This is a genomic window from Algorimicrobium echini (assembly GCF_900115185.1).
Taxonomy (GTDB): Bacteria; Bacteroidota; Bacteroidia; order Flavobacteriales; family Flavobacteriaceae; genus Algorimicrobium; species Algorimicrobium echini.
Genome location: NZ_FOVN01000001.1, coordinates 691820 through 807162, shown reverse-complemented (window position 1 = coordinate 807162; position 115343 = coordinate 691820). Strand labels below are relative to the sequence as shown.

Below are 115343 nucleotides of genomic sequence, written 5' to 3'. Positions count from 1 at the left end.
ATTTTGATATGGTTCGTTCTGGAATTGGCCTGTATGGTTTTGGAAATTCAGATATAGAAGATGAGCATTTTACACCTATTGCCACTCTAAAATCTATTATTTCGCAAATCCACCGAATTAAAAAAGGCGATAGCGTTGGTTACAATCGTGCATTTATTGCCACAAAACAAACAAAAACAGCTACCATTCCTATTGGGCATGCAGATGGTATTGGGAGGCAATATGGTAACGGTAAAGGGTTTGTTACCATTAATAACATACAAGCGCCGATTATTGGAAATGTATGTATGGATATGATTATGGTGGATATTACAAATATTGCTTGTCAAGAAGGTGATGAAGTTATTATTTTTGGAACTAACCCAACTGCTAATGTGTTTGCCGAAACTGCAAAAAGTATTTCTTATGAAATTATTACCTCCATATCTCAACGCGTGAAACGCGTTTTTTTAAAATAATTATTATGTCAAATGGTTTACTTTCAACTTTTTATTTAAATTTAAACCATAAATCACTAACTAAAATTAACTATTATGCTTAAAGAATTCAAAAAATTTATAATGACTGGAAATGTCATAGACCTTGCCGTTGCTGTAATACTAGCTGGTGCAGTTAGTTTGGTCGTTAAAGGGTTTGTAACCTATATAATGATGCCAATAATTGGTCATTTTTCAGGTGGACTTGATTTTTCAGATATGAAAATCATTTTAGATGAAGCCGTTTTAGCCGCTGATGGTACAGTAGCAACTCCAGAAAATGCTATCATGTATGGCGAATGGATTAATGCGATAATCAATTTAATTATAGTTGGTTTTGTCTTATTCATGATTGTTAAAGCATACAATAAAACTAAAAAGCCTGTAGAAGCAGCTCCAGAAGCACCCAAAGGGCCTACTGATAATGAGTTACTTCAAGAAATTCGGGATTTATTAAAAAAATAATACCTAGTAACCGCTACATTACATATTTTAACCCTAAACCACTTCGTTACAGAAGTGGTTTTTTTATGTTTTATTTTAAACAATTACCTTAATAATTAATTAGTTTTGTACCAAAATTATTTGAGATGAAAGTAGCCGTTGTAGGTGCCACCGGAATGGTAGGCGAAGTAATGTTGAAAGTTTTAGAAGAACGCCAATTTCCCGTAACAGAACTAATTACTGTTGCTTCAGAAAAATCTGTTGGTAAGTCCATCCGTTTTGGTGATAAAAATTATCAAGTTGTTAGTTTAGAAACAGCCGTATCATTAAAACCAGAAATTGCTTTATTTTCAGCTGGCGGTGACACCTCTTTAAATTGGGCTCCAAAATTTGCTGCCGTAGGAACCACTGTAATAGACAACTCCTCTGCCTGGCGTATGGATGCTAACACCAAATTAATTGTTCCTGAAATTAATGCATCAAGCTTGACAAAAACGGATAAAATTATAGCTAACCCAAACTGTTCTACCATTCAAATGGTCCTGGTTTTAGCTCCGCTTCACAAAAAATATAAGATTAAGCGCATTGTCGTTTCAACCTATCAATCTATAACTGGAACAGGGTTAAAAGCGGTTAAACAATTAGAAAATGAAATGGCAGGTATTTCTGGCGAAATGGCATATCCGTATCCTATTCATCAAAATGCTTTACCGCATTGTGATGTCTTTGAGGATAATGGTTATACCAAAGAAGAAATGAAATTAGTACGGGAAACTCAAAAAATTCTTAATAACAAAACTATAGCCGTTACAGCAACAGCCGTAAGAATTCCAACTGCAGGAGGCCATAGTGAAGCTGTAAATATTGAATTTGAAACTGATTTTACTTTAAGCGATGTTCGTAAACTTCTAAACGAAACTGAAGGTGTTATTTTACAAGATAATACCGATGTAAACACCTATCCAATGCCTATTTATGCAAATGGTAAAGATGATGTTTTTGTTGGCAGAATCCGCAGAGACGAATCGCAACCAAATACTATCAATATGTGGATTGTAGCAGATAATTTAAGAAAAGGAGCTGCTACAAACACCATTCAAATTGCAGAATACTTGATAAAAAATGATTTAATTTAGGATTTATTTATCATAAATATTTAAATACCATACAATACCTAAAATATTGTTAAATTTTTTCATAAATTCGTAATCGTCTTTTTTTAGTCGGTTATGAAAAAAAACTATATTCTTTTATTACTTTTTATAAGTGTTCTGATTTCATGTAAATCAGAAGATGATACTTATATCCCTCTACAAATACAAACCCAAAACGATACAGCGCAAGTATTTCAAAATGGTTCTATAGAAATAGATGTACTTGGAAATGATGGCAATATTCCAGAAACTGGTGTTTTAACAGTTACTAGTTCTACCTATGCTACCATTTCTATTTTAGATAATAATACACCCAATAATCCGAGTGATGATAAAATTAAATATACACCAACAAGTAATTTTTTAGGAACGGATAGTTTTGTTTATACCATTTGTTCATCTGAAAATAATTGTGCCACAGCTACGGTTACAGTAACAATTTTACCAGCATCACCTGTTAATTATAATCCAGACGCTTTACCTTATCCAACTCTATCTGATTATAATTTTTTTGAAGGCCAATTAAAGAATTTAGAGCCAGTTTCTGGTGTTATACCCTACGATTTAAATTCACCGTTATTCAGCGATTATGCCCATAAAAAACGTTTTGTCTGGATGCCAAATGGAACTAAAGCCAATTATGATACTGATTACACTGCTTTAAACTTTCCTATTGGTACATTTCTAATAAAGAATTTTTATTACGATAACGTAATGCCAACAGGTAATACCAAAATTATTGAAACACGAATCATGTACTTTACAGATAGTGGTTGGGAGTTTGCTGAATATGTATGGAATGATGAACAAACCGAAGCCACTTTTACTACCAACGGTAGCTTTGTAAATTTAGACTGGAACGAAGCTGGTATAATTAAAAATGTGAATTATCGTATACCTGCAAGAGCTGAATGTTTTACCTGCCATAATAAATTTGGAACACCCATCCCAATTGGGCCAAAACCACAGAATTTAAACAAAAATTACACTTATCAAGATGGCTTGACAAATCAATTACAAAAATGGGTAGATGTAGGGTATTTAAACCCAGATTATCCTGAAAACATAGATACTATGGTTGCTTGGAACGATACCTCTGAATCCCTTCAAATGCGAGCGCGATCATATTTAGATATTAATTGTGCGCATTGCCATTCAGAAGAAAGCTATTGCGAATACAGACCCATGCGCTTTGCCTTTAACGAAAATGATACTGCCAGTAATATGGGTATTTGTGTAGAGCCTGACACCAACATTGGAGACACATACCCACTCATTATAAATCCTAGAAATGCTGATGGTTCCGTGGTTGTTTTCAGAATAAACTCTGTAGAAGAACAGTATCGTATGCCTTTATTAGGACGCACCCTGCAACATACGGAAGGTATTGCACTAATTTCAGAGTGGATAAATTCCTTAACAGACAGGTGTGATTAACAATAAACTATTGAAAATTAGAATATTAATAAAAATACTTACTTTAGTAGAATACTAAAAAGTCGCTAGCAATTAACAACTCACAGTCATGAAAACAAAATTACTTTTATTTGCTTTATTAACAGCTGCCAGTATCCAAGCTCAAACAAGCTCTAATTCTTGTTCTGAAGCTGATGCTAACACACCCATAACACAGCCAGGAGTTTACAGCATTGATATTATTAACGGTAGTGAATATCCAATTCCTTTGTGTGGTAATAACACCCTTGAAGGTAGTTTAGGAGAGTGGTTTAAATATATACCTGATTCAGATAGTTATCTAACCGTCTCAACTGATTTGACTCAAAATGAAGGACGCGACACGCGAATACATATTTACAGTGGTACGTGTGGTGCTTTAGTTTGCGAAGGTGGAGACGATGATAGCGGTAGTGTATATTTATCCATTGCTTCCGTAAATGTTACAGGAGGTGAAACGTATTATATAGCTTTTGATAATCGTTGGAATGGAGATGGCTTCGATTTTGAAATTATTGAAAGTGATCCACCAACTCCGCCTGCCGTTACATTTGCTGTCAGTAGCTTAACCACAACTGGTTCAGATAGAGCTATCGTAGACATGAATGGAGACCATTTAGATGATATTGTTTCTGTATCTAATACCAATATTAATATCCATGAGCAACAAACCGAAGGCGGCTTTACCAGTAGGAATATTGAAACTTCCTATGCAAATTACACACCGTCTTGGAGTTTATCAGCAGCCGATTATAATGCAGATGGTTTTACAGATTTACTTTATGGTGGTGGAAGTGGTGTCACTTTTATGCGTTCAAATGGTAATGGCACTTTTACAGAATTTTCTGGATCTGAGTATGTATTTTCGCAACGATCTAATTTTGTAGACATTAATAATGATGGCCACCTAGATGCCTTTGTTTGTCATGATGTAGCACCAAATGTTTATTATATTAATGATGGCGAAGGGAATTTAACATTCTATCAAGGAGAAAACAGCAATGGTGGTGTTCCTAGCGGATTAGGGTTATATGATTCAGGTGGAAATTACGGATCAATATGGATTGATTACGATAACGACAGAAATTTAGATATGTTTATTGCTAAATGTGGTGGTGAAGAAGCTAGACGAACGAATCAAATGCACAAAAACAATGGTGATGGTAGTTTTTCTGAAAATGCTTCCGAAATATTTTTAGCTGACCCTATGCAAACTTGGTCATCAGCATGGGGAGATTTTGATAATGATGGCGACATGGATGTCTTTGTAGGTGCTAGTTCTGGCACCCATAAAATGATGCGAAATAACTTGACAACAGATGGTCAAGGAAATACAACTGTAACTTTTGAAGATGTAACTGCCGCTTCAGGAGTTTATTTGTTGTCTGATACAGGAATTGAAAATGCAACGTATGATTTTGATAATGATGGAAATTTGGATATTGCGTCCAATGGTAACATCCTATTTGGAAATGGAGACTTAACATTTACAGTTCATGAAAATTTAATATCGGGAAGTAATGGTTCATTTGGAGACTTAAACAATGATGGTTTTATAGATGCATTTAGTAATGGAAACATTTACATAAATAATGGAAATAACAACAACTGGATTAGCATATGTACCATTGGTTCTGAAGGCTTTAGTAATATAAATGGTATTGGCGCACGTGTTGAAATTCATACACCTTCAGGTATTCAAATTCGAGACATTAGAAGTGGAGAAGGGTTTAGATATATGAGTACTTTAAATACACATTTTGGATTAGGAACAGAAACCACTATTAATAATTTAATTATTTATTGGCCATCTGGTGTTGTAGATAATATTCAAAATCCTAGTATCAACCAAAGAATTTGTGTGACCGAGGGCGAATCGCTTTCCGTTGAAGATTACGAATTAGAAGGATTAACTATTTACCCTAATCCTGTTGAAGACATCTTAAATATTTCAACACCAGTTTCAATTAGTGGTAAAATAGCCACTGTATTTGATTTGAATGGGAAAAAAGTATTAAACTCTAAATTGAATACAAATAATTTAGATGTTTCTAAATTACAAACCGGTTTTTATATTTTAAGATTAGAATCTGAAGGCCGAGTAATCAATAGAAAATTTATTAAACAATAGATTAACCAGTCAACATTATAAATTCGCTTTTATTCCTATAGAAGCGAATTTTTTTTGATGTATTTTTGCAATATGCTGAACGTTAAAAACCTCCATTTTGCCTATCAAAAAACACCTGTTTTACGAGCCCTAAATTTTAACATTCAACCAGGTATTAATACGGCAATTATTGGTGAGAGTGGTTCTGGGAAAAGCACACTTTTAAAACTCCTTTATGGTGAATATGATTTGGATTCAGGTCATATTTTTTGGAAAGACACCGAAATTCTCGGTCCCAAACACAATTTGATTGTAGGTTATGATTTTATGAAATACGTGGCACAAGAATTTAATCTCATGCCTTTTATTAGCGTGGAAGAAAACATTGGTAAACACCTTTCAAATTTTTTTCCAAATGAAAAGAAAGATCGTACCGCAGAACTCCTAGAAGTTGTTCAATTAACTGAATTTGCTAAAACCAAAGTTAAACTATTAAGTGGTGGTCAAAAACAACGTGTGGCTTTGGCACGTGCTTTAGCACAAACACCAGAAATTTTATTATTAGACGAACCTTTTAGTCATATTGATAACTTCCAAAAACAGACATTAAGACGTCGTGTTTTTAACTATTTAAAAGAAAAAAACATTGCTTGCTTGGTTGCTACTCACGATCAAGAAGACGTATTAGGATTTGCTGATCAGATTATTGTATTGAATAATCAAACAATTGCGGCTCAAGGCAAACCAGAAGATCTTTATAAAAATCCAGAAAGCGCTTTAGTCGCTGCCTTTTTTGGCGAATTTAATCAAATAAAAAATCAATTTATATATGCTCACCAGCTTAAAATGGTAAATAAATCAGATATAAAAGTCATGGTTAAAAACGCATATTTTAAAGGATCATTTTTTTTAATAGAAGCAAGCTTTAACTCAAAAACTATTGTATTTGAACATGCCTCAAAACTGACTAAAGGTGACATTGTTTATTTAGAAATATCTAAATAATAGATACAATTTGAATGCTCTGGTTGTTAAAAAAAACTATATCGTCTTTTTTTTTCCCTAATAATAATTTTCCAATTGGTGTACTCGGTGAAATAGCATAAACATTTCATCAGTAATTGAAAACGCGCCAGCACTAATAGCCATAAAATAATTAGATTTTGTTGTAAAAACCACACTTCCCAAACAAATAGTTTCAGATATTTTTAAAACGTTCACTTTAGCAAGCGTGTCTTGTTGCTTTTGAATTTCAGAAAGCTGAAAACCAGCTTTTTCACGTTCCAATTGCATCATAGCGCGTCCCGTTTCATGTTTATCACCAGCACTACTTTTGGTTTCGCTAGTTAAAGCTTCTTGAATTTCAGTTATTTGTCTCTGAACTGCGCCTAACCGTTGGTTTAAAGACTGTAAGCACAAATGGTATAATTCACTTTTTATTGCTCTATTTTTTTTCATCGATTATGTTGTAATCTAATGGTCCAAAATATCCCATTTGCTTTACTATCCAAGACTTTCTTCCTGCAATATAATTACTAGCTGGTTGGGCTTTATATTTTAACGGATTTGGTAAAATAGCGGCAATTGAAGCTGCTTCCATAGCCGATAGTTTAGCTGCTGATTTATTATGCCAATAGTGCGCTGCAGCTTCGGCACCATAAATACCACTCCCCATTTCTATACTATTTAAATACACTTCCATAATACGTTCCTTGCTCCATGTTAGCTCAATTAAGAAGGTAAAATAGGTTTCCAAACCTTTTCGTAACCAACTCCTATTTGGCCATAAAAAAACATTTTTAGCTGTTTGTTGGCTAATAGTACTTGCTCCTTTGATGCGCTTACCCTTTTTATTGTTTTCAAAAGCTTTTTCAATAGCTTGTATATCAAAACCATTGTGCTTTAAAAAATTCTGATCTTCACTACAAATTACCGCTAATTGTAAATTTTTTGATATGTCATCAATGGAAACCCATTTATGCTCCCAACTCATTTTGTTACCCTTTTGATATTCTTCAACACCACGAATGACCATTAATGGCGTAATAGGTACTGGAACCCATTTGAACACGAACACCAAAACGACTGATAATACTATTAGCCATAAAATACATTTAAGGATAAGTTTGAATAGTTTTTTAATCATATTAATCTACTAATTGTGCCAATTCTTTACCAATAATACTCCCAATTGCTACACCCATTCCGCCTAACCGAACACCACAATAAACATGATTAGATAGTTGTTTTACAACTGGTTTTTTCTGGTTTCCAACACCCATAATACCGCTCCAGCAATAATCAATTTCAAAAGGTATATTAGGCAAAATTGTCGTTTGCAATACCTGTTCCAGATGATTTTGAATAAGGGCAGTTTCAGTCATTTCTGTGGTTTCTTCTCCCTTAAAATCTAAATTTCTACCACCACCTAATAAGATTCGATTATCAATATTTCGGAAGTAATAAAAACCTTTATCTAAATGAAAGGTTCCTTTTACTTTTAAATTAGGAATCGGTTTCGTTATGAGCACTTGGGCTCTTGCTGGTTTTACATCTTCATTTATTAATTGTGCTGCAAAGCCATTGGTTGCAATTAATAATTTATTGGATTTAAACTGAAAATGACTGGTTTTTATATCTACTGCATCATTCATTTCGGTAAAGGCTTCCACCAACACGTTATTAAGTATTTTAATCCCTGCCAATTGCACTTTTAACAATAAAGCCTCCATCATTTTACCCGTATCAATTTGTCCTTCAAACGGATTAAAAATAAGTTGTTTGTAAATGTTTTTAAATCCAAAGTTATTTACTTTAAGTGTAAATATCGATTCTTTTAACACTGGAAACAGCAAATTATTAATGGCATCCTTATTAGATAAACACCTCTCATAAAGTACTTGATTATCGGTATTAAACAATTCGTAACCGCCCAATTGCTGATAGTTTAAAGCTTTATCCGTAAGGTTTTGTCTTAATAAATTTAATCCGTTAATCCGTTTTTGAACGAGTTCAATGACCTCATCTTCAGAATGGGTTTTTAAATCGTCTAATATTTCGCTTAAACTACCAAAGCAGGCAAAGCCAGCATTTTTTGTACTGGCACCTTGTGGCAACATACCACGTTCAAGAATTAAAATTTTAGCATTTGGGAACTGTTGTTTAAGCTGTAATGCACAGTTTAAACCAACAATACCACTACCAATAATAGTATAATTAACTTGGCTTAACCATGTTTTGTTTTCCCAATAAGATAAATTCATAATAAAAAGATAATACCGAATATAACAAAAAAAAGCTCCTTTATAAAGGAGCTTTTTTTAAGATAAATTATTTATTAATTTATAACAATCTTCTTGGTTACTTTTCGGTTACCTTCTGAAATATTCAATAAATACATTCCAGACTGCACATTATCCAATTTAATTGATTGGTTGAATACACCTGTGTTTCTATATGAATTTTCAAACACTTTTCTACCTCTAATATCCAGTACTTCAATAATGACATCGTTATTAGATGTTGAATTGAATTTCACATTAAAGTCACCATTGTTTGGATTTGGATATACAGTTAAATCGTCTAAACTTTCAAATTCCTCTGTACTTAAGGATGTCGTACAAATTTCTATACTCCAATCATTTAAAACACCTGTATCTCCTTGAAAGAAATCAACCACAGCAACTCGCCAAGTACCAGCAGAGCTTAAGCCATTAAAAATATCCATTGAGTTAGCCGGTGCATATGTTCCAACTGTTGGAGATCCACAAACTATTGGTGATCCATTTGAGTCAAAAGTTACATTAAAATCTTCATTATTACCACAGTTTCCAACGTAGACATTAACGAAGGCATTGTTTGTGGCAACGTCTGGGTGTTGAATTTGAATAAGAAAATCGCCAATGAAAGTATGTGAAATATCCACATTAAAAGTAATATTATCATCTATAACAACATCTTCTGTAACAACAATAGAATTTATTAAAGGTGGTCCTTGTTGTGGTCCAGTGGTTCCTAAACCATCTGGGATTGCTAACGAAATATCACCAGACTCGTAATTATTACAGGTTTCCGTTACAGTGACACCTACAGCAAAATTATTTTCGTTAATATTAAAGAAAATATTACCTACAGCTTCTACCATGACACGGCAGAAAGGTGCTACAACATTAGGCACTACAATATCGTAACTTCCATTATTTGGGACATTGGAAGCTAAAACAGTATCATAAGTTAAGCCTCCATCGGTTGATAATAAAATATTTACATTAGCGGTATTTACACCATTAGCATTTGTACCAGCAACATCCCAAGTTATGGTTTCAGTTTCACCTTGATTCCATGTTACACCTGGTGTATTTTGTGATGTTACCAAAAATGGGCCAGCAGCTGTTACTGTATTTGCTGTCATTAAATCGGTAGCTGTTTGTCCTCCACGAGCATCATTATCTCTTACTGTAACTCTATAATTAATATTTCGTGCAACAGATACCAAACGTTCCCACTGGGTTGAGCCACCTTGAAGTAATAAATCAGGGATATTTGGAATATACCTCACTGGGTTTGTCGTACCTGTAATAGATCGAACTAAAGGGCCCGAAGTAGTCGTCTCAGTTGGTACTCCTGCAGGTCCTAAATCATATTGTTCCCATGTGTATGTGTGACCATTTACTCCATCAGGATCTGTTGAAGAAGCTGTTAATTTATAAGGAGTAGAAACAGGAATTGTATAATTAGCACCGGCATCTGCAGTTGGTGCTGAATTTCCAGAATTGCTTAATGTTGCACATTGGCTATTCCCTGTTGTTATGTTATTCCAAATCAATTGTAAACTATTTTGGTGGAAATAAATATCTGTAAATGTTTGTACATTTTGATCACCACATAAACCAGCATAACCCATAATTGTACTACCACTACCAGGTTCATAAGCGCTAGAAGACGTTCTTTGACCTGAAGTACAACCGCCAACATTACCATTCCATGTATGAGGTGCGCCATACTGATGACCCATTTCATGTGCAACGTATTCATAATCAAAAATATCACCTACTGGTGAAGGTAATCCGGTTACCCCTTTAGCTTTGTTAGCAGAAGTACAAGGTGAGCTACGAATAGCTACACCGCCTCCACCTGTACTAAACACATGACCAATATCATAATTAGCAGCGCCAATAATACTCGTTAAAACAGTTTGATTCTGATTTAACATAGCACTACCACTGTCATTAGTATAAATATCTCCATTAATAAATACAATATCTAAATTATTTGCAATGATTGTCATGTTTAAGGATAACTCTCTTTCATACAATGCATTTACGCGAGTCATGGTTACAACCATCGCTGCAAAAACAGCATTCTTCTTATCAGTTTCAGAATCTGCAGCTGTTAAACCAGCAGCTAGCCAATGGAACTCAGCATACTCTACGGTACAAGCCAATGCTAATCTGAAATTTCTTAACTGACCATCGTTAGCATTTCTGAAAGATTGAACATCTTCAATTTGAATTTCACCCTGAAATCCTTCATCTTCAACAGCACATTCAAAACGTCTGTTTTCTTGTGACACATCACGTCTTGAGTACGACAAATAAATATTTGAATCTTTAGTGTAGGGATCAATATATTGCGTACCTCTTTCAGAAGAAAGTGTCATGGTGTGAAGCCCTTTTGGGGTTACACTAAAACGAATTACATCAGAAGGGTTAGAGATACTAACTCCAATGTAAGAACGAATGTTTGGAACTTGACTCTGCAATTCTGGAGCAAGTATAGAAGCTTCTTTTACACGATAACCTTCTAATTCACCTTGAGCATTTGGGAAGTTAATGATGAGGTTTGATTCTCCAGAAAACTCATTTCTATCAGGAGCTTGAGTTAATTGTTGCTTCAATTGGTTTAAATCCAATTGAAAATATTCTGCCCTTTCTGGCATGGTTTCTCTTTCCGCTAAATTAGTGGTTCGGATATCGTTTTTATTAACTTTTTGCCAAATTGAATTTCGATTTTGGCCATATAATGACATCGAAAGAACAATGGTTAAAAACGTTATTCCAAATTTTAAGTAAAATTTTTTCATAGCTATTTTTAATCTTAAGAATTTATAAGTTATAAAATTAATGTCTTATATTAACAAATACAAAGTTTTAACAGAAAATCAGATACAAATTTCGAATTCGCATATGTATATACGTTTTATTCTATTTTTATTTCTAATTTTTCTCATTGGTTGTGGTTCAAAAAAGACAGACAAAAAACAAACAACAGCATATGAAATTAAGAGCATCTGTCCTGTTGACGGTTCGTGCTCCTTTACTGCGTGGAAAAATAAAAGCTTGCTAATAACCTATTACGAAGGCAACAAACCTTCACCCGAAATTGTTAATGGACCAAACATTGTTATTCAATTTGAATACAAACGCCATGAGGTGCCAAATGCATCAGATGGTCACTATAGCGAACATATTTATATTGAGTTTGCGGAGAATGAAACGGATTTAGAATTAGAAGGCAAAAATTTACAAAATGTAAAATTACTATTTGGAAGGTTTTGCTATTGTAAAGGACAAAATGGCTTCTATAAAATTACTAATGGGAAATTATCAATTAAAAAACTTAAAGTTGATAATCTCTATGAACTTAAACTCCAATTTACAACAAATGAAGCACCGCAAATTATTACAGAAATAAAGGAAACATTCCGCTTATAACTAAAAAGCTCCGAAAATATATTTCGGAGCTTTTTTAATTTAATCTTCATTTGGTTTTTCCATAACAAAATCTTCCATAAATTTAGTAGTATAATTTCCTGCTAAATAGTCTGGGTGTTCCATTAATTGTCTATGAAAAGGAATGGTTGTTTTTATACCTTCAATAACAAATTCATCAAGCGCACGTTTCATTTTACTAATAGCTTCTTCACGAGTTTGTGCCGTAGTAATTAATTTTGCAATCATGGAATCGTAGTTAGGAGGAATCGTATATCCTGCATAAACATGTGTATCCAAACGAACGCCATGACCTCCAGGTGCATGAAGCGTAGTAATTTTTCCTGGTGACGGTCTGAAATCATTAAACGGGTCTTCCGCATTGATACGACATTCTATAGAGTGTAAGTTTGGTGTATAGTTTTTACCAGAAATTGGTACTCCAGCGGCTACTAATATTTGTTCACGAATTAAATCGAAATCAATTACCTGTTCAGTAATTGGATGTTCTACTTGGATACGCGTATTCATTTCCATAAAGTAGAAATTTCGGTGCTTATCCACTAAAAATTCAACTGTTCCAGCACCTTCATACTTAATGTATTCAGCTGCTTTCACGGCTGCATCACCCATTTTTTTACGTAGTGCTGTAGTCATAAATGGGGAAGGCACTTCTTCTGTTAGTTTTTGATGGCGCCTTTGAACAGAACAATCGCGTTCTGATAAATGACAGGCTTTTCCAGTTGAGTCACCAACTATTTGTATTTCAATATGTCTTGGCTCTTCAATGAGTTTTTCCATATACATATCATCATTTCCAAAAGCAGCTTTAGATTCTTGACGAGCGGATTCCCAAGCATCTTTTAAATGTTCTTTTTTCCAAACCGCACGCATACCTTTTCCGCCACCTCCTGCAGACGCTTTAAGCATAACAGGATAACCAACTTCTAAAGCTAATTTTTCACAATGTTCGTAATCTTTAATAATACCTTCACTACCAGGAACACAAGGAACACCTGCTTCAAGCATGGTTGCTTTAGCATTAGCCTTATCTCCCATGCGATTAATCATATCTGCTGAGGCACCAATAAATTTAATATCGTGTTCTTCACAAATTTTTGAAAATTTAGCATTTTCAGATAAAAATCCATATCCTGGATGAATAGCATCTGCATTGGTAATTTCAGCAGCAGCAATAACATTGGACATTTTTAAATACGATTCACTACTAGGTCCTGGCCCAATACAAACAGCCTCATCAGCAAATTTTACATGAAGACTTTCGGCATCCACTGTTGAATAAACAGCAACCGTTTTTATGCCCATTTCTTTACAGGTTCTAATAACACGTAAGGCTATTTCCCCTCTGTTGGCAATTAATATTTTTTTAAACATAATTCTATTGAGTTTATAAGTTTATGGTTTATAAGTTTAAGGTTCTAGTTGAATAACTTGGAACTTTACATTTTAAACTTTAAACTTTAGATTATGATGGATCAACTAAAAATAACGGTTGATCAAATTCAACTGGTGATGAATCGTCAACTAGAACTTTTACTATTTTTCCTGAAATTTCAGATTCAATTTCATTGAATAACTTCATAGCTTCAATAATACAAAGTACATCACCTTCTTTTATGGTTTGTCCAACCTCAACAAAAACAGGCTTATCTGGAGACGGTTTTCTATACAGTGTTCCAATAATAGGTGATTTAATTGTAATGTATTTTGAATCTTCTGAAGCTGCCTCTGGAGCAACCGTTGCTGCTACAGGCGCAGGTGCAGCAGGTGCAGCTGGCGCGTGCCCAACTGGTGCGCTAACTGGAATTTGCTGAACATAAGTGGTTGTTTCAGCCTTCTCATCACCACCTGTTTTAATAGTTATTTTAACGTCATCCGTTTCTAATTTTACCTCACTAGCACCAGACTTTGCTACAAATTTTATTAAATTTTGAATATCTTTTAAATCCATAATTATTTAGATTTTAGTTTAATTTTTTGTTAGTTTATTAAGAATTATAAGCCCATTTTAAATAAATGGAGCCCCAAGTAAATCCACCTCCAAAGGCAGCAAATATAATTTTATCTCCTTTTTTTAATTGAGATTCATAATCGTTTAATAATAAGGGTAAAGTTGCAGAAGTCGTATTACCATATTTTTCAATATTCATCATGACTTTATGTTCGTCAAGATCAATTCTACTTGCTGTTGCATCTATAATACGTTTATTAGCTTGATGTGCAGCTAACCAAGATACATCTTCTTTTGTTAGATTATTACGTTCTAAAATTTTAACGACAACGTCTGCCATATTAAAAACAGCATTTTTAAAAACGGTTTTTCCATCTTGATATACAAAATGTTTACCTGCAGCCACAGCTTCTGGTGTGGATGGATATGATGAGCCTCCATAAGTAGCTTGTAAAAACTCCCGTCCAGCACCATCGCTTCTTAAATACTCATCCTGCAGACCCAAATTTTCAGTATTTGGTTCAAATAAAACGGCACCTGCACCATCACCAAAGATGATACATGTTGCTCTATCTTTATAATTTATAAAAGAGGAATTTTTATCTGCACCTATTAATAGTATTTTTTTGTACCGACCAGATTCAATATAGCTGGATGCTGTTGACATTCCAAATAAAAAGCTAGAGCAGGCTGCTTCCAAATCAAAAGAAAAAGCATTTGTTGCTCCAATTTGTGTAGCAGTATACGCTGCTGTTGAAGCCGCCTTCATATCTGGAGAAGCGGTTGCCACAATTACTAAATCTATTTCTTTGGGATTAAGACTTGTTTTTTTTATAAGATCTTTAGCTGCGTTTATGGCAAGAAACGAAGTACCTTTGCCATCCTCTTTTAAAATTCTACGCTCTTTAATGCCTGTTCTGGAAGTAATCCATTCATCATTTGTATCCACTAACGTTTCAAGAATTTTGTTAGTCAATACATATTCTGGCACATAAGCACCTACAGCTGTAATGGCTGCTGAGATTTTACTCATACCGTGTAAATTATTTCGCTAAAACCTTTAAAAAGTGACGTTTTAGGTGAAATTTCGTTAAAACGCACCGATTTTCGGTTTAATTTAGTGCAAATTAAGTCGTTTTTGGCTTCTATAAAAATTTATCATAAAAAAAACGCTCAGTGATGAGCGTTTTCTTGTATGCACGCATAGTAGTTATGCTGCGTTTTCTTCCGTTACTGAATTGTCAATTAGTACTTGACCTCTGTAATATAATTTACCTTCAAACCAGTGTGCTCTGTGATATAAGTGCGCTTCACCAGTAGTTGGGCAAGTTGCAATTTGTGGAGCAATTGCTTTATAATGGGTTCTTCTTTTATCTCTTCTTGTTTTGGAGATTTTTCTTTTAGGATGTGCCATTCTTATTATTATTTATCCGTTAATAGTTTCTTTAATGTATTCCAACGCGGATCAATTTCCTCGTTATCTTCTTTTACTTGTTTCTCTTTAGGGCTTAATTCTTCTAATTTTTCAAGTATCTCGGAATGTAATGTGCCATCTAACACGCCTGGATGAATTAATTTTGAAGGGACAGATAATATAATTGTTTCATATATATACTGTTGTACATTCACTTCATATTCTCCATGTGGCAAAACTAATAAATCAATTTCTTCATCATTATAGTCTTCACCAAATTTAACAACCAAATCAAAAGTGTTTTCAATTACTTGATTGTAAGGCTCATTTGTTAAATCACAATTGACGTTTACTGTTCCTGAAATTTCAAAATGTAATTCTAACAAGGTTGTTTTCTTGTTTAATTCCAAGTTTACAGCAATGTCAGCATCATTAAAATCTTGATATTCAAAAAAATCAAAGAACGTCTTATCTACTTTATACTCAAATTGATGTTTCCCTAATTTTAACCCTACAAATGGTATTGTAAACGTTTTCAATTCCCTCATTATCACATCTATTTTGAGCCTGCAAATATATAAAAAAAATTTAGCTTATAACACTTATAAACATTTTTTTGTTTATATCTTTTTTTGTGGTGTAACTAATGGGTTTTTAGCCAATTCCGCATTTTCCATTCTATTATGGTAAAGTTTAAGTGCTAAAAAAACTGCTTCTTTAAACGAATTTTCATTGGCTTCTCCTTTTCCAGCAATTTCATAGGCTGTACCGTGATCTGGTGACGTTCTAATTTTAGACAAACCTGCTGTATAGTTTACACCATTACCGAATGATAATGTTTTAAAAGGTATTAAACCTTGGTCATGATAGGATGCAATAATAGCATCAAAATTTTTATAATTACTAGAACCAAAAAAACTATCAGCAGCATATGGTCCATACACTAACTTACCTTTTTCAACTAAAGATTTAAGTGTTGGACGCATTACTTCATCGTCTTCTTTTCCTATAACACCATTATCACCAGTATGTGGATTGATACCCAAAACGGCTATTTTTGGTCGTCTAATGTTAAAATCGTTTTGCAAACTATTATAGACCGTATTTACTTTGCTTTCTATGAGTTTTGGGGTAATATGACTGGCAATATCTTTTACGGGAACATGATCGGTTAACAAACCGATACGTAAGTTATTGGAAACCATAAACATTAAACTTTCACCACCTAACTCTTGAGCTAGATAATCTGTATGACCAGGGAACGTAAAATGATCTGATTGAATGGTGTGCTTGTTAATTGGTGCTGTAACTAAAACATCTATTGCGTCTTCTTTTAAGGCTTTGGTTGCGGCAAAAAGTGATTTTATAGCAAATTCTCCTATTTGGTTATCTTCTTGACCAAAATTAATATCTACACGATCATTCCAAACATTAAATACGTTAATCTTACCTGTAATAATCTGATCTAAACTATTAATACCATTAAAATTTATATCTAATTCAAAGTGGTTTTTTAAAAAAGAAATGGTTTTCGCAGATGCAAAAATTACGGGTGTAAAAAATTCAAGCATTCTAACATCCTCCAATGTTTTTAAAACAATTTCTCCTCCAATACCATTTAAGTCTCCTATAGAGATCCCTACGATAACATTTTCTGCTTTCCTCATTAATTAACTAACTTTTGTTTGTAATTTTGTTTTGCAAATTTAACTAAATAATCCATACTTATGTTCACTGGCATCATAGAAGATATTGGCAACATCCAACAATTAGAAAAAGAGGACCAAAACTTGCACATAACTGTGAGCTCAAATATAACTTCAGAATTAAAAATAGACCAGAGTGTAGCACACAACGGTATTTGTTTAACCGTTGTAAAAATTGATGGCAAGAACTACACCGTAACAGCAATTGATGAAACCATAAAAAAAACGAATATTTCTAATTTACAAGTTGGTGATTCGGTAAATTTAGAGCGTGCCATGAAACTAGGCGCACGATTAGATGGCCATATGGTTCAAGGTCATGTAGATCAAACTGCAGAATGTACGCATGTTGAAGAAGCTTCTGGGAGTTGGGTTTTTACGTTTAAATACGATGAAACATTAAATAATATTACAATTGAAAAAGGCTCCATAACCATTAATGGCGTAAGTTTAACCGTGGTAAACTCTAAAAAAAATAGTTTTAGTGTTGCTATTATTCCCTATACATTTAAACATACAAACTTTAACACTTTTAAAGTTGGAACAATTGTAAATCTAGAATTTGATGTAATTGGAAAGTACGTTAGTAAGCTTTTTGACTTAAATAAATAATTAAATTATTTAGACTTAATCAGTCTGTAAACACCATAAACAATACCCGAAATTAACCCCATTATAATACCGCCATCAATAGGTAAACCCGGTGGTACTGGTGGTTGCGGTGGTGGTGGCACTGTTTGTGAAAAACATGCAAAACTTATTAATAAAAATAAGATTGAGGCAACTATTTTTGTGTTTTGTAATTTCATTCAGCGGTAAATGTATAAAAAAAACTGGCTCTACAAAATTTAATAATCAAAAAAACATCTATGAAAGGCAAAAAAAATCGATGAAAGGTAATTTAATACCGATTAATCTCCGTTTATCTTACAAAAATCAAATATATGTTTTTTAAAAAATAAATTCAATAAATTATCGACAACTCCCTTTAAATAATTGTTATCATGTTAGTTATTGTATCAGGATAACATTTAATTAAACGATTGAATATACTATTTTATTTGAAAAGTTTAGCGCTTTAATGAAAAATGCGATCGAAATTGTTTGGTTACTCCAAATTCTTCGTAAGTTAATACAAACCAATAATCACTAGATGGTAAGTTATTTCCTTTGTAAGTACCATCCCAGCCGCCTCTTGAAGGCTTGATGCTAGCTAATATTTTACCATAGCGATCGAAAATATCTATTTGAGCTGATGGTTGATTACTAAATGCTTTTATGTTCCAAGTGTCATTAAAACCGTCTTGATTAGGTGTTACTACTTTTGGATAATCAATAATTCGAATATCATCAATAGTAATAAAACCACAGGATGGGTTTTCAGTCTTTCTATCATATACATAAACGGTATGCAATCCACCTGATACATTAGTAAAGACACCTCCATTATCTAATATTGGACCATTATCTAATTGAAACCAATAATCACCATACCCTTCAACAGTTACTGTAATACTTGGATTAGGTTCGAAGGCTCCAGATTGAGAAACACTAACAAACACAGCTTGACCAGATTGAATAACTTCAAAAGGCTCACTGATTTCAGAGTTACAGTTGGCAACTGATTGTGTATCAACAACTGAAACAGTATATAACCCTGGATTTACGGTATTTACAACATAGGTTTCTTGTGTGGCTCCTGGAATAATGGTACCGTTCAAATACCATGTATAGTCATAATTAGCACCTTGAATATCGCTAACTAACGTAATTTGATTTTGTAGGATATCGGTATCAAAGTCAACACAAATAGTATTTGTACCATCAGCTGATGAAATAATAGGTTTTAAAATAGGACTTACCGTATAAGCTACTGAAGTTGTTGCAAAACAAATATCAGGAATATTGGAGTTTATAACACGTATGTAAATTGTTTGATTATACGGTGAATCTGTATTAACGAATGTTTCTGGATTTTGAATTGGATTATTTCCATTTTCAGCGTCCAAACTATCGGTATAATAACTCACCTCATAGATGGCATCATTTTGTCCATTTAAAACTTGTGGATTTAAGGACGTTAAATCAAACTCATGAACACCATCATTCGTTCCATCATCATCACAAATTTCAACAGGATTAGGCATGGTTGCTAAAGCGGCATCTTCAACCATTAAATAATACGGAACCGTAATAGAACAGGATGAATTGTTATTGGAAATTGTTACATATATAGTTTCGCTATAGGGCGTACCATTTGTATAAGGACCGGCTGGAATCATATTGGTTCCAGTGGCATCAAAATAAAAAGTTACCGTAAAATCCGCAACGCTTTGTGAATTTCCTAAAATATTTGGAATTTCTGCATCCAAATCGAAAGCAAAAAAACCAGTTCCTGAAACACTACATGCTAATACGCTATCTTCAGCAATGACTGGTAATGGGTTAACGATAATTTCCATAGTTTGCACTAAACCACATTGTCCATTAGTTGGCGTAAATGTGTAGGTTGTAGTCGTGGTATTATCTAAAACTGGACTCCATGTTCCAGTTATACCATTTGTTGATGTTGTTGGTAATGGCGCCAATGCATCGCCTTCACAAATTGGTGCTACTTGTGTAAATACAGGTGTTACTGTTGGATTTACAATAATCTGCATGGTTTCAGTTGTTGCGCATTGCCCTACGTTGGGCGTGAAGGTATAAGTTGTTGTTGTCGTGTTATCTATTGCTGGACTCCATGATCCTATTACACCATTTGTTGATGTAGTTGGTAATGGTGCCAACGCATCACCTTCGCAAATTGGTGCTACTTGTGTGAAGATAGGATTAATGATAGGGTTTACAATAATCTCCATAGTTTGTGAAAAAGCACATTGACCTGCATCAGGCGTAAAGGTATAGGTGGTTGTAGTTGTATTATCAAGAGTTGGACTCCATGTTCCTGTAATTCCGTTATTAGATGTAGTTGGTAACGGTATTAAAGCATCGCCTTCACAAATTGGCGCTACTTGTGTAAAAGTTGGTATTGATGAGGGGTTAACAATAATTTCCATTGTTTGAGTCAAACCACATTGTCCAGCATCAGGTGTAAATGTATAGGTTGTAGTGGTGGTATTATCAACACTTGGACTCCATGATCCTGTTACACCATTTATAGATGTGGTTGGTAATGGTGCCAACGCATCGCCTTCACAAATAGGCGAAACTTGAATAAAGGTTGGAGAAGTATTCGGGTTGACAACTATTTCCATAGTTTGATTAGCAGAACACTGACCAGCATTTGGTGTAAATGTGTAAATAGTAGTTGCTGTATTATCTAAAGCTGGACTCCATGTTCCAATTATCCCATTATTAGACGTCGTTGGTAATGGTGCTAGTGCGTCTCCTTCACAAATGGGAGCAACTTGAGTAAATACAGGTGTGACAGATGGATTTACTATTATTTCCATTGTTTGTTGTACAGCACATTGTCCTACATCTGGTGTAAATGTATAGGTGGTAGTGGTAGTATTATCAATACTTGGACTCCATGTTCCTGTTACACCATTTGTAGACGTGGTTGGTAATGGTGCTAGTGCGTCTCCTTCACAAATAGACGCTACTTGTGTGAAAGTTGGTGTTATTAATGGATTAACCGTTATTGACACGGTTTCATTTAATGCTTGCGAACAAATAACAGCATTACTAGCATTTATAACTTGAGCGTCTTCTAACTCTACTGTAATATTTACAGTTGGGTTTTCGGTAAAAGTTGCTGAACCAGCAGTATCTAAAAGCACACTTTGCGTTATGCCACTATTTACATTGTAATGAACCGTTGCATTTGGTGTGCCTGTAATTGTAAATGTTACTGCATCGCCCTCACAGACGCCGGTATCTGAAGCTACTACCGTTGCGGTAGGAACTGCTGATACCACTAAATTAAAATCTACTAAAGAGTAACATTCTGTAGAACCCGATGTGACTTTAGCATAAATTTGTTGTGGATTGGATGTATTCGAATAAAAAATTGGTAAAACATTTGTTCCATCGATTGCATCGGCTAAACTTGGATAAAAATCGATTGTTGTACCTGGATCAGCATTAATACTGTTTTTTAAACTGTTGAGATCAAATAACCCAATATTCGGATTACTACTACAGGTTAAAACATCATCAATTGCGTTAGCTGTTGGTGGCTCTGGAAAAGCACCAGTACCAGTCATAGCAGAACCCGTCCATTGTATTTGAAAGCCATCATCTCCAACAAACCTATCGATAGCAATATAATAAGATTCTCCAGGAACCACATTTAACCAATATACATATCCAGTTCCATTTGCACCTGGACCTGTTTGTGTAACAATAGTACTATCATTCATTCCTGTATGATTATTTGCTAAACCAGCAGCATCAGGATTGGTTGTAGAACATCTAATTGGGCTTCCTAGATTAGAACATAAGCGGTTTGGACCATATACCCAAAAATCATAATCTACCGTAAGTGCGGGATCGTTAGGAATTAAATCAAAACCAAGCGTTCCACCTTGGACAATATCAATTTTAATCCAAAAAATATTTTGTTCTGTTACTGGATTACCATTATTACAACCAGATAGTTCTTGAACATTTCCAGGGCCTTGCACATTTGAAGCAAACGTATCATTACCGCAAACCGTAATGGCATTCACACAATCGTTTGGCTCTTGTGCATGTGTTTGAGAAAACAAAATTATAAAAAACCCTAAAATCAGTAACTTATTCATGGCTATACTTTTCATCTTAATATACATTTATTGTTAATCTGTAAAAGATAGATACTAACAATAAACCATTTTATATATTTCCATTTTACTTCGATTAGATATACTAATTGAAGCCTTATTCTATTTAATTATAAGAAATTCTGAACGTCTATTTTGCGCATTTTCATCATCTGTACAGTTTGGATTGCAATCAATTTTTGGTTCTGCACTACCTAAACCTTTAGCTGATAATCGTTCTTTACTTATTCCTTTTGAAATAACATATTGCATGGTTGCTTGAGCTCGTCTATCTGATAATTTTAAATTATAATCCGAACTACCCTTTGAATCGGTATGCGATTTTATTAAAATTTTCATTTCAGGATAGTCATTCATTATTTTGACCAATTTATCCAGCTCCAAAGCACCTTGTTGGGTAATGTTACTTTTATTAAATTCAAAATAAATATTTCTTAATTTCACTTCGGTATCCGTAATCATCTCATTAATTGGCGTTAAAGATACACTAACTGTTGCCTCATTATTAACAGGGTCTTTAACGGAAATGGATGCTGTTTCATAACCGTCTTTAGATACGTTTACAATATAACCTGAATTGCAGTTTACATGAAAACTAGTTTCACCATTCGTGTCTGTGTTTTGAGTTGCCAAAACATTGTTTTGTGCATCTGAAATGGACACTCTCGCATCTGAAATTTGCTGACTAGTTTCAGCATCTGTTACTAAAGCTATAGCTTCAAATTGGCAAATTGGAATTGCCATAAATATGTTATCAACTCCTGATCTATTTGATGAGAAAAATCCGACTTCTAAATTATTATTAATACTAAAAGCAAAATCGTCTCTTTTAGTATTTATACCGTTTCCCAAGTTGATGGCTTTTTCAGAATTTTTTAAATCTACTTTAAAAATATCAAATCCACCATATCCTTGTCTACCACTAGATGCAAAATACAAAATAGTATTATCACTTATAAACGGAAATCCTTCTTTTCCAGCTGTATTTACTCGGGCTCCTAAATTTTCAGGTTCTCCATATGAGTTTCCATTAATACTAACTTTCCAAATATCTGTGTCTCCTAACCCTCCTGGCATATTTGAAGCAAAATATAACGTTTTACCGTCGCTACTTAAACTTGGGTGACTTACGGAATACTCATTGCTGTTAAAAGGTAAAGCCTCTATATTTCCCCATTTACCATCAGCTAAAGTGGCTTTGTATAAACCTTGTTGGGCTAATTTTATTTTCTTGTCTTTAATTTTTTTGTACGATTTTTCACTGTGACCATCACGCGAAAAAATCATAGTATTCCCATCTGCACTCAAAGTAATTGGTCCATCATGATAAGGAGTGTTTAGTGCATTTACGGATTCTGGTTCAGAGAGTGTCCCGTCTGACCGTCTTACAGATTGATAAATGTCTAAATAAGGATTATTAGTCCACTGATCTTCTTTTTTACTCGTGTTTCTAGAACTTACAAAGTAGAGAATATTATCATTTGATAATACCGCACCAAAATCACTTTGTTCAGCATCATTGATTGCTGTTTCTGAAACATCGAACAGTTTAGATTTATCAGCTAACTGAGGAATGTAATTTGGATTCTGCAAATGGGCTACTGCTCGTTGATCTCTAGGTGACATTTGAGAAAAAACATCCATTTGTTTATTAGCTGCTTCGTAGTTTCCTTGCGATCTTAATACTTGTGCATACCGATAATATGTTTCAGCATCTTGCTTGCTTTCAACCGCACGAGCGTACCATTTGGAAGCCTCTTCAATATTAAAAACATTATAATAACTATCTGCTAATTGCTTGTAAACATGAGCATCCGCATCCTGATTTTCAACTAATTTTAAGTACGCATCAATAGCATCGACATATTGATATGTATCAAAAAGCTTGTCTGCTTTTTCAGACTTTTGGGTTTGTCCAAAGCTTGACATAACAATAAAAATCAAACTTAAAAGACTGTATATTTTTTTCATTTTTACTATTTTTTATATTAGAAAAATCTTGGTGAAATAGATACTTTTTTCGGGAAATTTAAATCGAATAACAACATAATTTCATGAGAACCTGATGTTGTTACATTTAGTTCTGACGTCACATAATCGTAAGCATACCCTACACGAATATTAGGTGTAATAGCAAAATTTGCCATAGCTCCAACCGAGTCATCCAATCGATAAGTAGCTCCTAATTCAAATTTATCAAAGAATAACACATTTGCCGAAACATCTAAAGATGTTGGTGCATCAAACGCCGACTTCAATAAAAATGAGGGTTTCAGTTTGGTGTTTTCAGATAAAGAAAACACATAACCTGCAGATAAGAAATAATGCATCACGTCTGTTCCATACTTAAATTCCTGACCATTATCTGTTACATCTAAATAGGTATTCTTTAGCATATTTGGTACCGAAAAAGATACGTAATATTTATCCGTATAGTAAAAGAAACCTGCTCCTAAGTTTAAATGGGTGTTGCTCGTGTTTTCACTAAAAGCTTCATCATTTGCATCTGTTACAAACCCGTTACCTATATCACTAAATAAGCCAATTTTTTGAAACGTTGCTCCTCCCTTGATACCGAAGGCTAATTTGTGTTCTCCTCCTAACTTTAAAGTATAAGAAAAGTCAGCAAATACATTGTTTTCTTCAACTGGACCTATTTTATCTGAAATAACAGACAAACCTAAACCTACATTTTTTCCAACTGGACTATGTACGGCTAAAGTTGCTGTTTTTGGTGCATCATCAATACTTACCCATTGTGAGCGATATAATAATCCAATAGCTAAATTCTCTTTAGAACCTGCGTAGGCTGGATTAATTACATTCATATTGTACATGTATTGGGTGTACTGTGGATCTTGCTGCGCCTGCGCACTCACAAGAATCATAAGTGCAAATGCTAGTGTAAAATATATTTTTTTCATCTGTATTTTATGTTGCTTTCTCATGTATGATTATTGTGCTCTATTTATAAATACCCAACCTGTTGCATTGGTGCCATCCTCTTTTTGAATGCTATAGAAATAGGTTCCATCTGGCAAATCATTTCCTTTATTGGACTGACCATACCATTGATTCGTGTAGTTACCAGTAAAATCAAATACTTTACGGCCATTTCTACTAAATATTTCCATTTTGGTTACGCCATATCCTGTTAAATCGAACGTATCATTTTTACCGTTTCCGTCTGGCGAAATACCTCTTGGAATATCTTTACAGGAAGATCGTTCAGCTGTAAAGGTTGTTACAGTAGAACAACTACCAAATTCAACGGTTACTGAAAATTGAGCTGGCACCGTAAAATTGTTCGTCTGGCTAGCGTAATTAGTTACATTGAATTCATTTGAGTTTTGACCTACCACATTTCCATTAGCATCCATCCACGTATACGTTACATCATCAGGATTAAAAGAATTATTTATTGGGCTGGCTGTTAATACATAGTCTGGACCATTACAATCGCCTTCTACAGAAACATCTACGGTATCTATAATGGTTATATCAAACATACTTATACTACCTTCAGTACAACTGGTTGTATTTTCAATTACTTCATATACAATTGTGTAATTTCCGAATGAACTGGCGGACACATTTATTTCTCCAGTACTTGAATTAATAGACAAGCCCGTTTCAGCACTAAATGTTCCACCTGTTGTAAATCCAGCCGCTAAATTTGGTAACACGTTTGGACTGTCAGAACAGTATAAATCTTCAGAATAGGTAAAATCTGTAATGGATGTATTTACTTCAACAACCTCAATCGTTGAAGATGATGTTCCTGCAAGTGTGCAGGTTGTAGGATCTGCATTGAGCGTATAGGTTATGGTATGCATACCTGTTGTAGCCGAAGACAAATCAACTTCACCGGTAACGGCATCAACGGTAACTGTTGCTGAACTAAATGTTCCTCCTGAAGTAAATCCAGCAGTCAACGTTGGCGTTACAGAAGAACCATTTAATAAACAAAATGGTGTTGTTCCATAATCAAAAGTTGTAACTGGAGTAATAGTTGCTGATATTGTTAAGCTAAATGTGCTTGAACTAGCTTCAATACAATTGGTTAAATCTTCTAAAATGCTATAAGTCACTGTATAGTTTCCAGCGGTACTTGCAGAAATATTAATTTCTCCTGTTGTTGCATTGATAGATAAACCTGCTCCTGCACTAAATGTTCCTCCTGTTGTAAAGTTAGTCCCCAAAACAGGTGAAATGTTGGCGTTATCGGAACAATAAGTGTCTTGATTGTAAGTAAACATGGTTTCAGGAATTATGGTTTCAACAACTTCTATAGTTGCTGTTGTCATTCCTTCTTGTAAACAACTTGTTGGCTCTGCAGCAATAGTATAGGTAATATCATGCATCCCTACTGTTGCTGATGTTAAATCTAATTCACCAGTTACAGCATCAACAGTTATAGTTGTTGAACTAAAAGTACCGCCTGTTGTAAAACCAGTTCCTAATGTTGGTAAAACAGTAGTACCATTTAATAAGCAGAATGGCGTAGTACCATAGTCAAAGGTTGTCACTGGTACTGTTGCTGCAGTAAAAGTAATTGTAGCTGTATATGTTCCTGCAATTAAGCAACTAGCTGGATCACCATTGAATGTATAAAGAATATCATGTGAACCTGCTGTTGCAGATGCCATGTCTATTTCACCTGAAGAAGCATCAACTGTTACAGTAGCAGAAGAGAAGATTCCTCCTGTTGCAAAACCTGTTGATAAAGTTGGCATTGGATTATCCGTTGCCACTTCGCAAGTATTGTCATAACTAAACGTAAGTTCTGGTGTGATGGCGTCATTAACTTCAACTATTATTTCAGCACGTGGACCTTCACAACCATTTTCATCCACATTGGCAACGAAATAAGATGTTGTTGCTGCTATTGACGTATCAGGTGTTGGTGCAGTGGTGCTACCAGTTCCACCTGTAGCCTGTGTAAACCATAACAATGTATAAGTTCCGGTAGCTGTAGCTGTTAGCGGACTAGCTGTGGCGTTTAAACAATAGGTTACTGGTGTTTCAACTGTTGGTAAATCACCAATACCATTATATGTTAATTCTAGAGTGTTCTCACAGTAACTTGTTTTCCAAGTGAATGTGTAAGTGCCTGGTTGAACGAATCCAGAAATTGAGGTATTATTGCTGGTGGCATCTGCAATAGTTACCACACTTGGATTATTTTCATCTGCAATCCAAGTACCAACACCATTAGCTTCAACAGTTGCAGTAGGGTTATTACAATCAACCTCGGAAGATTCTGTGATAAGGTCATTATTTACCTCAAAACTTACAGCATCCAAGCAATTTCCAATATTATCTGTTCCATTGGCTCTAAAAATAAAGCGTGTAGTATCTTGTCCGTCTGGAACATTATAGTCACCAGAAACAACTTGCCAAGCTGCGTCTCCAAAATGCAAGGTTACTGGCGTGTAAGGGCCACCTGGAGGTCCAGCCAATAATTCAATGGCATTCCCATCAAATCTAGCATAGTGAGCAAAACTATATTCCATTAAAGTAATTTCAGAGGTATCAAAATCTCTGTAATACCCTTTAACATCTGGATCATTAGGATCTATTGTTGTTCCTTGATCTGTTAATATTTGTACAAACTGACCACCTTCAAATGGAGTTAATCCAGGTGCATTTAATGATTCCCATAAGAATACGGAATTGGAAGAGTCTAAATTCTGTCTCCATCCTGGTACAACCTGCATAGTGATAATTGTATTTACACCACTTAAACCACTTAACACAGGTGCTTCAAAACCACCATTTACAGCTAAATTGAAATCACATAAATCTGTTGGTGTTTTAATACAAACATTAAATCTATATGCGTTTGGCTCTGTTCCGTTTAATGTAAGACGCAGTTTATAATTATCACCAACTACTAACTCTGAAGCGTTCATCGCTAAAACAACATTATCATAACTGCACGTTAACTCTTCTAAAACACCACCATTATCTTTATACAATGTCATAATAATATCAGGATACGGTGTGTCTCCATTATTTTCCCGTAATAGTCCGTTAAAACTATTTATCTCGATAATATGAATTAAAGATTCTGCTGTAAAGTCAAACCAGACATCACCAGCATTAGTTCCTGTGCAAGTCATAGCTTCTGATGAAGCTGTAGCATTTATAAACGAAACATTAGTACCTGCTGTTGAACAAACCTCATCACTATTTATTGGCAATGTTATAGCGTTAGTAACATCATCATTTCTCACAAACTCAAAAGGTCCAGACCAGAAACTTTCATCTCCTGAACCACATACGGCTCTAACAAAATACTCATACGTAGCTACGTTAGGGTCATTAAAGTCTGCTGCGGTTGGCGTGTAAGAGTTAGTAGAAACTATAGTTCCTGATTGTGGAAGTGTTCCATTTTCAAAGGGCTGAACAGCCACTTCCCATTGCGTTTCTGTACCTCCTGGGCTCCACGAGAAAACAGACGTTTCACTAACAGCTAAATCTGTAGGCTGTGGGCAAGAAGTGGTTCCGCAAGTTGAAGTACCTTCATAAACGGTTCTTCTTGGTGTTAAACCAAGTGGACTAGTATAAATAGTATCTCCTTGATCATTTCTAATTTCAAACTGATAATTAGCATACTGTGGTGCAAACGAACCTAGAGTTTGGAAATACAATGAAAACTGGATACCAGAACATAAAAATACTTGAAATTCTTCGCCTGTTTGTCCGCTAAAAGGGAAGGACTGTACGACCTGATTGTTTTGCGTTAAATCTAAAGAAGATGAAATATCTGAATCACTGGTTAAAACAAAAGTATATTGACAAAGATTTTCAAAACTACACAATGTGGTGACTTCAGCTGGACCTGTCCATGCTCCATCATTTCCGCTACAAACGGCTCTTACATAAACATCGTAAGCTGTGGAAGCTGAAAGTCCTGTTACTGTAAAAGGATTGGTATCCGCAGTGTACAAATAACTAGGATCTGTATCACCTTCTGGTGCTGGTGTTCCTGATGGTTGTACTGAAATTTCCCATTCTGTTTCCGAACCATTGGCGTCCCAATTTACTTGAACTTGCGTATCTGAAATATTACTTAATGTTATATTTGTAGGTTCAGGACATGCTGGAATATCTTCAATATTCACGTTATCTATTACAAGAGTTTGTCCTCTGTAAGGTGCTGTACTTGGGAAGAATGGTACGTGAAAAGCAATATTAATATCGCCTGTAATTCCTGCTGGTAAATTAATTGTTTTAACGCGATACTCAACATTATTGAGTATTTCTGTGTCGTCATCGGTATCATAAAGTACCGTTGTAAATTGATCCAGACCTGTTCCGTTGGTAGATAATAAAACTTCTAAATCTTCCGTAAAAAAGCTATCGAAAACACGATAATAATACCGAAGTCTTTGGTTTTCAGTAATGGTAATGGTTGGTGAAATTAACCAATCTTCATTTCTACCATTGGTTCCGGTAAACATGGCGGCTGCTTGATCCCCTTCATAAGGAAATGCAGCACTATCTAGTTCCCACGTTTCTAAATCACCATTATCATTTACAACTTGCCAGCAAATTTCAGAACTTGAATCTGAATTAAAAGTTTCTACAAATGGCGCAGTAAATGCCGTACAAAGCGTTGTAAAATTAACAGGTCCAATCCAGTCGCTATTTTCTGTACCGCAAGCAGCTTGAATATACACTTCATAGTCTGTTTCAGAATCTAAACCAGTTGCCATATAATTTGGTGATGATACTTGAACGCCTGAACCAGTAGGTGTTCCAGTACCTGCTGGTTGTACTACCACGTTCCAAGAGGCTTCTTGATAACCAGCACTCCAAGAAATATCAGCACCATCGGCAAGGACTGAATTTACAATCAGATCTGACGGATTAGGACATGCTGGAGCATCTGTAATACTTACATCATCAATATTTAAAATTGAAACACCGCCTGTTAAACTTGGTGGTACTCTAAAGGCAATGTAAATGGTACCTGTTCCTTCTAAAATGATAGATTTTTCAATATAACCTGTATTAGTAAATACTTCTAATGGTTCTATGACTGTAAAACTCCCTGGATTTGTGTTAGTGGTTGACATTAACACCTCAAGACCATATCTTGGTGGGCCAGTAAAGAATGAGAATTGAGCTCTATATTTATATTTTAATTCTTTAACGTTTCCATCTAAATTAATTGCTGGAGAAATTAAATAATCGTTGTAGCTACTTGCAGGTGAGAACGGAGGTGTTTCTAAAAGAGCCTTGTTTTCATCTATTACCCACTGCGTGCCGTCATTATTAGCATCGGTAATCTTCCAACAATACTTTTGAGTATCGTCATCATCATCGTTAAAACTTTCAAAAAATGGTGTATCATACGACTCACAAAGTGTTGTAAATGCCAATGGACCAATCCATTCACTTTGGTCATCAGCAGCGCAATAGGCTCTTACATAAAATTCATAACGATTTCCAGAATCTAAACCTGTTGCCATATATGGAAAATTACTGCTTACTAAAATTCCATTTCCTGTTGGAACTCCCGTACCTTCGTCTTGAATAGCTACTTCCCATTGTGTTTCTTCATCTCCAGGCGTCCAAAATAACCAAGCAGAATTTGTGGTTATATTTAATGTAAATAAATCTGACGGATCTGGACAGGTTGGTTTGTCTTCTATAAAAATATCGTCAATAGCTACTCTTAAAGCGGTTTCCGTTGTATTTGGCTCTACAATCCAAGCTATATTCACATTTCCGGTAATACCTTCTGGAATATCTACAATGGTCTCTTGAAAACTGTTGTTGTTTATAGTTCTATTTGAAAGCAATACGGTTGTAAAATCATCCACTCCAACACCTGTTGTGGAAAGTTTTAAACTATAAGTTGCAATACCTTGTGTTGCTCTGTGTTTGAAACGAACACGTTTTGGTGTAGCGTCAAAATTAATTTGAGGAGACACATAAAAATCATTGTTCTGAAAACGGGATATATCTGAGCGAACGGTTGCATAACCACCTATAAATCCCCATGAATTTCCGTCGCCATCTGCATCAATTGTAGTCCAACAAGGTTCTGGGTTTTCGTTAGTAGCATTTGAAAAATCGGTTGAATAGGGTGTATTAAAAACGGTACATTGTGTTGTAAAGGTAAAAGGATCGCTCCAAGTACCTGGTGTTCCACTACACACTGCACGCACGTAAAAATCGTAAGTTGTAGCTGGAGACAACCCTGTATTAATAGTGTTATCAACATTTGTATTAGTAGGTGTTCCAGATCCAGTTGGCTCACCGGCTCCAGCAGGAACAACCATATATTCCCAAGAATCAGCAAAACCACCAATATTGTCCCATGAGAAGCTAACGCTATTTTCTGTAAGACTGTTAAAAATTATATCACCAGGAGGTGCACAAGTAGGGCTTGATATTTCTAGTTCAAAACAAATACCAGCACCTTGTGATAGTTCAGAAGACACAACAATAATATAGGTTTCGCCTGCTTGCACCAATAAATTGGAAATGGTTTTTGGATCAAAACCATTACTTGTAGTTATACCTGCGATACAATTAACACCAACATCATTACAACTATCGTAAACAAATAAAGAGCTTCTTGAATTGAAGCAATTATTTGTGCTATTTCCACCATTAAAAGTTGTTTGTGTTAATGTAACCAATCCATCAGATGGAGCTGTGTAGGATAAAAATATTTTGTCGCCACGCAAATAGTTCGTGTTGGAGTTACCAGTAACACAATTTGTTCCTTGCGTTGTGTAGGTTAAATCTGGATTGGAGTAATTTGCTAAATTATCAGCTAATATATAAGGTGTGGCTGAAATATCTGGAACAACTATGGGTGCATCACAAGACAAACCAAACTTTAGCGTTTGAAACGTGTAAGGACCTGACCATTGGCTAATAGTTGCATTGTCACAAACCGCACGAATATAAATATCAAATTCTGTATCTTCATCAAGTCCGTTTAACGTGTAATTTGTTGCCGATACAGGAATTCCCGCACCTGCAGGCGTTCCTCCTGATGGAAAAACTTGAATTTCAAAATTACTTGCAGTAGGGTGAGACCAAGTAACTTCAGCGCCTTCAACAGTAATGTTATCAATAGTCACGCTATCATCTTCAATTTCAATACAACCCTCTAAAATAGAGACATTATCAATAAACCATTCATCGCCTGTAGGGGTTGCTCCATTTTGAGTATTTACAGCAACAAAAGCAATATAAATATCTAGGCCTTGTGGTATAGATGGCGGTAACTCAATTACTTTTTCTTCATAAGTTGTTTGAGAACCAACATTTAAATTTGTTTCGGTATAGGATTGTAAAACAATGTTAAACCCATTAATATCTGGTTGAGCAGCTGTAGAAATACGAATTTGGTATTCAGCACCATTATCTATATCACTAGCCTGTTTGGTAAAAAAATGAATTTCACCATTTTCAGGAACAGCAAATTGTGGTGTTACTAAGAAGTATTGTGCAGTGTTTTGATCACCAATATTATCACTACTTGGATTTACCGAAACAGCATTAGAGCCTAAAAAACCATCGGTTGTTGCACCCCAACTTGTGGTTGCTGCACTGTTTCCAAATAAAGACCAGGTTGCTGGAATACCAGATTCGAACGTTTCATTTACTTGTGCAAAATTTTTACTTGAAACAAGTAAGAATATGGTAAGTAAAAATCCGGAAATTAAAACCTTGCTTTGGGTAGCTTTTTTAAAAGGCTTTGCATAAAAATTATCATGAATTTTTGAAGAAAAGAAAAGACTCTTTGCTACAGCTATTTGTAACTTATTTCTCATGTTGTAACAATTTCAGTTAGTAATTTGAATGACTAATATAGATGTTACATATAATAAAAAATAGACTTTGTCTTTGATATTTACCGAAATTTGAAAGCACAAAAACAAAATAAAAACTTGATTTACAGACTTTTATAAGACTGAAAAATTATTATTTCATTTCAAGGTTAGATTTAAGATTTTGTGTTTTTTCCACGGTTTTTTGCAGAATTTTTATTCTTTTTCTACTCTTTATTTCAAGTAAAACAACTATCATTCCTATAATAAATACGGTAACAATTATCCATTTTAAACGGTTTTGAAATTGGTTTTGAATGACCGTAATTTTTTCATTTTGTAGTTTGGAATTCTCATCAATAGAATCGCTTACCGAGTTGCGTTCTGAAATTTTTACAGCTAATTGGGTTTTTAAATATAAATCATAATATTTTTGGTATTCATCCCATTGATTGAGTGCCAAATAGTTTTCAAAAAGCCCTTTATAAATCCCCAAATTGAGAACTAAATCGCCAACATTTTTTGATGTTTCCAATGCTTTTTGAAGTAAATTTATAGCATCTTGGTAATTTCCTTCAAGGGTATACACTTCTGCTAAACCTTTTTGAGCAAAAGAAATTAAACTGTTTGCTTTATCTAATTTGGCCAACCCAATAGATCTGTTAAAGCTATTTTTAGCATTACCATATTCAGATAATAAGATATAGCAATTTCCTTTGTTGTAATAAATGATACTTAAATTAGCATTGTGTTTTGCTGTATTAAATTTTTCATACTCTCGTACTCCTTTATCAAAATACTCCAAAGCAATATCACAATTCAGGTTGTCTTTGTAAATAAAGCCTTTAACAATATAACTATTAGCCAAGGTTATTTGTATATCTATTGAATCCCGTAATGATGGCATTAAAGAAACCTGTTCAATTTTTTCCATATACTCTATGGACTTATCGTATATTTTAAGCTGTTGATACAGAATTCCAGTGCTAAATAAAATACGTGTTTTTAAAGTTTGACTATCTGAATCACTTGATAGTTCGTTTGCTTTAATGATGTATTTGAGTGCTTTTTGATAATCTCTTTTTGACGTATACCCTAACGACATTAACATTAAAGCACGTATTTTTAAAACGTTAGAGGTTTTAGAATCTTGATAAACAGATAATCCATACGCAATTGATTGGTCTGGGTTTTCATAAATATCATTCATTCTTGCGGTAATCAGACTATCTATTTGTTGACTATTTTGCAAGTTACCAGCCAAGACTGTGTTAAATTTAATAACACCAACAAGAAAAAGGATTATATATGTGAAACTAAACCTCATTACGTATCACTTTTAGATTTAATTTCTGCGCGTTCCGTTTTCAATAAATTTATAAATGTTGCTGGAGACATACCTATGATAGCTTTAAAAACTGTAGCAAAACTACTATGTGAAGAAAAGCCGCTTTCCTCTGCCAAAAAGCTAATTTTATAATTCATATAATTCGGATCGGTTTTTAGCTTTTCAATGATGTAATTTATACGTAGCTTATTTATAAAAGTATTAAAATTATCATTGTAGTGTTTGTTGATAATCTCTGATAGATATTTGGTATTTGTTTCAAACTTTCCTGCTAATACGGCTAATGACATATCTTTATTTAAAAATTTTTGCGAGTTTTCAAATCGCTTCAATTTAGAGAGTATGGCTTGCTCGGTTTCTTCGGGTATTGCAATGCGTTTGCTAGTTGTTTTTTTGTTAGGTTTGGATTTTATAAAATTGGTTCTGCTAACTTCAAGATAATTTATAATTTCTTTTAAACGCTTTTTTCTACCCTCACTTTTTAATACTATTAAAAGCCCAATTACAAAAACAATTAATCCGCCGGATAACAATATATAAAGGGCGTTGGTATACTTGTTTTCTGCTTGCTCAATTTTTATGTCTTCATATTTAGAGAGCATATTAAATACTGTATTTATGGCATTTTGTTCGTTTAACTCTACTTGGGTGTTAAGAACTAAAAACTCATCATTATATACTTTATGCTGATTTTTTTGATTGGTAGCTAAATAATTAATTGCCAAATCCCTATTTACCTGCATTAACAAAATGGGGTTATTTATTATTTCGGAAAACCTTAAGGCTATAAACAAGGTTTCTTCGCTATCTTTAAATGCTTTTTGTTGTAAATATAAATTTCCTAATTCTTTATAAATTTCTGCTTTTTTATATAAGTTATTAGGAAGTGTGGAATCTAATAAAACCAATGTTTTATTCATATAAACAACTGCTGAATCAAACTTTGTTAAATCGCTAAAAGCACGTTCTTTAGCTAAATAAAGTTCGCGTTGCTCTAGTTTGTTTGTGCTTAAAAACGTTTTATAAGTATTTTGAACGTCTTGAATAGTCTGCAAGGCTTCTTCATTTTTTCGCCTATCCAATAGCATTTTTATTTGCTCTATAGCTATATGAGTGTTTAAGCTATCTTTTCTGGTATTATCTGGCAAACTTACTATTAAATCTGTGGCCAATTGTAAATACTTTTTGGCTTGTTTATCCAAATAAAGTTTCCGGAGAACTTCAGATTTAATTAAATTTATTTCAATACGTGTTGGCAGACTTATATTTGGAAGGTTATTGGCGCTATTAAAAGCAAAAGTTACTGCTTTATCATAATCTCCTTTAACTAGATAACCTCGTGTTAATAATAAATTTGGCCGTATTTTACTCTCTGGGTTTGCTGTTGTTTTTAAAATATGTTCACCTATTTTTATGGCTTCATCCGGATTGGAGTATAACAGCTCTTGCGCTTTTATAATTAAATCATTTTTTTGCGCAAATAAACTTACTGTGTTTGCCAATGAAACCAGTATAATAATTAAAACTGTTTGTTTACAAACATGTGTAAAACAGTACTTCATTATTAAATTTTAATTTAAGCTTTTAAATAAAATAGTACTAGTATTACAAATATAGTTTTTATCAGGTAATAGAAATCGAATATTGACTTATTATTAAAAAATTCAAAGCCATTAAAACGGATATCCAATGGCGAAATTTAAAATAGGTGACCCAACATCAAAATTAAAGCGCTCTCCTTTAGGTAAGGCAGGATCATGAAATGGAGCAGCCAAATCAAAACGTATTACAAAACTTTGAATATCTACGCGTAAACCAATTCCCGCTCCCATACCTAACTCACTAATAAAATCACTACCAAATTTATCTTTACCATTATAAATAGGGTTTTCTTTAGAATTCCAAATATTACCAGCATCAGCAAAAACAGCTCCTTTTAAAAAAGACACAATAGGAAAACGATATTCTAAATTGGCTTCTAACCTAATATTTCCTGTTTTGTCAAAAACAAAATCACCATCTGTAGTATCAGAATCTGGATTATAAGTTCCTGGACCCAACGACCTAATATTGAAAGCACGAACACTATATGGACCTCCCGAATAATACTGCTTTACAAATGGTATAACATCGGAATTTCCGTACGCTAATCCATAACCGCCAAATAGTCTGGCTGCAATAACCTGTTCTTTTCCAAAATTGAAATGATAATGAAAATCTATATCTGCTTTAGCATATTGCGCATATTCAAAGCCTAAAAATGTTTTCGGGTTTTCTGCTCCTTGGTCCTTTCCAAATAAACTTATGGTATTTCCTGCAATATCAAAGGTGAAGTTAAAAAAGAATTGATGCTTTTTTTGAGCATTTAGCATTTCATTAAAGGTAAAACCATAGGTTAAACCTGCAATAAATTGCTGCTCAAAACTTCGCCTTAAAAAAGGATCATTATTCAAAATATCCTCGAATTCTGGTGTTGTTTTTAAAAGCTCAGTATAACTTACAGATATGGGGTTTATTTCGTGGGTTACATATTTATTAGCATCCCAAGAGTAGCCAAATAAAGCCGTTCCGGATAATAGCGCGTATAAATCGCTTCTATTTAAATAATCTATACTTAATGAGGTTTTTGTTTTAGGAATGGCGTACTTAAAAAAATTGTCTTTTATTTTAATAGGAAACAGAACTCTTGGAAAAATAAGTTCATTTTGTAGACCCAATTCCAAGCTGCTATTTCCGGAGTTTTGACCACCACCTAATTGTTTCTCATACCCTACTTTTGGTGTTATATTAAACGTTTCTCCACCACCAAACAAATTTCTATTACTTAAAGTTACTGTTAGAGCTGGACCTGCAAAACTATTAGATTTAGTAACCACTTGTAACTCGGCTTTAAGCGCTCGTTTATTTAATGGAGACAAATATATATTAGCTTCCAAAAGCCCTAAATTATCATCTGCCAAAGTATCCAATTCTTTGTACTGAATATTAACATATTTATACGCACCAATGGTGGAAAGACGTCTAGCCGTATTACGAGAATCATCTGGATTATAATACGCACCTTCATGAAAAACAATGAATGGATCTAAATATTTAGGTTTGAAAAACGTTTCTTTTTGAATGTAATTTTTCTCGTTAAAACGGTTTGGTGTTATAGAAACCGAATCGGAAACTTCATAATTAGGATAGACGTTGACTTTTGAAATTTTATAGGGAATCAAACTTTTTTTAGGCACTTCATTTTTTAGTTTTAAAAATAAATCGAAGCTTTTGTTATTGTATTGATTGGTATCTGCTTCAAAAATTAAAAAACTATTGTTAAAATTAAAATAACCTTTTGCCTTAAGTTCTTTATCTAAACGCTGACGCTCTAATTTCATACTATTTAAATCGAAACGCATGCCGTTTTCAAAAGGTGATTCCGCTACCAATGCTTTCATAGTTTCATGAATACTTACTGGCATAGAATCCATTTTATAACTGGCCATTCTGTATGGTTTTGGAACTGTTAAAGTATAATTTAATGACGCCTTATTTTCCGTTTCAGTAAAAGCTGAAGTAGCGCGACTATAGAAGAAGCCTCTGTTTTCCAAACGGTTTAATAGTAAATCTTCAATTTCATACGTTTCAACATCCGATTGATATACGGGCTCTTGACCTATTTGTTTGTACAGCCAACGATTAATAAAACCTGGATTTTCTTTCTGATTTTTGTAGTAATAGTAAAGCCCAAGATGCATGCCCAAAAATTTAGAATTTGGTTCTGGCCTTAAAACTGTTTCTAATTCTGACTTTAAACCAGCTTCATTTCTAATAATACTATCAGATTCTATAGTAATACTAGCGCCTGTGTATAAACGCTCATCCTCAGGAATATGCTTGGTTATACTACACGAGTAAAAAACTCCTAAAACTAGAAGACTACAGATATATTTAAATAGTTGATACTGTTTCAAATTGAATTGATTTTATAGCACTTTTTTAATTCTTTTTCTCTTCAATACTTTTATTGGTAGCCGCTTCTTTTTTCTTTCTTTTTTCTTTAGCCGCTTTTTCTTCGGCCTCTTTTTTTGCTTTTTCTGCTTTTTCTTTTTCAGTTTCCGACTTAAACAAAGCGTCCCAAAGCTCATTATATTGGTTAAATTCTTGTGTAAAAATTAAAGCAATACCACTAACTACCGTTTGACCATCAATAACGTTTTCAAATTCATTTCGACTAAAACCTTTTAATCTATATCGGCCACTTTCTGTAAGTAAATATTCAATACTAACATTACCAATTATTGGTGTTTCCTCGCCAGTTGAACTACTTCCTTCAATATCTACCTCACTACCAACACGTACAATTAAACGGTCATCAAACAATTTTTTTTGAGCTGCAATATCCAATTGTGTACGCTGTTGCGGAGATGTACCTTGATAGTCCGTATAACTATTCAGACCAAAATCTAACTCAAAACCAGACTTTCCTAATAATTTATCGGAAAACATATTGAGTTGGTCTGCAACGGCATCATTTAAATTATCGCGCGCTATGGAAGCTACACCACCAGAACTTCCATCACTTCCTGGATCTGGATAAAACCTATTCAATACTAAAAGCGAAAAAACTTGTCTATTTAATTCGTCTTCTTGATTATTTAATTGTTGTATTCTACCATAAACCTGACCGCCAATTGCACCTTGTTCATCTTCTGGCATATCTAAACTAAAGGCTATTTCTGGTTCCATAAGTTGGCCGTCAATATTTAAATATACTAGAAAAGGTAATACTTGTCTAAATTTTCCTTTAATAGCGGGATCACTTCCAGAGTAAACGGGAGCCATTAATGATGAGGCAGATGCTTCAACATCATAAACTGCCTTAACATCTAATTTTGCGTCAAATGGATCGCCAGACCAGGTTACACGACTACCAGGAACTAAATTAAATTTACGGTTTACAATTTTATACAAATTCAGTTCATAATGACCTGATGAAACATCATAAACACCAGAAAGTCTTAAGTTTCCATTAGGGTTCATGGTCATATTAAAATCGCCTTGACCAGCTACTTTAAAATTATCGCCAGTTTCTTCATCTAGAATAATGGTGACTGTTGCTTCTTTTCCTATTTTTAAAAGTGCCGAAATATCAAAACCTTTTATAGTTGCCGTTTGTTCTTTTGTTCGTGTTAAAATAGCGTCTGGATTTTCACGATTTACAAAAATAACAACACCATCGCGTTCTTCAACATTAACGGTTGCTGATGGTAAAACATAAGTAATATCGGTATCTGAACTTACCGTCATGTCCATATCTATTTTAGGTACTTGTAAGTCGCCCGTTATTTTGGCACTTCCATCAAAACTTGCTTTTCCATATAAAAAATCGTTATCATCTTTTGTGGCGTTCAAAACCTGAAAATCATTAGCGTTAACTTGTAAATCAAAAGTTGGATTAATCATGTTTTTGGTACCTATGCTACCAGACATACTAAAGGTGTTCTGATTTTCATCTTGAATGGTAAAATCAGTCATGGATAAGCCTGAATTATCAACATTTAAGGTTTCGTTTTCTAATGTAAAGGCCGAATTGAACATGGCCACCTTAAAATTAGCGTTATTAAATTCTAATTGACCAGAATATTTAGGTTCTTTTGTGGTACCATTCAATTTAAAATTACCTGAAAAACTTCCAGCTGTTTCTGTTATTTCGCCTTGAGAAAAACCGTTTAAGGCGTTCATATTAAACTGGTTAATATCCAAGTCTAGGTCTAATCTGGCACCAGACTGACTGGCAATATAATCACCTTTTAAGTCTAAATCTATCTCACCACCTTTCATGCTCGCATTAAAGTCGTAACTATTGTTATTTAAAGACTTAGCATCTACGGTAAATGTTCCTAAATTAACATCCATAACTTGTAATTTAGAAATATCTAAATCCGCAACAATACCTGTATCTTCAAATGGTTCTTCAAGAATAAAATTGCCATTTAAATTTCCAGAAGCAATTTTATCATTTGGATTTAAGTAGCTTAAAAATTCACTCAATTTGAAGTTTTTAAAATTAATAGCTACGTGATCTTTTGAAATATTTGCTTTTTTATCGGTTATTTCTATAGACTGGTTGCCTTTACTAATTTTAAAATCGTTAAAAACGAGTTTGTTATTATAGATAAGCATTTCATTTTCTTCGGGAATATTCCAAGATTTTTTATTTAAGATTAAGCTATCGCTTTGCACATGAAAACGCAATTCCTCACTATTTCCTGTTATTTTACTAAATACTTGCGCCATGATTTCCTGGTCATGAAATGCTTTAAACGCTAACGATAATTCATTATTTGCTTGATTACCAGTAATAACTGTTTTTTGAATATTTAAAGGACCTGCAATAATTTCATTAAAGCCTAGATTAAATTTAAACTTTTCCAAATCTGTATCCATAGAAAACGCCAAACTATCCAGCTCATAATCGCTATAATTAATATGTGGTGCTGTTATATTGGCTTTAAGTTTGCGCTCTGATTCTTTAAAATCGACTGCAATATCAATGGTGTCTAAATCCTTAACATTCACTAAAAAAACATCGTTTAAAATAGCTGATTGACTAATTTTTCCGCGTAATTTTAAATTTACTGGATTGGATATACTATCTGAAATAATTTCGTCGCGATAAAAATAACTTAGTATATGTTTCTCTAAAGATTTTGCCCATGTTCCTGGATCTGCATTAGATTCCAACAACACATCTATCATCTTATTTTTTATAGAAACCGAGGTGGTATCATTTCGTACATGAGCCAATGCATTTAAATCGCCTAATAAATAGCTCGTATTGTCGTACACAAAAACACCTTCGTCCACAATAGCCGCCAAATCAAAATTGGTGCTATTTCCTTTAAAATCGGCATAAATTTTCATGCCTGTTTTAATATTTCTATCTAAAAGACCCAAAGCTTGCAAATCCGCTCCAACTATATTTAACTCCACAGTGGCTTCTGGTGCAATCGAGTCTAAAACAACCGTTGCTTGTAAATCCGTATTGAGGTTTCTATCCTTGTAATTAGAGGTAATGGTTCCGCTACCGTTTTTAATATTGCCAACCAATTTTAAATCGTTTACATGGTAATTATTATATTTAAAATTGGAAATCGTAGCGTCCAATTGAGCATCCAAATTATTAATGTTATCACCTTTTCCTTGTGTAGTAACTTTTAAACTTAAAGCTCCTAATTGTTCGTTTTTAAGTAACTCATTCAGCTTATAGCCTTCAATTGTTAGGTCTGCATTAAACTCTAGCGTTTCACTGTTTTTAAAACGTCCTTCAACCATAGCAAGACCTTGAGTGGTTGTTAATGTTGCTTTAGCCGTTATATCGTTTAGGTTTCCAGTGGCGTTTCCTGCTAATTTTACATCTTTTGGGAGACTAATTCCTAAACTATCTTCTTCTATGAATTTTATAATATCAGACCGCTTTGAAACTGCTGAAAAAGTGGGAATATCAAATGCTAATGCATCCGGATTGGTTACATTTTGAATGCTACCTTTGGCTGAAATTTTAGTGTTACTCCAATTGACTTGTATATTTGATAAATTAATATCGGACAAATAACCATTCGCTTTTATAGTTCCCGTAATTTGATTTTTACTTAACGCTTGTAGGTATTGGTTTTCTTTTAAATTGGGTTGTATTAAAAACAAGTCCTGAAGTGCAAGATTAAATCTCGGAAGGTTTAAAGCCACTTTAGACAGCTCTGGTACTTTTATTAAATTGGCTAAAGACGGATAATCCAACTGTATATTTCCTTGTATGGTATTGTTATTTAAAGCTATCTTTAAATCTGATAGATTGAGTTTTTTATCTGAAGCGTTCAGATTGAATTGCAGATTTTTTAAGTAGATACCGGAAATTTCTTTAAAAGACGCTTCTTCTAAATCTAATTCTGCCATTTTATCTTTTAGCAGAACTGTGTTTGCTTGAAAATTGATATTAGTTAATTGGATGGCATTGGAATTAAAAACACCTGCTTGACTTTTTTCGTTATTGACAAAATAGCTAAAACTGTTGTTTTCTAAATCAATAGCATCTATCTCGAGTTGTATAGTTGGCCATTCAAAAGCAATAATTTCTTTCTCAATGTCTTGAGAAACTTCTTCAGCTTTTTCGGTAATAGCATTATTTTCAGTTTCTGTTTTAAGGCTAATATTTGAATTTTTTAAACGAAATTCTTCTACTTCAAAAAGCTGATTGGCTAAATCAATATTAGGTACTTCCGCATAAAAGTCGTTAATGGTTGCCGTAAGAGCAATATAATCAGCTTGGTTTTGGTAATCCACATACACCTTGTTAAGTGTAAATTCATCTACTGTTAGTACTGGTAAAGTGGACGACTCGGTATTGGGTGTTTTAGGAATGGGTGTTTGATACAGTTTAATTTGACTATCGGTTAGTTCTAATTCCGAAGCATTAAACGTCATGGTTTCCAAATCGGTTTTATCCATATCTGCAACCAATTTTCCAATTTTATAACGACTATCAATTCCAGTTACGGCATCGTTATAAACCACATCAAAATTTTTAAAACGAAGATTTCCAAGAATGATATTTAATGGAGCCTGGGTGGTATCGGTTTTTACAGTGGTGGTATCTTGGGTTGCAAAAGCATCAATTAGAAACTGAAAATTAAAACCTTGAATGGTATCTTTACGGGTAATATTGGCGCGTACACCTTCCCATTCCAAACCGTCCACGCCAATACCGTTGCCTTGAATTAAAGCCCATAATGGCACATTAGCTTCCAAGGATTTTGAGTAAATAAGGGTGTCGCCTTTGGTATCTTCCAGATAGAGGCCATCTAATTGAATATCGCCATCAAAGGTGATAAATAGTTTTTCAACGGCTACTTTAGTTTTCGTTTTATTAGTTAGAAAAGAAACGGCTTTGGTAACAATAATGTCTTGTCCCCAAGGACTCCTAACAAACAGAATGAGCAAAAATAACAGCAAGAGGATGCCTAAAATAATCCGCCCGATTATTTTTAAGAATCTAAACCCTTTCTTTTTCTTAACAGCAGGTTGTTGTATGTCTTTATTTTCCGTTTCTTTCAAGCCATTTTTATGAGTTACAAATTTATTATTTTAATACTTCTGAATGTACTTTAAAACGATTATTAATAGCTGTAAAACATAAGATTGAAATGAAATTTAATTAAAATTCTACTTTTTAGCACTATTTTATCTATCATTGGTGAAATTTAGTAGGCTATTTATTTAATTTCACACGATTTATAAACTCACTATTATGCCTAAACCAAAGGGACAGAAAAACACGAAAAATAAGGCCAAGCATACGAAACTAATCAAGCAAAAAATTAACAAGCAAAAGGCTGAAAAAGTCTTACGGAAGGAACGCTTAAAGGCTATAATAACGAAAGCGAAGGAAACTTAATTTAATTCAAAAAAAAAACATAAATTATTTAAAATTCTTATCACCTGAAGACAACTTCAATTTTGCTTCTTGGTAGCCCATTTCAAAAATTTCATTGGCATGTGTTTTCGAGAAAATTTCATGCTTACCTAATTCTTTAGGTGCAATAAAAACATCACAGGATTTAAATTTATTTTCAGAGGCGTTAACACGTGTAATTTTGTATGCTCTTTCTAAAACAGACTTGGTAGAGGTTAGTTTTTCTTTTGAAGTTTCTAAAAGCGAATTTAAAAAGACACCAATAATTTTATCACATGTAATTAATAAAGGTTCCACGGGAAAGTTATTGGTAACACCACCATCGCATAAAAGAAAATCATTAAAAACCACTGGTGAAAAAACACCAGGAACAGAAGATGAAGCTATAATGGGTTTTATAATTGAGCCTGAATTAAAGTAACGTGTTTTAGCATGGATTAAATCGGTTGTAGCAATATACATGGGTGTTTTTAAAGCTTCAAAACTATCCTCCTTAAAATACATTTTTAATACGTTTTCTATTTTAGAGCCATCTATTAACCCTGGTTTTTTTAAAGTGTAATTATGATATGTAAACAATTCTGTATGTAAGAAAAAGTCAAAAATTTTATCACATGAATGACCAGCAGCATATAACGATCCTACAATAGCTCCAGCACTGGTTCCCGAAATGTAATCGGGTTTAATATTTAACTCTTCCATGGCTTTCAATACGCCAATATGTGCAATACCTCTATAACCACCTCCAGACAATACAAGTCCTATAGCATTTGTTTTTTTCATTACTTATAAATCAGAATTCATCATTAATTGAAACCACATAATCCCAAATAAAAATAGCCCACTAATATAGTAAATGCTGTTTGGCTTTATGGCGCCAACCAGCTTGATTTTCATATTCTACAAAGTAGATTTTGAGAGCAGCTTGGTTTGGATAATCTACATAATATATCTTCTTTTTTGCTTGATTACTATATTCGGTAAAAAACCATTTGCCATTATTTTTCCCTGCTTGATTGGCATATTCAACTTTATAAACGTTTAAATCCGCTTGATTTTCGTAATCAACAACATACACTTTAACATCTGCTTGATTGGCATATTGAACCGAAAATATTTTTTGCGCAGCACAGGTGAATCCAAAGCAACTAATGAGTAGTATAGAAATAAGGTTTTTCATAAAGTGCTTAAATTTAATAGGGTTTAATTTACAAAAAATTGGTTGATGTTTTAAACGGCTTAATTAAAAGTGAATAAATAAAAGCTTCAAAAAGCATCCAAAATAATTATTTTTCAAAAGTTTTTTAAAACAATTTATTAGTCCGCTACTTTGTTTAAATTTGAGAAAATCCAATACTCAAAAACAAACCACGTATACATGCCAACATTAAACTGGATAGGAAAAGAAAAAGTAATAAACCATCATCAAGATGTTCCCTATAAAACATTAGAGCCGCAATACACCTTTTCTAATGGTAAAGAGAGTAAAACTGCTACTTCACAAAACAAAATTATACATGGTGATAACCTAGAAGCCTTAAAAAGCTTATTACCAGAATATGAAGGTAAGGTAAAATGCATCTATATAGACCCACCTTACAACACAGGAAATGAAGGTTGGGTATATAATGATAATGTTAGTGACCCCAAACTAAAAAAGTGGTTAGGGCAAGTAGTAGGCAAAGAAAGTGAAGATTTAAGCAGGCATGACAAATGGTTGTGCATGATGTACCCTAGACTTAAATTATTACACAAACTGTTAGCTGATGATGGTGCTATCTTTATTTCGATTGATGATAATGAACAAGCACATTTGAAGTTAATTTGTGATGAGATTTTTGGTATCGGAAATTTTATTACTGATTTAATATGGAGGTCAGCCGATTCATCAAACAACGATGCCAAACAATTTTCAGTAGATTTTAATCATACTTTAGTTTATTCGAAAAAATCAGATTGGAATTCATATCGATTAGAAAGAACTGAAGACAACAATTCTCATTATAAGAATCCTGATAATGACATTAGAGGTCCTTGGTTTTCAGGTAATATTTCCTCACCTAATCCAAGAAAAAATCTAACCTATGATATAGTTAGTCCTAAAGGGTTAATAATCAAACCTCCGAAAAATGGATGGAGATGGAACAAAGAAAAGGTAGAAGAAATGATTATTGACAAAGTTGTTGTTTTTTCAGAAGACGAAACAAGAATTATAAAAAAAACTTTTTTAAAAGACCAATCTGGAATTGTTCCATCAAATATATGGTGGGAGATTGATGATACTGGGCACAACAGAAATGCAAAATATGAGTTGATAAAACTTTTTTCTGAATTAAAGACTTCAGATATTTTCAAAACACCAAAACCTTCAAAATTTATTGAGAAAATTTTAAAAATTGCTTCGAATAAAAACTCAATCATATTAGACTCTTTTGCAGGTTCAGGCACCACAGCTCATGCGGTTTTAAACCTCAACCAACAAGATGGCGGAAACCGAAAATTCATTTTAGTAGAAATGGAGGACTATGCCAATACCATTACTGCAGAACGCGTAAAACGAGTCATAAATGGTTATGGCGAAGATAAAAAAGCTGTTGAAGGTACTGGTGGAGATTTCACATACTATGAGTTAGGAGAACCGTTATTTTTAGATACTGGTTTTTTAAATGAAGAAGTTTCCCTAGATAAAATACTAGAGTATGTTTGGTATAGTGAAGCTAAAACCCCTTTTATCAAACCTAAAGAAGATTATCTATTAGGCGCTAAAAATGATACGGCTTACTATTTTTATTACCAAAAAGACAGTATCACGACTTTAAATGAAAGCTTTTTAAGGTCTATTAAAACCAAAGCCAGTCAGTACATTATTTATGCAGATAATTGTTTGCTAGACCAAAGCATTATGGATAGGTATAACATAGTATTTAAAAAGATACCTAGAGATATAACTAGATTTTAAGATATGGAAGAGAGTTTAAAGAAATTTATTTTATATACTGCACCAAGTGGAGAAGTACGTGTAGATGTTTTACTGCAAAATGAATCTGTTTGGTTAACCCAAAAAGCCATAGCAGAGTTGTTTGGTGTACAAAGGCCTGCAATAACAAAACACTTAATTAATATTTTTGAATCTGGTGAATTAGAAGAAAAAATGGTTAGTTCCATTTTGGAACATACCACTCAACATGGTGCTATTAAAGGAAAAACCCAAAAGACAGAAACAAAATATTATAACCTAGATGCTATAATTTCAGTTGGGTATCGTGTAAACTCTACAAAAGCAACACAATTTAGAATTTGGGCTACTCAAACTTTAAAAGAATACATTATAAAAGGTTTTGTTTTAGATGATGGTAGATTGAAACAAGGTAATGCACTTTTTGGCAAAGACTATTTTAAAGAACTTTTACAAAGAGTTCGCTCAATTAGAGCCAGTGAAAGGAGAATTTACCAACAAGTTACCGATATTTTTGCTGAATGTTGTATTGACTATGATAAGAATGCAGAAATTACAAAAAACTTTTATGCTATGATTCAGAATAAGTTTCATTTTGCCATTACAGGTAAAACGGCAGCAGAAATAATTTATACTAAAGCCAATAAAAAAGACCCTAAAATGGGGCTTACTACTTGGAAAAATAGTCCTGATGGTCGCGTTTTAAAACAAGATGTTGTTATTGCTAAAAACTACTTAAAAGAAAAAGAGATTAGGCAATTAGAAAGAACAGTCACTTCTTACTTTGATTATATTGAGGGTTTAATTGAAAGAGAAAACACATTTACAATGGCAGGATTAGCTGAAAGTGTAAACAAGTTTTTAAACTTTAATGATTATAAAGTTTTACAAGGAAAAGGAAAAATATCAAAACTTCAAGCAAATAAAAAAGCCATAAAAGAATATGATGTTTTTAATAAGACACAAAAAATAATTTCTGATTTCGACAAAGAACTTAAGAAGTTAAACAAAAAATAACGTGCACAAGAAATGGCACTTTGTTGTACATATAAAAATAACGTGCACAAAAAAAGGGGATTTCTTGTGCATAAACAAATTAACTAATGGAATTAAAACCATACCAACATAGAGTTATAAAAGATTTAGAGCATTTTTTGTCCTATACACAAAAAGAGGCTACACCTGCTAAAGCATTTAATCAATATTGGGAAGATAAATTAGGCATACCCTATACTCCACAACTAGATGGTTCTTTTACAGGCATGAAACCTTATAAAGATAATATTCCAAATGCATTACATATAGCCATAAAAGTACCTACTGCTGGTGGTAAAACATTTATTGCATGTAATGCTATACATACTATAAACAAGCATTTTTATCAAGGTAATGCAAAAGCAGTTGTTTGGCTAGTCCCTTGGTCTAATTTATTACAACAAACAGTAAAAAACCTTTCAGACTCTAATCACCCTTATAGAGAAAAGTTAAATAGTCTATTTGGTAACAGAGTTGAAGTGTATGAAAAAGACCAGCTCTTACAAGGTGCAAATTTCAACCCTACTTCTGTAACCGAACAGCTCAATATTTTTGTTTTCAATTTTAGCAGTTTACGTATAAACTCTAGAAAGAAAGATGATAGAAAAGTGTTCCAAGAAAATGGTGCTTTAGAGTCTTTTAGAAACACTATTGTAGATAAAAACCTTGTGTTACCAGATACAGATGAAACAGCTTTAATTAATATTATTAGAAGCCTCAACCCTATTGTAATTGTAGATGAAAGCCATAATGCTGAAAGTGATTTAAGTGTTGAAATGCTGAACAATTTAAACCCTTCTTTAGTTTTAGATTTAACCGCTACACCTAAAGAAAATAGCAACATTATTTCTTTTGTAAATGCCTTGGCTCTTAAAAAGGAAAATATGGTAAAGCTTCCTGTTGTAGTTTATAACCATCATAAAAAAGAAGAAGTCATTACTAGTGCATTGCATTTACAAAGACAGTTAGAACTACTAGCTATTGAAGAAGAAAAGTTAACAGGAAAATACATTAGACCTATTGTGTTATTCCAAGCTCAATCTAACATTAAAGGAAAGAACAACACTACGTTTCAGAAAATAAAAGAGCAGTTAATAAAGATTAAGATTCCAGAGGAACAAATAAAAATAAAAACTAGTGGCATGGATGAGCTAAAAGGTGTTGACCTCATGGCTAAAGACTGTCCTGTTAAATATATCATTACTGTAAATGCTTTAAAAGAAGGATGGGATTGCCCAAATGCATACATATTAACATCATTGGCAGACAAGTCTTCCCCTGTGGAAGTAGAACAAATTTTAGGCCGCGTTTTAAGACAGCCTTATGTAGTTAAACATAAAGAAGCCTTATTAAACATGTCTTTTGTGTTAACAGCTTCAGCAAAGTTTAATGAGACCTTAGATAGTATTGTTAAAGGTTTGCAAGAATCTGGTTTTAGTAAAGATGATTATTATGCTGAAGAAGCTCCAGAGGAAGCATTAACGCCAAATGAAGTATTAACTCAAGATTTATTTGCAGAAGAACCAAAACCTGATGACTATGTACAATCTGATGAAGATTTTGATGTGGAAGCAGTTGCGTTTAATCCAGAGGAAGAAGTTACATTAGATACTATTAGTAAACAAAATACTTTAGTATCTCATATTACAGAAAAAGCAAAAGTTGAAGGACACACTTTTGAACAGAAAGTAAATGATATTGAGATTGATGATACCACTTCTATTTTTACAGATATTATGAAAACTGCACCTAAAGTTTATAAACTAGACACTCAATTTAAAGACCTAGCTGCTACCATAAAATTACCGCAATTCTTTAAAAAAGTAGAAGAAGGTGAGCTTAATGGTGTTAGTCTTTTTGAAGAATTAAATTCAGAAGACCAATACCTAAATAAAGTAAGTTTACTGGATGGTTTCAAGCTATCTAATTACAGCACACAAGTAACTTTTGATGATATTTCTAAAGAGATATACGCAGTAGATTTTAATGAGCAAAAACAGACTGCTACTGCTCAAAAAGTAAGTAAAAGAGCAAAGGATATTCTAGTTGACACTATTTTATCCAAACCTAAAGCATCACAAGTTAATCAAATTAGTAACATCATCGTTTCTAAACTTGGAGACATGACACCTATTTCGCAACAAGAATTACAAAAATATGTGAGTCGCGTTTTTGATAATCTATCTAGTGAGCAAATTAGAGATATAGTCGATAATGATTTTATTTATGTAAAAAAGATTAGAGATAAAATCAATGAACTAACCAATACTTATGCTAAAGAGCGTTTTAAAGTTCTTATAGATAGTAATCAGATTATTGTAAAAGAGAATTTTGAATTCCCTGAAACACTAACCTTTTTAAACCCTAGTACCACTATTGGTAAATCTCTATATGATAGAGAAGCCAGCATGAACAATTATGAGCAAAATATGATTATGGAAGTAGCTTCGCTTGAAAACATAGTCTTTTGGCATAGAAACCTTGAAAGAAGCAAAGGGTTTGCTTTAAATGGGTTTAGTTCTAACCATTATCCAGACTTTATCTTGTACACTAAAAAAGGAAACATCATTTTATTAGAAACCAAAGGCGATGTGTATGACAATGATGACAGCAGAAATAAAAATATTCTAGGTAAAACTTGGGCTGAAAAAGCAGGCGATACCTTTAAATACTTTATGGTATTTGAGTCTAAACAAGTAGAAAACACCTATACAGCTAGAAGTGTAATTGAGGTAATTAAGGGATTATAAAATGGCTACTGATTTACATATTATAAGTAACTGTAGGTCTTTTACACAAAACACCATTGAAGAACATAAAGATGAGTTTCTAGCTAAATTAAAGGCGCTAAAACTAGACCATATTACTGTTATTGGTTCAGGCAAACTAACAGGAGATTGGGAATATGAATTACCAGAAATTTATTGCGAAAAACAAGACAAGGTTATACCAGATATAGATGCTAAAGAATTAATAAGTTTCAACAGTCCTTTTGTGTTTAACATAAGGGTTTATGAGAACTGTGTTGAATTGACAACTATATATAAGTATCGATTTTTATATGAAGATGAAAAGACAGATTACATTAATGAATTTAGAAAAAACATTTTTGATATCATATCTATTTTTGGAGGCACTGAAATTATTTATCTTGCTGATAATGGTTGTGATAAATTAGCTGAGTATTTAGAGTGCCAAGTATGGGAAGGAGTATCATACTATGATATTAAAAAAGATATGATAAATAAAAAGTTGCCTTTTGTTTCTGATTATGACAACTTAAAATTAAACAATCTAAATTACAGAAACATTAAAGAACTAGTTTTTGACGACTTTAAAGATTTAAAATCTTTATAAAAATGTACTAAAATTTTTAAGATAGGAGCTCATGTAAATTACCACCTTAAAACATGATGCTACAAGAAGATTCCAAATAATTAATAAGAATAAAAAGCCCCTCAATGTCTTGAAAGGCTTTTAAAATTTAAAAAAATAAGTTACAAACCCAATGCTAGTTTTATTTTTGAAAAGAAAAAATAGTATTCCAATCGTTTTTCATATCGGCAATAGTCCAGTTTTTAGCAATTGCTTCATCAAGTCCTTCGTTAAGCCCTCCAATTGGAGAGTTACGGTCGTAAGCCCATTCGCGAACACTATCTGTATGATGTACAAAAAGCTTGATGCTTGGATATTTGTTGGTATCGGTATAATGTAACATTTCTAAATCGCCATCCGAATTTCCAGCAGCAAAAATAGGTTTTTTTCCAATATGTCTATAAATACCAATAGGTTTCCCATTATATCTATCTGCTAATACGGAACCTTTTAACCTAATAATAGACGCTTTGCCATCTGTATTATCATATTCCGTTTCTACCATACTTCCTATTATACGATGTGAAGGAATACCATAAGTTTCTGTTGCCCAAGCACGCATAAAATCAATATCGCTACCAGTTACAATAAAGTTAGTAAAGCCATTAGTTTCTAAATAAGCTAATAACTCAATCATAGGTTGGTATATAACCTCATTATAAGGTCTATTAAAACGTGGATGTTTTGCTTTAACCATCCATTTTTTTACCGATTCCCTAAACGCTCCAGACTCTATATTAGTGCTACTTGCCATTCCCATTTTAACAATACCTTCTTTGCCAGACTTAAAAACGGCTTCCACATTGCCCTCTAAAACTGACTTAAAAGGTTCGGTTGTTTTCCATTCAGGATGCTCTGGTGCTAATACCTTAATTTCATCCAAAACATAACGCAATTGTGCATACAAAGGTTGCTCGGACCAGAGTGTTCCATCATTATCAAAAGTAGCAATCCGGTCTTCTACGGGAACAAAGTCTGGGTTGCCTTCTGTTGTTACGTTTTTAACAAACGCAATAATGTCGTTTTTAGTTTTGCCATCATTCCAAGACGGAAGCGGATCTAAAACACCTATGTTTTCGGGCTTAATTTGTTTTACTCTAGGCTCTTTTTTACAACTTGCAACAAGGGTTAAAATGCATAAAAAAAACAGAATGCTATGTTTTTTCATCTTTTAAATTTTGGATTATTTATATTGTTAAAGCACTTCAATTATCAAAATTTTAGTTTGAAAGCGATCCATTTCGCTTATAAAAAAATCCGAGTCCTTAAACCAAATACAGCAGTAAAATCTGTATTTGGGTTTAAGGCTGGACTTGCTATTAATTGGAGGCTAGGTGTTATTTGAACTTGGTGTGCGACTTGCCATTTAAAGAAAATTTCGGAGGTAAATTGGTCATCTAAATCAGTTGCAAACGTCGTTTCATTGGGTTGTCCCCAATTTAATCCTACGCCTAAAACATGACTTCCTAAATAATAACCAAGTCCTGCTGTTAGGGATGTTTCATACAAACTGCCACCATCTTTGGCCCATCCACCTCGTAAAAAAGGCTCATACTTGCCAAACATGAGTGTGCCCGAAAAATCAATTCCCCAACCGTTTGGTGAGCCGTAAAAATCGCTTTCGTCTATTTGCCAAAGGGTGATATGGAAATTATTAACAAAAGCTGTTTCTTTACTTTTTATGATACCAATTTCAAAGGTTTTAAAAGTTTGGAAATCGCTGAAAAAGGTGTCAAAGCCTTTAAAAATGTTTGTTGGTCTGGCATTAACATCGGTAATACTGGCAATAGCATACATCTTGTCTGTAAGCCAAGCACTTAACATGACGCCAAGCGTACCATCTGGTAAACCACCAATGGTTGCCGAACCGACGGAAAAGGCTAAATTATTAAAGCTTTCCCAGGGGCTTGCCAAAGCATAAACATCGGTCCAATCGGATGAATCCAAAAATCCAGCATAACCCACAATTTTACCATTTAAAAACGATTGTCTCCAATATAGATTTGTAGTTCTAAAACCCTGGTCACTATAAAGTGGATGTAACGAACCTGCATAACCAATTTCAAAACCCAGTTGTGAGGGTGCTAAATCTGTGTACGCATGTCTGTGTTCTATTTTATAAACTATTCCACCTGTATCATTGGTGCCACGACCTATTAAATCCCAACGGCCATAAAGTCTGGCAATGCCACTTGCTGTATGATTATCGCCTAAACTTTCTGTAGCTCCTAGGTATAAGGAACTATAATCGAAACCAATTTTAAATCCTGTTTTTGTATAAAAATTGTTTTTAGCCTCAACAGCTTTATCGATAAAATCCTTTTTTATGGTGGGATTTTTTTCTTTAGCATCTGCTTTCAACTGGTTATTAGCATCAGAAGGTCCTAATAAAGATTCTTTTTTTGTCGTTTTTGTTGAATCCTGAATCGTTGTATTATTTAGTTCTTGACTGAATACTTCAGAGAAATTTCCGAAGAAAAAAATCAAGACTAAAAGACCTAAATATAAGTGATTAGTTTTCTGAAATATTTTAGAAGCAAATAATACAGGTATTTTCATGATATCCATTTTTTTGGAAGCGTATGAAACAGACTACAAAAGTTATCACCATTATAATCTGTTTAACACATTTATATTTTCTACTGCTTTAAAGTATTCTTGTACACTTTACCATCTTTCATAATCAATAATAAATTTTTAGATGGATTGGCTAACAGTGAAATGTCTTCTAAAGGGTTACCATCTACAGCTAAAACATCTGCATAGGCACCTACTTTAATAACGCCAAGAGGGCCTTCTTGATATGGATGACGTTTTCCACTACGTTCAAAAAGTTCAGCATTCAATGAGGTTGCTTGTACCAAGATTTCGTATCCAGAAAAATATTCAGCTCGAGCGGTAAACTCTTGAGATTGGTATGCAGCTGTTTCTAAACCGCCTAACATATCTGTACCAAACGGCATTTTAACACCTACCTTTTTTGCTAATTCATAGCCGTTTCTAGCACCTGCATTAGCTTGTAAGAATTTAGGATAGTACATTTTTTTAATCCCTGCTTCTTCTGGTGTTGAGGTAAATGCTAAAAACTGTGTGGAGAAAAATGCATCTTTTTCCTTAATCATTCGCATGGTTTCTTCAGTAACAAATAGCCCATGTTCAATACTTTGCACGCCTGCTTCAAGGGCATTTCTAACACCTTGATCTGTATAGGCGTGAATAAGTGTATAGGTTCCCCAATGTTCCGCTTCTTTAACAATAGCTTTCAATTCATCTAGCGTATATTCTGTTACATCTATAGGATCGTGAGCACCTAAAACACTCCCACTTCCCATAATTTTAATTTGGGTGGCACCAGATCGTAACACTTCTCTTGTAGCTTTTTGTACTTCGGCAACACCATCTGCTGTAATGGACCAACCTCTTAAATAGGCCATATCCATTTGCCCTGTATAATGGTAAGAATAACGAGTTTCACGTGAATCATAATCACCATGGCCAGAGGTTTGAGTAACCATGGCTCCGCTTGGTAGAATACGTGGACCAGGCAATAAACCGTCGTCAATGGCTTTCTTTATTCCTAATGCTGGCCCTCCAGTATCTCTAATGGTAGTAAAACCACGTTGTAACATTTCTTCAGCATTTCTAGCTGCAAGTGCGCCCATATAACCTTCTTGAGAACTGTAAATAATATATTCTAATTCATCGTTTAAAGTAATATGTGAATGGGCATCACTAAACCCTGGAATTAAAGTTGTTCCACTAACATCAATTATTTCAGCACCTTTTGGTGCTTTTAAATTTTTACCTATTTCTTTAATTAGATTGTTTTCAATTAAAACATCCGTATCTGACATTAATTTTTCATTGACACCATCAAAAATGGTTGCATTGGTGATAAGGACATAAGACATTTCTTCTTCCTGCGCAAAGCTATTTAAACTCATAGTGACAAGTATTACTAATAATAGCCCTTTAAATAGATTTTTCATTGTTTGTTTTTTTTAATTATTAAATAATTTTATAGCGTGTTTTTGTAAATCTTACCATCTTTCATGATGATTTTTAAGTTTTTTGCAGGATTGCCTAATAATTTAATATCCTTAAGCGGATTACCATCTACAACTACAATATCTGCATAGGCACCTTCTTTTATTACACCAAGTGCTCCCTCTTGATAAGGGTGACGTTTACCACTGCGTTCAAAAAGTTCCGCATTGTTTGATGTAGCTTGTTTTAGAATTTCGTAGCCAGAAAAGTATTCAGAACGCGCTACAAATTCTTGCGATTGAAATGGCGCTAGTGCAATATTGCCTAGAAGATCTGTTCCAAATGTCATTTTTACGCCTATTTTTTTTGCAAGTTCATAACCCATGGTTGCACCATCTTTAACTTGTAGGTATTTAGGTGTAGCAGTTGCGTTCATACCTGCTTCTTCAGGTGTTTGATTGAATGCCAAAAATTGTGTAGAGAAGAATGCATCTTTGTCTTTTAAAAGTTGCATTGTTTCTTTAGAAGCGAAAATGCCATGTTCAATGCTTTTCACACCAGCCTCTAACGCATTTCTAATAGATTCGTCAGTATAGGCATGTATGGCTGCGTATGTTCCCCAATGTTCGGCTTCTTTAACGATGGCTTTAAGTTCTTCTACTGTATATTCTGTAACATCAAGTGGATCATGTGCTCCAGTAATACTACCACTTCCCATAATTTTCACTTGTGTAGCACCTGACCGCAACACTTCTCTTGTTGCTTTTTGTACTTCGGCAACACCATCAGCTGTAATTGTCCACCCACGTAAATAGGCCATGTCCATTTGTCCAGTAAAGCTCCTAGAATATCTTGTTTCACGAGAATCAAAATCACCATGACCAGAAGTTTGTGAAATAAAGGCACCACTTGGTAGGATTCTTGGACCAGGTATTTTACCATCATCAATTGCTTTTTTTACTCCTAAAACAGGTCCACCCATATCACGCATGGTTGTAAAACCACGAAATAGCATTTCTTTAGCATTTCTAGCAGCTAAAGCTCCCATGTAACCTGGCTGTGAACTGTAAATGAGATATTCAAAATCATCATTTATTGTCATGTGTGCATGCGCATCGGTTAATCCTGGAATAAGTGTTTTTCCAGTAACATCAATCACATTAGCGCTGTTAGGAGCTTTTAGGTTTTTTCCTATTTGCTTGATGAGGTTTCCTTCTATTAGAACATCAGTATCGGTCATTAGTTTTTCATTCACACCATCAAAAACAGTAGCATTTGTGAATAAAATGACTGATTTATCTTCTGCCTCTTGTGCTTTTATACTCCAGTTTATTGTAAGTAGAATTAATACAACAAGTGTTTTTGTAATTACTTTTTTCATTGTGCTTTTTTCTAATTAGTTTTTCTTGTTTACTTGTATTTACTTTATTGGTTAAATATGGCCAGCATAGATGTTATGGCTGCTTTAGAGCCATAGGGAATGGCACTTAAATGAATTTCAAAATTTCCATTATGATTACTAAAAGCTAATTGCCCTTTTTTTGCAGCTTCTTCAAATCGGTTTGGTTCTACAACACCTACATTTATAAAACAATAGGCTTTTTTAGCATTATTAATCACTAGATGGTGCATGTCTTCTGAACCCATTACTGAAGGCACGACGGTTTCATCTAAAACAAGCTTTTTATCAGTTACCAATGCATATAATGATTCCCTTACTATAGTTGTTAGCTCTTCAATATTTGATAATGGGTAAGACCATCCTTTAAATGTAATGGTTGGATATTTGTCTTTTGGTAAATTATAAGCATAAGCGATACCTTCATTAATACGCTTAATACCTTCAATCATAACTTGCCTATCATGTTCTGTAAACCATCTTAAATTAATTTTTAATAGAGCGGTTTCTGGAATTACATTATTATCTGTTCCTGATTGAACAGCACCAACAGTAACAACGGCAGAACTTTTAGGATCTATTGCTCTACTTACAATAGCCTGATATTGCATGATTGCTGAAGCTGCCATTAGTATAGGATCTTTTGTAACATGAGGTGTTGAACCATGACCACCAACACCATAAAACGTGACATCTAATTGATCTGTTCCCGCCATTCTTACACCCGATGCTGCTGCAAGCATACCAACCGAAAATGGCATACTATGCATACCGAATAAATAATCTGGTTCTGGAATGTTGTGCTTGGTGTATAAACCATCCTTAACCATAGCTTCGGCTCCTAGAATAGGCTCTTCAGCTGGTTGAGCGATAAATATAACAGTGCCTTTCCATAAATTTTTATGTTCCGAGAAAAATTTTGCAGTAGCTAAAAGCCATGTAGTGTGTGCGTCATGGCCACATGCATGGGCAACAGGTGTTTCGCTTCCGTTCTCTAATTTTACAATTTTGGTGCTTTTGTAAGGAAGATCCGTAAGTTCTTTTACTGAATTGCAATCCATATCTGCACGATACATAACCACTGGCCCAGATCCGTTTTTAAGTACGCCTGCAACACCTGTTTTTGCAATTTTTTCTGTTACACTATAACCATAAGATTTTAATTCTTGAGCTACAATACCAGATGTTCTCACTTCCATAAAACCTAACTCTGGGTTTTTATGAATGTCTTTAAAAATAGCCACAAATTTGTCATTGTCCGTATTTACGGCATTTTCTATCGTGCTTACTAAAGCGTCTTGAGCGAACACATTTGTAACAAGAAAACCTATTAGGCAGGCAAAAAATAGATTGTTTTTCATGGTAATCATTTATTTTAATTCAGTTCCGTTTCTACAAGCTTTATAATATCCGTTGGTGTGTGAATTGAGGCATTTATTTTCTCCATAAGGAGAACTTTTGCGTTGAATTCAGTATTAATAAGCTGCTCCAAATAAACCAAATAGCGTAAGGTTCTAAAATCCTCATCTAATTGCTCTAGCGGTACATGCCAATTAAATTGTGCTTCTTTTATATTAAAATAGGCAACGAATAATTGTTTTACCGAATTCTGTAAATCTTCATTTACCATGATACAAACAGGTTACACCATTGTTAGGCACAAAGGTGTCGTGAAATACCTAAAAGTATTTGCACACTTGTTACAAATACATGACACGGTGTTACATTTGGGAAGGTGGTTTCCCGTATTTTTCCTTGAAGGAACGGGAAAAGTGACTTGGAGAGGTAAAGCCTATTTCGTAAGAGATTTCAGAAATATTAAGTTTGTTTTCTGCTAATAATTTGCGTCCTATTTCTAATCGGATATCTTTTACAAACTCGGAAATAGATAAATTGGTAAGTGCTTTAAGTTTTCTATAAAGATGAATCCGGCTCATTCCAAAATGAAGACCAATAACGTCACCATTCAAATCGGTTTCACTTAAATTTTCTTGAATATATGTTTTAAGCTGAAGAATAAATGTATCTTCTTTTTCAAAGGTATCGTCATCTACGGTAAGGATTGTATCTGTGTATCTTTTTTGAAGGCGCTGTCTTATATCAATCAGGTTTTCAACCATCACATCTAGTTCTCTTGGGTTAAAAGGTTTTGTTAAATATGCATCTGCTCCTCGTTTTAAACCTTGTAACCTACTATCAATATTGGCTTTCGCAGAGAGTAAAATAATAGGAATGTGGGACGTGCTAATTTGGTTCCGGATGTCTTCAACTAATTCAAATCCATCTTTTTGAGGCATCATAACATCTGAAATAATTAAATCTGGTATTAGAGATAGTGCTTTTTCCAATCCTTCATTTCCATTTTTTGCAGTTGAAATGGTATATTGATTATAATCGAGGCATTGAACGATATAATCACGGATGTCATCATTATCTTCGACGACTAAAATATCTAGTTTTTCCAAACTTTCGGCTTCTGTTTGTTGAACGCTAGTGGTACTTTTTAAGGCTGGAATTAAAAACTGATTCTGATAATTAGACTTGTAGGATGTTCCCGCTTCTCCTGTTGGAATAGGTAACACAATTTTAAAACTAGAACCTATATTAATCTGGCTAGAAACCGTGATTTCGCCTTTTTGTAAATCCACCAATTCTTTTACCAATGCTAGACCAACACCAGTGCCATCATTAGCACGGGTGGATGACAAATCGGTTTGGTAAAACCTATTAAAAATAGCGTCTTTGTTTTCTTCTTTTATACCAATACCAGAATCGGTAACTATTAATGCAATAGCTGTTTTGCCATGTAAAACACTTTGGTTTAATTGAACCGTAATTTCGCCATGTTTAGGTGTAAATTTTAAGGCGTTGGAAATTAAATTGTAAACAATTTTGTCCCATTTATCACAATCGAAGTTGATAAACCAATCCGTTTCGTTTGTTTGGAATTTTAAATACTGATTATTTTGCGTTGCTAATGGTTGAAAACGCTGAACTAACTCCTCCGTATACGTTATAATGTTAGCATGAGTTAATTCAATTGGCATTTGTTTGCTCTCTAATTTTGCCAGATCCAATAGCTGATTAATAAGTCCTAAAATATGTTTAGCGTTATTTAAAATACCTGTAGCACGCCTTTTTAAAATAGCCGTTGGTGGTGGATTATTTATAACTTGCTCTAAAGGACCAATGATTAAGGTTAACGGTGTGCGCAACTCATGGGTAAGATTGGCAAAAAAATTGCTTTTGGCCACATCCAAAGCTTTGAGCTCTTCAGCTTGTATTTCAATGGTTTGCTTATCTTTTTCAATTTGTTGAGTTCTTATTTTTACTTCCGTTTCCAGTTTTAATTTTGCCTTTTCTAGACTCTGAATACGCCATTTTAAATACAGATAAACAATTAGAGAAAAGATTAAAAAAGACAGCAACAAAAATTGCCATTTAAGATAAAATGGTTTGTTTACAAAAATGGGAATTTGCAACTCATTGGCTGACCAAAGATCAGAATCACCTTTTGCTTTTACACGAATAGTATGATGGCCATATGGGAAGTTAAAAATAGAAATTTTGTTATCTCTTGTATAAATCCATTGGTTATGATAATCATCAATTTTGTAGGCGTACTGATGATTTGCCATATATTTAAAGTCCAATAAACTGCACTCAAATTGTAAAATTTGATCATCGTAATTTAACGGAATGGGGTTATTTGAAATTCTAGACACTGGTAAATTTTCAAATTCTTCAGCATTTTTTTTAAGAATGCGTAAATCTGATATGTAAATGGGAAATTCTGTTTTGGTTTCCGCAATAAAATCCTTCGGATGAAAAGCTGTTACACCATTAATACCACCAAAGTAAAAGGTACCCTTAGCATCTTTAAAGTGGGCAAAAGTATTGAACTCATTATCTGCTATTCCGTCTTTATCTGTAAAAACTTGCGAATCGTAACTTATTTTATCAAAACGCATAAGTCCATAATTACTGGGTAACCATAAGTTTTTAAAATCATCTTCATATACCGCATAAATGGTATTGTTTGAAAGTCCATCTTGCGTTGAAAAAATTCTAAATGTATTTTCTAAAAAATTCCAGCGTATTAAACCATCCGTTTTTGTTGCTAACCAAAAAATGCCATCTGCATCTTTATGCATATGGTTAATATTGTCTGTTGGAAATCCATTTGCCTTTGAATAATGATTGGTTATAATTTCAGATGTCGCATCCATTAAAAAAAGACCTTTATTGGTAACCATCCAAATACCTTCTTTGGTTTGAAAAAATTGACGAATTTGTGAGCCAATTATAGACTTATTCACGGTATAGTCTTGAATTGTGTTGGCATCATCTATATACGCTAACCCTCTGCCAGTACCTAGCCAAACTTTATGTGTTACTGGATTTAAATACGGCAACTGTAAAGCATCAAACTGCTTTTTCTTATGCTCCTTAAAAATACTATCAGAAGAATGATAGGTATAAAGACTATTGTTGGTGGTACCAATCCAAAGCGTCCCATTTTTGTCTTTTGTAAAACCTGTAAATGTAACATTAGGTACTTCTATATCTTGTTTTGCTTTGGAATTTAAATTATAAACTACCGACTTTTTATAGCCACCAATCCATAAATTACTATTGGAGTCCCTATAAATACCACGAATACTGTTCTCCGATTCAAAGATGGTAAATGGATTTTTTTTAGACACTATTTTGTATAATCCGTTATCTGACGAAACCCACATTACACCCTGTTTATCAACATAACAAGAATTGTATTTAAGATTTGAAATATTTCCAAGAATTACTTGATTATTCTTTTCTTTTAATGGATTTATAGGTTTTTTAAAAACGGTATCATTTTGAAAGAAATAAATTTGAGAATCTTTAATTTTTAAAACCTGAATAGGATGTTCAATTGATAATTTAAACTCCTGAAGTATCGTATCCTTTATTTGCCAATATTCTTTTTCAACTTTAGAGTTATAACCTTCAAGAATTATATTAGGTGTTGTTATCAGTATTTTATTTAAGGTAAAATCGTCCTTATCTAAATTGAATCTTTTAAGAATTTTTCCAGCGCCATCAATTTTTGAAATAACCGTATTATCATATGTAATCCAATAATTCCCATCCAAATCACTTTCGGCTACAACACGACGGAATCTAAAATTCGGAATAGTAAAAATCATCTTAAATTGGCCATCATACTTATATACAACACCTTGTTTGGTGGTAATGAAAATGGTGTTTTTTCGATAATTTGAAGCGTTAAGAGAAAAAACATCTTCTGATGTAAAAAGCCCTTTTGAAATTATTTCAAAAGGAATTATCGAACCCGTTTCAGTATTAAAAACTCCACTTGTAAGCTTGGGAGCATATGCTAAATCCTCACAAAACCAAATTCTGTTTTGTTCATCTAAAGCTAATACTAACGATGCATTTTCATTAATATTAAAAAAAGAAGCATCATAAAATTTAAAAGCATAACCATCGTAACGGGTTAAACCACCTAAAGTACTTATCCAAATAAAATTGTTTTGGTCTTGAAGAATATCGTGGGTATTGCTGTTAGGTAAGCCATCTTTTACATTAATAGATTGAATTTCAAAAATATTTTTTTGAGCATGACTTGTTAGAACACTAAAAAAAACAAGCCAAAGGAATATTTTGAAATGACTACGCATTATAAGAAGTAATTCTTTTATTGAAAACAGTCATGAAGCAAAATAGCTTAATGATATGCTAAATTATAACATAAAATTTAGATGGAAACATGTCCTTTAATTAAATAGATTTTTAAATTATAGTTTTCAATTACGAATTTTTAAAATTATTGTGTATGCCGTTTGATACATACACAAGAAATTGCGTTTTATTGTGCATGTATTTATGCTATTAATAATTTTACGCATCATATCGTGCTTCAGACTAAAAGATAAAATAAACTTTATAAGTTTTTGAAAGCACTAGTTAGAATAATACTAACTTATAAGGATATATCATATAAAACAATAAAATTCCAGCTATCAGTAAAACAACTAAAACTCCTTTTATGAACCACAGTTTATCGGTTTCCTTTTTCTTCAAAAAAGTATTATTAATTTCTTGAAATTTTTCATCTTTTTCAAACAAATAATAATTAAAAAAATACAAGATTCCGACTGAAAATAATGCCATGGGTATCGTGCTGAATGGAGATGTAATTTCTATTGTAGTATATCTATTTATTAATTCAAAAAAGAGATTTATACTGGCAACTTCAGTAAAAACCAAAGCCATAATAGTTTTCCTTAAAGCAGAATTTTCTTCTTTATTGGAAAGTAAAAACCATCTGTATATTCTAAAAAACAGGTATTTGTAGAATTTTAAAATCATAAAATAAATCTGAAATTTAGGAGTATTTATCAAACATATATCACAAACCTAATTATACATATCTATTATAATTAGCCTCATATTAATGGTTGTTTCTGGTATTTCTTTAGCTACTAGAATTTTTTTTCTTTAGTATAAACCAAACCAGTAAAATGGTAAATACCCCAATCAGAAAAATATAAAAAACCAATTTTCCTATCACAGAAAAAATAGTTTCTGTTTGAATTTTGGATGCATCTTCAGGAATTAAAATAGTGTATCCAAATGATTTGTCTATGGTGTTCAAATCTTGAGTATAAGTTTTAAATTCTTCTGGTAACACTGACGCCTTTTGAATTTTGAGATAACTTTCTAATTGTACTTCATTTTTCTTATTATCGTAATTCACACTAAAATCGTAGTAAAATATATCATTACTAACCTGATCATTATTTGTTTCTATTTTCCAGGCGTTTGGTAAAACAATATTGGTTTTATGCTCCCTAGAAACAGGATATGGTAGAGCCATATCATTTTTTCTGTTTTCCATATTCGGTATATACAGCACATCCGTTAAACTGGCTGGTATAAACTCAATGGCTATAAAACCTGGTTTTAATGGCATAGGTTGCCAAATACTATCAATTTGGTAAGATTCGGTAACTACAAATTCATTTTTTAATATATTATCTTTAAATGTTGGGTTGTCAACAATTTTAATTTTAGAATAGTAATTAGAATAATAATTTTCATATTCTTTAATGATATTACTTTTACTGTTATTCTTAAAATAATTACGCATTCTATCTGCTTCAACATCTGTATAGGTTGTTGTAACATTTAAAGCAGCTCCAGCATTAATTTTTTTGATAACAAATTCTTCTAAAGTTTTTATTTTATTATCTGAATTGGACATAATGGTATCAAAGGCCGTATTATTATTTTTGATAACTAATCCATATTCGTAATTAGGAAAGTGTGTTTTTCTATATGAGCCACCTTGATTATAGATGGTTGGGTCATAATATAATTCGTTTTCATGTTCATCAATTACCTTAACTACGCAATGATCAAAGAATGCAGGTGATGGTGGTAATTTTGTAATTGTGCTTTTCATTGTAGTATTGACTAGCATTGGATATGCCTCTACATTTAATTCTTTAAGCATTTGCACCATAAGAACACTTTTATCCTTACAGTCGCCATATCGTTGTTCAAAAACTTTATTAGGCGAATTGGGTTTGTAACTTCCTATACCATACTCTAAACCTAAATATCTAATATCATTCTGAACAAAGTTTAGAATAGCTTTTATTTTTTCGCCTTGCGTTTCATAGCTTGTATTAATTTCGTTTACTTTCATTTTAACGAAATCACTCACTGGTTCATTATTGGCGTAAATACTCGTGGCCCATTGTACAACTTCTTCCCAAGAATTATAATCACTAACGACAACTGTAGGCAAGGCTATTTTCCAAGACGGAATATTATCTTCATATTGAAAATGATCAGGTGTTTCGACAGTCCAATTGTATTTATTGTAACCATTACTGTTACTTAATATTGGCTGAATACTTGTGTTATATAATTTGTAGTTCAGTCTGTTTTTAGTTGCAATTGATACATTAATTTTTCCAATTGGTACGTAGTCGTTTAGAATAAAGCTATTAGAGTATTTACCATCATGAATTGGATTAAAACCTTTGATAGTATAGCTAAAATCAATAATGTCTCCTGAGCGTACATCTGCCATATTGAGCATAGCAGATAAAGTACCATCGTATAAATAGTTTTCAGCATTTAATTCTCGCCTAATAACCTGAAAATGATTAGGAACTAATTTATCAATTACTTTGCCATCTCTAATTATGGTGATGGCATGAAAATCTAATTTTTGATATAACGGATCATAAACCGCATTAATATTTGATGCTGATTGAATTCCTACATTATCAGTAATTTTAGTAACCAATCTGAAATAAACTTCCTGTTTTGGTACATGGGTTTGATAATCAGCCAAAAGCGTTAACGTACCTTGTGTTATTTCGGTTAAGTCTACTTTTGGATATTCATTATATTCTTGAAAATCAACCCAAACAGGTCGTTGAGAAACAGTTACAGTGTTTTGGCTATAGGCACAACAAACAAAAAAAACGGCTATTAAATGACTAATGAGTTTTTGCAAAATTTAAGTTTTTAGAGGATTGTAAAAATATCATTTTAATTGAATAATCCATGGTGTTTTATTTGATGTTCTAATCTTGCCTTATTTATTTAGAAAAAACTGGCAATTATATTTTTCTATTTAGTTTTATTGAAGATTATATAAATAAGAATAGTGTATAAAAAATGCTTAAGTTGGTAACGAAAAGCATCAAAATAAAAAACCTCATAAATATAAAATTTACAAGGTTTTTCTGTGGTCCCACCTGGGCTCGAACCAGGGACTTTCTGATTATGAGTCAGATACTCTAACCAGCTGAGTTATAGGACCCATTAGCGCAAGGCTAACTTCTGGTTTCTCTTTTTTCAAAGAGAGTGCAATATTACTACATATTTTAATACTCTCAAAGTATTTTTATTCCTTTATATCTTGGCACAACTCAATCAATACGCCATTAGTGGATTTTGGATGTAAAAAAGCAACCCATTTATTATCGGCTCCTTTTTTTGGTGTTCTGTTTAATACCGTAAAGCCTTCTGCTTCCAGTCGCTTAATTTCAGCTTGAATATCATCCACATCAAATGCAATATGGTGAATGCCTTCGCCGCGTTTTTCAATAAATTTAGCTATTGGACTTTCTGGATTTGTAGCTTCCAAAAGTTCAATTTTATTAACTCCTACTTGAAAAAATGAGGTGTTGACACCTTCGCTAGCCACTTCTTCTATTTTGTAATGTGGTGTATTAAAAAGTTTGGCAAATAAATCATTCGAGGCCTCTAAACTTTTAACGGCAATTCCTATATGTTCTATTTTATTCATATTAATTCTCCCTGAAAGCGGAAATCTCTTTTAATTAAAACTAATTTAGTATCTTCAAAAATACAATAATCTTTAAATATGCGTATTTTTGCATCATGGAAGAAAGTCAAAGACAAAAAAAAATAGGATCGGTTTTACAACGTGATCTGGTTGAAATCCTTCAAAAAGCTGCTAGCGACGGTGGTATGCAAGGCGTTTTAATATCCGTTTCAAAGGTTAAAGTAACCGTTGATTTATCTGTTGCTAAAGTTTATCTAAGTATTTTCCCGAATGCTAAAGCTAAAGAATTATTAGTTGGTATCCGTTCTAACGCGCCACTTATTAAACATGAATTAGCTCAACGAACTAGACATCAATTACGACGTATGCCACAATTGGAATTTTTTGTAGACGATTCATTGGAGTATATTGATGGGATTGAAAAATCATTAAAAAGAACGGAAAATCCTATTAAAGATCCCAATCTTTTAGATAATCGTAAAAAATCATAATCAGTTTTAAATCAGCTTTAAAAAAACGGCCAGCTTATATTGAAAAACGCCTGTAGATCCTGTAATATATGAATTTTTCACTCTACATAGCGAAACGGTATTTGCTTTCTAAAAGCAGTAATAATGCTATTAATTTTATTACAGGAATTGCCGCTGTTAGTGTTATTTTAGGTGCTTTATCTTTATTTATTGTCCTTTCTGGCTTTGCCGGACTTAAAGATTTTACACTCCAATTTACCTCCTTAATAGATCCCGATTTAAAAGCAGAAGCGGCTGTTGGAAAATCGTTTAAAATTTCTTCGGAAGAATTAAGTTCACTTCAAAACCATCCGGATATTGTTTCCTTTTCTCAAATTGTTGAAGAACGTGTTTTTATCACATTTGAAGAACGGAATTACCCAAACGCTTACATAAAAGGTGTTGATGAACATTTTGAATCGGTTAATGCAATCGATTCTGTGGTACCACTTGGGAGTTGGTTTTCTGAAAAATCAAACCAAATAGTAACCGGTTGGGGAATTGCCAATAGACTTAATATTGGTGTTATGGATTACGGAAAATCGGTTGAATTATACATTCCAAAACCAGGTAAAGGCCAAGTAACCGATGTCAAACAAGCTTTCACATCCGTAAAAGCCATTAATGTTGGTATTTTTGATATTAACGAAACAACCAATGATAAATACATTTATGCGCCTATAGATATGGCACGTTATTTATTGAATTTTGACGATAATCAAGTTACTGCTTTAGAATTCAAAATACGTGAAGGTGTCAGCGAAACCGATGCTCGCGAAGCTATATCATCCATTTTAGGCGATAAAGTAATTTTAAAGAATAGCGAACAGTTAAATGATGCACTTTATAAGATGCTAAACACAGAATATTTGGCGGTTTACCTCATCTTTACCCTCATACTAATTATTGCTTTATTTAATGTAGTTGGAACCATTATCATGATGATTCTAGACAAAAAGAAAACGCTACACACACTCTATCATATGGGAGCAACCGTAAAGGATATTCGTCGAATTTTCTTTTTACAAGGTTCCTTAATGACGGTTTTAGGCGGTTTAATTGGTTTGTTGGTTGGCTATTTAATTGTTCAAGCACAAATCAGTTTTGGTTTGGTTAAAATTACACCATCACTACCCTATCCTATGGGATTGAAATGGGAGAATTTTCTGATTGTTTTTATTACTATTTCGGTTTTGGGTATTCTGGCTTCTAAAGTCGCTTCGGTTCGGATTACTAAAAATTTGATTAGTTATTGATTTTATTAAAAAAGAATTAAGGCATGATTCGCATAGTTTTTACAAATCAATCCTGGACTAAATAATTAACATATTCATTTTTTCCATTGATGAAAAAACGAACCAAAAAAATCTAGGCTTACGAACCTTTAGAATACTATGTTATTGAGCGAATTCGTAGCCTGAAAACGTATCTAAAACGGCATCAAAAGCAGCGAAAACATCCACAGCATCATCACTAGTTACCATTTTCATACGGTATTCTTTAAAATTTGGAATCCCTTTAAAATAGTTGGTATAGTGACGTCTGGTTTCAAAAACGCCTAATTTTTCGCCTTTCCAGTCAATGGCCATTTGTAAATGGCGTCGGGCAGCATCCACACGTTCTTCCAATGAAATTGGTTCTAAATGTTCGCCTGTATTAAAAAAGTGCTTCACTTGTTTAAAAAACCAAGGGTTTCCAATGGTAGCACGACCTATCATACAGCCATCTAAACCATACTCATCACGCATTTCCATGGCACGTTCTGGTGTATCTACATCACCATTACCAAAAACAGGAATATGCATGCGTGGATTGTTTTTTACGGCAGCAATGGGTTTCCAATCCGCCTGGCCTTTATACATTTGGGCACGCGTTCGGCCGTGAATAGATATAGCAGCACAACCCACATCCTGCAAGCGTTCGGCCACTTCTAAAATACGAATGGAATCATGATCCCAGCCTAAACGGGTTTTTACCGTTACTGGTAAATTGGTGCGTTTCACCATTTCGGCAGTGAGTTGTTCCATGAGGCAAACATCTTTTAAAATACCAGCGCCTGCACCTTTACTCACCACTTTTTTTACGGGACATCCAAAATTAATATCAATGATGTCGGGATTGGATTTTTCAACAATATCAATGGTTTGTAACATACTTTCCAAATTGGCTCCAAATATTTGAATACCAACAGGACGTTCCTTTTCATAAATATCTAATTTCATGACACTTTTTGCAGCATCACGAATTAAACCTTCACTAGAAATAAATTCCGTATACACCACATCAGCACCTTGCTCTTTGCATAAGGCGCGAAATGGTGGATCGCTGACGTCTTCCATGGGTGCTAAAAGCAGTGGGAAGTCGGGAAGTTCTATGTTACCTATTTTTACCAAGTGTTTGTTATTTTAGGCAAAATTACGTTTTTTTCTAGTTATTGTTAACCTTTTTATAATTACGAATCAATTCCATCTGGAATGCAACTAATATTTTAAAATTATTTATCCTTTCTTTTTTGCATTGCCCAAAAAAGAAACAAAAAAGTCTAGGCTTACGAACCTATATCTAAATTTTTCATTCGATGCCTAAATTTTAGGAACTCGCATCACAGATCTAGCTTACTTTAAAAATTTTTCGCGCTCAAACAGCCTAAAATTTTACAGCTTCTTCATTTTTCAAATTTTACGATAAATCTTCGATAGGCCAATTTAGGAAGTTTTAAATGAATCCAAGAAAATTTAAAAAGATTCAAACATAAATAAAAAAATAGATTTTGGTACACAATAAAAAATCATAATTAACTGCAATTAATTATAATTTCTCAAAACCCATAAGCCATAACACCCAAGAAACAGTTCAGCAATGGTTCCAAATTGATAGCCAAATGTTGGTATTCCATCTAAAAAATAACTGATTACACGACCAAAGCCTAAACCCAACATAAAAATACAATTGGAAACAAGTGCTATTTTTAAATACTCCGATTTAAAAACGCCTAAAATCCACAAGGCCGAAAACCCTAAATAGAGTCCCATAATGGCTTTAAAAAAATTATGCTCGTCAACCGTATTTAAATGAATATCAAACTGTGATTCGGGCTGAAAACCATAAAAAATAGAAACAGGAACAACAATAGACACGGATATAAGTAGGTGTATTTTTGCTATAAATTCCTGTTTGTTGAATTGCATCTAGTAACTTAAAAGTTTAAATTCACTTCTAATGGTTTTCCATCTCTTTTTACGGTTACTTTTGTGCTATCGCCAGAATCAAAAACTGATAAAGCACGCATATAACTCATCATGTTTGTTACGGTACTATCGCCTAATTTAATGACCACATCCCCTTTTTGTAAACCGGCTTTATGCGCTGGTTTATCTTCGCTTACACCATCAATACGCATGCCTTCACCATCATATAAATAATCTGGAACAACACCTAAACCGACTTTAAATCGTGGTGTTTCTTCACTTTCATTTTTGGTTTTGCGAAATGCTAATTTGCCGTTGTCGTTTAAATCGGTAATTACATCAAAAATATAGTTGGAAATGGTTTCCATACCTTCATAATTCAACTTTTCAGAATCATCGCCAGGTTTGTGATAATCTTCATGCTGACCTGTGAAAAAGTGTAAAACGGGAATATCAATTAAATAAAACGAGGTATGATCACTTGGGCCGACTCCAGATTCGTTTTCAATTAATTTAAACTTCTCATTGTGTGAGCTTAAAACTTGCTTAAAAATAGGTGACGTTCCTGTCCCATAAACCGCTAATGTGCTATCCGGCTTTAAACGACCAACCATATCCATATTAATCATATAGCTCACCGCTTTACTATCTATTGTCGGGTTTTTGGCGAAATAATTAGAACCTAATAAGCCCATTTCTTCACCTGAAAACGCCATAAACAAATAGTTATTTGCCGTATTAACACCTTTTAGTTTTCCTGCTAAATCCAACATAACAGCCACACCACTGGCATTATCATCTGCGCCATTATGGATGGCTTTTTCGCCTTTGTAAAGCGATCCTTCGCCTCCATAACCTAAATGATCATAATGTGCACCAATAATGATGGTGTTTTCGGCTTGATTATCAATATAGCCTAAAACATTTGTTCCAGTAATCGTACTGTCTTGGCTGTTTTCTGTGTAAGCAACTTCACCGTGTGGATCATTCTTTGGCTTGAAGGTAAAGGTCTGATAATAATTATTGGTTCCTTTTCCAGGAATACCCATTTCTTCAAAACGCTTCACAATATACGCAGCAGCTTCTTGCTCACCTTTGGTTCCCGTTTCACGGCCTTCTAGTTTGTCATCCGCTAAAAAAGTGACATCTTCTTTAATTTTATTTTCAGGAGTATAGTCCTTTTTACAACCTAGTAGCGATATAAAAAGAACGAGTAACGCTATTTTCTTCATATTAATAATGTTATTTTTGGCGAAATTACGTAATAATTGCCACTTTTTTATAAGAACACATGATGAAACCATTTTTCTATTTCTGCTTATTAACAATCGTATTAACTGTTTCTTGCAAATCCGATAAAGGTGAAAATCCAGATGCTAAATCTGGTGCAACGAAATGGGCTGACACCTTAATATACCCTGAAGAAACCCATTTTAAAAGTTTAAAACAAATAACTTTTGGTGGCGATAATGCCGAAGCCTATTGGAGTTTTGATGATCAGCAATTGGTTTTTCAGTCCAATAATACAGCTTGGGATGTAAAATGCGATCAGATGTTTTTAATGAACGTGGATGAAACTTTTAAGGATAACATACCACCTATGGTAAGCACGGGAAAAGGCCGTACAACCTGTGCGTATTTTTTACCAGATAATAAGCATATTATCTATGCATCCACACATTTAGGTGCAGATGATTGTCCAGATACACCCTTGCGAAAAAACGGTAAATACATTTGGCCAATTTATGATACCTACGATATTTTTGTAGCCGATTTAGAAGGCAATATCACCGCACAGTTAACCAATGAAAAAGGGTATGATGCTGAACCTACGGTTTCGCCAAAAGGTGATAAAATTGTCTTTACATCAGATAGAAGTGGTGATTTGGAATTATACACCATGAATATTGATGGAAGTGATGTGAAGCAAATTACCTTTGAACTAGGGTATGATGGCGGTGCCTTTTTCTCACCAGATGGTACCAAACTTATTTTCCGTTCATCTAGACCAAAAACAGACGAAGAAATTAAAGAATATAAAGATTTATTAGCTGAAGGTTTAGTACAACCAACTGAAATGGAATTGTATATCTGTAATGCCGATGGTAGCGATTTACGCCAACTAACCGATTTAGGAAATGCCAATTGGAGTCCATTTTTTCACCCAAGCGGCAAAAAGGTTTTATTCTCATCTAATTTTGAGTCCGAACGTGGTTTTCCGTTTAATTTATACTTGATTGATATTGATGGGAAAAATTTAGAGCGTGTAACACACAGTGAAACCTTTGATGCTTTTCCGGTTTTTTCTAACGATGGAAAGAAACTTATTTTCTCTTCTAATAGAAATAATGGAGGTGGAAGAGATACCAACTTGTTTATTGCAGAATGGCAAGACTAGAAGGATTGCTGTTCTGAAATAGTTTTATTTCGATACCATATTGCAGAATGGCAAGACTAGAAGGGTTGCGATTCTGAAATACACCTAGAATAATACGAATTTGTTTATTGCAGAATGGCAAGACTAACAGGATTGCTGTTCTGAAATAGTTTTATTTCGATACCATATTGCAGAATGGCAAGACTAGAAGGGTTGCGATTCTGAAATACACCTAGAATAATACGAATTTGTTTATTGCAGAATGGCAAGACTAACAGGATTGCTGTTCTCAAGTAATTTTTAAAGACTGCTTATTTAGTGAGTGGTCTTTCTTTTTTATTTCTTGGAGTAATCTATGAAGATTTGTGTAGCCTACTCTCCCTTCTCCAGTCTATCACGTTCTTGAAGCTCTTTGGTGCGTTGGTTGGTGCTTAATCCTGTGTTACCAAACTTATAGGAGAAACCTAATTTTATATACCTATTATCTTGATTTAAAAACCTAGAATTATCTTGATTTAAATACCGAGAAGTTACGGTATAATTTTGCGTATTGAATAAATCGGCAAAGGTTAATGTAACCGATCCGCGATTATTTAAAATAGATTTTTTAATGGACAAATCGCTGATAAGTCTTGAATCTATTGTCTGAAATCCTTGTTGGTATTTACTAACATAAATCAGTGAAAAATTAGCTGTTAGACTATTATCCTTCAAAAAGGTTAAGAAATTACTCATCATGGAATAATTGGACCAAGTATCCATTTTCAATAATTCATTATTTAGGGTTATTTCATCTTCGGTATTATAAAAAGAGGTTACTGCGTACACATTCCATCGGTCTGTAATATCAAAAACTCCCACTAAATCAAATCCAAATTCGGTTGTTTTTGTTAAATTGGTTGGTGTGTATATTAATAAATTATTCACATTATCTTGAAGCGGCAACTCCATAGCATTAGCATCCATATTTTTGTAATAAGCTTCCACAAAAAAGCTACTATTTAAAGAGGCTCCTATAACAAAGTGGTCGGTAACGGTTGGTTGTAAGTTAGGGTTTCCAGTGACTATAGTATTATCATTCAAGAAGAACTTAAACGGATTTAATGATTGAAAATCTGGACGCCCAATACTTCGGTTATAATTGGAATACACACTAATTTTCTCTGAAGCTTGGTAGCTAATATTGGCGGTAGGAAACCAATTAAAATAATCTTGTGAAATGGTATTGTTTGTAACTACAGATTTCCCTTCTGTATCCGTTTGTTCCACCCGTAAGCCTAAACTTAAGCTCCACTTCTCCCAATTCTTATCGAAACTAGCATAAGCTGCCAATACACTTTCGGAATAATCAAAGGCATTGGAGTTGGTAACATCAGAAACAAAACTAGATCCTTGAAGGTTATACTGGTTTAATTGGCTATCCGTATTTACAAAAGACGCCTTGGTACCAACAGCAAATGATGATGTATCATTTATTGGCAAACTATAATCCGCTTGAACGGTATTAATTAGTGTATTTTGATCGGATGTGGTACTGAATAGGTTTCGAAAATCAAAATTATTATTCACATCGTTATACACGCTTTGTACTTGTTGATCCCGATGGTAATCATAGGTCGTAAAATGTGTGTTTAAAGATAAGCTACTGCCGTTATCAAACTTTAAATCGTAGTCTAAATCAAAACCGAAATTATATTTATCATCATTAGAATTATTTTCATTATTAAAATTATACAATTGATTAAATCCTGAATCTAACACATCGGTATGTCCTTTCGTGATATACTCAAATTCGGGCAAATACAACAAATTAGCAGAAAAACTTATCGTGTTTTTATCATTTATAAAATAATCGAAATTGGTATTTAGTGTGTGTGTTTGAGACCACGTTGTTCTGTCAATATCTGAATACCAACGCTCATAAACGCCTGTATTGTCTCTATAATTAACACGTTCATCACTCACGCGTGCTATTTTATCATCGGTATAACTGTAACTTGCAAAAACATTTATTTTATCGGTTTTATAAAAATTAGATATTCCTGCATTATAACGAGAATAGGTTCCTTGCGTAAAATTAGCAAATGCCGTACCTCTATAACCTGTGGCCAAGTTCCTCGTCATGATGATATTTAAAACCACACCAGATTCAGCATCATATTTCGCTGGTGGATTGGTAATAACTTCAATGGATTTTATGGAATTTGCAGGTGTTCCCTCTAACAACTGTAATAACTCGGCATCTGAAAGGTGTACTTTGCGATCGTTTATATACACTGTAGGTGTTGCATTTCTAACCATTAAACTGTTATCTAGAATTAAAACACTGGGTGTGTTTTTTAAAACCTCTTTCATGTTACCATCACTTAAAGCCGTATTTGCAACACTAAAAACCAAGCGATCTACTTCCTTTTTAAGGGTCGGTTTATTGGCTATAATAGACACTTCGTTTAATGATTCAGCCGATTCTTCTAAAGTAACTTCAGCCATAACGTAGTCAGAATCTGTAATTTGAATAGGTATTAAAACATCTTTAAAACCTACAAAACTTATTTTAAGCGTATAGCTTTCTGCTGACACATTTTCAATATTAAAAGAACCATCATCTAAAGATGTAGTACCTTTAATTGCTGTAGAATCTTGACTAGATAGCAACAAAATATTCGCATAGGAAATTGGTTGTTTTTCCAAATCAACTAATTTTCCAGAAACTGAAAAACTTTGCGAAAAAACAGATAATGAAACAAACAAACTAAAAAAGTTAAGAACGAGTAAAGACTTGATTTTCATTAAAAAAAATTTTGGTCTTGCAATATAAAAATAGTTTTTTACTAAAAATTACGGTTTTCCCGTAAATAATATATTAAGATTGTTTGTTATATATATTTAAAGCATAATAAAACAATTATATTTGCAAATTAGTTATCATGCTAGACAACAGGTTATGAAGCACATTAGAAATTTTTGCATTATTGCACACATAGATCACGGTAAAAGTACATTAGCTGACAGATTACTGGAATTCACCGGTTCCGTAACGGATCGTGAAAAGCAAAATCAGCTATTAGATAGTATGGATTTGGAGCGCGAACGTGGTATTACTATTAAATCGCACGCCATCCAGATGGATTACATTTACAAAGGTGAGCAATATGTTTTAAACTTAATTGATACACCAGGACACGTAGATTTTTCATATGAAGTTTCCCGATCTATTGCTGCTTGCGAAGGCGCCTTATTAATTGTTGATGCCGCGCAAAGCATTCAAGCCCAAACCATTTCTAACTTATATTTAGCTTTAGAGAACGATTTGGAAATCATTCCTGTTCTAAATAAAATAGACTTGCCAAGTGCCAATCCAGAAGAAGTTAAGGATGATATTGTAGATTTATTAGGTTGCCATCGTGACGAAATTATTCCAGCAAGTGCTAAAACAGGATTGGGTATTGAAGATATTTTAGCAGCCATTATTGAACGTGTTCCTGCGCCAAGTGGTACGGTAGATGAACCACTTCAAGCTTTAATTTTCGACTCGGTTTATAATCCATTTAGAGGTGTAGAAACGTATTTTAGAGTCATTAATGGCTCCATTAAAAAAGGGCAACACATTAAATTCATAGCCACAGGAAAAACCTATAATGCCGATGAAGTAGGCACATTGCGCTTGAAGCAATTTCCTAGAACAGAAATAAAAGCTGGCGATGTTGGTTACCTAATTACTGGAATTAAAGAAGCTAAAGAAGTTAAGGTTGGTGATACTATTACCGATGCAAAAAATCCAACAGTGAATGCTATTAGTGGTTTTGAAGATGTAAAACCAATGGTTTTTGCTGGAATTTATCCAGTGGATACAGAAGATTATGAAGATTTAAGATCGTCAATGGAAAAGCTGCAACTTAATGATGCCTCTTTAGTGTTTACACCAGAGAGTTCAGCTGCATTAGGTTTCGGGTTCCGTTGTGGATTTTTAGGTATGTTACACCTTGAAATTATTCAAGAACGGTTGGAACGCGAGTTTGACATGACGGTTATTACAACAGTTCCTAACGTGTCTTACCACGCTTATACACATAAACATCCAGAGGATGCAATTATTGTAAACAATCCTAGTGATCTGCCGGACCCTTCTTCACTTAACCGTGTTGAGGAACCGTATATTAAAGCTACCATTATTACCAAATCGGAATTTGTTGGAAACGTTATGTCTTTGTGTATTGACAAACGTGGTGTAATTACCAACCAAACCTATTTAACAACCGAACGTGTAGAATTAACTTTTGACATGCCATTAGCTGAAATTGTTTTTGATTTTTATGATCGATTAAAAACAGTTTCTAAAGGGTATGCTTCTTTTGATTATTCACCAATTGGCATGCGTGCCTCTAAATTAGTTCGTGTTGATATTTTATTAAATGCACAGCCAGTGGATGCACTTTCAGCTTTAATTCACGCTGATAATGCCTATACCATTGGAAAGAAAATAACCGAAAAATTACGTGAATTAATTCCAAGACAACAGTTTGATATTCCTATTCAAGCTGCTATTGGAGCTAAAATTATTGCCCGTGAAACCATTAAAGCGCTCCGTAAAGATGTAACTGCTAAATGTTATGGTGGTGATATTTCTAGAAAGCGTAAGTTATTAGAAAAGCAGAAAAAAGGTAAGAAGAAAATGCGTCAAGTTGGAAATGTAGAAATTCCACAACAAGCGTTTATGGCTGTATTGAAATTAAATGATTAAAAAATTCCCATCTCGATAGCTATCAAGATGCATAAGAATAAAAAAAAGCTCATATAACTATGAGCTTTTTTTAATAGTCAAAAATTCAGATTTAATTTCACGTTTTAAAGTCTAGTTCTGAATTTAATCAGTAATTAAAACTTTTAATTAAGGAAAAAGCATGTTAATTACTGAATTAACCTGTTAATTTAAAGGATTTTTTTTGCGGTTAGTATCTAATATTGCAGTAACTTATTTTATCCATTTAACTTCTTACTTCTTCAACAATTTTTTCAACATCTAAAGGTTTTCCTACATAAACTAATTCCCAACCCGATTCGATACGGTCTTCCATTTGGTTATTCGAAGAAATAATTTGAAGTTCGCCATTGGAATCTTTTAAAAATAGTGGAATGATTTCCTGGTCTTTTTTAGTTACTTCAATCAAATCTTTATAGTGGTCCTTGTCTTCTAAAGAAATTTCATGAATAGAAGGGTATTTATTAATAACAGAAGTTAATGAATTATAATCGTCTGTATGGGAAAACAAGCCTTGATCTGGACTGTTGTTGGTATCCTGCATTTCTGTAGCTGTAAGGAGTCTAAATGCACCATTTTCACCAAATTGTTTACTGAATTTATTTATGGCGTATTTATTAATATCCGAGCTTCCTGTTAAGGCCATGATATAGCCCATATCATTTAGTTCAATATTATCCATAAGCTTGTCGGAATATATATTGGTGTTTAAGGCTTCTAATCCTAATTCAGAAGCTTTAGCTATGTTACTTTGATTACTATCAATAAGAACCACGTGCCTTCCATGGGTTTCTAAATAATGACCTATTAAACGAGATACTTTAGAGGCACCTACAATTAAGATACCTTCAGACTTTGTTAAAAATACACCAGCTAATTTAGCAAACATACGTGCAGTTGTAGCGTTTAATAATACGGTTCCCAGAACAATCATAAACACTAAAGGTGTAATGTATTCTGCACCCTCTACTCCATCTTTAGCTAATTTTAATCCAAATAATGAAGCTATTCCGGCTGCAACTATACCACGAGGCCCAACCCAACTGATAAATAATTTTTCATTGAGTTTTAAATTTGAACCTTGTGTACTTAAAAACACGCCTAGTGGTCTTAGTACAAACACCACAACAGCAAAAAGAACTGCAGTATTCCAATTAAAAATTAGTAATAAGTCTTGGTAATTTATATTAGCGGCTAAAAGAATAAACAGAATTGAAATTAATAGAATACTTAAAGATTCTTTAAAATAAAGGAGCTCTTTTAAATACGGAGATTTAGAGTTCCCCAAAACCATTCCCATAACCACAACAGCTAAAAGTCCAGATTCATGTGCAAAGACATCAGAAAGCACAAAAACCCCTAAAACAGCTGCTAATGCAAATACATTCATTAAATAATGAGGTATCCATTTTCTATTCATTATAAAGTTTAGTGCATGTGCAAATGTGAAACCAAAGGTAAAACCAAAAAGCACTATTTTTCCAAATTCAATAAAAGCTGTTTTAGTGTATTCACCACCAGCATCTACACTAATAAACTCAAAGACTAAAACGGCTACTAATGCTCCAATAGGATCTATTAAAATACCTTCCCATTTAAGAACGGCTGAGACATCTTTTTTTAGTGGAATATTTCGTAAAATAGGCGTTATTACGGTTGGTCCTGTAACAATTATCAAGGCAGAAAATAAAAATGAAATTTCCCAACTTAAATAAAATATATAATGAGCCGCAACTGCTGCTCCAAAAAACGTAACAATGGATCCAACAGTTATTAGTTTTGTAATAGCAGGTGCCACATTTTTAATTTCGCCCATCCGCAAGGTGAGTCCGCCTTCAAAAAGAATGATACTAATGGCTAAAGACACGAAATAAAACAAACTTTCGCCTGGAAACAATCCTTTTTCACCATTCCAAATAGGTTCAATCCATTTGGACCCATCAGCTGATAAAAATTCAGCAGCAATAGGACCTACTAACAAGCCAATTAAAATTAAAGGTAGAATAGCCGGTATTTTTAATTTCCAAGCTACCCATTGTGCTAAAATGCCTAATATGATAATACCGCCTAATTCTAACATATAATATTTATTTAAATTCGATTTTAGATGGTCGTATTTATTATTAAATCTAACAAAAAACAATGGAGAGTTCTAAAAATAAACTTGTAAAAATTCTAATTATTTTTAAAACTAATACATCTAAAAACGGTTCTTCTATTTTTATTTGGGTCGTAAAATAAGGTTTTTTATTCAACGTCAATAAATTTTCTGTTGATAGTGTGTTATAAAATCTATAAAATATTGATTTTAAAACGGAAAGAAATAGGGAATAATAAAAGACGCTGCTACCCAAATTATAAAGTTTAAAGGGGTTCCTACCTTTAAAAAGTCGTTAAACTTATAATTACCTGGCGCATAAACCATGGTATTTGTTGGATAACTCATAGGTGTCATAAATGTTAAAGAACAAGCAAACATAACAGCTACTAAAAAAGGCCGTTCGCTTACTTCCATGATAGATGCTAAACTTATAACTACAGGAGTCATTAGGGCAGCTGTGGCTTTACTTGAAATTAAATTTGTGGAAATAAAAGTCACCAAGTATAGCAAACTTAAAGTAATATGTGCATCATATTGGCCAAACGTTTTTTCAATAACATCAGCAATTAAAGTGGCTCCTCCTGTTTTTTCTAAAGCGGTTCCCATAGATAGGACACCTGCCATCATAAAAATAACTTTCCACTCAACGGCTTGATAAGCTTCTTTAGGTTTTAAAATGCCTGTTAAAATCATCAGTAAAGCACCAATCATAGCACTTATTAAAATAGTGGTTAAATTTAATGATGCTGCTAAAACCACACCTATTCCAATCAACACGGCTGGAATGGCTTTTTTATAATTGGTGTTTTTCTTCTCGTATTCCGAAAGTGTTACCACTAATTTCTGATTCTCTAAATTTTTAAGTTCGGTTTTACTTCCTAACACTAACAACATATCACCTTCCATTAATGGAATAGAAGTTAGCTTATCTAATAACACATCACCACGTTGACGGATTGCTAAAACAGCCATATTGTAGGTCCGATTAAAACGCATGGATTTTAATGAGCCTTCAGCTAAATTAGATCCAAAAGGAATAATAACTTCATAAATATGGTAGGCTTCTGCAGCATCTTCAGCACTTTTAATACGCTGACTTCCTTCTACCTGATACCCTTTAATATCTAGTAATCTATTAATGGTTTGAGGAGGGAGCATCACCTTAAGAATATCTCCTTTTTTAATAATGGTTTCGGGTTTTAAATCGTGCATTAAATAATTATCTCTTAAAATAGATAAAACAGATATGTTGTAGTCGTTTGTTAATATGGATTCTGAAATTAATTTATCAATATCACTACAATCTTCCGCAACCATTAATTCGGTTATATATTGTTTAGCTTCAAGTGTTAAGGCATCTGGTTTTTTATTTTTAGGAAGCAATAATGGACTGATAAAAAAGATATATAAAAATCCCACAATTAATAAGCAAACAGCAGCTTGGCTAAACTCGAACATCCCAAAAGGTTCCAAGCCATACTGCTTGGCATAACTACTTACCAAAATATTTGTAGAGGTCCCTATTAAAGTACAGGTTCCACCAAAGAGCGCAGCAAAAGAAATAGGCATGAGTAATTTTCCTGGGCTAATATCCGTTTCTCGGCAAACAGTTAAAGCAATAGGCAACATGAGTGCCACAACAGCCGTATCATTGATAAACGCAGAGAATAATGCCGTGATGACGCAGAAAACAACTAATGCTACCATGTAATGAATTTTAGCTAGCTTAATGATTTTATAACTCAACCCATCTAAAATTCCGGAATGGAACACACCACCACTTACCACAAAAATACAACCCAAAGTAATGGTTGCTGGATGGTTAAATCCTGAAAAGCCTTCTTCAGGATTTAGCACACCTGATACAATAAATAAAGCCATAATAAGTATGGATGTTGTATCAATAGAGAAATAGTCCTTTACAAATAGAAAGACACCAATAATTATAATGGCAAACGTAATCATGAGGTGTATACTCATAAGGCAACGTATTAAGTATTTCTACATAAAATTAATCATCGTTTTTGGATTCGGACATGTAGTATAAGCGTTTTAAACTCTTTTTTAGTAATACAAAACGATACACACCAATTACAAAAAAAAGTGCACTAAAAACTAATGATAATAAAGCTAAATATTGAAAATCAGGAAAATCTTTAAGTTGTAAAAACGCAATACCACCCAATAATAAATACAAGGACGATCTGATATAGGATAACAAGGTTCTTTCATTGGCTAAACGCGTGCGTTCAATAGCTAAATAATCTCTTAAAATCACCTCATCATCTGGTTTAAAATCACGACCAAACCGAAGTAATTTCATTTTTTTTATTTTTAAAGGTGAGGGTGTTTTCATAATTTCCTTTTTATAAAATTAGATTAATTTTTCACAGCAACAAATAAAACCTAAATCTTCTTTACGTTTTAAAATGTTAAAAAACCTCTAATATCAGACCATAATTTTCAGTAATATGGTGTGAATTTGTAATTTGCATGCTTATGAAATTATATCCTATAAATTCCGGTAATTTTAAACTTGATGGAGGCGCCATGTTTGGCGTGGTACCAAAATCACTTTGGCAAAAAACCAACCCAGCCGATAGCAATAATATGATTGATATTGCCGCACGTTGTTTATTAATTGAAGATGGTAATAAACTGATACTTATTGATACTGGTATGGGCAATAAACAAAGTGATAAATTTTATGGCTATTACTATTTATGGGGAAATGACTCCATAGATAAGTCATTAAAAAAACATGGATTTCACCGTGATGATGTTACAGATGTGTTCATGACACACTTACATTTTGATCATTGTGGTGGTAGCATACAATGGAATAAGGACAAAACCAACTACGAGCCAGCTTTTAAAAATGCCCATTTTTGGAGCAATCAAGATCATTGGCAATGGGCCACAAAACCAAATAATCGGGAAAAAGCCTCATTTTTAAAAGAAAACATAATTCCCATGGAGCAAAGTGGACAATTGAAATTTACACAAGTTCCAAATGGAGATATGCAACAGAAATCAGAATTAGGTTTCGATATTTTCTATGCCAATGGCCACACCGATAAACAAATGATTCCTATAATTCACTATAAAGGAAAAACCATTTGTTTTATGGCCGATTTGTTACCAACTGCAGGACACCTGCCATTACCCTTTGTTATGGGGTATGATACCAGACCATTACTGACATTAGACGAAAAAGAAAAATTTCTGAAAATGGCAGCAGATAATAATTATTACCTATTTTTGGAGCACGACGCACACAATGAAATAATTACAGTAAAAAACACGGAAAAAGGCGTGCGATTACAAGACGTTTTTACCTGTAATGATATTTTTAACTAAACTTATATTTTAAACATGAAATTTATTAAATCGTTTGTATTTACAGCGAGTATCGCTGCAGTAATGACCAGTTGCGGTAGTGGTGCCGAAGTTATTTCGACACCAATAGAAAATATTGATACTGTACCTCTAAAAGTCAGTGATCTTACAGAAGCTGAAAAGCAAAATTGGGGACATTTAGACCTTGTTAAAGATACGATTCCGGGTATGAGTGTTGATAAAGCATATGCTGAAATCATTAAAAACAAAAAAGGTAAAACAGTAATTGTTGCAGTAATCGATTCTGGAATTGATATTGGCCATGAAGATTTAGATGGTGTTCTTTGGACAAATGAAGACGAAATTGCTGGAAACGGTATCGATGATGATAACAATGGTTATATTGATGATATTCATGGATGGAATTTTTTAGGTGATGCTTACGATGAGCAATTGGAATTTGTTAGAATTATTGCAAAAGGCGATAAATCTAATCCTCAATATGAAGCAGCCGTAGCCGAATATGACGAAAAATATCAAGAAGCTTTAGCCAACAAACAACGTTATGACCAAATTTACCAAATGGTAAAAAGTGCAGATGAAACCGTTGCAACACATTTAGGAAAAGAAGAATACACAAAAGAAGAAGTAACTGCCATAGAAACAGATAAAGCAGAGGTAAAACAAGCTACAGCTATGCTACAAAATATGTATGCTAATGGTTTCAATTCTTCAACTGCTGCCCTAAAAGCAATAAAAGAAGGTGTAGATTACTTTACAGACCAATTAAACGTTAATTTGAACAAAGATTTAAAAGGCCGTAAAACAGGTGACAATCCAGACGATTTATCGGATGTAGGATACGGAAATGGCAATGTTATGCCTTCTGAAAAAGGGGAAAGTCATGGAACACATGTTGCAGGAATTATTTTAGCTGAACGTAACAATGGTTTAGGCGCAAATGGTGTTGCAAATAATGCACAATTAATGAGTTTACGTGCCGTTCCAAATGGAGATGAGTATGATAAAGATATTGCTTTGGCTATTCGTTATGCTGTTGATAATGGAGCCGAAATAATTAATGGAAGTTTTGGAAAATACTACTCACCACATAGTGATTGGGTTCGTGATGCTATAAAATACGCTAGTGATAACGATGTGCTTTTTATTAATGCTGCTGGAAATGAAGGTATTGATATTGACGAAACTAATGTGTTTCCAAACGATGCTATAGGAACAGGTCCAGAAGTATCTAAAACCTTTATAACTGTTGGTGCGTTAGAGCCAAAATATGGTTCTGGAATCATTGCTGGTTTCTCTAACTATGGTAAAATAAATGTGGATGTATTTGCACCAGGTGCTAAAGTATATTCAACCACTCCAGAAAATGAATACGATACAAAAGGTGGTACCTCAATGGCTGCACCTGCTGTTGCTGGAGTTGCTGCTTTAATTCGCTCATACTATCCAAAATTATCTGCTGAACAAGTGAAACAAGTAATTTTAGATTCTGGAATAGCTGTTAAAACAAATGTAATTGTAGGTGGAGAAGCCACTGATGTCAGACCTTTTGGCGATTTAACAAAATCGGCTAAAATGGTCAATGCATACAACGCATTAATTATGGCAAGCCAAATAAAATAGATATTACTACAAAAAATCTCATCTTAACCGATGGGATTTTTTTTACTTAAATTATACATATTATGAAAAAACTCATGCTATCCATTGGCTGTTTAAGTCTCTTATTCGCTTGTAGTACTACAAGCCCAATAACGGCACAAAATCCAGCTACAAAATCCAATAATCCTTACTATTGGCAACAACATGTTGATTATAAAATGGAGATTGATATGGATGTGGAATCCTATCAATATCAGGGAAAACAAACATTAGTGTATACTAATAATTCACCCGATGTATTAAATCGTGTGTATTACCATTTGTATTTCAATGCCTTTCAGCCTAATAGCGAAATGGATATTCGTTCTAGAACTATTGCTGATCCAGATGGTCGTGTAGGTGATAGAATTAGTAAACTACAACCTCATGAAATTGGTTATATTAAAGTCAACTCTTTAAAACAAAACGGAACAACTTTAAAACATGAAACTGTTGGTACTGTTTTAGAAGTACAATTAGCAAAGCCTATTCAACCCGGAGAATCTGTAACGTTTGATATGGATTTTGATGGCCAAGTGCCTGTTCAAATTCGTCGTTCAGGAAGAAATAATAAAGAAGGGGTGGCTTTATCCATGACACAATGGTATCCAAAATTAGCTGAATACGATTTTGAAGGCTGGCATGCCGATCCTTATATTGGTCGTGAGTTTCACGGTGTTTGGGGTGATTTTGATGTGAAATTAACCATTGATAAAGACTACGTTGTTGGTGGAACAGGTTACCTTCAAGATGACGTAAAAACAAAAGGGAAGAAAAAAACACTACATTTTGTTGCACCTATGGTTCACGATTTTACATGGGCAGCAGATCCAGATTATATTCATGATTCAGTGCAAGTCCCTAATGGGCCAATGCTACATTTTTACTACAAAAACACTTTGGATGCTGAAAAGCAAGCAGATTGGAAAAAATTGCAACCAAAAACGGTTGAACTTATGCAATATTTTAGTGAGCATATAGGCACCTATCCTTACAAGCAATATTCGGTTATTCAAGGTGGTGATGGAGGTATGGAATACGCCATGTGTACTTTAATTACAGGTAATCGTTCGTTTGGTAGTTTAGTTGGTGTAACGGCTCATGAATTAGCACATACATGGTTTCAGTTTTTATTAGCAACTAACGAAGCGAAACACGAATGGATGGATGAAGGTTTTACAAGTTATATAAGTGATTATGCTATGAATGAAGTTATGGATGAAGGTAAAGAAAATCCAACTTCAGGTGCTTACAGAAGTTATTTGTTTTTAGCAAAATCTGGCAAAGAACAGCCTTTAACAACACATGCAGATCGTTATACCTATAATCAAGCTTATGGTATTGCTGCTTACAGTAAAGGCGAAGTTTTCTTATCGCAACTAGGATATATTATTGGTGAAGAAAATTTAAAAACAACCCTTAAAAAATACTTTAATGACTTTGCTTTTAAACATCCAAAACCTTTAGATATTATTCGTACAGCTGAAAAAGTAACCGATTTTGAATTAGATTGGTACCTAATTGATTTTGCTCAAACTACTAACACCATTGATTATGCAGTAGATAGTATTACCGATAAAACCGTATCTTTAAAACGAATAGGTATTATGCCAATGCCTATAGATTTAACGGTTACCTATACCGATGGCACCACAGAAGATTTTTACATTCCACTACAAATGATGCGTGGCGAAAAACCAACAGAAGCCACTATAATTGCAGATTGGGCTTGGGCAAATCCAAACTACACGTTTGAGGTTTCTAAAACTGTAAAATCGGTTGAAATAGACCCAAAACAATGGGTTGCCGATGTTAACAGAGACAATAATAAATTAGAAAAGTAAATTTATTTTTTTAAGTGTTCAAAAAGCTGCTTTTTTAATGAAAGCAGCTTTTTTTTATGCTTACTTTGTACCTTTGAAACGGCATGGATAGAACCTACAACAAACACGAAAAATTAAAAAGTAAAAAACTGATAGATAAACTCTTTACCGAAGGGCAATCGGTTTCTGCATATCCATTACGTATGGTGTATATTGAAACCACACCTCAAAATACCGATGGTCCAATAAAAACAGGCGTTTCTGTATCTAAAAAACACTTTAAAAAAGCAGTGGATAGGATCCGTATAAAACGCCTTATGCGTGAAGCCTACAGATTAAACAAAACCACATATTTTAACAACATTACAACATCATATGCGTTTATGATTTTGTACATTGGTAACAACAAACCAACGTATAACCATGTGGAGCAGTCCATGAATAAACTATTTAAAAAGTTTACAAACGCCATGCATAAAGAAACTAACAATGAAAAAAATACTTAAAAAGCGCATATTAATCCCTTTTTTTGCGCTCACTATTTTCATAACAGGTTCGGCATTTCAAAACGATTTTTTTGAAATAGCCAAGCAAATTGAAATCTTCACCACATTATACAAAGAAATTAATATGAATTATGTGGATGAAACCAATCCTGCAGAATTAATGGATACTGCCATTAAAAGTATGTTGAAAGATTTGGATCCCTATACCCAATTTTACAATGAACAAGATGTAGAAGCTGAAAAAATAAGACGTACAGGCGATTATACAGGTATTGGTGCCAACGTGCGTACCATGAAAGACAAATTAATTATCATAGAGCCTTACAAAGACTATCCAGCTGATAAAGCCGGTTTAAAAGCAGGTGATGAAATTATAAAAGTTGAAAATACCGTTATAGCAAATTATAAAGATGATGCTGGCGATTTACTAAAAGGTACCAATGGTTCTCAAGTAAACGTAACTTATTTGCGACAAGGAAAGGAATTTACTACAAAAATAACCCGATCGGAAATTGAAATTGATGCGGTTCCACATTTTTCTCTAGTCGATGATAAAACAGGATATATTGTACTGAATAAGTTTAATAATAAAGCATCTCAACAAACAGGTTATGCCTTACGCGATTTAAAAGCTCAAGGTGCCGAACGTATAATTTTAGATTTACGTGGTAATCCTGGTGGTTTACTATTAGAAGCTGTAAATGTGGTGAATTTATTTGTACCTAAAGGGCAATTAGTAGTAACCACAAAATCTAAAGTCAAAAAATACAATCGCTCTTACTACACCCAAAAAGAACCAATAGACACCAACATACCCTTGGTCGTTTTAATTAATGGTGGTAGTGCGTCTGCCAGCGAAATTGTTTCTGGTTCCTTACAAGATTTAGATAGAGCAGTAATTGTCGGTTCTAGAAGTTTTGGAAAAGGATTGGTGCAAAGGCCTAAACCATTATCTTATGGAACACAGCTTAAAATTACCATTTCACGATATTATACGCCTTCTGGTCGTTGTATTCAAGCTTTAGATTACTGGCATCGTGATGAAAATGGAAACGCCGTGCGTATAGAAAAAGATAAATACAACGAATTTAAAACCAAAAATGGTCGTAAGGTTTTTGATGGTGGAGGCGTTTTGCCTGATGAAACTTTAAATGTAAATGAAAATACAGCCATTACAAATGCCATTCAGAACGACTTTTTAATTTTCGATTATGCTACCGATTATTACTACAAACATCCAAATTTAAATGTTACGGATTTTGAATTGTCTGATGCCGATTTTAATAACTTTAAAACTTACTTAAAAACCAACGACTTTACATACGTTACAGAAACCGAAAAAGCTCTGGAAGATGTCCTAAAAAGTGCCGAAAAAGAAAATTTGGATGATAATATTCAAAAAGACTATAACACGCTAATTAGTAATTTAAATAACTCCAAAGCACTAGCTATTGATGAGAATAAGGACGATTTATTAACACTATTAACAGATGAAATAGTGAAGCGTTATGTATATCGCGAAGGCTTATATGACTATTATAAAGTTCATAATTTAGAAATAAAAAAAGCAGCTAGCATCTTATCGAATCCTGGTACGTATAATGGTTATTTAAAATAATTTAAATATATTGAGATTCATTTGCCCTTTTAGTAATGAAAACAAGAATAGTCATCCTATTTTTTATTGGTTTCAACTGGCTTTTTTCGCAAGAAGAGCGCAGGCATATTGTATTTTTTGAAACCGATCAATACGTGGTGTTACCCACGGAAGAAAGTCGTTTGCTGTTATTCCTATCCGAAATTGAATCTTTAGACATCGAAAAAATTTCCATTTATGGTTTTACAGACGATACAGGAAGCGATTCCTACAATTTAAAACTCTCACAATATCGTGCTAACTCTATTAAAACCATTTTCTCTAATAATGAGTTTGACGAGACTAAAATTACTAATGTAGATGGGAAAGGTGAAGTGTTATTAAAAGTTTTAGATGAAGAGAATATAGCCAAAATTCGTGGTTTAAACCGTAAGGTTGAAATCCGCGTAAAACCCTACTCGCCTCCAAGAACAGAAGCCGATTTAGTAAAACCTAAAAAAAAGGAATTTTCTGAAGCATTAAAAGGTGATGTAAAAGCTGGAGATAAGTTTTTATTAGAAAATATTTTATTTAAAACAGGTTACAGTTATTTATTACCAGAATCTAAAAAAACTTTAGAGAAAATTGCTGAAACCCTCATTGAGCGAGACGACATCTATTTTACCATTCAAGGGCACGTATGTTGTACACAAAATCGTCGCGATGCGGTTGATAGAGCAACAAATAAGCAAAATTTATCAGTTACTAGAGCTAAATTTATTTACGATTATTTAGCACGAAAAGGTGTGGATAAAAAGCGCATGAAATACGTAGGTATGCGTGGAAGATTCCCTTTAGGTGGCGAAGCCAAATTTGACAGACGTGTGGAAATATTACTAACGTATGTTGGTGGGAAAAATTAGTTATGTGTAATGTAAAAATTACACCCTGAATTCAATACACATTAAAAAAAAACTATTTTGAAAATAATAATAAATTCAGCTATATACTCGTTATTTAAGTATAACATATTAACTTAATATCAATCAAAATGAAGAAAAATCTTTTTAAAATTTTTATTCTATCATCTATTTTTACAACACTCGGATTTATAATGGATGGTGATCCTAAAGAACCAAGTATGTTAATGAGGTTTGTTGAATTTTTCGCAATGATTGGAACAATATTTTTATTATTTTCTTTAGTATATTTTATTACTACGTTTACATTTAAAAAAATAGTGGGCTAAATTGTACCAAAATTTATTAATGTCTGTTTCATTATTTGATAAAAAATTGAAAAGTTACAATGTGTGATTTTTTATTATAAAAGAGAAATGTTAAACGGACATTAATTTTAATTTTTAACCATTCCAATATGTGGAATACCATCCTCCAAATACCCATCGCCAACCTCCTGAAACCCTAAATTAGTATAGAATGTTTTTAAATACGTTTGTGCAGAAATCTTAATAGTGGTTTCGTTATACGTATTTTTTATGGCTTCCATAGAAGCTCTCATAATATCATAACCATATTGGTGTTTGCGTTCGGTTTTTTTAACAACAACTCGACCAATACTCGCTTCATCAAAATAAAAACCAGGTTTAAAAATACGTGTGTAGGCTACCAATATATCGTTTTTAATACCTAAAACATGAAGCGCTTTAGCATCTTTTCCATCTATATCTTGATACACGCAATCTTGCTCCACTACAAAAACTTCACTTCGTAATTGTAATATTTGGTATAACTCATTGATTGTTAATTCCTGAAATGTTTTGGTATAGATGTTTAACATGTATTATGTATGTTTTAAAACTTAATCTTGTTAATCTTGAACTATCACTTCTTTAGGATCTTGCTTTTCAAATTCTGGTTGAATGGTTACATGATTGATATCAAATTCATCATGCAAAACCTGTTCAATTGATGTTAATAAGCTATCGAATTCAGTGATGGATATATCTTCATATAAATCTAAATGTGCTTCCAAATGCAACTCATTATCACTTAAATTCCAGATATGAACATGGTGCAATTTTTTTACTTTTGGTATTTTATTAACCGTTTTAACCACCTCTTCAATGTCAATATGATCTGGTGTAAAAAGCATAATCATTTTGGTGGAGGTTTTTAATAAATCCCAACCAACCCAAATTAAATATACAGCAATTAGAAAGGTTAACACACTATCTATCCAAAACAACTGGTAATATTTCATGAGCAAGCCTCCAATTAAAACAGCCACACTTGCCAACATATCAGTTAGCAAATGCAAATAAGCTGAACGCATATTAAGATTTGATTTGGAATCTTTTTTAAGTAATAGCACCGAAAAGCCATTGCCTAAAATAGCAATAGCTGAAAGCCAAATAACCAAACCAGATTCTATAATTTGTGGTTCTTGAAAACGTATAACAGCCTCTTTAATAAGAATTAATGCTACAATTATAAGCGTAGTAGCATTAATAAAAGCCGCTAAAATTTCAGCACGTTTAAAACCAAACGTTCTATTAACAGACGCTTTTTGTTTGGTAAGTTTGGAAGCAACGTAACTAATAATTAGTGATATAACATCGCTAAAATTATGGAGGGCATCACTCAACAACGATAAACTTCCAGAAACCAAACCACCAATAACTTGTGCTAAAGTAATAAGGATATTAAGAAGAATGGAAATTAGTAAGTTTCTTCCTCTCATTTCCAGATGCTGGTGGTTGTCTGCATGCGTATGACCCATTTCATGCTAATTTTAATTTGGAATTAACAAGAAACTGGAATTTTATCCACACGATTTTGATGTCTACCACCTTCAAAAGCCGTTTCTAAAAACGTATCTACCATTTGTATAGCTTGCTGAACGGCAGTATAACGAGCTGGAATGCTTAAAATATTAGCATCGTTATGTTGTCTGGCTAAAGCTGTAATTTCTTTCGTCCAACATAAGGCGGAACGCACACCTTGATGTTTATTTGCAGTCATGTTGGCACCATTTCCAGATCCGCAGATAATGATTCCAAAATCTACTTTTTTAAGTTCCACATCTTCTGCTACAGGATGTACAAAATCTGGATAGTCTACGCTATCGTTAGAATCTGTTCCGTAGTTGGTAACCTGATGGCCTTTAGCTTCTAAATGCTTTACAACAGCTAGTTTATAATCGGTTCCTGCGTGATCGTTTCCTATAGATATTTTCATTTTTTATAACGTTTAGAATCTCGTTAAAGGTAAAAAAATAAACCGATATCTTTAAGTTTAGATAGTTTGAGTATATCCGTTATTTTTTAATGAATTTAAAGTTGGTACCAGAATCTATTCTCAAAAAATAAAGTCCTGATTGTAATGAGTTAATTGGAATATTTTCTTGAGGTATAAGCGTTCCAGATTGCATTTGTTTGCCTTGAAAATCTAAAATACTATAATTTACATTTTGCTGTAAACCTGATATTTGTAAAAATTCTGAACTCGGATTAGGGTATAATTTCAAAGATTCAGTTTGAATTTCATTTAAAGTTAATGTAGAGCAGTCCGTGCTGTAAACAACATCATCTACCACATCGGGCCAATTGTTAGTGGCGTAATCAACGTCATCAACACTAATACACTCAAGACTAGTCCCTTCAATACTTATGTCTAAATTGGTGTTATTTCCATTGCGTAAGTCCAAATTACTAATACCTGAATAGTAAAACGTTAAGGTTGTTAAATTAGGGCTATTTTGTAAATCCAAACTCCTTACCCCTCCGTTATTAAACTCAATGGTTTCTAAATTTATTAAATCATCTGTATTTAAAGCAATATCTATAAAAGAGCCATTTACAAAACTAATATCAGTTAAATTACTACAATTTGTCAAATCCAAACTCGCTAAATCATAATTCCAATTAAAATCTAATGAGGTTAGATTAGTACAGCCATTTAAAATAAGTGTGGTCAAATGAGTTCTATAAAAACCCAAAGCAGTAATTGCGATATTCCCACTTAAATCCAAAACATTGATGGATGTTTCGTTTATATTAATTAAGGATAAGGCGGAACAACCAGTAATGTCTAAAGTTTGAATATCAGCTAGATTTGCATAAAGCCACGTAAGATTACTTTTACCATTTAAATCTAAATTTAATACACCACTATAGGACATATCAATGGTTTCCAATAAATTATTAGAATTCAAATCTAATATATCAAAGTTAGTATGGGAAATATTTAAGTTTTTCAAATTAACACATCCTGAAACATCAAATGTGTCAATATTAAGGCTATAAGACATATCAATATCTTCCAAAAGTGCTAATCCCGTTAAATCCACATCTATCAAATTAGTGGTTTGTAGTGCTTCAAAAGAAATTAAAGACGTAAAATCTTGAATTCCTGTAATATCAGAAATACTGGTATAGGAAATATCCAAACTCGTTACAGTTGCCACATCACTACTTAAAACTTGACCATCTAATATGCCTTCACTATCAATAGATTCGGTTATTAATAATTGTTCAAATTCAGCATCTGGAATACTGGTATATTGTGCCAGGACCAATGGACTAAAAAGTAAAAAAAGAGATGTGCTTAAAAAATAGGTGTAGCATTTTTTCATTTTAAAATGGATTAAAACGTTAGTAAAAATTTATAATGCTATTTTAACTTGATAAAGAAATTAGAGTGAGGGAGAATTTCTCATAGCGTAAATATATAAAAATATAACTATTTGATTATAAGATTATTAAATTATTTACTTACCAAAAATATGAAATTATTAATAAGTACCTTTTAAAAACTCATAACCTGTTCATAACTGTTCATTAAATTCTAATAGATAAATTTTTAAAAGTCAATTAATTTTTTCAAGCAAAAGTCAGCACTAATAAACCAAAAAAGTTAGCTGTTTTTTTTGGACAAGTTTTAAGACCTTGAATTATCATTTATAAACACCAAAATGTAAAATACTTGTCAGCTTTTATCTATTAACATCGGTTATTAACAGTTGTTAATAGTATTAAAAATAGAGCTAAAAATGAACTTGTTACGCGTGTATTAATTGTTAACTAGGTATCAATAAATTGTAAACTACGTAGTATCAAAATAAAATTGCATAAAGTTATACCTCTATTAACACACTATAATAACCATTATTATTTTTTTAAAATTTTAAAAGAAAAAGATGATTATCTATATATATGTGGATAACTACTTTTTTTAAAATTTTACTGATTTATAAAAGATTTAAGAAGCATATTTAAAATAGGTATGTTATTTATATATTAAATAAAACAATCTAAATTTCCATTTAATATTAAAACCGTAGCTTTGCATTAACTTAATACGTTTAGTAACCTATTCACTATTAATAATTAAAGTGAAAGCGTTAATCTCTTCCTTAAATGTATTATTTTTATAAAACTATAAGATTCCTTTCCAATAGTTATCAAGATTCAAAGGAATAAAACGATTACAATTTAAATGACAAAAAAGAAACACAGGAAACCTTCAAATAATAAGATTTCCAATTTGACAAATACAATCTTAAGTATCTTAAAAAAAGACAGAAACCAATCCTTTAACTATAAACAAATTGCTGCTAAAATTGGCGTTAATGACGCTAGTAGTCGCAATCAGATTATAAAAAAACTACAGCAACTTAAAGCAAAACAAGAGATTGAAGAAGTAGAGCGCGGAAAATTTAAAGCTATCATAACAACCGAATACCATACTGGTCGTGTGGATATGGCATCCAGAGGCGCTGGTTATATTATTTCAGACAATTTTGAAGACGATGTATACATTGCTTCAAACAATATGAATAAAGCCCTTCATGGCGATGAGGTAGAATTTTATGCCTACAAACGGTTAAAAAATGGCAAGCGTGAAGGCGAAATTACCCAAATTATTAAACGCGCTAAAACGGAATATGTTGGTGTTATCCAACTCCATAAAAACTACGCTTTTGTAGTAGTTGATAGTAATAAAATGTATACCGATATTTTTGTTCCTATTAATAAAACCAAGAAAGCTAAAGATGGCGATAAAGTATTGGTTTCATTAGAAGAATGGCCAGAAAAAGCCGATTCACCTAATGGAAAAGTGATAGAAGTTTTAGGAAGACCAGGTGAACACAATACCGAAATTCATGCTATTTTAGCTGAATATGGGTTGCCATTAGAATTTCCGAAAGAAGTAGAGGATTTTGCTAATAAAATTGATACTTCCATAACTAAAGAAGAAATTGCCAAACGTCGGGATATGCGTGAGGATTTAACCTTTACCATTGACCCGAAAGATGCCAAAGATTTTGATGATGCTCTATCATTTAAAGTGTTGGATAATGGACTTTATGAAATTGGTATTCACATTGCAGATGTGTCCCACTATTTACAACCAGGAACCATTTTAGATGATGAAGCCTATGAGCGCGCAACTTCAGTTTATTTAGTAGATCGCGTGGTACCAATGTTACCAGAAGTCTTATCTAATAATGCCTGTTCTTTGCGTCCACATGAAGAAAAATATACGTTTTCAGCCGTTTTTAAAATGAATGAGAAAGCGGAAGTGGTTCACGAGTGGTTTGGTAGGACGGTAACTTATTCAGATGCGCGTTTTGCTTACGAAGAAGCGCAAGCCATCATTGAAAATAACACAGTTTCTGAAAAAGCAGAAATTTCATCCATTAATACCACTATTCCTGCTGAAGTAGCTATTTCAGGTAAAACCTATCAAACAAAGCCAGAAATAGCAGAAGCCATTATAAAAATGGATGCGTTTGCTAAAAAAATGCGTTCAAAACGGATGCGTTCTGGGGCTATCTCTTTTGATAAAGTAGAGGTGAAATTTGATTTGGATGATAATGCAAATCCAGTAGGTGTGTTCTTTAAAACATCCAAAGATGCTAATAAAATGATTGAAGAATTCATGTTATTAGCCAACCGAAAAGTTTCTGAATTTGTAGGGAAACAGAAAAAAACTTTTATTTACCGCGTTCATGATGAACCCGATGAAACTAAATTAGCTGCACTTCAAAATGTGGTGAGTCGTTTTGGTTACAAATTAAATTTTAAGGATAAAAAAACGGTATCCGCATCGTTAAATAATTTATTAAGTGATGTTGTTGGAAAAAAAGAACAAAATTTAGTAGATACCTTAACCATCCGAACCATGAGTAAGGCAGAATATACCACTCATAATATTGGTCACTACGGACTTGCCTTTGATTACTACAGTCATTTTACATCGCCTATTCGTCGGTATCCAGATGTTATGGCTCATAGATTATTACAACTGTATTTGGATGGTGAAAAATCTGCCAATGCAGATATTTATGAAGATAAATGTAATCATTCCAGTAATATGGAAAATTTAGCCACCAAAGCAGAACGAGATTCTATTAAATACATGCAAATTCGCTTTATGGAAGACCATAAAGATGAAGAGTTTGTTGGCGTTATTTCAGGCGTTACCGATTGGGGAATATATATAGAAATTATTGCAAACAAATGTGAAGGTATGGTAAGTGTTCGTGATATGAAAGACGATCATTATCAATTTGATGAAGATCATTATGCACTAATTGGAAAAAATTCTAAAACCATGTACCAATTAGGAGATGAAGTCGTTGTTAAAGTAAAAGATACGGATTTAGTTAAAAAACATTTAGATTTTTACCTCATAGGAAAACATCAGGAATAGTTTTTGTAACGTGTATTTTTAAATTTTTAAAATAATTTTTAAAATAATTCTTTTTAATCTATTATTTTTTCGGAATATTTATATTTAAATATCCCTAATTACGGCCTATCGAAAATTTATCGTAAAATTTGAAATGAAGATGTCATAAAATTTTAGGCTGTTGGAGCAAGCTAAATTTTGGAGTATTCGAAGTTTTTTAAACAAGTTCCTAAAATTTAGACATCGAATGAAAAATTTAGATATAGGGTTCGTAAGCCTAGACTTTTTTGTTTCTTTTTTTGGCAATGAAAAAAAGAAAGGATTATTATATAAACGGTTTTTCAAATTTATATCTATTTTAAATAAAATTTCTTTTTCAACTCTCAATAACCATGAAAAAATTGCTTTTTGCACTCGTTTTAATCGCATTAATAACCCAAATAAGTCAAGCTCAAACTGAAAAAATGCTAGGCGATTTTAATGAACTAAAAGTTTACGATAGGATAGAAGTTGCCTTAATAAAAGCCGATGAAAATAAAATTATCATTTCAGGTAAAAACACCGAAGATGTCGTTATTGTTAATAAAAACGGTAAATTAAAAGTAAGAATGTCTCTTGAAAAACTATTTGATGGAGATGAAACTACTATTGAATTACACTACAAACAAATTGATATTATTGACGTCAATGAAGGAGCTTTTGTTGGCTCGAATGATATTTTTAATCAGTTTGAAATAGATTTAAATGCACAAGAAGGTGGCAGTATAAAACTTATGGTTCAAGATATTACGTTTTTAGAAGCTAAAGCCGTTACAGGTGGCGTTATTCGCGTGACTGGAACTACTAAAAATCAGGATATTGATTTATCAACAGGTGGATCCTTTCTAGGTAAAGAATTAGAAAGCGAAACAGCAAAAGTGGTTATCCGAGCAGCCGGTGAGGCGCATATAAAAGCATCTGAAAAAGTAGATGCCAAAGTACGTGCTGGAGGTAGCGTATATATTTATGGAAATCCTAAATTGGTTGAAGAAAATACCGTTTTTGGAGGAAAAGTAATTCGTAAGGATTAATACCTAGGTTTTTCATAAATTTGTACAAATTGCTTTTCAAAATTTATGATTGATGATATTTTAGCAGCTATTCCTTTTGGAATACTTTTATCCTTTACCATTGGACCTGTGTTTTTTGTTCTCCTAGAAACCAGTGCCACTAAAGGTGTTAAAAGCGCTTTAATATTCGATTTTGGTGTAATTCTAGCTGATATTTTCTTTATTCTTGTTGCTTTTTATAGCACCACAAAACTTCTCGATAAAATAAAAGATGATCCAAATTTTCTAATTTTTGGAGGTGTATTATTAGCTGTTTACGGATTTATATCGTTTACTAAAACTGCCAAATCCTTTCGAGATATTGTTAGGGAATTTCATACCGTTGAATTAAAAAAGAACTTCGGAAAACTATTTATAAAAGGCTTTTTACTAAACTTTATCAATATTGGTGTGTTATTAGGTTGGCTAGGGTTTATAGTAATAGGGAACTCACTAACGGAAACAGATCATGGATTATTTGTGTTTTTAGGGACCATTCTAGCCGTTTATTTTTTAGTGGATTTACTTAAAATAGTAGCCGCAAAAACACTTAAAAATAAACTAACACCTAGACGTATTTTTAAAACGAAAAAGATTGTTTCGTTAGTAATTATGGGATTTGGTATTTTACTGCTTTTACAAGGTTTTTTTCCTAATGAAAAAGAACGTTTAAAGAAGAAATTGGATGATATAGAGCTTTTTAAATCAGAATAATACATTTAAATATGAAAAATTTAGGACTTTATTATTTAGCAATAATTTTACCTATTGTATTAATTATAGGTTTAGTAAAATATCAAGTCATTTCCAGTTTCCAATTTACAATGGCTTTAGGTATTTATGTATTTGTTTATAGGACATTTACAGATGGTTATCGTTTAGTTTTAAAAAAAACAATAGCGAAAAAAGATATATGGAAACTCCTTGTTCCTGGTACACGTTTTGAATATTTTAAAGTATTATATTTAAAATAATCAGTTTCAATTTTTACTAAAAGTTATAAATGAATTTATCAAAACAACAATTTTTACTACTTCTTATTACAATATGTAGTTTCCAGTTTAGCGTCTCGCAATCAGACTTTATTCCTCCAGGAACTTTAAAAATTAATGATAGTTTGTATATAGATAAGTCGCCTGTTACAAATATCATGTATCAGGAATTAGTCAACACTTTAAAAGAAAATACAGAAGAATCTCCTATGACATTAGTTTTTTCTGAAGGAATAAATAAGAATGGTAACTGGATTAATCAGTATAGCAAAAATCCGAAATATCAATTTTTTCCAATGCTTCATATTACAAGAGAACAGGCAGAATATTACTGTAAATGGCGTTCAGAAAAGGTTCAATTTTTATGGGATATAAAATTCCTAGATAACCATAAAATAGTTCTTTATAGATTGCCAACCGCTAAAGAATATGAAAAGGCAGAAGTATATTTTAAAGCTACAAAGCGGTTTAAAAATTTTGAAGCAGATAATCCATTAGAATTAAAAATAAAGAAACATCCTAAAAAGAATTATGTTAGCTATAATATTTCGGAAATTACTGGTGATGATCAATATTTTGGTGAGAATTGGAAATCTGAAACTCAAATTATATTACCAAATACCTACACAGGTTTTCGCTGCATCTGTGAAGTGAAAACGAAGTAATGCTTTTGGATGCACTTTGTTTGTATCAGACCTAAAATCAGTTCACCTGTCTGTCGAATGGAAAGAGTGAAATGGCTTATTTCAACTATTTTGTATCAAGAATATTAAAAAAGCCTCTAACTTAAGTTGGATGAAATAAGGTTTAGAATTTAATCTAATTATTCCATCTCGTAAAATACATTTTTTTAGTAATAATTTGTTGATTATTATATACTTCATCTATATCATCATCAACCCATATTAGTAAATTGTCATTATTTTCAGAACCATAATATGTATAATTCTTATCAAAAATTTTAAACAACTCATATTGGTTTTCACTATAATTACCAACCTCGTTCCGATATGTGATATCAAAAATACCATTACCAAGCTCATAGATGGAATAATGAGAATCAATTCCATCACCGATACAAACACCATTACCGTCGTCTATTTTAGAGATTATTGAAGCAATAAAATTCGTACCCAAATAAAATGATGATGCTTTTTTGCATGGACTTGGCGAAAACGCTACTAAAGTGCCATCTTCTAAAATAAATTCTTCTTTATTGTAATACCATCTTACTGCTGCAATATCCTCATATCTTACAACACCTGTTGGGTTCCATGGATTAACATTAGTATTTTCTTCCAAAGAATCATTGTTACTCGAACATGAAAATAATACGAACGTTAAAAATAAAATAATGACATTTTTCATTTTACTGTATTTAAAAAAAATAAAAAAAAAGAGTCACTTAATTAAGTGACTCTTTTTAGAGGTGTCGAGCGGATTCGAACCGCTGTAGATGGTGTTGCAGACCACTGCCTAGCCACTCGGCCACGACACCTAATATACTTTCGTATAAAGATATCCCAAATTTTATAATAGGATGGCAAATGTAAAAAAAATATAACTTTTTCGCTACTTACTTTTGCTTTTTTCGCTTGTCACTCATTTTTATGGTAACCATTTCTACATCGCCTCCTATAGGTGGGTTAATTTTACTGACCCAAACCGTGGCTTTGCTAACCATAGTATCTTCTTTAAAAATACGGTTTAAAATACGTTTAGCAACCGTTTCTAACAAATAGGAAGGCTGTGCCATTTCTTCACGAATCACCTTATTTAAAAATACATAGTCAACCGTATCTTGAAGTAAATCGGTTTTAGCTGATGTTTGTAAATTCGCTTTTATTTCTAAATCTACGCGGTAATCACTACCAATTTTGGTTTCTTCTTTTAAGCAACCATGATTGGCAAATACCCGAATATTTTCAACTTTAATTCTTCCCATAAAGCAAAAATACTATTCAGAACGTGACTTCAAGAAAAATTCAGAAAGAATTTATTAATTCGTAAAAAAATCAAAAATATTACTAATGCTACTAGTTTTCGATTTATAAAATTCGGTATACGTACATTTTTCACAGGTTACAGAGGTGAATTTTTTGTTCTGGATATTAAAAAGCTTGGTAAATAGTCCGCCTGTTGCCTGCATTTGATCCATACTGTAAGTTCGATTATGGCATTTTGGACATTCGTAATTTCTATGTTGCATGGTTAGAGATTTAATTATAGGTATGAAAAATCATTCAAATGTTACAATTAGTCTAAAATTACCTAATTTTGTGCTTCATATTTCGAATAGAGTATAACGTATGTCTGAAGAAACAAAATCACTCAATTTTATTGAGCATATTATAGAAGAAGATTTAAGGAATGGATTGGAAAAAGAAGCACTTCGCTTTCGTTTTCCACCTGAACCAAATGGTTATTTACATATTGGTCATACCAAAGCTATTGGAATTAGTTTTGGCTTGGGTGAAAAATATCAAGCACCTGTAAACTTACGTTTTGATGATACGAATCCAGCTAAAGAGGAGCAAGAATATGTTGACGCTATTAAACGGGACATTTCTTGGTTAGGATATCAATGGGCTAATGAATTGTATTCATCTGATTATTTTCAGCAATTATACGATTGGGCAATAGCATTAATTAAAGAAGGTAAAGCTTATGTAGATTCGCAATCCAGCGAAGCTATGGCTGAACAAAAAGGAACGCCAACGCAACCAGGTGTTGATGGTCCTTATCGTAATCGAAGCATTGAAGAAAACCTAGACTTATTCCAACGTATGAAAGCTGGTGAGTTTCCTGAAGGATCTCATGTATTACGTGCCAAAATTGATATGCAACATCCTAATATGTTGATGCGTGATCCATTAATGTACCGTATTTTAAAGAAAGCCCACCACAGAACTGGAAATGATTGGTGTATTTACCCAATGTACGACTGGACCCATGGTGAAAGTGATTATATCGAGCAAATTTCACATTCTTTATGTTCACTTGAATTTAAGCCGCATAGAGAGCTTTACGACTGGTTTAAAGAGCAAGTATATAAATACCAGCCAAACGCCTTACCAATGCTTCCTAAACAGCGAGAATTTGCACGTTTGAATTTAAGTTATACTATTATGAGTAAGCGTAAATTGCTCAAATTAGTTGAGGAAGGTATTGTTACAGGCTGGGATGATCCACGAATGCCAACCATATCAGGTTTGCGTCGTCGTGGTTACACACCAGATTCTATCAGACAGTTTATAGATAAAGTAGGTGTAGCCAAACGTGATAATGTGATTGATGTGTCGCTTTTAGAATTCTGTATACGTGAGGATTTAAATAAAACAGCACCTCGAGTGATGGCTGTTTTAGACCCTGTTAAATTAGTCATTACCAATTATCCAGAAGGAAAAGAGGAGTGGTTGGAAGCTGAAAATAACCAAGAAGATGAATCGGCAGGTTATAGAAAAGTACCTTTTTCACGGGAGTTATATATTGAAAAAGACGACTTTAAAGAAGAAGCAAACAGTAAATTTTTCCGATTAAAAATAGGAGGTGAAGTTCGTTTAAAAAATGCTTACATCATCAAAGCCGAACGAGTGGTAAAAGATGCTAACGGAACTGTTACAGAAATTCATGCTACCTATTCGGAAGATACCGAAAGGAAAGTAAAAGGAACTTTGCATTGGGTGTCCATAAAACATGCAATTAAAGCGGAAGTTCGCGAGTACGATAGACTGTTTTTAGATGAAGCTCCCGATAGTCATGCTGATAAAGATTTTATGGAATTTATAAATCCAGAATCTTTAAAAGTTATTGATGCTTTTGTGGAACCTAGTTTAATTGAAGCAAAAGTAGGAGAGCGGTTCCAATTTCAACGCTTGGGTTATTTTAATGTAGATGATGACAGTACCTCTGAAAAATTAGTATTCAATAAAACCGTTGGACTGCGAGATACTTGGGCAAAACAAGCTCCTAAAAATAATGAAAATCAGCCAGCAAAAAAACAGCAACAACAGTCTAATAGACCAGCTATTGAGCAGATTAAATCATATGGTAAAAAGTATGATAGAATGACAGATGACGAACGCGAAAAAGCAAAATCTGAAATTCAAGAATTGGCTCAAAATGTAACCTATAGTGATGTGGAACCCTTGTTTGGAACCTCTGCAAAAAAGGTAGGCACGCGAATTATTACCATGATAACCTTAGGTGTTTTATTAAATAATGGATTGGAGCGAAATTCTGAAATTAATGATTTTATTGCTAAAGGATTAACCGATAAGAACGACTTATTGGTAGCGGAAGCAAACGCGTTATAAGTAAAAAACTGTTTTAAAATAAAACCTTGAAGCATGAATTGTTTCAAGGTTTTTTTTACGATTTTTTGTTGCGTAAAAAATATAAATCAGAATTTTATCTATCTTTAAAACACTAATTTTTAAATAACTAACTATGGATATTAATTTTATAGCCATTTTAGTGGCTGCTTTAGTACCACTAATGGTAGGATTCATCTGGTATAACCCTAAAACATTTGGAAATGTTTGGATGCGAGAATCAGGACTAACTGCCGAATCCTTAAAGGGTGGAAATATGGCTATTATTTTTGGTCTAACATTCGTTTTTTCATTTTTAATTGCCTTTGTTTTACAGTTTTTAACCATTCATCAAACAGGAGCTTTAGGTATGATTGGTGGAGATGTTACACAAGCGTTGCCTTCATACACAGCTTTTATGGAAGACTATGGAATGGCATTTAGAACCTTTAAACACGGTACTTTACATGGTTTTATGACTGGTGTGTTATTCGTTTTTCCTATCATGGCCATCAATGCCTTATTTGAGCGTAAAAGCTGGAAGTATATTTTCATTAACAGTGGCTATTGGCTTATTTGTACAACCCTTATGGGAGGCATTGTTTGTGGTTGGATTTAATTTGTAATGATTATAAAATTTTAAAGACTGATTGTTGCAATCAGTCTTTTTTCATGATACTTTGATAGAAACAAAACTATTTACTTCATCACAAAACTTACCACGAGATTGGGATGCTTTGGTTGCACATGATATTTTTCTACAAACAGCTTATTTAAAGGCTTTGGAAGAAGCTGCTCCTAATAACATTACGCTATATTATTACGGTTTTTATAAAGAACAAGAATTAGTAGGCATGGCTGTTATGCAACGGGTTAAATTGTACTTAAATGATATGTTTAGAAATGAAGACGACTCTTGTTTTAAAGAGCGTTTTAAAAATCAAGTAGCAAAAATTTTAAAGGGCAATATTTTAGTGGTTGGAAATTTAACGCATACTGGTCAGCATGGAATGTTTTTCAAGTCTGATATTTTGACTAATGAGGAATTCATGCATTCGTTATTAAGAGCTGTTGACGAATTAAAACATGAAATTAAAACCGTTTATAAGAAAACCATTCGTGCTATATTGTTAAAGGATTATTTTACAACAGATAGTATTCATGAAACTAAAAATAACCTCATTCAAATGGGTTTTCATCATGTAAGTGTTCAACCTAATATGATCATGACCATTCCTGAAAAATGGACAAATTTTAATGATTATGTTGCCGATTTGCATAAAAAATATCGTGATCGTTTTAAATCAGCCAGAAAGAAATCGAACACTATTGTAAGCAGGGAATTGGATGAAACGGCTGTTTTTGAATTGTCAGAAACACTTTATAAGTTGTATAAAAACGTATCTAACAACGCCAAAATAAACTCCTTTATCTTACCAGAAAATCATTTTTATACGTTTAAAAAACAATTGGGTAACAACTTTAAAGTATTTGCTTATTACCTTCAGGATGAATTGGTTGGTTTTTACACATTAATTTTAAATAACAATGAAGTAGAAACCTATTTTTTGGGTTACCATTCGGCCTATCAATATAAATATCAGCTGTATTTAAATATGTTGTATGATATGGCAGAATTTGGCATTAATTATCAATATAATTCTATTGTTTATGCACGGACTGCCATGGAAATAAAGAGTTCTGTAGGTGCTAAACCAGAAAAGATGGTCATGTACTTAAAGCATACCAACTGGTTTTTAAATATGATTTTAAAATTCATATTTAAGTTAATGAATCCTTCAAAAAAATGGCAGGAACGGCATCCTTTTAAATCGAATTAACAAATAGCTAACAGATTTTCTTTTTTAGTCCCTGTAATTTTTAATATCTTATATCATCTTAATATTAAAAATATGAAAAACGCAAAAGATCTTCTTACTGAAATTTCAACTGTTACACGTGATATTGAAACAAATTATCCAGAGGTGTATGAGCATTTAGATGAAATTCCAATGACTATTCCAGATCAACAAAACCCAGATATAGACGTTAAGGATTTAGAAAATTATTTAGAAAGTCTCAAAGATATTATCAAAAAATATAAAGAGGAACATTAAGCCGATTGAATTTTTTAATTCTGAAGTTTTCAATCTGAAGTTTTAATAGCTATATGTTCCTCCTATAAAAGAATTTCAATTTTTGAAGACCTTATTCTTTATCTTTTTTATTGTTTTTCATGGCTTCGCCAATTTGATTACTAGCCGTAAAACTCGCTACCATATCATTCAGCATTTGGCTACCAGCTTGTGGTGAATTTGGAAGTAAAATTAAATTACTATTGGTTTCACTACCTATAGCTTGTAAAGTATCATAATGTTGAGTTACCACAATTAAAGCCGATGCTTCTTGACTGTTAATACCAACACGGTTTAATACATCAACAGATTCTTCTAAACCACGTGCAATTTCCCGACGCTGGTCTGCAATACCTTGACCTTGTAACCGTTTGCTTTCGGCTTCAGCTTTGGCTTTTTCTACAATTAAAATACGTTGTGCATCACCTTCATATTGGGCAGCTGTTTTTTCTCTATCTGCCGCATTAATACGGTTCATAGCTATTTTTACTTGCGCATCAGGATCTATATCTGTCACTAACGTTCTAATAATATCAAAACCATAATCCATCATGGCATCATTTAATTCAGCTTTTACAGCTAATGCAATGTCATCCTTTTTTACAAAAACGTCATCTAATTTCATTTTAGGAACTTCTGCACGTACCACATCAAATACATAGCTTGTTATTTGTTCATGCGGATAATCTAACTTATAAAACGCATCATAAACCTTTTCGGTAATTACTTTATATTGAACAGATACTTTAAGTTTAACAAACACATCATCCAAAGTTTTGGTTTCAATAATAACATCCAATTGTTGAATTTTTAAGCTTAACCTACCCGCAATACGATCCACTAAAGGTATTTTCATTTTTAAACCAGAATGCCGGATGCTTTCAAATTTTCCAAAGCGTTCTATAATGGCAGCCGTTTGTTGTTTAACCATAAAAAATGAAGAAAATAGAATAAAAAGGCCAAGTAGTATAAAGGGTACAAATAATATCATAAGGTGATTTTTAAAGGTTAAAAAAATGTGTTACTAATTTAAGGTTTATTTCTCTGGTGTACGCTGATTTGGAAAATAAATCTGTTGCTAGCTATTTTTTTCATAGGTTTGTTACAAACAGACACGTACATCATGATAAACAAAAAGTCAGGTATTCTATTAGTCGCCATTTGTATCAGTTTTGTTACATTGGGTTTTGCGCAACCTAAAAACTATAAAATTGTTAATGGTATTGGTATTTATGGAGGGATTACCCAATATGATATTTTAACTGATAATTTTTCAACTAAACAAGGTAACGGTTGGATGGCTGGTGCATCTGCAACGGTCGATTTACCTCATAAATGGTATAATATGAGTTACACCATTCAGTTAGCTGAAAACCATTTAGGTATTGCTGCAAGACCTATTTTACTCTCCAATCAAGAATTTATTGATTATAAAGTTTTTACCGCTCAAATTGCTTTATTAATGCATGTAAAAGTTATTGGAAGCTTTTTAACTATTGATGTGGGTCCTATGTTACAATATAATGGGGAACTGGAATTAGACGATCAAAATCAAGAAAATTATTTGATAGCCAATTATACCAATTTACTAGCTAAAGATCTGAAAGAAATCAGCCGTTTTAATGTGGATGGTGCTATTGGATTATCAGCAGGTTTTAGCCATTTCAGACTCAAAGCCCAATATATTTACGGATTTCTAAACACCTTGGATAAATTAAATGATAACAATTTAGACCAAACAGGAAACCCAAATAAAGTTAAAGGAAACCAATCTATGTTGGCGTTTACGGCTATGATTTCGTTTTAGAAGAAGTTTAATAAAAAAAAGTCATTTCAGAATGAAAGGAAATCTAATGTAGAAACCCTTATCATTTTGAAGTGACATTTTATAATTATTAAGAAAACGTATTCACCAAATTCTCAATACGACGTTTGGTTTCATCTTTTCCTATTAAGTACATAATATCAAATACGTCTGGTCCTTGTAAAGCACCAACTAATGCGAGTCGTAAAGGCATCATGACTTTTCCAAAACCTATGTCGTTTTTAGTAATCCAACCTTTTAGTTCGGTTTGAAGGTTTTCAACCGTATAATCGTTTACAGAATCTATAACTGTAACCACTTGTGTCATAATTTCTGGAGAATCGTCTTTCCAAGCTTTTTTAACCGCTTTTTCGTCTAAATCGGTTGGTGTTTGAAAGAAAAAGTGACTTAATGCCCAAAAATCGGATACAAAGGTTGCGCGTTCTTTAATAAGGGCTACAACCAGTTCTACGTAATTCACATCAATTTCGGCTAATTCTGGTTGAATTTGCTTAAATGTTTCGGCTAAATCGTCATTATATTGTTCTTGCATATAATGGTGGTTAAACCATTTGGTTTTGTCTGGATCAAAACGAGCACCTGCTTTATTCACACGTTCTAAATCGAAGGCCGAAATCAGTTCGTCCATGCTAAAAATTTCCTGTTCTGTTCCTGGATTCCAACCTAAAAAGGCTAGGAAATTCACAACTGCTTCTGGAAAATAACCATCTTCTCGGTAACCACGAGATATATCACCCGTTTGGTGATCTTTATAAGCTAATGGAAATACTGGAAAACCGAGTTTATCGCCATCACGCTTGCTTAACTTTCCTTTTCCTGTTGGTTTTAAAATCAATGGTAAATGTGCAAATTCAGGCTTTTCCCAACCAAATGCATCGTATAATTGGTAATGCAATGCCAAAGATGGTAACCATTCTTCACCACGAATAACATGGGAAATTTCCATTAAATGGTCGTCTACAATATTCGCTAAATGATAGGTTGGTAACCCATCACTTTTAAACAATACTTTATCGTCTAAAATATTGGTATCTATGGTCATATTGCCACGGATTATATCTGTTAAATGTAGCGTTTCATCTTGAGGAGATAAAAAACGAATTACATAATCATCACCAGCATCTAATTTCGCTTGCGTTTCTTCAGCAGAAAGGACCAACGAGTTCACCAAACGGCCTTTTTCACGATTATGCCAATTGTAAATAAAAGTTTTCCCTTGGGCTTCATGGTCTTTTCTATGTGCATCTAAATCGTCAGCTGTGTCAAATGCATAATAGGCTTTACCATTGGCAATTAGCTGATCTGCATATTTTTTGTAAATATGTTTGCGCTCACTTTGTCTATAAGGACCAAATTTTTCATTGGTATTTACACCTTCGTCAACCCTAATACCACACCATTTTAAAGATTCTTCAATATAATTTTCAGCACCTTCTACAAAACGATTTTGATCCGTATCTTCAATACGAAGTATAAAGGTTCCGTTGTGTTTTTTAGCAAATAAATAGTTGAAAAGTGCTGTGCGAACACCACCTATATGTAACGGTCCTGTTGGACTTGGTGCAAAGCGCACGCGAACGGGTTTTGACATGTTTTTTGTTTTGATAGCGCAAAGATAGAATAGCAATTAACAAACCACAAAGAAAATAGCATAAAGCGCAGGATTTTCACCCTTATTATAATAGATTATTCTTTTAGTTTAAAGAAACCATCTCACTTGGAACCCGTTTATTCATAATTTTAAACCAAATAGGTGGCATTAATGCTAATACCATAGATGTTGGGTAACCATAAGGCATTTGCGGACTCACCTTATGATATTCTAATATCTGATATTTTTTATTGGATTTAAAATGATGATCGCTATGTCTGGTCAGCTCATACAAAACCATGCGGCCAACTACATGATTGGAATTCCAAGAGTGGTTTTCCTTTACACGTTCATATCGCCCTGAATCTGTTTTACTTCGCAACAAACCATAGTGTTCAATATAATTAACGGTTTCAAGCAACAAAAAGCCAACCACAGCAGCACCCAATGCAAAAAGGAAGCCTATTAAACCAAAAACCAATAATACGGTTAGTAAATAACCGAGTTGTAAAATAACGTACCAAAACATATCGTTATTGAAACTTAAAAACGACTGATTGTTTCGTGATAATAAGTTTTTCTGAATTTTCCATGCACCTACATATTGCCGTGTGGTTGAGGTAAACCAAAAGCCATAAACCGTTTGATTGTATCTAGCTGTTGCTGGATCTTCTTTAGTAGCTGCATGTAAATGATGTCCAAAATTATGCTCAATGTAAAAGTGCATGTATAATGAAGGTAGAAGTAAGGCTTTACCAATAAAACGTTCGTTAGTGGTTTGTCTGTGACCTAATTCATGCGCCACATTAATACCGTTACTGCCTAAAACCATGCCAACACTCAACATGATACCAATAAACTCGTAAGTTTCTAGCGTGTTTTGACTAACAATAATAAGTGATGCAATGAGTAAACCGTAAACAATGGGTAAATTTAAATACAGCAACCAATCGAATAGGCGATTCACTTTTTTTTCTGAAATGGTTTCTTCAGAATAATTTGTGGTATCAACAGGTAACAGCATTTCTAAAATTGGAATAACTACAAACGCGAAAATAGGCGTAAAATAACTCCAATATCCCTGAAAATACAAGGCAATAAGTGCTGACAATGGAATGGTAAATGCTACTAAATATTTTAAATCCTTCATAGAAACACGCATTTTCCACCTAAATTAACACAATGTTATCAATTATAGATAATTCAACGACCAAAAAAAATTGTAGTTTAGTAAGTTGAATAGAAAACATCCTTAAAACGTGACGCATTTTAATATCATACTGCAGAAATTAGAAGCTTTTGTAAGGCGTTATTACACCAATGAACTCATAAAAGGTAGCATATTATTTTTTGCTATTGGGTTTTTATATTTTCTATTAACACTTTTTATAGAATATGTTTTCTGGCTGAATACAACGTCCAGGACTATTTTATTTTGGGTGTTTATTGCCGTTGAAATTGGTCTATTTATTAAATTTATTGCAATTCCATTAGCACAATTATTCAAACTTAAAAAGGGGATTGATTATGTTCAAGCTTCCAAAATTATTGGAACCCACTTTCCTGAAGTAAATGATAAATTACTGAATGTTTTACAACTAAAGGAGCAAGGAGCTGAATCAGAATTATTATTGGCAAGTATCAACCAAAAATCTGAAGAGTTACAACCCATTCCGTTTAAATTAGCTATCAATTTCAAACAGAATTTTCGTTACGTTAAATACGCAGCCATTCCTATTGTTATCATAGCCTTATCAGTTTTATCGGGACAAATTAGTTGGTTTAGCGATAGCTATAATCGGGTTGTAAACCATAATACAGCCTACGAACCACCAGCACCTTTCCAGTTTTTTGTGGTAAATGAAAATTTAACAGCAACAGAAAATACAGACTTTACTCTACAGGTGAAAACTGTTGGAGAAGTAATTCCAGAAAACGCTAAAATTACCTATAATAACGAAACTTATTTTCTGCAACAAAAAGGTGCTGGCAATTTTGAGTTTGTGTTTAATCGGTTGAAAAATGATGTAGAATTTCAGCTTATTGCCAATTCGGTAACGTCAAAATCGTATAAGCTTAAAGTTTCTGAAGTCCCATCAATTCTAGGGTTCGAGATGGTTTTAGATTATCCAGCATACATTAATAAAGCAGATGAAGTATTAACAGGAACTGGTAATGCGGTAATTCCTCAAGGCACTAAAGTTTCGTGGAACTTGCAAACAAAAGCTACTGAAAATGTCCGACTATATGCAGAAGATACCATACAGTTTGCTACGGATAACAAAAGTGATTTTAACCTAACTAAAACCGTTTTTAAGACTTTTGATTATAGCATTTCTACCAGCAATAATTCTTTAAAAGATTATGAGCGATTGGCATTTTCCATAGATGTTATAAAAGATGATTATCCTGAACTTCGCGTAAAAATGGAGATTGATAGCATAAATCAACAAAGCATGTATTTCTATGGCCAAGCAACGGATGATTATGGTTTGCGCAAATTACAATTGGTTTACTATCCTTCAGCAGAAGAAAGCCAAAAAAAAGTGGAACCTATTCCAATTTCTAATGGGAATATTGGCGAGTTTATAACGGCTTTTCCTAACAATTTGGAGCTTACAGAAGGGGTAAGTTATGATTTGTATTTTCAAGTCTTTGATAACGATGTTATTAACAATTTTAAGAGTACAAAAAGCAAGACCTTTAGTTATAGGAAATTAACACAATCGGAAACTGAAGACAAACAATTACAACAACAGAATGAAACGATTAAGGATTTAAATAAATCTTTAGAAAAAATGATTGAGCGTGAAAAAGAGCTTGAAGAATTTTCTAAAACACAAAAAGAAAAGTCCGAATTGAATTTTAATGATAAAAAGAAATTTGAAAACTTTTTAAAGCGTCAGAAGCAGCAGGAAGAGATGATGAAAAATTTCAATAAGAAATTAGAAGAAAATTTAAAGGAATTTCAAAAAGAAAATAAAGAAGAAGATACTTTTAAAGAAGATTTAAAGGAGCGTTTAAAAGAAAATGAAGAACAGCTTAAAAAGGATGAGAAACTTTTGGAAGAGCTCGAGAAATTGCAAGAGAAAATTAATAAAGAAGAATTAAGCGAAAAACTTGAAGAATTAGCCAAGCAGAATAAAAATCAGAAACGGAGTTTAGAGCAGTTACTGGAATTAACAAAGCGTTATTACGTAGCTAAAAAATTAGAAAAACTACAACAAGATCTTGAAAAACTAGCTGAAGAACAGGAAAAATTAGCTGAAGAAACCAAGGATAAGAACACCAAAGAGGCCCAAGATGCGTTAAATGAAAAGTTTGAAGAATTTCAGAAGGCTTTAGATGACTTGCAAAAAGATAATCAGGACTTAAAGCAACCTATGGATGTACCTAATGATGACAAGCAAGAAGAAGCTATTAAAAAAGATCAACAAGAAGCTTCTGATGAATTAGGTGAAAAAGAAGAAAACGAAGAACAAAACCAAGAAGAAAACGCTAAAAAAAACCAGCAAAATGCCCAAAAAAAACAAAAGCAAGCTGCCCAGAAAATGAAACAAATGGGAGAGAAAATGAAAATGGCTATGCAATCGGGTGGTGGTGAACAGATGCAAGAAGATTTGGACATGTTGCGCCAAATTTTGGATAACCTTATCTTATTTTCATTCGATCAGGAAAATTTAATGAATCGTTTTAAAAGCATTGAAATTAATCATAATAAATATGCAACATATCTACGAAAGCAAAACGACTTAAAAGAGCATTTTTCACATATAGATGATAGTTTATTTGCGTTGTCCTTAAGACAGCCAAAATTATCAGAATCAGTAAACAAAGAAATTTCAGAAGTGTTTTTTAATATTGATAAATCTTTGGAGCAGTTTTCAGAAAATAGATTATATCAAGGAATTGCCAACCAACAATACACCATTACTGCTGCTAATAATTTAGCTAATTTTTTAAGCGATATTATGAATCAGATGCAAATGCAGATGCAAGCCTCTGGAGCTGGAAGTGGCGGAAAACCTGAACAAGGTTTGCCAGATATTATAAAAAGTCAAGAAGAGCTAAATAAGGAAATGCAAGATGGTATGAAGAAAGGTGAGCAAGGCAAACCTAAAGATGAAGGCGAACAAGGCAAAGAGGATGGCGATAAACCAGGTGAAGAAGGTAAAAGTGGCCAAGAAGGTAAGTCTGGAAATGAAGGACAAAATGGTAACCAACAAGGCAACCAAACAGGAGAAGGTGAAGGTAGCGAAATTAGTAAAGGTGAATTGTTCAGAATCTATCAACGGCAACAGGAAATCCGTCAAGCCTTACAGGATAAACTGGCCAAAGAAGGAAAAAATGGTGTAGGTAATGCCATTTTAAAGCAAATGGAAGATGTAGAAATGGATTTGTTGAATAAAGGGCTTACCAATCAAACGCTTCAAAAAATGATGAATTTACAGCATCAATTAATGAAACTGGAAAACGCAACGTTGCAACAAGGTGAAGATACCAAACGGAAATCGGAGACGAATCGCGAAGATTTTCAGAATAATACCAATAATCAAATACCAACAGCCGAACAATATTTCAATACTACAGAGATTTTAAATCGTCAAAGTTTACCTTTGCAACCAATTTATAAAAAGAAAGTTCAAGCTTATTTTAAGAACGCCAATGATTAGTTTTAATTACGAAAATGATTTTGAAATAGAGAATATCCAATTACTTCAAACTTGGATAGAACGCGTCATTGTTTCTGAAGATTTTGAATTAGGGGAAATCAATTATATTTTTTGTGATGACGATTATTTACATCATTTAAATGTGGAATATTTGAATCATGACACGTTAACTGATGTGATTAGTTTTGATTATACGGTAGGAAATATCGTACAAGGAGATATTTATATTTCAACAGAACGTGTGGCTGATAATGCTCTAGATTTTAAAGTACCGTTTCGTGAGGAGTTACATCGCGTAATGGTTCATGGTGTTCTACATTATTGTGGCTATAAAGATAAATCGGAAACCGAATCTGAAGCCATGAGAAATATGGAAAATCACTATTTGAAACTACTCCAAGATATCTCATAATATATCGTATATTTGCAGACTTTTTATTTTGGAATTTCCAAGGGTGCCAAAGTAAAAGTGATAACTAAAACTCATTGTTCCACGTGGAACAATATAAATACTTAAAGACTGTAGACATGTTTAATGAAGTTTACGACGTAATAGTAGTAGGAGGTGGTCACGCAGGAAGCGAGGCTGCTGCTGCTGCTGCTAACATGGGAAGTAAAACACTTCTCATTACCATGAATTTGCAGAACATTGCACAAATGTCATGCAATCCTGCTATGGGTGGCATTGCTAAAGGGCAAATTGTTCGTGAAATCGACGCGCTTGGTGGTTATAGTGGTATTGTTAGTGATACATCTGCTATTCAATTTAAAATGCTTAACAAGTCTAAAGGACCTGCTATGTGGAGTCCTCGCGTTCAAAGTGATCGAATGCGTTTTGCAGAAGACTGGCGGAATATGTTAGAGCAAACAAAAAATTTAGATTTTTATCAAGAAATGGTTTCAGGCTTGGTTATTGAAAATCATAAAGTAGTTGGTGTAAAAACATCATTAGGTATTGAGATTCGTACCAAAAGTGTGGTCTTAACTAATGGTACGTTTTTAAATGGATTAATTCATATTGGTGATAAAAATTTTGGTGGTGGACGCGCTGGAGAAAGAGCTGCAACTGGAATTACAGAACAGCTTATTCAACTCGGTTTTGAATCTGGTAGAATGAAAACAGGTACACCTCCTCGAGTGGATGGACGCTCATTAGATTTTTCAAAAATGACAGAGCAACCTGGTGATGCAGTACCAGAAAAATTTTCTTATTTAGATGTTACAAAACCATTAACAAAACAACGGTCTTGTCATTTAACCTATACGAGTAACCAAGTACATGAATTGCTTCGTGAGGGCTTTGATAGATCGCCAATGTTTAATGGTCGTATTCAAAGTTTAGGACCTCGATATTGTCCGTCTATAGAAGATAAAATTAATCGGTTTGCTGATAAGGATAGGCATCAATTATTTGTAGAACCTGAAGGATGGGACACGGTTGAGTATTACGTAAATGGTTTCTCAACCTCCTTGCCGGAAGATGTCCAATTTAAAGCGCTTCGTTCGGTTGCTGGATTTGAAAATGTGAAATTTTTCCGGCCAGGATATGCTATTGAGTATGATTATTTTCCGCCAACACAATTACAACATACTTTAGAAACCAAGTTGGTTGAAGGTTTGTATTTTGCTGGGCAAATAAACGGAACTACGGGTTATGAAGAAGCGGCATCGCAAGGATTAATGGCTGGAATTAATGCAAGCTTAAAAGTGCAAGAACGAGACCCATTTATATTAACAAGAAGTGAGGCTTATATTGGTGTTTTAATCGATGATTTAATTACTAAAGGAACTGAAGAGCCTTATAGAATGTTTACTTCCCGTGCAGAATACAGAACGTTATTGCGTCAAGATAATGCTGATATTCGTTTAACACCTTTGTCCTATGATTTAGGTCTAGCATCTGAAAAGCGTTTAAAACGTATGGAAGAAAAGCATGAAAGAGCAGAGGCCTTTGTTGATTTTTTTAGAGAAACGAGCGTCAAACCAGAAGAAATTAATCCCATTTTAGAAGCAAATAATTCATCGTTAATGTCGCAGTCCGATAAGATGTTTAAAATCTTTTCAAGACCTAATATTTCTATTGAAGATATGCGAAAAGTTTCCAGTGTTGATGCTTATATTTTAGAGAACAGTTTGGATACAGAAGAGATAGAGCAAGCAGAAATTCAAGTGAAATATTCGGGATATATTAATAAGGAAAAGAATAATGCGGACAAGTTAACCAGGCTTGAGAATATTAAAATACCAAAGAATTTTGATTACTCACAATTACAATCTATGAGTACGGAAGCGCGAGAAAAATTGAATAAAATTCAACCCGTTACCATTTCTCAAGCGTCAAGAATAAGTGGTGTTTCACCAAGTGATATTTCGGTATTATTGGTTTATTTAGGACGATAAATTGCAGATGTTCCACGTGGAACGTTTCTTGAATTAGTTTCAAAATGAGATTTAAAAATTATGATAACGCCTTTAAATTCATATTGAGTTTTGGGATTATTTTCTCAATTATTTCAAGTTGTATTCCTGTAAAAAATGTTCAAGATATTAGTGGGTATCATATTATAAATGGTGATGAGAATGCTGTGGATGAATTTGGGAAACTCCATAAATTTACCTTCCAGATTTATAAAAATCCAGTTGTTTTTTCAAGGTATTTACGCTCTCGCTACTCCAGTGAAGAAGGATTTAATCCATATAGTTTTCGAGTTTCGGTAGAAGGTGTTTGGATAAATTTTAAGGTTTTAAACGGTAAAGATTCATCTAAATATATCGACTTTACTGATGTGATTTTTAATAAGGAAGATCCAGAAATTTACAACAAAGGAAAAGATAAATACTTTATTAGTCTTGTTGCTCAAACAGATTTGGGTGAAGACTGTTTAAAGGTAGACTCTTTTTACAGATATATTACGTCAAAATATTTGAATGATATCCGAATGGGTTTTAATACATATTAATAGTGCAAGCGAAAAAAAATAAATACGATTTTAAGGTTCAAGATTATTCTGTTTCAAAAGAAACATTTCAATTAGAAATGCATCCCGATTTTGAAATATTAGTTACAAGCCCACAACCTAATTCAGAGAAATTACCTGCTTATTATAAAAGTGAAGATTATATTTCGCACACAGATTCTAAACGAAACCTGTTTGAAAAAGTATATCATGCCATTCGTTCCATTGCTTTAAAACGTAAATTGAAATTAATTAATAGCTATAGCAACTCAAAAAAAACACTCTTAGATATTGGTTGCGGAACTGGTGATTTTTTACAAACCGCACAAAAAGACAATTGGATAATTTCTGGTATTGAACCTAATACG

86 protein-coding genes and 2 tRNA genes (2 of these 88 running past the window's edge) are annotated in these 115343 nt (G+C 33.2%); 37 read left to right on the top strand and 51 right to left on the bottom strand.

Annotated elements, in window-relative coordinates; all coding sequences use genetic code 11:
* The 6 genes from alr to BM239_RS03610 all read left to right on the top strand — a co-directional run.
* Positions 1 to 458: the end of an alanine racemase gene (gene alr, locus BM239_RS03635; RefSeq protein WP_092206264.1), read on the top strand. It extends 649 nt beyond the left edge of the window; only the last 458 of its 1107 coding nucleotides appear in the window; the start codon falls outside the window, past its left edge; the stop codon is at positions 456 to 458.
* Positions 459 to 533: 75 nt separating this feature from the next.
* Positions 534 to 941 carry a large conductance mechanosensitive channel protein MscL gene (gene mscL, locus BM239_RS03630; protein WP_092206263.1) on the top strand — a complete coding sequence of 136 codons (408 nt, stop codon included), beginning with the start codon at positions 534 to 536 and terminating at the stop codon, positions 939 to 941.
* Between the two features lie 125 nt (positions 942 to 1066).
* Complete coding sequence (locus BM239_RS03625; RefSeq protein WP_092206262.1) at positions 1067 to 2056, top strand: aspartate-semialdehyde dehydrogenase; 990 nt, start codon at positions 1067 to 1069, stop codon at positions 2054 to 2056.
* A 93-nt stretch (positions 2057 to 2149) separates the two neighbouring features.
* Positions 2150 to 3511, top strand: coding sequence for an Ig-like domain-containing protein (locus BM239_RS03620; RefSeq protein WP_092206261.1), 1362 nt, complete (start codon positions 2150 to 2152; stop codon positions 3509 to 3511).
* Between the two features lie 88 nt (positions 3512 to 3599).
* Entirely contained in the window at positions 3600 to 5660 is a 2061-nt protein-coding gene (locus BM239_RS03615; RefSeq protein ID WP_092206260.1) for an FG-GAP-like repeat-containing protein, read from the top strand.
* Between the two features lie 72 nt (positions 5661 to 5732).
* Positions 5733 to 6644, top strand: coding sequence for an ABC transporter ATP-binding protein (locus tag BM239_RS03610; RefSeq protein WP_092206259.1), 912 nt, complete (start codon positions 5733 to 5735; stop codon positions 6642 to 6644).
* Between the two features lie 57 nt (positions 6645 to 6701).
* On the opposite strand, the gene BM239_RS03605 is transcribed toward BM239_RS03610, so the two are convergent.
* From BM239_RS03605 to BM239_RS03590, 4 genes are all read right to left on the bottom strand, one after another.
* Complete coding sequence (locus BM239_RS03605; protein ID WP_317042714.1) at positions 6702 to 7097, bottom strand: 3-oxoacyl-ACP synthase; 396 nt, start codon at positions 7095 to 7097, stop codon at positions 6702 to 6704.
* Positions 7084 to 7785 (bottom strand): monofunctional biosynthetic peptidoglycan transglycosylase, encoded by a 702-nt coding sequence (gene mtgA / locus BM239_RS03600; protein ID WP_092206258.1) that lies wholly within the window; start codon positions 7783 to 7785, stop codon positions 7084 to 7086. Before mtgA ends, BM239_RS03605 begins: the two co-directional genes overlap by 14 nt.
* Before the next feature lies 1 nt (position 7786).
* Complete coding sequence (locus tag BM239_RS03595; protein ID WP_092206257.1) at positions 7787 to 8902, bottom strand: NAD(P)/FAD-dependent oxidoreductase; 1116 nt, start codon at positions 8900 to 8902, stop codon at positions 7787 to 7789.
* A 74-nt stretch (positions 8903 to 8976) separates the two neighbouring features.
* Complete coding sequence (locus BM239_RS03590) at positions 8977 to 11721, bottom strand: zinc-dependent metalloprotease (RefSeq protein ID WP_092206256.1); 2745 nt, start codon at positions 11719 to 11721, stop codon at positions 8977 to 8979.
* Between the two features lie 40 nt (positions 11722 to 11761).
* On the opposite strand from BM239_RS03590, the gene BM239_RS03585 reads away from it, so the two are divergent.
* Positions 11762 to 12352: a hypothetical protein gene (locus tag BM239_RS03585; protein ID WP_092206255.1), complete on the top strand. Its 591-nt coding sequence runs from the start codon at positions 11762 to 11764 to the stop codon at positions 12350 to 12352.
* A 39-nt stretch (positions 12353 to 12391) separates the two neighbouring features.
* On the opposite strand, the gene accC is transcribed toward BM239_RS03585, so the two are convergent.
* The 6 genes from accC to pdxA form a co-directional block, all read right to left on the bottom strand.
* On the bottom strand, positions 12392 to 13744 hold the full coding sequence (gene accC / locus BM239_RS03580; protein WP_092206254.1) for an acetyl-CoA carboxylase biotin carboxylase subunit: 1353 nt from the start codon (positions 13742 to 13744) through the stop codon (positions 12392 to 12394).
* 91 nt (positions 13745 to 13835) lie between these two features.
* Positions 13836 to 14321 (bottom strand): acetyl-CoA carboxylase biotin carboxyl carrier protein, encoded by a 486-nt coding sequence (gene accB, locus BM239_RS03575; RefSeq protein WP_092206253.1) that lies wholly within the window; start codon positions 14319 to 14321, stop codon positions 13836 to 13838.
* A gap of 37 nt (positions 14322 to 14358) precedes the next feature.
* Positions 14359 to 15354 carry a beta-ketoacyl-ACP synthase III gene (locus BM239_RS03570; RefSeq protein WP_092206252.1) on the bottom strand — a complete coding sequence of 332 codons (996 nt, stop codon included), beginning with the start codon at positions 15352 to 15354 and terminating at the stop codon, positions 14359 to 14361.
* A 177-nt stretch (positions 15355 to 15531) separates the two neighbouring features.
* Positions 15532 to 15735, bottom strand: a complete 204-nt coding sequence (gene rpmF, locus BM239_RS03565) for a 50S ribosomal protein L32 (protein ID WP_092206251.1) — start codon at positions 15733 to 15735, stop codon at positions 15532 to 15534.
* Between the two features lie 8 nt (positions 15736 to 15743).
* Entirely contained in the window at positions 15744 to 16283 is a 540-nt protein-coding gene (locus BM239_RS03560; protein WP_092206250.1) for a YceD family protein, read from the bottom strand.
* A gap of 72 nt (positions 16284 to 16355) precedes the next feature.
* Positions 16356 to 17402, bottom strand: coding sequence for a 4-hydroxythreonine-4-phosphate dehydrogenase PdxA (pdxA, locus tag BM239_RS03555; protein ID WP_092206249.1), 1047 nt, complete (start codon positions 17400 to 17402; stop codon positions 16356 to 16358).
* A gap of 60 nt (positions 17403 to 17462) precedes the next feature.
* On the opposite strand from pdxA, the gene BM239_RS03550 reads away from it, so the two are divergent.
* On the top strand, positions 17463 to 18053 hold the full coding sequence (locus BM239_RS03550) for a riboflavin synthase (protein WP_092206248.1): 591 nt from the start codon (positions 17463 to 17465) through the stop codon (positions 18051 to 18053).
* Between the two features lie 5 nt (positions 18054 to 18058).
* Here the strand turns inward: BM239_RS03550 and BM239_RS03545 are convergent, their stop codons facing one another.
* The 11 genes from BM239_RS03545 to BM239_RS03495 form a co-directional block, all read right to left on the bottom strand.
* Entirely contained in the window at positions 18059 to 18250 is a 192-nt protein-coding gene (locus BM239_RS03545; RefSeq protein WP_092206247.1) for a PID-CTERM protein-sorting domain-containing protein, read from the bottom strand.
* A gap of 261 nt (positions 18251 to 18511) precedes the next feature.
* Complete coding sequence (locus BM239_RS03540) at positions 18512 to 22189, bottom strand: T9SS type B sorting domain-containing protein (protein ID WP_143094879.1); 3678 nt, start codon at positions 22187 to 22189, stop codon at positions 18512 to 18514.
* 120 nt (positions 22190 to 22309) lie between these two features.
* Positions 22310 to 24178, bottom strand: a complete 1869-nt coding sequence (locus BM239_RS03535) for an OmpA family protein (protein ID WP_092206245.1) — start codon at positions 24176 to 24178, stop codon at positions 22310 to 22312.
* 17 nt (positions 24179 to 24195) lie between these two features.
* Positions 24196 to 25131 (bottom strand): PorP/SprF family type IX secretion system membrane protein, encoded by a 936-nt coding sequence (locus tag BM239_RS03530; RefSeq protein ID WP_092206775.1) that lies wholly within the window; start codon positions 25129 to 25131, stop codon positions 24196 to 24198.
* A gap of 30 nt (positions 25132 to 25161) precedes the next feature.
* Positions 25162 to 33015, bottom strand: a complete 7854-nt coding sequence (locus BM239_RS03525; RefSeq protein ID WP_092206244.1) for a choice-of-anchor J domain-containing protein — start codon at positions 33013 to 33015, stop codon at positions 25162 to 25164.
* 151 nt (positions 33016 to 33166) lie between these two features.
* A complete protein-coding gene (locus tag BM239_RS03520) occupies positions 33167 to 34339 on the bottom strand; it encodes a tetratricopeptide repeat protein (RefSeq protein ID WP_092206243.1) in 1173 nt (390 codons plus the stop codon).
* Positions 34339 to 35922, bottom strand: coding sequence for a helix-turn-helix domain-containing protein (locus tag BM239_RS03515; RefSeq protein ID WP_092206242.1), 1584 nt, complete (start codon positions 35920 to 35922; stop codon positions 34339 to 34341). The genes BM239_RS03520 and BM239_RS03515 overlap by 1 nt, the downstream gene beginning before the upstream one ends.
* Positions 35923 to 36033: 111 nt before the next feature.
* Positions 36034 to 38316, bottom strand: coding sequence for a translocation and assembly module lipoprotein TamL (tamL, locus tag BM239_RS03510; RefSeq protein ID WP_092206241.1), 2283 nt, complete (start codon positions 38314 to 38316; stop codon positions 36034 to 36036).
* Positions 38317 to 38341: 25 nt separating this feature from the next.
* Positions 38342 to 43456, bottom strand: coding sequence for a translocation/assembly module TamB domain-containing protein (locus tag BM239_RS03505; protein WP_245758184.1), 5115 nt, complete (start codon positions 43454 to 43456; stop codon positions 38342 to 38344).
* Between the two features lie 364 nt (positions 43457 to 43820).
* The gene (locus BM239_RS03500; RefSeq protein WP_092206240.1) at positions 43821 to 44597 is read right to left on the bottom strand and encodes a patatin-like phospholipase family protein; all 777 of its coding nucleotides are present in this window, start codon (positions 44595 to 44597) and stop codon (positions 43821 to 43823) included.
* Between the two features lie 61 nt (positions 44598 to 44658).
* The gene (locus BM239_RS03495) at positions 44659 to 44994 is read right to left on the bottom strand and encodes a 7(1) septoil knot domain-containing protein (RefSeq protein WP_092206239.1); all 336 of its coding nucleotides are present in this window, start codon (positions 44992 to 44994) and stop codon (positions 44659 to 44661) included.
* A gap of 198 nt (positions 44995 to 45192) precedes the next feature.
* On the opposite strand from BM239_RS03495, the gene BM239_RS03490 reads away from it, so the two are divergent.
* The 4 genes from BM239_RS03490 to BM239_RS03475 all read left to right on the top strand — a co-directional run bounded on the left by BM239_RS03490 (position 45193) and on the right by BM239_RS03475 (position 51162).
* A complete protein-coding gene (locus tag BM239_RS03490) occupies positions 45193 to 46773 on the top strand; it encodes a site-specific DNA-methyltransferase (protein WP_092206238.1) in 1581 nt (526 codons plus the stop codon).
* 3 nt (positions 46774 to 46776) lie between these two features.
* Complete coding sequence (locus BM239_RS03485; protein ID WP_092206237.1) at positions 46777 to 47787, top strand: virulence RhuM family protein; 1011 nt, start codon at positions 46777 to 46779, stop codon at positions 47785 to 47787.
* A gap of 86 nt (positions 47788 to 47873) precedes the next feature.
* Positions 47874 to 50555, top strand: coding sequence for a DEAD/DEAH box helicase (locus tag BM239_RS03480; protein WP_092206236.1), 2682 nt, complete (start codon positions 47874 to 47876; stop codon positions 50553 to 50555).
* 1 nt (position 50556) lies between these two features.
* Positions 50557 to 51162 (top strand): hypothetical protein, encoded by a 606-nt coding sequence (locus BM239_RS03475; protein ID WP_092206235.1) that lies wholly within the window; start codon positions 50557 to 50559, stop codon positions 51160 to 51162.
* A gap of 160 nt (positions 51163 to 51322) precedes the next feature.
* Here BM239_RS03475 and BM239_RS03470 read toward each other — a convergent pair whose 3' ends face one another.
* The 11 genes from BM239_RS03470 to mce all read right to left on the bottom strand — a co-directional run bounded on the left by BM239_RS03470 (position 51323) and on the right by mce (position 65903).
* Positions 51323 to 52348 (bottom strand): HAD family hydrolase, encoded by a 1026-nt coding sequence (locus BM239_RS03470; RefSeq protein WP_092206234.1) that lies wholly within the window; start codon positions 52346 to 52348, stop codon positions 51323 to 51325.
* A gap of 77 nt (positions 52349 to 52425) precedes the next feature.
* The gene (locus BM239_RS03465; protein ID WP_177208972.1) at positions 52426 to 53739 is read right to left on the bottom strand and encodes a carbohydrate porin; all 1314 of its coding nucleotides are present in this window, start codon (positions 53737 to 53739) and stop codon (positions 52426 to 52428) included.
* A gap of 80 nt (positions 53740 to 53819) precedes the next feature.
* Positions 53820 to 55169 carry a metal-dependent hydrolase family protein gene (locus BM239_RS03460; protein ID WP_092206232.1) on the bottom strand — a complete coding sequence of 450 codons (1350 nt, stop codon included), beginning with the start codon at positions 55167 to 55169 and terminating at the stop codon, positions 53820 to 53822.
* Positions 55170 to 55198: 29 nt separating this feature from the next.
* Positions 55199 to 56548, bottom strand: coding sequence for a metal-dependent hydrolase family protein (locus BM239_RS03455; RefSeq protein ID WP_092206231.1), 1350 nt, complete (start codon positions 56546 to 56548; stop codon positions 55199 to 55201).
* Between the two features lie 44 nt (positions 56549 to 56592).
* Positions 56593 to 57927 (bottom strand): amidohydrolase, encoded by a 1335-nt coding sequence (locus BM239_RS03450; protein ID WP_218151649.1) that lies wholly within the window; start codon positions 57925 to 57927, stop codon positions 56593 to 56595.
* A 14-nt stretch (positions 57928 to 57941) separates the two neighbouring features.
* Positions 57942 to 58196 carry a hypothetical protein gene (locus tag BM239_RS03445; RefSeq protein WP_092206229.1) on the bottom strand — a complete coding sequence of 85 codons (255 nt, stop codon included), beginning with the start codon at positions 58194 to 58196 and terminating at the stop codon, positions 57942 to 57944.
* 91 nt (positions 58197 to 58287) lie between these two features.
* Positions 58288 to 62250 (bottom strand): hybrid sensor histidine kinase/response regulator transcription factor, encoded by a 3963-nt coding sequence (locus tag BM239_RS03440; protein WP_092206228.1) that lies wholly within the window; start codon positions 62248 to 62250, stop codon positions 58288 to 58290.
* A gap of 286 nt (positions 62251 to 62536) precedes the next feature.
* Positions 62537 to 62941: a hypothetical protein gene (locus tag BM239_RS03435; protein WP_092206227.1), complete on the bottom strand. Its 405-nt coding sequence runs from the start codon at positions 62939 to 62941 to the stop codon at positions 62537 to 62539.
* A gap of 106 nt (positions 62942 to 63047) precedes the next feature.
* A complete protein-coding gene (locus tag BM239_RS03430; protein WP_092206226.1) occupies positions 63048 to 65105 on the bottom strand; it encodes a DUF3857 domain-containing transglutaminase family protein in 2058 nt (685 codons plus the stop codon).
* A gap of 235 nt (positions 65106 to 65340) precedes the next feature.
* A tRNA-Ile gene (locus tag BM239_RS03425) sits at positions 65341 to 65414 on the bottom strand.
* 84 nt (positions 65415 to 65498) lie between these two features.
* Positions 65499 to 65903: a methylmalonyl-CoA epimerase gene (gene mce / locus BM239_RS03420; protein WP_092206225.1), complete on the bottom strand. Its 405-nt coding sequence runs from the start codon at positions 65901 to 65903 to the stop codon at positions 65499 to 65501.
* Between the two features lie 95 nt (positions 65904 to 65998).
* Here mce and rbfA point away from each other — a divergent pair, with 95 nt between their 5' ends.
* Together rbfA and BM239_RS03410 are read left to right on the top strand one after the other, a co-directional pair.
* A complete protein-coding gene (rbfA, locus tag BM239_RS03415; protein WP_092206224.1) occupies positions 65999 to 66394 on the top strand; it encodes a 30S ribosome-binding factor RbfA in 396 nt (131 codons plus the stop codon).
* Between the two features lie 68 nt (positions 66395 to 66462).
* Positions 66463 to 67668: an ABC transporter permease gene (locus tag BM239_RS03410; protein WP_092206223.1), complete on the top strand. Its 1206-nt coding sequence runs from the start codon at positions 66463 to 66465 to the stop codon at positions 67666 to 67668.
* A 141-nt stretch (positions 67669 to 67809) separates the two neighbouring features.
* Here the strand turns inward: BM239_RS03410 and dusB are convergent, their stop codons facing one another.
* From dusB to BM239_RS03395, 3 genes are all read right to left on the bottom strand, one after another.
* Positions 67810 to 68805 carry a tRNA dihydrouridine synthase DusB gene (dusB, locus tag BM239_RS03405; RefSeq protein ID WP_092206222.1) on the bottom strand — a complete coding sequence of 332 codons (996 nt, stop codon included), beginning with the start codon at positions 68803 to 68805 and terminating at the stop codon, positions 67810 to 67812.
* A 411-nt stretch (positions 68806 to 69216) separates the two neighbouring features.
* Positions 69217 to 69600, bottom strand: coding sequence for a DUF4345 domain-containing protein (locus BM239_RS03400; RefSeq protein ID WP_092206221.1), 384 nt, complete (start codon positions 69598 to 69600; stop codon positions 69217 to 69219).
* 8 nt (positions 69601 to 69608) lie between these two features.
* Entirely contained in the window at positions 69609 to 70832 is a 1224-nt protein-coding gene (locus BM239_RS03395; RefSeq protein ID WP_092206773.1) for a M28 family peptidase, read from the bottom strand.
* A 59-nt stretch (positions 70833 to 70891) separates the two neighbouring features.
* On the opposite strand from BM239_RS03395, the gene BM239_RS03390 reads away from it, so the two are divergent.
* Positions 70892 to 71998: a TolB family protein gene (locus BM239_RS03390; RefSeq protein ID WP_394333912.1), complete on the top strand. Its 1107-nt coding sequence runs from the start codon at positions 70892 to 70894 to the stop codon at positions 71996 to 71998.
* Between the two features lie 104 nt (positions 71999 to 72102).
* Here the strand turns inward: BM239_RS03390 and BM239_RS15375 are convergent, their stop codons facing one another.
* Both BM239_RS15375 and BM239_RS03385 read right to left on the bottom strand, forming a co-directional pair.
* Complete coding sequence (locus tag BM239_RS15375) at positions 72103 to 72270, bottom strand: hypothetical protein (protein WP_177208971.1); 168 nt, start codon at positions 72268 to 72270, stop codon at positions 72103 to 72105.
* A gap of 79 nt (positions 72271 to 72349) precedes the next feature.
* Positions 72350 to 74767 (bottom strand): outer membrane beta-barrel family protein, encoded by a 2418-nt coding sequence (locus tag BM239_RS03385; RefSeq protein ID WP_092206219.1) that lies wholly within the window; start codon positions 74765 to 74767, stop codon positions 72350 to 72352.
* Between the two features lie 154 nt (positions 74768 to 74921).
* Here BM239_RS03385 and lepA point away from each other — a divergent pair, with 154 nt between their 5' ends.
* The gene (gene lepA / locus BM239_RS03380) at positions 74922 to 76718 is read left to right on the top strand and encodes a translation elongation factor 4 (protein WP_092206218.1); all 1797 of its coding nucleotides are present in this window, start codon (positions 74922 to 74924) and stop codon (positions 76716 to 76718) included.
* Between the two features lie 244 nt (positions 76719 to 76962).
* Here the strand turns inward: lepA and BM239_RS03375 are convergent, their stop codons facing one another.
* The 3 genes from BM239_RS03375 to BM239_RS03365 all read right to left on the bottom strand — a co-directional run bounded on the left by BM239_RS03375 (position 76963) and on the right by BM239_RS03365 (position 81193).
* Complete coding sequence (locus BM239_RS03375; RefSeq protein WP_092206217.1) at positions 76963 to 78816, bottom strand: cation:proton antiporter; 1854 nt, start codon at positions 78814 to 78816, stop codon at positions 76963 to 76965.
* 228 nt (positions 78817 to 79044) lie between these two features.
* Positions 79045 to 80817 carry an SLC13 family permease gene (locus BM239_RS03370; RefSeq protein WP_092206216.1) on the bottom strand — a complete coding sequence of 591 codons (1773 nt, stop codon included), beginning with the start codon at positions 80815 to 80817 and terminating at the stop codon, positions 79045 to 79047.
* Between the two features lie 31 nt (positions 80818 to 80848).
* Complete coding sequence (locus BM239_RS03365; RefSeq protein ID WP_317042713.1) at positions 80849 to 81193, bottom strand: DUF202 domain-containing protein; 345 nt, start codon at positions 81191 to 81193, stop codon at positions 80849 to 80851.
* Between the two features lie 143 nt (positions 81194 to 81336).
* Here BM239_RS03365 and BM239_RS03360 point away from each other — a divergent pair, with 143 nt between their 5' ends.
* The 6 genes from BM239_RS03360 (at position 81337) to BM239_RS03335 (ending at position 88666) form a co-directional block, all read left to right on the top strand.
* A complete protein-coding gene (locus BM239_RS03360; RefSeq protein ID WP_092206215.1) occupies positions 81337 to 82197 on the top strand; it encodes an MBL fold metallo-hydrolase in 861 nt (286 codons plus the stop codon).
* 15 nt (positions 82198 to 82212) lie between these two features.
* Positions 82213 to 83820, top strand: a complete 1608-nt coding sequence (locus BM239_RS03355; RefSeq protein WP_092206214.1) for a S8 family peptidase — start codon at positions 82213 to 82215, stop codon at positions 83818 to 83820.
* A gap of 62 nt (positions 83821 to 83882) precedes the next feature.
* A complete protein-coding gene (locus BM239_RS03350) occupies positions 83883 to 85682 on the top strand; it encodes a M1 family metallopeptidase (protein WP_092206213.1) in 1800 nt (599 codons plus the stop codon).
* 83 nt (positions 85683 to 85765) lie between these two features.
* Entirely contained in the window at positions 85766 to 86167 is a 402-nt protein-coding gene (gene rnpA / locus BM239_RS03345; RefSeq protein WP_092206212.1) for a ribonuclease P protein component, read from the top strand.
* A complete protein-coding gene (locus BM239_RS03340; RefSeq protein ID WP_092206211.1) occupies positions 86151 to 87785 on the top strand; it encodes a S41 family peptidase in 1635 nt (544 codons plus the stop codon). Before rnpA ends, BM239_RS03340 begins: the two co-directional genes overlap by 17 nt.
* A 35-nt stretch (positions 87786 to 87820) precedes the next feature.
* Positions 87821 to 88666, top strand: a complete 846-nt coding sequence (locus BM239_RS03335; RefSeq protein WP_092206210.1) for an OmpA family protein — start codon at positions 87821 to 87823, stop codon at positions 88664 to 88666.
* A 433-nt stretch (positions 88667 to 89099) separates the two neighbouring features.
* Here the strand turns inward: BM239_RS03335 and BM239_RS03325 are convergent, their stop codons facing one another.
* From BM239_RS03325 to BM239_RS03310, 4 genes are all read right to left on the bottom strand, one after another.
* The gene (locus BM239_RS03325; RefSeq protein ID WP_092206208.1) at positions 89100 to 89543 is read right to left on the bottom strand and encodes a GNAT family N-acetyltransferase; all 444 of its coding nucleotides are present in this window, start codon (positions 89541 to 89543) and stop codon (positions 89100 to 89102) included.
* 30 nt (positions 89544 to 89573) lie between these two features.
* Positions 89574 to 90485, bottom strand: coding sequence for a cation diffusion facilitator family transporter (locus tag BM239_RS03320; RefSeq protein ID WP_092206207.1), 912 nt, complete (start codon positions 90483 to 90485; stop codon positions 89574 to 89576).
* Positions 90486 to 90508: 23 nt separating this feature from the next.
* A complete protein-coding gene (gene rpiB, locus BM239_RS03315; RefSeq protein ID WP_092206206.1) occupies positions 90509 to 90943 on the bottom strand; it encodes a ribose 5-phosphate isomerase B in 435 nt (144 codons plus the stop codon).
* A gap of 79 nt (positions 90944 to 91022) precedes the next feature.
* Positions 91023 to 92339: a T9SS type A sorting domain-containing protein gene (locus BM239_RS03310; protein ID WP_092206205.1), complete on the bottom strand. Its 1317-nt coding sequence runs from the start codon at positions 92337 to 92339 to the stop codon at positions 91023 to 91025.
* An 863-nt stretch (positions 92340 to 93202) separates the two neighbouring features.
* Between BM239_RS03310 and BM239_RS03305 the strand changes: the two genes are divergently transcribed.
* From BM239_RS03305 to BM239_RS03285, 5 genes are all read left to right on the top strand, one after another.
* On the top strand, positions 93203 to 95422 hold the full coding sequence (locus tag BM239_RS03305) for a ribonuclease R family protein (protein ID WP_092206204.1): 2220 nt from the start codon (positions 93203 to 93205) through the stop codon (positions 95420 to 95422).
* 371 nt (positions 95423 to 95793) lie between these two features.
* Positions 95794 to 96471 (top strand): head GIN domain-containing protein, encoded by a 678-nt coding sequence (locus tag BM239_RS03300; protein ID WP_092206203.1) that lies wholly within the window; start codon positions 95794 to 95796, stop codon positions 96469 to 96471.
* Positions 96472 to 96516: 45 nt separating this feature from the next.
* Positions 96517 to 97203 carry a LysE family translocator gene (locus BM239_RS03295; RefSeq protein WP_092206202.1) on the top strand — a complete coding sequence of 229 codons (687 nt, stop codon included), beginning with the start codon at positions 96517 to 96519 and terminating at the stop codon, positions 97201 to 97203.
* A gap of 11 nt (positions 97204 to 97214) precedes the next feature.
* On the top strand, positions 97215 to 97463 hold the full coding sequence (locus tag BM239_RS03290) for a hypothetical protein (protein ID WP_092206201.1): 249 nt from the start codon (positions 97215 to 97217) through the stop codon (positions 97461 to 97463).
* A 29-nt stretch (positions 97464 to 97492) separates the two neighbouring features.
* Positions 97493 to 98146: an SUMF1/EgtB/PvdO family nonheme iron enzyme gene (locus BM239_RS03285; RefSeq protein ID WP_092206200.1), complete on the top strand. Its 654-nt coding sequence runs from the start codon at positions 97493 to 97495 to the stop codon at positions 98144 to 98146.
* A 154-nt stretch (positions 98147 to 98300) separates the two neighbouring features.
* On the opposite strand, the gene BM239_RS03280 is transcribed toward BM239_RS03285, so the two are convergent.
* The 4 genes from BM239_RS03280 to BM239_RS03265 all read right to left on the bottom strand — a co-directional run bounded on the left by BM239_RS03280 (position 98301) and on the right by BM239_RS03265 (position 99690).
* The gene (locus BM239_RS03280; RefSeq protein ID WP_092206199.1) at positions 98301 to 98849 is read right to left on the bottom strand and encodes a hypothetical protein; all 549 of its coding nucleotides are present in this window, start codon (positions 98847 to 98849) and stop codon (positions 98301 to 98303) included.
* Between the two features lie 59 nt (positions 98850 to 98908).
* A tRNA-Cys gene (locus BM239_RS03275) sits at positions 98909 to 98979 on the bottom strand.
* A gap of 78 nt (positions 98980 to 99057) precedes the next feature.
* The gene (folB, locus tag BM239_RS03270) at positions 99058 to 99426 is read right to left on the bottom strand and encodes a dihydroneopterin aldolase (RefSeq protein ID WP_092206198.1); all 369 of its coding nucleotides are present in this window, start codon (positions 99424 to 99426) and stop codon (positions 99058 to 99060) included.
* A gap of 54 nt (positions 99427 to 99480) precedes the next feature.
* Positions 99481 to 99690 carry a zinc ribbon domain-containing protein gene (locus BM239_RS03265; RefSeq protein ID WP_092206197.1) on the bottom strand — a complete coding sequence of 70 codons (210 nt, stop codon included), beginning with the start codon at positions 99688 to 99690 and terminating at the stop codon, positions 99481 to 99483.
* 100 nt (positions 99691 to 99790) lie between these two features.
* Between BM239_RS03265 and BM239_RS03260 the strand changes: the two genes are divergently transcribed.
* The 4 genes from BM239_RS03260 to BM239_RS03245 all read left to right on the top strand — a co-directional run bounded on the left by BM239_RS03260 (position 99791) and on the right by BM239_RS03245 (position 103911).
* Complete coding sequence (locus BM239_RS03260) at positions 99791 to 101797, top strand: glutamine--tRNA ligase/YqeY domain fusion protein (RefSeq protein WP_092206196.1); 2007 nt, start codon at positions 99791 to 99793, stop codon at positions 101795 to 101797.
* A 133-nt stretch (positions 101798 to 101930) separates the two neighbouring features.
* Positions 101931 to 102413 carry a DUF1761 domain-containing protein gene (locus tag BM239_RS03255; protein WP_092206195.1) on the top strand — a complete coding sequence of 161 codons (483 nt, stop codon included), beginning with the start codon at positions 101931 to 101933 and terminating at the stop codon, positions 102411 to 102413.
* Between the two features lie 61 nt (positions 102414 to 102474).
* Positions 102475 to 103635, top strand: a complete 1161-nt coding sequence (locus tag BM239_RS03250; protein WP_092206771.1) for a GNAT family N-acetyltransferase — start codon at positions 102475 to 102477, stop codon at positions 103633 to 103635.
* Between the two features lie 72 nt (positions 103636 to 103707).
* Positions 103708 to 103911, top strand: a complete 204-nt coding sequence (locus tag BM239_RS03245; RefSeq protein ID WP_092206194.1) for a hypothetical protein — start codon at positions 103708 to 103710, stop codon at positions 103909 to 103911.
* A gap of 91 nt (positions 103912 to 104002) precedes the next feature.
* On the opposite strand, the gene BM239_RS03240 is transcribed toward BM239_RS03245, so the two are convergent.
* Positions 104003 to 104920, bottom strand: a complete 918-nt coding sequence (locus BM239_RS03240) for an SPFH domain-containing protein (RefSeq protein WP_177208970.1) — start codon at positions 104918 to 104920, stop codon at positions 104003 to 104005.
* A gap of 132 nt (positions 104921 to 105052) precedes the next feature.
* On the opposite strand from BM239_RS03240, the gene BM239_RS03235 reads away from it, so the two are divergent.
* A complete protein-coding gene (locus tag BM239_RS03235) occupies positions 105053 to 105736 on the top strand; it encodes a hypothetical protein (protein ID WP_177208969.1) in 684 nt (227 codons plus the stop codon).
* Positions 105737 to 105824: 88 nt separating this feature from the next.
* Here the strand turns inward: BM239_RS03235 and gltX are convergent, their stop codons facing one another.
* Together gltX and BM239_RS03225 are read right to left on the bottom strand one after the other, a co-directional pair.
* Positions 105825 to 107345, bottom strand: a complete 1521-nt coding sequence (gene gltX, locus BM239_RS03230; RefSeq protein ID WP_092206193.1) for a glutamate--tRNA ligase — start codon at positions 107343 to 107345, stop codon at positions 105825 to 105827.
* Between the two features lie 103 nt (positions 107346 to 107448).
* Positions 107449 to 108495 (bottom strand): alkane 1-monooxygenase, encoded by a 1047-nt coding sequence (locus tag BM239_RS03225; protein ID WP_092206768.1) that lies wholly within the window; start codon positions 108493 to 108495, stop codon positions 107449 to 107451.
* A gap of 109 nt (positions 108496 to 108604) precedes the next feature.
* Here BM239_RS03225 and BM239_RS03220 point away from each other — a divergent pair, with 109 nt between their 5' ends.
* The 5 genes from BM239_RS03220 to BM239_RS03200 form a co-directional block, all read left to right on the top strand.
* A complete protein-coding gene (locus BM239_RS03220) occupies positions 108605 to 112018 on the top strand; it encodes a DUF4175 family protein (RefSeq protein WP_092206192.1) in 3414 nt (1137 codons plus the stop codon).
* On the top strand, positions 112011 to 112430 hold the full coding sequence (gene ybeY, locus BM239_RS03215; RefSeq protein ID WP_092206191.1) for an rRNA maturation RNase YbeY: 420 nt from the start codon (positions 112011 to 112013) through the stop codon (positions 112428 to 112430). Before BM239_RS03220 ends, ybeY begins: the two co-directional genes overlap by 8 nt.
* A 116-nt stretch (positions 112431 to 112546) precedes the next feature.
* A complete protein-coding gene (gene mnmG, locus BM239_RS03210) occupies positions 112547 to 114418 on the top strand; it encodes a tRNA uridine-5-carboxymethylaminomethyl(34) synthesis enzyme MnmG (protein WP_092206190.1) in 1872 nt (623 codons plus the stop codon).
* A gap of 44 nt (positions 114419 to 114462) precedes the next feature.
* Positions 114463 to 114978: a hypothetical protein gene (locus tag BM239_RS03205; RefSeq protein WP_092206189.1), complete on the top strand. Its 516-nt coding sequence runs from the start codon at positions 114463 to 114465 to the stop codon at positions 114976 to 114978.
* 2 nt (positions 114979 to 114980) lie between these two features.
* On the top strand, positions 114981 to 115343 hold the 5' portion of the coding sequence (locus tag BM239_RS03200) for a class I SAM-dependent methyltransferase (RefSeq protein WP_245758183.1). It continues 495 nt past the right edge of the window; 363 of the gene's 858 nt are visible here — the first part of the coding sequence; the start codon lies at positions 114981 to 114983; its stop codon lies off the right edge, out of view.

What these genes read in the sequence shown, in the direction of transcription:
- mscL (WP_092206263.1), top strand. Translation starts at nt 534, where the DNA reads ATGCTTAAAGAATTCAAAAAATTTATAATGACTGGAAATGTCATAGAC.
- BM239_RS03625 (WP_092206262.1), top strand. Translation starts at nt 1,067, where the DNA reads ATGAAAGTAGCCGTTGTAGGTGCCACCGGAATGGTAGGCGAAGTAATG.
- BM239_RS03620 (WP_092206261.1), top strand. Translation starts at nt 2,150, where the DNA reads ATGAAAAAAAACTATATTCTTTTATTACTTTTTATAAGTGTTCTGATT.
- BM239_RS03615 (WP_092206260.1), top strand. Translation starts at nt 3,600, where the DNA reads ATGAAAACAAAATTACTTTTATTTGCTTTATTAACAGCTGCCAGTATC.
- BM239_RS03610 (WP_092206259.1), top strand. Translation starts at nt 5,733, where the DNA reads ATGCTGAACGTTAAAAACCTCCATTTTGCCTATCAAAAAACACCTGTT.
- BM239_RS03605 (WP_317042714.1), bottom strand. Translation starts at nt 7,097, where the DNA reads ATGAAAAAAAATAGAGCAATAAAAAGTGAATTATACCATTTGTGCTTA.
- mtgA (WP_092206258.1), bottom strand. Translation starts at nt 7,785, where the DNA reads ATGATTAAAAAACTATTCAAACTTATCCTTAAATGTATTTTATGGCTA.
- BM239_RS03595 (WP_092206257.1), bottom strand. Translation starts at nt 8,902, where the DNA reads ATGAATTTATCTTATTGGGAAAACAAAACATGGTTAAGCCAAGTTAAT.
- BM239_RS03590 (WP_092206256.1), bottom strand. Translation starts at nt 11,721, where the DNA reads ATGAAAAAATTTTACTTAAAATTTGGAATAACGTTTTTAACCATTGTT.
- BM239_RS03585 (WP_092206255.1), top strand. Translation starts at nt 11,762, where the DNA reads ATGTCTTATATTAACAAATACAAAGTTTTAACAGAAAATCAGATACAA.
- accC (WP_092206254.1), bottom strand. Translation starts at nt 13,744, where the DNA reads ATGTTTAAAAAAATATTAATTGCCAACAGAGGGGAAATAGCCTTACGT.
- accB (WP_092206253.1), bottom strand. Translation starts at nt 14,321, where the DNA reads ATGGATTTAAAAGATATTCAAAATTTAATAAAATTTGTAGCAAAGTCT.
- BM239_RS03570 (WP_092206252.1), bottom strand. Translation starts at nt 15,354, where the DNA reads ATGAGTAAAATCTCAGCAGCCATTACAGCTGTAGGTGCTTATGTGCCA.
- rpmF (WP_092206251.1), bottom strand. Translation starts at nt 15,735, where the DNA reads ATGGCACATCCTAAAAGAAAAATCTCCAAAACAAGAAGAGATAAAAGA.
- BM239_RS03560 (WP_092206250.1), bottom strand. Translation starts at nt 16,283, where the DNA reads ATGAGGGAATTGAAAACGTTTACAATACCATTTGTAGGGTTAAAATTA.
- pdxA (WP_092206249.1), bottom strand. Translation starts at nt 17,402, where the DNA reads ATGAGGAAAGCAGAAAATGTTATCGTAGGGATCTCTATAGGAGACTTA.
- BM239_RS03550 (WP_092206248.1), top strand. Translation starts at nt 17,463, where the DNA reads ATGTTCACTGGCATCATAGAAGATATTGGCAACATCCAACAATTAGAA.
- BM239_RS03545 (WP_092206247.1), bottom strand. Translation starts at nt 18,250, where the DNA reads ATGAAATTACAAAACACAAAAATAGTTGCCTCAATCTTATTTTTATTA.
- BM239_RS03540 (WP_143094879.1), bottom strand. Translation starts at nt 22,189, where the DNA reads ATGAATAAGTTACTGATTTTAGGGTTTTTTATAATTTTGTTTTCTCAA.
- BM239_RS03535 (WP_092206245.1), bottom strand. Translation starts at nt 24,178, where the DNA reads ATGAAAAAAATATACAGTCTTTTAAGTTTGATTTTTATTGTTATGTCA.
- BM239_RS03530 (WP_092206775.1), bottom strand. Translation starts at nt 25,131, where the DNA reads ATGAAAAAAATATATTTTACACTAGCATTTGCACTTATGATTCTTGTG.
- BM239_RS03525 (WP_092206244.1), bottom strand. Translation starts at nt 33,015, where the DNA reads ATGAGAAATAAGTTACAAATAGCTGTAGCAAAGAGTCTTTTCTTTTCT.
- BM239_RS03520 (WP_092206243.1), bottom strand. Translation starts at nt 34,339, where the DNA reads ATGAGGTTTAGTTTCACATATATAATCCTTTTTCTTGTTGGTGTTATT.
- BM239_RS03515 (WP_092206242.1), bottom strand. Translation starts at nt 35,922, where the DNA reads ATGAAGTACTGTTTTACACATGTTTGTAAACAAACAGTTTTAATTATT.
- BM239_RS03500 (WP_092206240.1), bottom strand. Translation starts at nt 44,597, where the DNA reads ATGAAAAAAACAAATGCTATAGGACTTGTATTGTCTGGAGGTGGTTAT.
- BM239_RS03495 (WP_092206239.1), bottom strand. Translation starts at nt 44,994, where the DNA reads ATGAAAAACCTTATTTCTATACTACTCATTAGTTGCTTTGGATTCACC.
- BM239_RS03490 (WP_092206238.1), top strand. Translation starts at nt 45,193, where the DNA reads ATGCCAACATTAAACTGGATAGGAAAAGAAAAAGTAATAAACCATCAT.
- BM239_RS03485 (WP_092206237.1), top strand. Translation starts at nt 46,777, where the DNA reads ATGGAAGAGAGTTTAAAGAAATTTATTTTATATACTGCACCAAGTGGA.
- BM239_RS03480 (WP_092206236.1), top strand. Translation starts at nt 47,874, where the DNA reads ATGGAATTAAAACCATACCAACATAGAGTTATAAAAGATTTAGAGCAT.
- BM239_RS03475 (WP_092206235.1), top strand. Translation starts at nt 50,557, where the DNA reads ATGGCTACTGATTTACATATTATAAGTAACTGTAGGTCTTTTACACAA.
- BM239_RS03470 (WP_092206234.1), bottom strand. Translation starts at nt 52,348, where the DNA reads ATGAAAAAACATAGCATTCTGTTTTTTTTATGCATTTTAACCCTTGTT.
- BM239_RS03465 (WP_177208972.1), bottom strand. Translation starts at nt 53,739, where the DNA reads ATGAAAATACCTGTATTATTTGCTTCTAAAATATTTCAGAAAACTAAT.
- BM239_RS03460 (WP_092206232.1), bottom strand. Translation starts at nt 55,169, where the DNA reads ATGAAAAATCTATTTAAAGGGCTATTATTAGTAATACTTGTCACTATG.
- BM239_RS03455 (WP_092206231.1), bottom strand. Translation starts at nt 56,548, where the DNA reads ATGAAAAAAGTAATTACAAAAACACTTGTTGTATTAATTCTACTTACA.
- BM239_RS03450 (WP_218151649.1), bottom strand. Translation starts at nt 57,927, where the DNA reads ATGAAAAACAATCTATTTTTTGCCTGCCTAATAGGTTTTCTTGTTACA.
- BM239_RS03445 (WP_092206229.1), bottom strand. Translation starts at nt 58,196, where the DNA reads ATGGTAAATGAAGATTTACAGAATTCGGTAAAACAATTATTCGTTGCC.
- BM239_RS03440 (WP_092206228.1), bottom strand. Translation starts at nt 62,250, where the DNA reads ATGCGTAGTCATTTCAAAATATTCCTTTGGCTTGTTTTTTTTAGTGTT.
- BM239_RS03435 (WP_092206227.1), bottom strand. Translation starts at nt 62,941, where the DNA reads ATGATTTTAAAATTCTACAAATACCTGTTTTTTAGAATATACAGATGG.
- mce (WP_092206225.1), bottom strand. Translation starts at nt 65,903, where the DNA reads ATGAATAAAATAGAACATATAGGAATTGCCGTTAAAAGTTTAGAGGCC.
- rbfA (WP_092206224.1), top strand. Translation starts at nt 65,999, where the DNA reads ATGGAAGAAAGTCAAAGACAAAAAAAAATAGGATCGGTTTTACAACGT.
- BM239_RS03410 (WP_092206223.1), top strand. Translation starts at nt 66,463, where the DNA reads ATGAATTTTTCACTCTACATAGCGAAACGGTATTTGCTTTCTAAAAGC.
- BM239_RS03400 (WP_092206221.1), bottom strand. Translation starts at nt 69,600, where the DNA reads ATGCAATTCAACAAACAGGAATTTATAGCAAAAATACACCTACTTATA.
- BM239_RS03395 (WP_092206773.1), bottom strand. Translation starts at nt 70,832, where the DNA reads ATGAAGAAAATAGCGTTACTCGTTCTTTTTATATCGCTACTAGGTTGT.
- BM239_RS03390 (WP_394333912.1), top strand. Translation starts at nt 70,892, where the DNA reads ATGATGAAACCATTTTTCTATTTCTGCTTATTAACAATCGTATTAACT.
- BM239_RS03385 (WP_092206219.1), bottom strand. Translation starts at nt 74,767, where the DNA reads ATGAAAATCAAGTCTTTACTCGTTCTTAACTTTTTTAGTTTGTTTGTT.
- lepA (WP_092206218.1), top strand. Translation starts at nt 74,922, where the DNA reads ATGAAGCACATTAGAAATTTTTGCATTATTGCACACATAGATCACGGT.
- BM239_RS03375 (WP_092206217.1), bottom strand. Translation starts at nt 78,816, where the DNA reads ATGTTAGAATTAGGCGGTATTATCATATTAGGCATTTTAGCACAATGG.
- BM239_RS03370 (WP_092206216.1), bottom strand. Translation starts at nt 80,817, where the DNA reads ATGAGTATACACCTCATGATTACGTTTGCCATTATAATTATTGGTGTC.
- BM239_RS03365 (WP_317042713.1), bottom strand. Translation starts at nt 81,193, where the DNA reads ATGAAAACACCCTCACCTTTAAAAATAAAAAAAATGAAATTACTTCGG.
- BM239_RS03360 (WP_092206215.1), top strand. Translation starts at nt 81,337, where the DNA reads ATGAAATTATATCCTATAAATTCCGGTAATTTTAAACTTGATGGAGGC.
- BM239_RS03355 (WP_092206214.1), top strand. Translation starts at nt 82,213, where the DNA reads ATGAAATTTATTAAATCGTTTGTATTTACAGCGAGTATCGCTGCAGTA.
- BM239_RS03350 (WP_092206213.1), top strand. Translation starts at nt 83,883, where the DNA reads ATGAAAAAACTCATGCTATCCATTGGCTGTTTAAGTCTCTTATTCGCT.
- rnpA (WP_092206212.1), top strand. Translation starts at nt 85,766, where the DNA reads ATGGATAGAACCTACAACAAACACGAAAAATTAAAAAGTAAAAAACTG.
- BM239_RS03340 (WP_092206211.1), top strand. Translation starts at nt 86,151, where the DNA reads ATGAAAAAAATACTTAAAAAGCGCATATTAATCCCTTTTTTTGCGCTC.
- BM239_RS03335 (WP_092206210.1), top strand. Translation starts at nt 87,821, where the DNA reads ATGAAAACAAGAATAGTCATCCTATTTTTTATTGGTTTCAACTGGCTT.
- BM239_RS03325 (WP_092206208.1), bottom strand. Translation starts at nt 89,543, where the DNA reads ATGTTAAACATCTATACCAAAACATTTCAGGAATTAACAATCAATGAG.
- BM239_RS03320 (WP_092206207.1), bottom strand. Translation starts at nt 90,485, where the DNA reads ATGGGTCATACGCATGCAGACAACCACCAGCATCTGGAAATGAGAGGA.
- rpiB (WP_092206206.1), bottom strand. Translation starts at nt 90,943, where the DNA reads ATGAAAATATCTATAGGAAACGATCACGCAGGAACCGATTATAAACTA.
- BM239_RS03310 (WP_092206205.1), bottom strand. Translation starts at nt 92,339, where the DNA reads ATGAAAAAATGCTACACCTATTTTTTAAGCACATCTCTTTTTTTACTT.
- BM239_RS03305 (WP_092206204.1), top strand. Translation starts at nt 93,203, where the DNA reads ATGACAAAAAAGAAACACAGGAAACCTTCAAATAATAAGATTTCCAAT.
- BM239_RS03300 (WP_092206203.1), top strand. Translation starts at nt 95,794, where the DNA reads ATGAAAAAATTGCTTTTTGCACTCGTTTTAATCGCATTAATAACCCAA.
- BM239_RS03295 (WP_092206202.1), top strand. Translation starts at nt 96,517, where the DNA reads ATGATTGATGATATTTTAGCAGCTATTCCTTTTGGAATACTTTTATCC.
- BM239_RS03290 (WP_092206201.1), top strand. Translation starts at nt 97,215, where the DNA reads ATGAAAAATTTAGGACTTTATTATTTAGCAATAATTTTACCTATTGTA.
- BM239_RS03285 (WP_092206200.1), top strand. Translation starts at nt 97,493, where the DNA reads ATGAATTTATCAAAACAACAATTTTTACTACTTCTTATTACAATATGT.
- BM239_RS03280 (WP_092206199.1), bottom strand. Translation starts at nt 98,849, where the DNA reads ATGAAAAATGTCATTATTTTATTTTTAACGTTCGTATTATTTTCATGT.
- folB (WP_092206198.1), bottom strand. Translation starts at nt 99,426, where the DNA reads ATGGGAAGAATTAAAGTTGAAAATATTCGGGTATTTGCCAATCATGGT.
- BM239_RS03265 (WP_092206197.1), bottom strand. Translation starts at nt 99,690, where the DNA reads ATGCAACATAGAAATTACGAATGTCCAAAATGCCATAATCGAACTTAC.
- BM239_RS03260 (WP_092206196.1), top strand. Translation starts at nt 99,791, where the DNA reads ATGTCTGAAGAAACAAAATCACTCAATTTTATTGAGCATATTATAGAA.
- BM239_RS03255 (WP_092206195.1), top strand. Translation starts at nt 101,931, where the DNA reads ATGGATATTAATTTTATAGCCATTTTAGTGGCTGCTTTAGTACCACTA.
- BM239_RS03245 (WP_092206194.1), top strand. Translation starts at nt 103,708, where the DNA reads ATGAAAAACGCAAAAGATCTTCTTACTGAAATTTCAACTGTTACACGT.
- BM239_RS03240 (WP_177208970.1), bottom strand. Translation starts at nt 104,920, where the DNA reads ATGATATTATTTGTACCCTTTATACTACTTGGCCTTTTTATTCTATTT.
- BM239_RS03235 (WP_177208969.1), top strand. Translation starts at nt 105,053, where the DNA reads ATGATAAACAAAAAGTCAGGTATTCTATTAGTCGCCATTTGTATCAGT.
- gltX (WP_092206193.1), bottom strand. Translation starts at nt 107,345, where the DNA reads ATGTCAAAACCCGTTCGCGTGCGCTTTGCACCAAGTCCAACAGGACCG.
- BM239_RS03225 (WP_092206768.1), bottom strand. Translation starts at nt 108,495, where the DNA reads ATGAAGGATTTAAAATATTTAGTAGCATTTACCATTCCATTGTCAGCA.
- ybeY (WP_092206191.1), top strand. Translation starts at nt 112,011, where the DNA reads ATGATTAGTTTTAATTACGAAAATGATTTTGAAATAGAGAATATCCAA.
- mnmG (WP_092206190.1), top strand. Translation starts at nt 112,547, where the DNA reads ATGTTTAATGAAGTTTACGACGTAATAGTAGTAGGAGGTGGTCACGCA.
- BM239_RS03205 (WP_092206189.1), top strand. Translation starts at nt 114,463, where the DNA reads ATGAGATTTAAAAATTATGATAACGCCTTTAAATTCATATTGAGTTTT.